The organism is Erwinia aeris (assembly GCF_041224955.1).
GTDB lineage: Bacteria > Pseudomonadota > Gammaproteobacteria > Enterobacterales > Enterobacteriaceae > Erwinia > Erwinia aeris.
This window is the reverse complement of record NZ_JBGFFX010000003.1, coordinates 230,039-341,906: the sequence shown is the minus strand read 5'-3', so window position 1 is coordinate 341,906 and position 111,868 is coordinate 230,039. Positions and strand designations below refer to the sequence as shown.

121 protein-coding genes, 1 other RNA gene and 3 pseudogenes (2 of these 125 cut by a window edge) are annotated in these 111,868 nt (G+C 52.6%); 50 read left to right on the top strand and 75 right to left on the bottom strand.

Annotated elements, in window-relative coordinates; all coding sequences use genetic code 11:
* The 6 genes in view from brxC to brxL are tightly spaced (at most 48 nt apart) and all read left to right on the top strand, a layout consistent with a single transcriptional unit that may run on beyond the window.
* On the top strand, positions 1-512 hold the final stretch of the coding sequence (gene brxC, locus AB6T85_RS07840) for a BREX system P-loop protein BrxC (protein WP_129328058.1). 3,103 nt of this gene lie to the left of the window's left edge; only the last 512 of its 3,615 coding nucleotides appear in the window; the start codon falls outside the window, past its left edge; its stop codon occupies positions 510-512.
* A 48-nt stretch (positions 513-560) separates the two neighbouring features.
* A complete protein-coding gene (gene pglX / locus AB6T85_RS07835; RefSeq protein WP_129328057.1) occupies positions 561-4,238 on the top strand; it encodes a BREX-1 system adenine-specific DNA-methyltransferase PglX in 3,678 nt (1,225 codons plus the stop codon).
* Positions 4,238-5,281 (top strand): AAA family ATPase, encoded by a 1,044-nt coding sequence (locus tag AB6T85_RS07830; protein ID WP_129328056.1) that lies wholly within the window; start codon positions 4,238-4,240, stop codon positions 5,279-5,281. Before pglX ends, AB6T85_RS07830 begins: the two co-directional genes overlap by 1 nt.
* On the top strand, positions 5,278-6,111 hold the full coding sequence (locus AB6T85_RS07825) for a DUF4435 domain-containing protein (RefSeq protein WP_129328055.1): 834 nt from the start codon (positions 5,278-5,280) through the stop codon (positions 6,109-6,111). The genes AB6T85_RS07830 and AB6T85_RS07825 overlap by 4 nt, the downstream gene beginning before the upstream one ends.
* 2 nt (positions 6,112-6,113) lie before the next feature.
* Positions 6,114-8,711, top strand: coding sequence for a BREX-1 system phosphatase PglZ type A (pglZ, locus tag AB6T85_RS07820; protein WP_369895216.1), 2,598 nt, complete (start codon positions 6,114-6,116; stop codon positions 8,709-8,711).
* A 10-nt stretch (positions 8,712-8,721) separates the two neighbouring features.
* Positions 8,722-10,797: a protease Lon-related BREX system protein BrxL gene (gene brxL / locus AB6T85_RS07815; RefSeq protein WP_129328053.1), complete on the top strand. Its 2,076-nt coding sequence runs from the start codon at positions 8,722-8,724 to the stop codon at positions 10,795-10,797.
* 114 nt (positions 10,798-10,911) lie between these two features.
* Here brxL and AB6T85_RS07810 read toward each other — a convergent pair whose 3' ends face one another.
* The 4 genes from AB6T85_RS07810 to AB6T85_RS07795 form a co-directional block, all read right to left on the bottom strand.
* Positions 10,912-11,538, bottom strand: coding sequence for an inovirus Gp2 family protein (locus AB6T85_RS07810; protein ID WP_129328052.1), 627 nt, complete (start codon positions 11,536-11,538; stop codon positions 10,912-10,914).
* Between the two features lie 136 nt (positions 11,539-11,674).
* A complete protein-coding gene (locus AB6T85_RS07805) occupies positions 11,675-13,084 on the bottom strand; it encodes a YfjI family protein (protein ID WP_019077732.1) in 1,410 nt (469 codons plus the stop codon).
* Between the two features lie 132 nt (positions 13,085-13,216).
* Positions 13,217-13,453, bottom strand: coding sequence for a helix-turn-helix transcriptional regulator (locus AB6T85_RS07800; protein ID WP_006812027.1), 237 nt, complete (start codon positions 13,451-13,453; stop codon positions 13,217-13,219).
* A 191-nt stretch (positions 13,454-13,644) separates the two neighbouring features.
* A complete protein-coding gene (locus AB6T85_RS07795) occupies positions 13,645-14,508 on the bottom strand; it encodes a hypothetical protein (RefSeq protein WP_019077733.1) in 864 nt (287 codons plus the stop codon).
* Between the two features lie 138 nt (positions 14,509-14,646).
* On the opposite strand from AB6T85_RS07795, the gene AB6T85_RS07790 reads away from it, so the two are divergent.
* Positions 14,647-14,805, top strand: coding sequence for a hypothetical protein (locus AB6T85_RS07790; protein ID WP_006812029.1), 159 nt, complete (start codon positions 14,647-14,649; stop codon positions 14,803-14,805).
* Here AB6T85_RS07790 and AB6T85_RS07785 read toward each other — a convergent pair.
* The 16 genes and pseudogenes from AB6T85_RS07785 to AB6T85_RS07710 all read right to left on the bottom strand — a co-directional run bounded on the left by AB6T85_RS07785 (position 14,802) and on the right by AB6T85_RS07710 (position 27,471).
* Positions 14,802-15,414 (bottom strand): annotated as a pseudogene (locus tag AB6T85_RS07785) (Fic/DOC family protein). The gene AB6T85_RS07790 and the pseudogene AB6T85_RS07785 sit on opposite strands and share 4 nt — an antisense overlap.
* A gap of 4 nt (positions 15,415-15,418) precedes the next feature.
* Positions 15,419-16,735 (bottom strand): tyrosine-type recombinase/integrase, encoded by a 1,317-nt coding sequence (locus tag AB6T85_RS07780; RefSeq protein WP_006812031.1) that lies wholly within the window; start codon positions 16,733-16,735, stop codon positions 15,419-15,421.
* 431 nt (positions 16,736-17,166) lie between these two features.
* Positions 17,167-17,385, bottom strand: a complete 219-nt coding sequence (locus tag AB6T85_RS07775) for an ogr/Delta-like zinc finger family protein (RefSeq protein WP_301253080.1) — start codon at positions 17,383-17,385, stop codon at positions 17,167-17,169.
* A 78-nt stretch (positions 17,386-17,463) separates the two neighbouring features.
* Entirely contained in the window at positions 17,464-18,621 is a 1,158-nt protein-coding gene (locus tag AB6T85_RS07770) for a phage late control D family protein (RefSeq protein ID WP_369895213.1), read from the bottom strand.
* Positions 18,618-19,145 carry a phage tail protein gene (locus tag AB6T85_RS07765; RefSeq protein ID WP_369895211.1) on the bottom strand — a complete coding sequence of 176 codons (528 nt, stop codon included), beginning with the start codon at positions 19,143-19,145 and terminating at the stop codon, positions 18,618-18,620. Before AB6T85_RS07765 ends, AB6T85_RS07770 begins: the two co-directional genes overlap by 4 nt.
* Before the next feature lies 1 nt (position 19,146).
* Complete coding sequence (locus AB6T85_RS07760) at positions 19,147-21,606, bottom strand: phage tail tape measure protein (protein ID WP_369895210.1); 2,460 nt, start codon at positions 21,604-21,606, stop codon at positions 19,147-19,149.
* The gene (locus AB6T85_RS07755; RefSeq protein WP_125287881.1) at positions 21,599-21,721 is read right to left on the bottom strand and encodes a GpE family phage tail protein; all 123 of its coding nucleotides are present in this window, start codon (positions 21,719-21,721) and stop codon (positions 21,599-21,601) included. The genes AB6T85_RS07760 and AB6T85_RS07755 overlap by 8 nt, the downstream gene beginning before the upstream one ends.
* Positions 21,722-21,753: 32 nt before the next feature.
* Positions 21,754-22,032, bottom strand: coding sequence for a phage tail assembly protein (locus tag AB6T85_RS07750; protein WP_369895209.1), 279 nt, complete (start codon positions 22,030-22,032; stop codon positions 21,754-21,756).
* A gap of 55 nt (positions 22,033-22,087) precedes the next feature.
* A complete protein-coding gene (locus tag AB6T85_RS07745) occupies positions 22,088-22,597 on the bottom strand; it encodes a phage major tail tube protein (RefSeq protein WP_301253089.1) in 510 nt (169 codons plus the stop codon).
* 12 nt (positions 22,598-22,609) lie between these two features.
* Positions 22,610-23,779 (bottom strand): phage tail sheath protein, encoded by a 1,170-nt coding sequence (locus AB6T85_RS07740; protein ID WP_369895207.1) that lies wholly within the window; start codon positions 23,777-23,779, stop codon positions 22,610-22,612.
* 124 nt (positions 23,780-23,903) lie between these two features.
* A complete protein-coding gene (locus AB6T85_RS07735; protein ID WP_369895205.1) occupies positions 23,904-24,083 on the bottom strand; it encodes a hypothetical protein in 180 nt (59 codons plus the stop codon).
* The gene (locus tag AB6T85_RS07730; RefSeq protein ID WP_369895203.1) at positions 24,070-25,020 is read right to left on the bottom strand and encodes a phage tail protein; all 951 of its coding nucleotides are present in this window, start codon (positions 25,018-25,020) and stop codon (positions 24,070-24,072) included. The genes AB6T85_RS07735 and AB6T85_RS07730 overlap by 14 nt, the downstream gene beginning before the upstream one ends.
* Positions 25,017-25,625 carry a phage tail protein I gene (locus tag AB6T85_RS07725; RefSeq protein WP_369895201.1) on the bottom strand — a complete coding sequence of 203 codons (609 nt, stop codon included), beginning with the start codon at positions 25,623-25,625 and terminating at the stop codon, positions 25,017-25,019. Before AB6T85_RS07725 ends, AB6T85_RS07730 begins: the two co-directional genes overlap by 4 nt.
* Positions 25,618-26,526 carry a baseplate J/gp47 family protein gene (locus tag AB6T85_RS07720; RefSeq protein ID WP_369895200.1) on the bottom strand — a complete coding sequence of 303 codons (909 nt, stop codon included), beginning with the start codon at positions 26,524-26,526 and terminating at the stop codon, positions 25,618-25,620. The genes AB6T85_RS07725 and AB6T85_RS07720 overlap by 8 nt, the downstream gene beginning before the upstream one ends.
* Position 26,527: 1 nt before the next feature.
* Positions 26,528-26,875: a GPW/gp25 family protein gene (locus AB6T85_RS07715; RefSeq protein ID WP_369895198.1), complete on the bottom strand. Its 348-nt coding sequence runs from the start codon at positions 26,873-26,875 to the stop codon at positions 26,528-26,530.
* A complete protein-coding gene (locus AB6T85_RS07710) occupies positions 26,875-27,471 on the bottom strand; it encodes a phage baseplate assembly protein V (protein WP_369895197.1) in 597 nt (198 codons plus the stop codon). The genes AB6T85_RS07715 and AB6T85_RS07710 overlap by 1 nt, the downstream gene beginning before the upstream one ends.
* A gap of 86 nt (positions 27,472-27,557) precedes the next feature.
* Here AB6T85_RS07710 and AB6T85_RS07705 point away from each other — a divergent pair, with 86 nt between their 5' ends.
* On the top strand, positions 27,558-28,763 hold the full coding sequence (locus AB6T85_RS07705) for a hypothetical protein (RefSeq protein WP_369895195.1): 1,206 nt from the start codon (positions 27,558-27,560) through the stop codon (positions 28,761-28,763).
* Here the strand turns inward: AB6T85_RS07705 and AB6T85_RS07700 are convergent.
* The 11 genes and pseudogenes from AB6T85_RS07700 to AB6T85_RS07650 form a co-directional block, all read right to left on the bottom strand.
* Entirely contained in the window at positions 28,754-29,200 is a 447-nt protein-coding gene (locus AB6T85_RS07700; protein ID WP_369895194.1) for a phage virion morphogenesis protein, read from the bottom strand. The genes AB6T85_RS07705 and AB6T85_RS07700 overlap by 10 nt on opposite strands.
* Positions 29,197-29,664, bottom strand: coding sequence for a phage tail protein (locus AB6T85_RS07695; protein WP_369895193.1), 468 nt, complete (start codon positions 29,662-29,664; stop codon positions 29,197-29,199). Before AB6T85_RS07695 ends, AB6T85_RS07700 begins: the two co-directional genes overlap by 4 nt.
* A complete protein-coding gene (gene lysC / locus AB6T85_RS07690; RefSeq protein WP_369895191.1) occupies positions 29,597-29,917 on the bottom strand; it encodes an Rz1-like lysis system protein LysC in 321 nt (106 codons plus the stop codon). The genes AB6T85_RS07695 and lysC overlap by 68 nt, the downstream gene beginning before the upstream one ends.
* Positions 29,838-30,188 (bottom strand): annotated as a pseudogene (locus AB6T85_RS07685) (Rz-like lysis system protein LysB); the annotation flags it as partial. The gene lysC and the pseudogene AB6T85_RS07685, both read right to left, overlap by 80 nt.
* The gene (locus tag AB6T85_RS07680; protein ID WP_369895189.1) at positions 30,185-30,691 is read right to left on the bottom strand and encodes a lysozyme; all 507 of its coding nucleotides are present in this window, start codon (positions 30,689-30,691) and stop codon (positions 30,185-30,187) included. The pseudogene AB6T85_RS07685 and the gene AB6T85_RS07680, both read right to left, overlap by 4 nt.
* Complete coding sequence (locus tag AB6T85_RS07675) at positions 30,678-30,890, bottom strand: HP1 family phage holin (protein ID WP_301730256.1); 213 nt, start codon at positions 30,888-30,890, stop codon at positions 30,678-30,680. Before AB6T85_RS07675 ends, AB6T85_RS07680 begins: the two co-directional genes overlap by 14 nt.
* Before the next feature lie 5 nt (positions 30,891-30,895).
* On the bottom strand, positions 30,896-31,099 hold the full coding sequence (locus AB6T85_RS07670; RefSeq protein WP_253455621.1) for a tail protein X: 204 nt from the start codon (positions 31,097-31,099) through the stop codon (positions 30,896-30,898).
* Positions 31,096-31,560 (bottom strand): head completion/stabilization protein, encoded by a 465-nt coding sequence (locus tag AB6T85_RS07665; RefSeq protein ID WP_369895187.1) that lies wholly within the window; start codon positions 31,558-31,560, stop codon positions 31,096-31,098. Before AB6T85_RS07665 ends, AB6T85_RS07670 begins: the two co-directional genes overlap by 4 nt.
* 89 nt (positions 31,561-31,649) lie before the next feature.
* Entirely contained in the window at positions 31,650-32,318 is a 669-nt protein-coding gene (locus AB6T85_RS07660; RefSeq protein ID WP_369895186.1) for a phage terminase small subunit, read from the bottom strand.
* 3 nt (positions 32,319-32,321) lie between these two features.
* Positions 32,322-33,383, bottom strand: a complete 1,062-nt coding sequence (locus AB6T85_RS07655) for a phage major capsid protein, P2 family (RefSeq protein WP_369895184.1) — start codon at positions 33,381-33,383, stop codon at positions 32,322-32,324.
* Between the two features lie 57 nt (positions 33,384-33,440).
* On the bottom strand, positions 33,441-34,286 hold the full coding sequence (locus tag AB6T85_RS07650) for a GPO family capsid scaffolding protein (RefSeq protein ID WP_369895182.1): 846 nt from the start codon (positions 34,284-34,286) through the stop codon (positions 33,441-33,443).
* A 138-nt stretch (positions 34,287-34,424) separates the two neighbouring features.
* Between AB6T85_RS07650 and AB6T85_RS07645 the strand changes: the two genes are divergently transcribed.
* Together AB6T85_RS07645 and AB6T85_RS07640 are read left to right on the top strand one after the other, a co-directional pair.
* The gene (locus AB6T85_RS07645) at positions 34,425-36,182 is read left to right on the top strand and encodes a terminase ATPase subunit family protein (RefSeq protein WP_369895181.1); all 1,758 of its coding nucleotides are present in this window, start codon (positions 34,425-34,427) and stop codon (positions 36,180-36,182) included.
* Entirely contained in the window at positions 36,182-37,216 is a 1,035-nt protein-coding gene (locus AB6T85_RS07640) for a phage portal protein (RefSeq protein ID WP_369895180.1), read from the top strand. The genes AB6T85_RS07645 and AB6T85_RS07640 overlap by 1 nt, the downstream gene beginning before the upstream one ends.
* A gap of 30 nt (positions 37,217-37,246) precedes the next feature.
* Here AB6T85_RS07640 and AB6T85_RS07635 read toward each other — a convergent pair whose 3' ends face one another.
* Together AB6T85_RS07635 and AB6T85_RS07630 are read right to left on the bottom strand one after the other, a co-directional pair.
* Positions 37,247-37,546, bottom strand: coding sequence for a DUF1493 family protein (locus AB6T85_RS07635; RefSeq protein ID WP_301253117.1), 300 nt, complete (start codon positions 37,544-37,546; stop codon positions 37,247-37,249).
* A complete protein-coding gene (locus AB6T85_RS07630; protein WP_301253118.1) occupies positions 37,540-37,998 on the bottom strand; it encodes an STM2901 family protein in 459 nt (152 codons plus the stop codon). The genes AB6T85_RS07635 and AB6T85_RS07630 overlap by 7 nt, the downstream gene beginning before the upstream one ends.
* 444 nt (positions 37,999-38,442) lie before the next feature.
* On the opposite strand from AB6T85_RS07630, the gene AB6T85_RS07625 reads away from it, so the two are divergent.
* Genes AB6T85_RS07625 through AB6T85_RS07615 form a run of 3 tightly spaced genes read left to right on the top strand, consistent with a single transcriptional unit; the run spans position 38,443 to position 41,329 of the window.
* Entirely contained in the window at positions 38,443-39,501 is a 1,059-nt protein-coding gene (locus AB6T85_RS07625; protein WP_369895178.1) for a PD-(D/E)XK nuclease domain-containing protein, read from the top strand.
* A 2-nt stretch (positions 39,502-39,503) separates the two neighbouring features.
* Positions 39,504-40,643, top strand: coding sequence for a hypothetical protein (locus tag AB6T85_RS07620; protein WP_369895176.1), 1,140 nt, complete (start codon positions 39,504-39,506; stop codon positions 40,641-40,643).
* 14 nt (positions 40,644-40,657) lie between these two features.
* Positions 40,658-41,329 (top strand): hypothetical protein, encoded by a 672-nt coding sequence (locus AB6T85_RS07615; protein ID WP_369895175.1) that lies wholly within the window; start codon positions 40,658-40,660, stop codon positions 41,327-41,329.
* A 61-nt stretch (positions 41,330-41,390) separates the two neighbouring features.
* Here AB6T85_RS07615 and AB6T85_RS07610 read toward each other — a convergent pair whose 3' ends face one another.
* The 10 genes from AB6T85_RS07610 to AB6T85_RS07565 form a co-directional block, all read right to left on the bottom strand.
* Positions 41,391-41,588, bottom strand: coding sequence for a Tum protein (locus AB6T85_RS07610; protein ID WP_369895173.1), 198 nt, complete (start codon positions 41,586-41,588; stop codon positions 41,391-41,393).
* Positions 41,589-41,779: 191 nt separating this feature from the next.
* Positions 41,780-43,948, bottom strand: coding sequence for a replication endonuclease (locus tag AB6T85_RS07605; protein WP_369895172.1), 2,169 nt, complete (start codon positions 43,946-43,948; stop codon positions 41,780-41,782).
* Positions 43,945-44,811, bottom strand: a complete 867-nt coding sequence (locus AB6T85_RS07600; RefSeq protein ID WP_369895171.1) for a DNA adenine methylase — start codon at positions 44,809-44,811, stop codon at positions 43,945-43,947. The genes AB6T85_RS07605 and AB6T85_RS07600 overlap by 4 nt, the downstream gene beginning before the upstream one ends.
* Entirely contained in the window at positions 44,808-45,143 is a 336-nt protein-coding gene (locus tag AB6T85_RS07595) for a hypothetical protein (RefSeq protein ID WP_301253124.1), read from the bottom strand. Before AB6T85_RS07595 ends, AB6T85_RS07600 begins: the two co-directional genes overlap by 4 nt.
* A complete protein-coding gene (locus AB6T85_RS07590; protein ID WP_301253126.1) occupies positions 45,130-45,342 on the bottom strand; it encodes a TraR/DksA family transcriptional regulator in 213 nt (70 codons plus the stop codon). The genes AB6T85_RS07595 and AB6T85_RS07590 overlap by 14 nt, the downstream gene beginning before the upstream one ends.
* Complete coding sequence (locus AB6T85_RS07585) at positions 45,342-45,569, bottom strand: DUF2732 family protein (RefSeq protein ID WP_369895170.1); 228 nt, start codon at positions 45,567-45,569, stop codon at positions 45,342-45,344. Before AB6T85_RS07585 ends, AB6T85_RS07590 begins: the two co-directional genes overlap by 1 nt.
* Positions 45,570-45,637: 68 nt before the next feature.
* Positions 45,638-45,979: a DUF5347 domain-containing protein gene (locus AB6T85_RS07580; RefSeq protein WP_301253129.1), complete on the bottom strand. Its 342-nt coding sequence runs from the start codon at positions 45,977-45,979 to the stop codon at positions 45,638-45,640.
* A complete protein-coding gene (locus AB6T85_RS07575) occupies positions 45,943-46,131 on the bottom strand; it encodes a phage filamentation protein Fil family protein (RefSeq protein WP_301253131.1) in 189 nt (62 codons plus the stop codon). The genes AB6T85_RS07580 and AB6T85_RS07575 overlap by 37 nt, the downstream gene beginning before the upstream one ends.
* Before the next feature lie 9 nt (positions 46,132-46,140).
* Positions 46,141-46,650, bottom strand: a complete 510-nt coding sequence (locus AB6T85_RS07570; RefSeq protein WP_301253132.1) for a phage regulatory CII family protein — start codon at positions 46,648-46,650, stop codon at positions 46,141-46,143.
* Between the two features lie 30 nt (positions 46,651-46,680).
* Complete coding sequence (locus AB6T85_RS07565; RefSeq protein ID WP_301253133.1) at positions 46,681-46,902, bottom strand: regulator; 222 nt, start codon at positions 46,900-46,902, stop codon at positions 46,681-46,683.
* Positions 46,903-47,057: 155 nt separating this feature from the next.
* On the opposite strand from AB6T85_RS07565, the gene AB6T85_RS07560 reads away from it, so the two are divergent.
* The 8 genes from AB6T85_RS07560 (at position 47,058) to AB6T85_RS07525 (ending at position 54,451) form a co-directional block, all read left to right on the top strand.
* Positions 47,058-47,648: a phage repressor protein CI gene (locus AB6T85_RS07560; RefSeq protein WP_301253134.1), complete on the top strand. Its 591-nt coding sequence runs from the start codon at positions 47,058-47,060 to the stop codon at positions 47,646-47,648.
* Position 47,649: 1 nt separating this feature from the next.
* Positions 47,650-48,672 carry a phage integrase gene (locus AB6T85_RS07555; RefSeq protein ID WP_301253135.1) on the top strand — a complete coding sequence of 341 codons (1,023 nt, stop codon included), beginning with the start codon at positions 47,650-47,652 and terminating at the stop codon, positions 48,670-48,672.
* A gap of 1,138 nt (positions 48,673-49,810) precedes the next feature.
* Positions 49,811-50,191, top strand: a complete 381-nt coding sequence (locus tag AB6T85_RS07550; RefSeq protein WP_253455684.1) for a hypothetical protein — start codon at positions 49,811-49,813, stop codon at positions 50,189-50,191.
* A gap of 19 nt (positions 50,192-50,210) precedes the next feature.
* Positions 50,211-50,429, top strand: coding sequence for a hypothetical protein (locus AB6T85_RS07545; RefSeq protein WP_301252963.1), 219 nt, complete (start codon positions 50,211-50,213; stop codon positions 50,427-50,429).
* A gap of 664 nt (positions 50,430-51,093) precedes the next feature.
* A complete protein-coding gene (locus AB6T85_RS07540; protein WP_301252962.1) occupies positions 51,094-52,008 on the top strand; it encodes a TauD/TfdA family dioxygenase in 915 nt (304 codons plus the stop codon).
* 11 nt (positions 52,009-52,019) lie between these two features.
* Complete coding sequence (locus AB6T85_RS07535; protein ID WP_253455693.1) at positions 52,020-52,832, top strand: sulfite exporter TauE/SafE family protein; 813 nt, start codon at positions 52,020-52,022, stop codon at positions 52,830-52,832.
* Positions 52,832-53,410, top strand: a complete 579-nt coding sequence (locus tag AB6T85_RS07530) for a GNAT family N-acetyltransferase (protein ID WP_253455696.1) — start codon at positions 52,832-52,834, stop codon at positions 53,408-53,410. Before AB6T85_RS07535 ends, AB6T85_RS07530 begins: the two co-directional genes overlap by 1 nt.
* Before the next feature lie 153 nt (positions 53,411-53,563).
* The gene (locus AB6T85_RS07525) at positions 53,564-54,451 is read left to right on the top strand and encodes a LysR family transcriptional regulator (RefSeq protein WP_253455699.1); all 888 of its coding nucleotides are present in this window, start codon (positions 53,564-53,566) and stop codon (positions 54,449-54,451) included.
* Between the two features lie 119 nt (positions 54,452-54,570).
* Here AB6T85_RS07525 and AB6T85_RS07520 read toward each other — a convergent pair whose 3' ends face one another.
* Genes AB6T85_RS07520 through AB6T85_RS07500 form a run of 5 tightly spaced genes read right to left on the bottom strand, consistent with a single transcriptional unit; the run spans position 54,571 to position 58,553 of the window.
* Entirely contained in the window at positions 54,571-55,896 is a 1,326-nt protein-coding gene (locus AB6T85_RS07520) for an acyltransferase family protein (protein ID WP_369895169.1), read from the bottom strand.
* Positions 55,897-55,941: 45 nt separating this feature from the next.
* Positions 55,942-56,781, bottom strand: coding sequence for an MBL fold metallo-hydrolase (locus AB6T85_RS07515; RefSeq protein WP_253455704.1), 840 nt, complete (start codon positions 56,779-56,781; stop codon positions 55,942-55,944).
* 10 nt (positions 56,782-56,791) lie between these two features.
* Entirely contained in the window at positions 56,792-57,118 is a 327-nt protein-coding gene (locus AB6T85_RS07510; protein WP_301252961.1) for a hypothetical protein, read from the bottom strand.
* 26 nt (positions 57,119-57,144) lie between these two features.
* Positions 57,145-57,747, bottom strand: a complete 603-nt coding sequence (locus AB6T85_RS07505) for a peptidylprolyl isomerase (protein ID WP_369895167.1) — start codon at positions 57,745-57,747, stop codon at positions 57,145-57,147.
* A 23-nt stretch (positions 57,748-57,770) separates the two neighbouring features.
* Positions 57,771-58,553 carry an alpha/beta fold hydrolase gene (locus AB6T85_RS07500; RefSeq protein ID WP_253455713.1) on the bottom strand — a complete coding sequence of 261 codons (783 nt, stop codon included), beginning with the start codon at positions 58,551-58,553 and terminating at the stop codon, positions 57,771-57,773.
* 545 nt (positions 58,554-59,098) lie between these two features.
* Between AB6T85_RS07500 and AB6T85_RS07495 the strand changes: the two genes are divergently transcribed.
* The 7 genes and pseudogenes from AB6T85_RS07495 (at position 59,099) to AB6T85_RS07465 (ending at position 67,705) form a co-directional block, all read left to right on the top strand.
* Entirely contained in the window at positions 59,099-60,526 is a 1,428-nt protein-coding gene (locus AB6T85_RS07495; protein ID WP_253455715.1) for a bifunctional 2-methylcitrate dehydratase/aconitate hydratase, read from the top strand.
* A 44-nt stretch (positions 60,527-60,570) separates the two neighbouring features.
* Positions 60,571-61,713 carry a hypothetical protein gene (locus AB6T85_RS07490; RefSeq protein WP_253455718.1) on the top strand — a complete coding sequence of 381 codons (1,143 nt, stop codon included), beginning with the start codon at positions 60,571-60,573 and terminating at the stop codon, positions 61,711-61,713.
* Positions 61,710-62,690: an aminoglycoside phosphotransferase family protein gene (locus AB6T85_RS07485; protein WP_253455721.1), complete on the top strand. Its 981-nt coding sequence runs from the start codon at positions 61,710-61,712 to the stop codon at positions 62,688-62,690. The genes AB6T85_RS07490 and AB6T85_RS07485 overlap by 4 nt, the downstream gene beginning before the upstream one ends.
* Before the next feature lie 27 nt (positions 62,691-62,717).
* A complete protein-coding gene (locus AB6T85_RS07480; RefSeq protein ID WP_253455724.1) occupies positions 62,718-64,100 on the top strand; it encodes a DHA2 family efflux MFS transporter permease subunit in 1,383 nt (460 codons plus the stop codon).
* 154 nt (positions 64,101-64,254) lie between these two features.
* Complete coding sequence (locus tag AB6T85_RS07475) at positions 64,255-64,620, top strand: hypothetical protein (RefSeq protein WP_253455727.1); 366 nt, start codon at positions 64,255-64,257, stop codon at positions 64,618-64,620.
* Between the two features lie 49 nt (positions 64,621-64,669).
* A pseudogene (locus tag AB6T85_RS07470) lies at positions 64,670-65,881 on the top strand (FAD-dependent oxidoreductase).
* A 618-nt stretch (positions 65,882-66,499) separates the two neighbouring features.
* Entirely contained in the window at positions 66,500-67,705 is a 1,206-nt protein-coding gene (locus AB6T85_RS07465) for an FAD-dependent oxidoreductase (RefSeq protein WP_301252957.1), read from the top strand.
* Positions 67,706-67,731: 26 nt separating this feature from the next.
* Here AB6T85_RS07465 and AB6T85_RS07460 read toward each other — a convergent pair whose 3' ends face one another.
* Entirely contained in the window at positions 67,732-68,841 is a 1,110-nt protein-coding gene (locus AB6T85_RS07460; RefSeq protein ID WP_253455732.1) for an AI-2E family transporter, read from the bottom strand.
* A 639-nt stretch (positions 68,842-69,480) separates the two neighbouring features.
* Positions 69,481-69,636 (bottom strand): Hok/Gef family protein, encoded by a 156-nt coding sequence (locus AB6T85_RS07455; protein ID WP_253455735.1) that lies wholly within the window; start codon positions 69,634-69,636, stop codon positions 69,481-69,483.
* A 385-nt stretch (positions 69,637-70,021) separates the two neighbouring features.
* Here AB6T85_RS07455 and AB6T85_RS07450 point away from each other — a divergent pair, with 385 nt between their 5' ends.
* Positions 70,022-72,025, top strand: a complete 2,004-nt coding sequence (locus AB6T85_RS07450; RefSeq protein ID WP_369895166.1) for an oxidoreductase — start codon at positions 70,022-70,024, stop codon at positions 72,023-72,025.
* 117 nt (positions 72,026-72,142) lie between these two features.
* Entirely contained in the window at positions 72,143-72,856 is a 714-nt protein-coding gene (locus tag AB6T85_RS07445) for a purine nucleoside phosphorylase YfiH/LACC1 family protein (RefSeq protein ID WP_369895164.1), read from the top strand.
* Here the strand turns inward: AB6T85_RS07445 and rlmG are convergent.
* A complete protein-coding gene (gene rlmG / locus AB6T85_RS07440; RefSeq protein WP_369895163.1) occupies positions 72,853-73,980 on the bottom strand; it encodes a 23S rRNA (guanine(1835)-N(2))-methyltransferase RlmG in 1,128 nt (375 codons plus the stop codon). The genes AB6T85_RS07445 and rlmG overlap by 4 nt on opposite strands.
* A 195-nt stretch (positions 73,981-74,175) precedes the next feature.
* Complete coding sequence (locus AB6T85_RS07435; RefSeq protein ID WP_253455743.1) at positions 74,176-74,691, bottom strand: thioredoxin family protein; 516 nt, start codon at positions 74,689-74,691, stop codon at positions 74,176-74,178.
* A 146-nt stretch (positions 74,692-74,837) separates the two neighbouring features.
* Here AB6T85_RS07435 and AB6T85_RS07430 point away from each other — a divergent pair, with 146 nt between their 5' ends.
* Complete coding sequence (locus AB6T85_RS07430; RefSeq protein WP_253455745.1) at positions 74,838-75,338, top strand: M48 metallopeptidase family protein; 501 nt, start codon at positions 74,838-74,840, stop codon at positions 75,336-75,338.
* Between the two features lie 45 nt (positions 75,339-75,383).
* Here the strand turns inward: AB6T85_RS07430 and AB6T85_RS07425 are convergent, their stop codons facing one another.
* Positions 75,384-77,075, bottom strand: a complete 1,692-nt coding sequence (locus AB6T85_RS07425) for a chloride channel protein (protein WP_369895161.1) — start codon at positions 77,073-77,075, stop codon at positions 75,384-75,386.
* Between the two features lie 166 nt (positions 77,076-77,241).
* On the opposite strand from AB6T85_RS07425, the gene AB6T85_RS07420 reads away from it, so the two are divergent.
* From AB6T85_RS07420 to sstT, 3 genes are all read left to right on the top strand, one after another.
* Entirely contained in the window at positions 77,242-78,231 is a 990-nt protein-coding gene (locus AB6T85_RS07420; RefSeq protein WP_301252945.1) for a Gfo/Idh/MocA family protein, read from the top strand.
* 244 nt (positions 78,232-78,475) lie between these two features.
* The gene (locus AB6T85_RS07415) at positions 78,476-79,444 is read left to right on the top strand and encodes a TerC family protein (protein ID WP_253455751.1); all 969 of its coding nucleotides are present in this window, start codon (positions 78,476-78,478) and stop codon (positions 79,442-79,444) included.
* A gap of 177 nt (positions 79,445-79,621) precedes the next feature.
* Positions 79,622-80,860: a serine/threonine transporter SstT gene (gene sstT, locus AB6T85_RS07410; RefSeq protein ID WP_253455753.1), complete on the top strand. Its 1,239-nt coding sequence runs from the start codon at positions 79,622-79,624 to the stop codon at positions 80,858-80,860.
* A 99-nt stretch (positions 80,861-80,959) separates the two neighbouring features.
* On the opposite strand, the gene AB6T85_RS07405 is transcribed toward sstT, so the two are convergent.
* The gene (locus AB6T85_RS07405) at positions 80,960-82,450 is read right to left on the bottom strand and encodes a UxaA family hydrolase (RefSeq protein WP_369895160.1); all 1,491 of its coding nucleotides are present in this window, start codon (positions 82,448-82,450) and stop codon (positions 80,960-80,962) included.
* Between the two features lie 179 nt (positions 82,451-82,629).
* Positions 82,630-84,039, bottom strand: coding sequence for a glucuronate isomerase (uxaC, locus tag AB6T85_RS07400; protein ID WP_369895159.1), 1,410 nt, complete (start codon positions 84,037-84,039; stop codon positions 82,630-82,632).
* Between the two features lie 351 nt (positions 84,040-84,390).
* Here uxaC and AB6T85_RS07395 point away from each other — a divergent pair, with 351 nt between their 5' ends.
* The 9 genes from AB6T85_RS07395 to AB6T85_RS07355 all read left to right on the top strand — a co-directional run bounded on the left by AB6T85_RS07395 (position 84,391) and on the right by AB6T85_RS07355 (position 90,051).
* Positions 84,391-85,692, top strand: coding sequence for an MFS transporter (locus tag AB6T85_RS07395; RefSeq protein WP_253455761.1), 1,302 nt, complete (start codon positions 84,391-84,393; stop codon positions 85,690-85,692).
* A 67-nt stretch (positions 85,693-85,759) separates the two neighbouring features.
* Entirely contained in the window at positions 85,760-86,536 is a 777-nt protein-coding gene (exuR, locus tag AB6T85_RS07390; RefSeq protein ID WP_301252938.1) for a transcriptional regulator ExuR, read from the top strand.
* Positions 86,537-86,840: 304 nt separating this feature from the next.
* Positions 86,841-87,515, top strand: coding sequence for a DedA family protein (locus tag AB6T85_RS07385; RefSeq protein WP_253455768.1), 675 nt, complete (start codon positions 86,841-86,843; stop codon positions 87,513-87,515).
* Positions 87,512-87,886, top strand: coding sequence for an EnvZ/OmpR regulon moderator MzrA (mzrA, locus tag AB6T85_RS07380; protein WP_253455772.1), 375 nt, complete (start codon positions 87,512-87,514; stop codon positions 87,884-87,886). The genes AB6T85_RS07385 and mzrA overlap by 4 nt, the downstream gene beginning before the upstream one ends.
* A gap of 165 nt (positions 87,887-88,051) precedes the next feature.
* Positions 88,052-88,426, top strand: coding sequence for a DUF1090 domain-containing protein (locus AB6T85_RS07375; RefSeq protein WP_148101255.1), 375 nt, complete (start codon positions 88,052-88,054; stop codon positions 88,424-88,426).
* Between the two features lie 41 nt (positions 88,427-88,467).
* A complete protein-coding gene (locus AB6T85_RS07370; protein ID WP_125290365.1) occupies positions 88,468-88,773 on the top strand; it encodes an ElaB/YgaM/YqjD family protein in 306 nt (101 codons plus the stop codon).
* Between the two features lie 2 nt (positions 88,774-88,775).
* Positions 88,776-89,168, top strand: a complete 393-nt coding sequence (locus AB6T85_RS07365) for a phage holin family protein (RefSeq protein WP_125290364.1) — start codon at positions 88,776-88,778, stop codon at positions 89,166-89,168.
* Positions 89,168-89,449 carry a YqjK-like family protein gene (locus AB6T85_RS07360; RefSeq protein WP_253455775.1) on the top strand — a complete coding sequence of 94 codons (282 nt, stop codon included), beginning with the start codon at positions 89,168-89,170 and terminating at the stop codon, positions 89,447-89,449. Before AB6T85_RS07365 ends, AB6T85_RS07360 begins: the two co-directional genes overlap by 1 nt.
* Positions 89,450-89,658: 209 nt before the next feature.
* Positions 89,659-90,051, top strand: a complete 393-nt coding sequence (locus tag AB6T85_RS07355; protein WP_125290362.1) for a DoxX family protein — start codon at positions 89,659-89,661, stop codon at positions 90,049-90,051.
* A gap of 160 nt (positions 90,052-90,211) precedes the next feature.
* On the opposite strand, the gene AB6T85_RS07350 is transcribed toward AB6T85_RS07355, so the two are convergent.
* On the bottom strand, positions 90,212-90,499 hold the full coding sequence (locus tag AB6T85_RS07350) for a hypothetical protein (RefSeq protein WP_301252936.1): 288 nt from the start codon (positions 90,497-90,499) through the stop codon (positions 90,212-90,214).
* A 327-nt stretch (positions 90,500-90,826) separates the two neighbouring features.
* Here AB6T85_RS07350 and AB6T85_RS07345 point away from each other — a divergent pair, with 327 nt between their 5' ends.
* Positions 90,827-91,813, top strand: a complete 987-nt coding sequence (locus AB6T85_RS07345) for a glutathione S-transferase family protein (protein ID WP_253455782.1) — start codon at positions 90,827-90,829, stop codon at positions 91,811-91,813.
* A 6-nt stretch (positions 91,814-91,819) separates the two neighbouring features.
* Here AB6T85_RS07345 and AB6T85_RS07340 read toward each other — a convergent pair whose 3' ends face one another.
* The gene (locus AB6T85_RS07340; protein WP_125290359.1) at positions 91,820-92,734 is read right to left on the bottom strand and encodes a LysR family transcriptional regulator; all 915 of its coding nucleotides are present in this window, start codon (positions 92,732-92,734) and stop codon (positions 91,820-91,822) included.
* A 128-nt stretch (positions 92,735-92,862) separates the two neighbouring features.
* Here AB6T85_RS07340 and AB6T85_RS07335 point away from each other — a divergent pair, with 128 nt between their 5' ends.
* The gene (locus AB6T85_RS07335) at positions 92,863-93,567 is read left to right on the top strand and encodes a pirin family protein (protein WP_369895155.1); all 705 of its coding nucleotides are present in this window, start codon (positions 92,863-92,865) and stop codon (positions 93,565-93,567) included.
* A 47-nt stretch (positions 93,568-93,614) separates the two neighbouring features.
* Here the strand turns inward: AB6T85_RS07335 and AB6T85_RS07330 are convergent, their stop codons facing one another.
* Positions 93,615-93,842, bottom strand: coding sequence for a hypothetical protein (locus AB6T85_RS07330; RefSeq protein WP_369895154.1), 228 nt, complete (start codon positions 93,840-93,842; stop codon positions 93,615-93,617).
* Positions 93,843-93,990: 148 nt separating this feature from the next.
* On the opposite strand from AB6T85_RS07330, the gene AB6T85_RS07325 reads away from it, so the two are divergent.
* Positions 93,991-94,347: a hypothetical protein gene (locus tag AB6T85_RS07325; protein WP_253455787.1), complete on the top strand. Its 357-nt coding sequence runs from the start codon at positions 93,991-93,993 to the stop codon at positions 94,345-94,347.
* 83 nt (positions 94,348-94,430) lie between these two features.
* On the opposite strand, the gene rnpB is transcribed toward AB6T85_RS07325, so the two are convergent.
* Both rnpB and rsmI read right to left on the bottom strand, forming a co-directional pair.
* Positions 94,431-94,808: RNase P RNA component class A (rnpB, locus tag AB6T85_RS07320), an RNA gene on the bottom strand.
* A gap of 32 nt (positions 94,809-94,840) precedes the next feature.
* Entirely contained in the window at positions 94,841-95,698 is an 858-nt protein-coding gene (gene rsmI, locus AB6T85_RS07315) for a 16S rRNA (cytidine(1402)-2'-O)-methyltransferase (protein WP_253455789.1), read from the bottom strand.
* 62 nt (positions 95,699-95,760) lie between these two features.
* Here rsmI and AB6T85_RS07310 point away from each other — a divergent pair, with 62 nt between their 5' ends.
* Genes AB6T85_RS07310 through dolP form a run of 4 tightly spaced genes read left to right on the top strand, consistent with a single transcriptional unit; the run spans position 95,761 to position 99,355 of the window.
* Positions 95,761-97,803, top strand: coding sequence for a penicillin-binding protein activator (locus tag AB6T85_RS07310; RefSeq protein ID WP_369895153.1), 2,043 nt, complete (start codon positions 95,761-95,763; stop codon positions 97,801-97,803).
* Positions 97,761-98,153, top strand: a complete 393-nt coding sequence (locus tag AB6T85_RS07305; protein WP_253455794.1) for a YraN family protein — start codon at positions 97,761-97,763, stop codon at positions 98,151-98,153. The genes AB6T85_RS07310 and AB6T85_RS07305 overlap by 43 nt, the downstream gene beginning before the upstream one ends.
* Positions 98,154-98,182: 29 nt before the next feature.
* On the top strand, positions 98,183-98,773 hold the full coding sequence (gene diaA / locus AB6T85_RS07300; RefSeq protein WP_125290352.1) for a DnaA initiator-associating protein DiaA: 591 nt from the start codon (positions 98,183-98,185) through the stop codon (positions 98,771-98,773).
* Positions 98,774-98,782: 9 nt separating this feature from the next.
* Positions 98,783-99,355: a division/outer membrane stress-associated lipid-binding lipoprotein gene (gene dolP, locus AB6T85_RS07295; protein ID WP_301730289.1), complete on the top strand. Its 573-nt coding sequence runs from the start codon at positions 98,783-98,785 to the stop codon at positions 99,353-99,355.
* Positions 99,356-99,401: 46 nt separating this feature from the next.
* On the opposite strand, the gene AB6T85_RS07290 is transcribed toward dolP, so the two are convergent.
* The 15 genes from AB6T85_RS07290 to pmbA form a co-directional block, all read right to left on the bottom strand.
* On the bottom strand, positions 99,402-100,079 hold the full coding sequence (locus AB6T85_RS07290) for a PP2C family serine/threonine-protein phosphatase (protein WP_369895151.1): 678 nt from the start codon (positions 100,077-100,079) through the stop codon (positions 99,402-99,404).
* Positions 100,072-100,776, bottom strand: a complete 705-nt coding sequence (locus AB6T85_RS07285) for a hypothetical protein (protein WP_369895149.1) — start codon at positions 100,774-100,776, stop codon at positions 100,072-100,074. The genes AB6T85_RS07290 and AB6T85_RS07285 overlap by 8 nt, the downstream gene beginning before the upstream one ends.
* Positions 100,763-101,479, bottom strand: a complete 717-nt coding sequence (locus tag AB6T85_RS07280; RefSeq protein WP_369895148.1) for a hypothetical protein — start codon at positions 101,477-101,479, stop codon at positions 100,763-100,765. Before AB6T85_RS07280 ends, AB6T85_RS07285 begins: the two co-directional genes overlap by 14 nt.
* A gap of 17 nt (positions 101,480-101,496) precedes the next feature.
* On the bottom strand, positions 101,497-103,407 hold the full coding sequence (locus AB6T85_RS07275; protein WP_253455800.1) for a BglG family transcription antiterminator: 1,911 nt from the start codon (positions 103,405-103,407) through the stop codon (positions 101,497-101,499).
* A gap of 72 nt (positions 103,408-103,479) precedes the next feature.
* Positions 103,480-104,220, bottom strand: a complete 741-nt coding sequence (gene dagF, locus AB6T85_RS07270; protein WP_369895146.1) for a 2-dehydro-3-deoxy-phosphogluconate aldolase — start codon at positions 104,218-104,220, stop codon at positions 103,480-103,482.
* Complete coding sequence (locus AB6T85_RS07265) at positions 104,217-105,338, bottom strand: DgaE family pyridoxal phosphate-dependent ammonia lyase (protein ID WP_369895145.1); 1,122 nt, start codon at positions 105,336-105,338, stop codon at positions 104,217-104,219. The genes dagF and AB6T85_RS07265 overlap by 4 nt, the downstream gene beginning before the upstream one ends.
* Positions 105,322-106,455, bottom strand: a complete 1,134-nt coding sequence (locus tag AB6T85_RS07260) for an amidohydrolase/deacetylase family metallohydrolase (RefSeq protein ID WP_369895143.1) — start codon at positions 106,453-106,455, stop codon at positions 105,322-105,324. The genes AB6T85_RS07265 and AB6T85_RS07260 overlap by 17 nt, the downstream gene beginning before the upstream one ends.
* 58 nt (positions 106,456-106,513) lie before the next feature.
* Positions 106,514-107,155 (bottom strand): DUF4310 family protein, encoded by a 642-nt coding sequence (locus tag AB6T85_RS07255; protein WP_125290346.1) that lies wholly within the window; start codon positions 107,153-107,155, stop codon positions 106,514-106,516.
* 10 nt (positions 107,156-107,165) lie between these two features.
* Positions 107,166-107,942 carry a DUF4311 domain-containing protein gene (locus tag AB6T85_RS07250; protein WP_253455811.1) on the bottom strand — a complete coding sequence of 259 codons (777 nt, stop codon included), beginning with the start codon at positions 107,940-107,942 and terminating at the stop codon, positions 107,166-107,168.
* A gap of 51 nt (positions 107,943-107,993) precedes the next feature.
* Entirely contained in the window at positions 107,994-108,290 is a 297-nt protein-coding gene (locus AB6T85_RS07245) for a DUF4312 family protein (RefSeq protein ID WP_301252918.1), read from the bottom strand.
* 3 nt (positions 108,291-108,293) lie between these two features.
* Positions 108,294-108,656 (bottom strand): SFCGS family glycine-rich protein, encoded by a 363-nt coding sequence (locus AB6T85_RS07240; RefSeq protein WP_125290343.1) that lies wholly within the window; start codon positions 108,654-108,656, stop codon positions 108,294-108,296.
* 24 nt (positions 108,657-108,680) lie between these two features.
* Positions 108,681-109,022 (bottom strand): glycine dehydrogenase, encoded by a 342-nt coding sequence (locus tag AB6T85_RS07235; protein WP_369895140.1) that lies wholly within the window; start codon positions 109,020-109,022, stop codon positions 108,681-108,683.
* Positions 109,023-109,431: 409 nt separating this feature from the next.
* Positions 109,432-109,863, bottom strand: a complete 432-nt coding sequence (locus AB6T85_RS07230) for a hypothetical protein (RefSeq protein WP_301730295.1) — start codon at positions 109,861-109,863, stop codon at positions 109,432-109,434.
* Positions 109,860-110,228, bottom strand: a complete 369-nt coding sequence (locus AB6T85_RS07225; RefSeq protein WP_125290340.1) for a tlde1 domain-containing protein — start codon at positions 110,226-110,228, stop codon at positions 109,860-109,862. Before AB6T85_RS07225 ends, AB6T85_RS07230 begins: the two co-directional genes overlap by 4 nt.
* Before the next feature lie 573 nt (positions 110,229-110,801).
* Positions 110,802-111,868, bottom strand: the 3' portion of a protein-coding gene (pmbA, locus tag AB6T85_RS07220; protein WP_301252913.1) for a metalloprotease PmbA. Its footprint extends 274 nt past the window's final position; only the last 1,067 of its 1,341 coding nucleotides appear in the window; its start codon lies beyond the right edge, outside the window — the gene reads right to left on this strand; the stop codon is at positions 110,802-110,804.

Here is a 111,868-nt window from a genome sequence, read left to right as displayed (position 1 = left end):
TGATTGAAACCGTTGAAACCATCAACCAACGTCTGGTGGAAGAATACCGAAGCCATGCGCTGCTACAGATCGATAATCATATCAATGAGCTGAAGCAAAGCATGCTGGAGATGCACGTCCCTGCTGACTTGCAGCACTCGCTTTTACACCCGATGCAGCAATCGCGTAAGAAAGTGGAGCAGAACGGTCTGATCCCACAGATTATGGAAGAGCAGGCTGAGGTTCGGGCGTTACAATTTAAAGCGAACGAACGACTGAACGGCTGGGTTGAAGAACAGCGTAAGAAAGTGCCTGAACCAAAACCCGCCCCTCAGCCAGGGATTATCGACCCAATAGTTAAGCCTGAACCCAAGCTGAAAAAAACCATCTACGTGAACACACGTAAAACGATGGAACGAGCTGCTGGCGTGACAACGCTGGATAACGCCGAACAGGTCGATAAAGCGCTGGAACAATTACGCAAAACACTGATGGATGCCATTAACGCAGGCGAACGCGTACAACTTCAGTAATTCCCCCATTTTCAGGGCAGACGCTGTCTGCCCTATTCAGGACTTCACATGAATACGTCAAACATCAAAAAATACGCCCCAGTGGCACGTAAGCAGTTCCGCGATGCGGTCATACAAAAATTGACCACACTGGGTATCAGTGCGGATAAAAAAGGCAATCTACTGATTGCTGAAGCCACTGATCTAGGCGAAAACGTACGTTATGGACAATTTTCTCTTGCTAAGTCTCTAGTCACGCGTCGTGAACGCCTGGTTAAACGAGCAGAAAAACAGGGTTACGAGGTGCTGGTAGAGCACATCGCTTACACCTGGTTTAACCGCTTCTGCGCCATCCGTTATATGGAGCTGCACGGTTATCTGGATCACGGCTTCCGTATACTGTCTCATACAAATCCGACACTGGAAGGCGGTTTTGAGGTTCTGGATCATGTGCCGGAAGTGGCTGATGCTCTGGGGCTGGACAAATCGCGCCTGGTGGAAATGAAGCTGGCAGGCGATCGTGACGAAGAACTGTATCGTGAACTGCTGCTGGCACAATGCCATGCACTACATGGCGCGATGCCTTTCCTGTTTGAAGCCGTCAATGATGATATCGAACTGGTACTGCCGGACAACTTGACCCGTACCGACTCCATTCTGCGTGGGCTGATAGACACCATTCCTGAAGAAGACTGGGAACAGGTCGAAGTGATCGGCTGGCTGTATCAGTTCTACATCTCCGAGAAAAAAGACGATGTGATCGGTAAAGTGGTGAAGAGCGAAGATATTCCTGCTGCTACCCAGCTGTTTACTCCGAACTGGATTGTGCAGTACCTGGTGCAGAACTCGGTGGGTCGCCAGTGGCTGCAAACCTACCCGGACTCCAGCCTGAAAGGCAAAATGCCGTACTACATTGAGCCCGCAGAACAGACGCCAGAAGTTCAGGCACAGCTTGCAGCAATCACCCCATCAAGCATTGAACCAGAAAGCATCAAGGTGCTGGACCCAGCCTGCGGCTCCGGGCATATCCTGACCGAAGCCTATAACGTACTGAAAGCAATTTACGAAGAGCGTGGCTACCGCACCCGTGATATTCCGCAGCTGATTCTGGAAAACAATATCTTCGGGCTGGATATCGACGACCGCGCCGCACAGCTTTCTGGTTTTGCGATGCTGATGCTGGCGCGTCAGGATGACCGACGCATTTTGGGCCGTGGTGTGCGTTTGAATATTGTTTCTCTGCAGGAAAGTAAGCTGGATATCGCTGAACTTTGGAGCAAGCTGAATTACCACCAGCAGGTACAGCGCGGCAGCATGGGAGATATGTTTGCAGAAGGGGCGGCACTGACCAATACCGACAGCGCGGAATATAAGCTGCTGATGCGAACGCTGGCATTGTTTACCAGCGCAAAAACGTTGGGATCGCTGATTCAGGTTTCACATGAAGATGAAGCGGCGCTGAAAGCGTTCCTAGATGGGTTGTATCGTCTGGCTGTTGAAGGGGATATTCAGCAGAAAGAAGCTGCGGCGGAGCTGATCCCGTATATCCAGCAGGCGTGGATTCTGGCGCAGCGTTATGATGCGGTGGTGGCAAACCCGCCGTATATGGGTAAGCGGGGAATGAATAAAGTAATAAAAGAATATGCGAGATCACATTATCATCTTTCTAAAGCAGATCTATTTTCATTATTTATGGAGCAATCTAGCGCTCTTTGCAAGGAAAATAAATTCTATGCCCACATAAACATGCAGTCATGGATGTTTTTAAGCTCTTTTGAAGATACCAGGAAATATGTTATTGACGAGCAAGCAATAGTTTGTCTATCGCATTTAGGTAGCGGTGTATTTGATGAGATTTCAGGGGAAGTTGTCCAAGCTTGCATGTTCTCTATTTTAAATCATAAGGAACCTATGTATCGGGGGGTTTATCAAAACCTTAGAAATAATAATGGAGGCAGTGTTAATGATATTAAAAAAGCAACATATTACACTCCCAAACAAAATAACTTTAGATCTATAGCAGGAATGCCAATAGCTTTTTGGGCAGGGGACGATATATTTAGCCTTTTCAAGGAAAATCCTAGCATCGGCGATGTCGGTGTTGCCAGACAAGGGCTATCCACAAGCGATAATGATCGTTTTTTACGCTATTGGTGGGAAGTCTGTTTCAAGAAAATAGGTTATTCATTTGGCGATATCGAAAAAGCAAAAAATTCAGGGTTAAAATGGTTCCCATACAATAAAGGTGGCGGATTTAAAAAGTGGTATGGTAATCATCATTATATAATTAACTGGGAAAACAATGGAAAAGAGCTAAGAGAGTGGGCGGATTATTTAAATACTATTGGGACCTCTATGGGAAGATTAGTAAGTCAAGGTTATTACTTTAAGGAAAGTCTGACTTGGTCAAAGATAGCTAGTGAAAATACCTCTTTTAGATTTCAGCCCCAAGGTGCAATATTTGATGCTCAAGGCATGTCTTTATTCATTGATAATGAAAAAGATAAATTATCAACATTATCTATTTTAAACTCTAATGTATTTAAACATCTGATGGGAATAATTTCACCAACACTCTCTAATGAAAGTGGCCAGATATCAAAAATCCCATATCTCAAACCATGCATTGATACCTCTATCCTAGTTGAGGATCTTATTAAACTTACAAAAGAGGATTATGACTCAATTGAAATATCGAAGGACTTCGTTTTTTATAATTCATCCTTCGACTCATTTTTAATATCAGAACATGTAAAAAGAATAATTGAAAAATCATTTGAAATTGTTAATGAAGCAAAGGAAAAAGAAGAGAGAATCAATGTCATTCTAAATGATACTTACAAAACAACTGGTATTATTAATAGTGATGTATCATTAGAAAATATAACCCTTGAATGCAATCCTTTATATTCTGACGTTACAATTGATAATCAAGGAAAAAATGTAATTGAATATAGATTTATTTCAAAATACATTTCTAGATATATTAGCGGAATCATCGGTTGCATGATGGGCCGCTACTCCCTTGATCGTGAAGGCCTGGTCTACGCCCACGAAGGCAACAAAGGTTTTGCAGAATTAGTTGCTGAAGGTGCCTACAAAACCTTCCCTGCCGACGAAGACGGTATACTGCCATTGATGGATTCCGACTGGTTCGACGACGATGTCACCGCCCGTGTAAAAGAGTTCGTCCGCACCGTCTGGGGTGAAGAGCATCTGCAGGAAAACCTCGACTTCATAGCCGAAAGCCTCTGTTTGTATGCAATCAAACCGAAAAAAGGCGAGTCTTCTCTGGACACCATTCGCCGCTATCTTTCCACTCAGTTCTGGAAAGATCACATGAAAATGTACAAGAAGCGCCCTATTTACTGGCTGTTCAGCTCCGGTAAAGAAAAAGCGTTTGAGTGCCTGGTCTATCTGCACCGCTATAATGACGCCACCCTGTCGCGTATGCGTACCGAGTATGTGGTCCCACTGCTGGCACGCTACCAGGGCAATATCGATCTGGTTAGCGATCAGCTCAAAAGTGCCGAATCGGGCGCAGCGACCACACGCCTGAAAAAAGAGATCGATGGATTGAGCAAAAAATTCAACGAGTTGCGTAACTTCGATGACCGCTTGCGCCACTATGCTGATAGACGTATCACTATTGATCTGGATGACGGCGTTAAGGTTAACTACGGCAAATTTGGCGATCTGCTGGCAGATGTGAAGGCTATTACCGGCAGCGCACCTGAGGATATTTGATGAAAATAGCGGCGATTTATACACAGGCCGTTGGTCCTTTGGCCGACGGTGAGATTAGTTTCCAGAGTGACTGGTCGGGAGAGATTGAATCGAGCGTACTACTCACCGGTCCGAACGGTTGTGGTAAATCGACGCTTCTTCGTTCCATCGCGATGCTTTGGGGAGCACTGGGATTCTGGCTTGAGCAATCCAAACCTCTACCAACATCTCACGAGTCTCGGAAATGGTTAGAACGATGGAAAGGTGTCGCTGTTGTTATAGATGACCTCAATCCACTAACACAGTCTCAGGTAGGCCTTTTTTGGGGTTCGGAGGAATGGTCGGAGTATTTAATTGCGACCTACAAAGATGTCGAATGGGTTGGTGAAAGTCGTGCAGGCCGCAAATTCACTTTACGTTTTTTTGAAGAGTCTTGGTTCCAACAATGGAGTCAGGATTACCAAAAAATGGTGATCACCACGGAGCAAGTATCATCCCCTAATGTTATTTATCTGGACGCTGAAGCGCGCAGATGGCTCATACCTAAAAAGAACATTTCCTCACTTGCGCAAGATGATCTTAGTCAGCGCTGGCTGGCAACCTATACCCCAACTTCGGACTGGAAAGGGCAACTCGAAGCATCGCTGTTCAATATGAAAGCCACCCTACCCGATTTGTACCCTGAAATGATGAAAAACCTGAATCAGTTCTTCACGGGAAAAGTGATTGAAGAGGACATTCATCCTGGGCAGCGCCAACAGGTCAGGCTGGATAACGGTGAAACTCATACGCTGGATGAACTGAGTTCTGGTGAGCATCAGGTTTTGATCATGCTCTTTATGGTTCAACGCTGGCTTCAACCTGGTGGTGTTGTATTAATCGACGAGCCGGACCTGCACCTTCACCCTTCTCTGGTTTCGCCGCTGCTTGCGACACTGGAAAACATTATCGAGAAAAAGCACGGCCAGCTCATTTTGACTTCTCATGCTACCGATGTTTGGCAACGCTACGAAAGTTTAGGACTCCGTTATCCTCTTTCGGTTGAAAAAGGTGATGAGCAATGAAGGAGTTTGAGTGGCATATCAAGACCATACTTGAGACAAAAATCACCGAAGGTAAAAGAGCGTTAGTCGTTGAGGGAAAAATGGACGAACTCGTTTTTACTCAGCTCCTAAAAAAAGTTGATCCCCAATGGGAAACAAGATGGGTTCTTGCAGAAGTTGGCGGTAAACGAAATGTTATTGAAATTTTGTCAAAGCAGCCCACATGGCTGGGCATTGTTGATCGTGATGAGTGGGATAATGCCCAACTGAATCATCGGCAACAACAGCTGCCTAACCTGTTAGTTTTACCCAGATTCTGTATCGAAAACTATCTTGTTGTCCCAAGTGAGCTTTTACCTGGACTGCCACCCAAGCAAAGAGCCAAACTCCCCGGTGAGAGCGCAGCGGCGATAGAGGCTATTACGTCATCGATTATCGCAAATCTTGAAAGTTGGATTCAGTTTGGTACCGCATGGGCCATTATCAACCCGCTTTGGGATGAACTGCGATCGCTCGGATTTAACCGAGACCTTCTTGATCCTCAACAGGTGATTACAGAGCCCGGGTTTTTGGCGCATTGCGAGCGTTGGCATGCACATCTGGATCCTGCAGTACTGTTACAAAGATACCAGAGCAAACTGGCCGAAATCCGCGATTTGCCAGTTGATGAACAGTTACGCACAATTGTTCACGGCAAAAAATTTTATAAAGCCGTTGTGACCCCTGCATTCATGCAGTTACTTGCAATTACGAAAGCGACTTCAGTTGATGTATGGTTCAGGGAAATGCCTGTTCCGAGAGATTTGGACTTTATCTGGCTAGAAATGAATTTAACCCCAGAAGATAATTAATTATGCAATTTAAAGAACTGGAATCAGGGCTTCGTCAGAAATTTACCGACAATCGCATCGTCTTCTGGCACGACCCGGAACAACGCTTCATCGATTCACTCAATGAGCTGGATCTCGACGACGTCTCGCTGCTGGATATGCGCGGCGTTTCTGTGATCGCCACAAAAAAAAGAATCGAAATCGACGAGCCAACAGAGAAATTTTTACTATATTTTACCAGTGAAGTCCCCGCCCGCGAGCAGGACTGGCTGCTAGACATCCGCCTTTATAGTACCGAATTCCACGCTGACTATGCCTCTATTACACTGAATTCATTAGGCATCCCACAGCTAGGGTTGCGTGAACATGTTCAGCTGCGCAAAGCCTTCTTTACTGTCAAACGTACCCAGTTACTTAAAGGCTGGGTCACTGAACGTGAGACAGAAAAATCCCTCGATAAAAAGATGCTGGCAGTGGTTGCCGGAGCCAGCACCTTTGAAACCAAAGAGATCCTGTTTGCTCTGATCCAGCAATTCGTTGCCGCAAGTCATCAGGATGATAGTGCTCTGGAAAATACTTTTGCCGTGCTGAAAAAGCTGGGGCTGGATAAGGTCCTCTGGGAAGTCCTTAGTCTAGAACTGGGATACCAGGCAGAAGCTCCAACGCTTGAAAACCTGCTGCTGAAACTGTTCTGTACCGATCTTTGGGCACAAGGTGATGACGCTCATCGTGAGTGGTTGAGTAAAAATGTGCTGACTACTGCCGCAGGTCGTGCGTCTGCCCTGGCCTTTATGGGGGCGTGGCGGAACGATCGTCGTTATAAAGCGGAATACGATTATTGTGCAGCCGATCTTCAGCAGATACTACAGCCGAAAGAGCATTACAACTACAGCTCTCCGTATGCGCTGGCAAAATGTGACACTTTCGAAGCTATCGAGCAATTGATTATCCGTGGCCTGGTGACTCAACTACAGGAAGAAAGCACGACCCTGGACAGGGACGCGTTTAAAGCACTGGTGTCAGAGCGTAGTGCGAAATACTGGAGCCAGACCCAGCCAGTGTATCTATCCATCTGGAATGCTATCCGCCAAGCTGAGCGTTTGCTGAATTTGCGTAACCGTTATACCGACGGGTTTAATTTCCCTGATACTGGCGCGTTCTGGAAGGCCTACTGCGACGAAATTTATCGCTTCGATCAGACCTATCGTTTGTTCAATGAATATGCCGCACCGGTGCATAGCAAAGGGGCGATGATCTTGCATGAACTGGATAAATTCATTGAAGAGTTGTACAGCAATTGGTATCTAGCCGAGCTGAGTCGTGGCTGGAACAAACTACTGGAAGCGGAAAACCGTATGCAGGGCTGGCAGTTTAGCGGCATACCCCTGCAGCATAATTTTTATAAAGATAATGTTAAACGTCAGTTCGACACCTCTCAGGTGAAACGCGTATTTGTCGTGATCTCGGATGCACTGCGCTACGAAGTGGCGGAAGAGCTGGGCAGACATATCAATCATGATAAGCATTTCAGTGCAGAGCTACGCTCCCAGACCGGAGTATTGCCGAGCTACACGCAGCTAGGTATGGCGGCATTGTTGCCTCATGAGTCGTTGAGTTATCTGCCTGACAATTCCGGCGTAGTATATGCCGATGGGATGTCTACCTTCGGTTTTGAAAAACGCGCCGCTATCCTGGCAAAGGTAAATGGTGTTGCGCTTAAAGCGAAGGACTTGCAGAACGCCAACAACCAGGAAGTGAACGATCAAATCCGCAACGCCTCTGTGGTATATATCTGGCACGACACTATTGATGCCATTGGTGATAAGGCTGCAACAGAAGATAAAACGTTTGAGGCCTGCCGAAGTGCCATCACTGAGCTAAAAGATCTGGTCTCACGTTTACGTAACCGATTTAATGCCAGCCGAATTTTTGTCACTGCCGATCATGGGTTCCTGTTCCAACAACAGGCGCTGGTGGAGCAAGATAAAACGAAGTTGGAGAGTAAAGCCTCAAATGCGATTGAAGCGAATAAGCGATTCATTATTGGGCATCAGCTGCCTGAAAGTGAGTTTTGCTGGCACGGCAAACTTGCAGATACCGCAGGCGCAAGCGATGAGAGTGAATTCCTTTTACCCAAAGGGGTACAGCGTTTCCACTTTGTAGGTGGTGCGCGTTTCGTTCATGGCGGTGCCATGTTGCAGGAAGTGTGTGTTCCCGTCTTGAAGATTCGCACGCTAGAGAAAAAAGCAGCCGAGAAACAACCACAGCGCCAACCAGTGTCAGTTGTTGCACGGGACCACGTAATAAAACTGGTTAATAGCATTGATAAAATCGGTTTTATCCAGACGACGGCGGTGGACGAGCTCAATGAACCGCGCACGCTGAATATCTTTATCGTTGATGAAAATAATCAGGTTGTCTCCGGAACGGAAACGGTTTGCTTCGATAGCGACAATGACGATATGGGTAAACGCACCCGCGATGTGACTATGAAACTCATGGGCACTGCATTCAATCGTAAAAACAAATATGTTCTGATCCTAGAGAATGCGGACAGCGCAACCGAGTATGGTCGCTACCCGATTACGATCGACCTGGCATTCCAGGATGACTTCTTTTAAGTGAGGCGTTATGCAACAGCAGGATAACTCGGCTAATAACATGGAAATGGCCTCTGCATTGGCTCAGGACTTGGATTCATTATTGAATCAGCACTTTCGTGGTCGCGTGGTGCGTAAAGACCTGACTAAACAACTTAAAGAAGGGGCGAATGTTCCGGTCTATGTGCTGGAGTATTTGCTCGGGATGTATTGTGCGTCGGATGATGCTGAAGTAATTGAGCAGGGCTTACAGTCCGTTAAACGCATTCTCTCTGATAACTACGTTCGTCCCGATGAAGCGGAAAAAATAAAATCTCTGATCCGTGAACGTGGTTCGTACAAAATCATCGACAAAGTCACCGTAAAGCTAAATCAAAAGAAAGACGTTTACGAGGCTCAGCTATCTAACTTGGGCATTAAGGATGCCCTGGTACCATCGCAGATGGTTAAAGATAACGAGAAGCTACTAATGGGTGGTATCTGGTGCATGATCACCGTGAACTATTTCTACGAGGAAGGACAAAAAACATCTCCGTTCTCACTAATGACGCTAAAACCTATTCAGATGCCGAGCATGGATATGGAAGAAGTCTTTGAGGCGCGCAAACAATTTGATCGGGACCAGTGGATTGACGTGCTGCTGCGCTCTGTAGGGATGGAGCCTGCTAATATTGAGTCGCGCACTAAATGGCATCTGATTGCACGCATGATCCCGTTTGTGGAGAACAACTATAACGTCTGCGAACTCGGACCGCGTGGAACCGGTAAAAGCCACGTCTATAAGGAGTGCTCACCGAATTCATTACTGGTTTCTGGTGGGCAAACCACCGTGGCTAACCTGTTTTACAATATGGCCAGCCGTCAGATTGGTTTGGTCGGCATGTGGGACGTGGTGGCATTCGATGAAGTGGCAGGGATCACCTTCAAAGACAAAGACGGCGTGCAAATTATGAAGGATTACATGGCGTCCGGCTCGTTCTCTCGCGGACGTGACTCCATCGAAGGAAAAGCCTCTATGGTGTTTGTCGGCAATATCAATCAGAGCGTCGATACGCTTGTGAAAACTAGCCATTTGCTCGCGCCGTTCCCGGATGTAATGATCGATACTGCATTTTTTGATCGCTTCCACGCCTATATTCCTGGCTGGGAAATTCCCAAAATGCGCCCGGAATTTTTCACCAACCGCTATGGTTTGATCACTGACTATCTTGCCGAATACATGCGAGAAATGCGCAAACGTAGCTTCTCAGACGCGATTGATAAATTCTTCAAGCTGGGTAACAACCTCAATCAGCGTGATGTAATTGCTGTACGCCGCACTGTATCTGGCCTGTTAAAACTAATGCATCCGGATGGGGCCTACGATAAAGAAGATGTACGCGTATGCCTGACGTATGCGATGGAAGTACGACGCCGGGTGAAAGAACAGCTCAAAAAACTTGGCGGCCTCGAGTTCTTTGATGTGAGTTTCAGCTACATCGATAACGACAGTCTGGAAGAATTTTTCGTCAGTGTGCCAGAACAAGGCGGGAGCGAACTGATTCCTGCGGGGATGCAAAAACCTGGTGTAGTACATTTGGTTACTCAGGCAGACTCAGGGATGACTGGCCTATACCGGTTTGAAACCCAAATGATGGCGGGAAATGGTAAACATGCCGTTTCAGGCTTGGGATCGAATACTGCAGCGAAAGAAGCTGTTCGAGTTGGTTTCGACTATTTCAAAGGCAACTTGAGCCGTATCAGTGCAGCAGCAAAATTCTCTGAACATGAATATCATCTGCATGTGGTAGAACTTCACAACACCGGGCCAAGTACAACCACCAGCCTTGCATCGTTGATTGCCTTTTGCTCTATGCTGCTGGCTAAGCCCGTACAGGAACAAATGGTCGTCCTGGGTAGCATGACACTGGGAGGCGTGATTAAACCAGTGCAGGATCTGGCAGCATGTCTACAGGTAGCATTCGATAGTGGAGCTAAGCGCGTACTGCTGCCGATGGCATCAGCTATGGATATCCCAACAGTACCGACGGAATTATTTACCAAGTTTCAGGTAAGCTTTTATGCAGACCCGGTGGACGCTGTTTATAAAGCTTTAGGCGTCAACTAAGATGGTTATGCAATAGCCAGTAATGCTTGCAACATATCCGTCATAGAATTGAGACATCGTACAATAGCCATAGCCTTTCCATCCATAACAAAGGCTATGGCTGTAAAAAATAAATCAACCTCGACTACAACCGAAATTACGGTCTCCATCGCCGAAGATTTTTGTTCGCACCTTAGTCATATAATCTACCCTATTCATCAAGTCGTTATAAGTTTGCTCAAAGTTGATTCGTTTACGATTGAGGAGATATTTTCCATTTAATGGGTAATTAACTAACTTCCCAGAGTCATCTATTGGGATACCAAGCGCACTATACCAGGCTGTTGTTATCATTGTGCGTAAAGTGTTACGACTCAAATCGTAATCCCCCAAATGATAATAAGCATCCTGATTGAAACATAGTATCAAATGGTAATGTCGCTTCCCATTTGTGGTATATTCCCTGACCCATGCGTAACGTAAGGTGGAGTATCGATTATCCGGCCAGTCTTTCCTTTTTGTTTTAAAGTGCTTATGGTGCTCAAGCTTTGCTTTTAATGCACTGGTAAAACGAGATATTGCACCAGAGTCTATTCTGGGTTGAAAGAACGGATTATCCAGATTTTCCGTATCTATTGGGTCATGTAAATCAACACGTATAATCATTGTATTAGGATGCTCTTTCAGTGCTTCATCAATGACCTGTTTAATCCTATTCTTATACAGGGTTACATGTGAACCAAACTCACTGTCGTATGTCATATATATCCTACCAAGTAATATTGAGGTATTGATTGGACTACAAATATATTACCTATCAAGATAACAAACCCTTACTGGTAATAGGCTCAGTTTGTATTTTTACTCTTGAATTAAATATCTGTTCAACCGTAGAATGTCAGAATATTGAGCCTGCTATGGCTATAAATACTGTCTTACCTTTCTTTTCTGTGAGTATTCTATTTTGAGAATATAGCGTATTAAGCACCTCATTTGCTTTGCTACGATTCCTGAATTTATTAGGGCCGTATTGGAGCACTGTATTTTTAGTAATCCAAGATGCCTTGAGTCGAATACAATAATTATTTATCCACCAATAAAGTTCATCCGCCTCCGAGATTGCCAGCGTGAATTCCTGGGGTTTAGAAAACAAGCGTACGTACTCGCCAACATACCAGGTACTTATCTCTACTGCGGCCTCAACTGTTAAAAGTGAGATATCACCCTCATCACCATTAAAATGGTGCAATAGTGCGGCTATTCTTGCCATATTTTCTGCCATTTTTGATGCGTAATCTTTAAAGTTTGACAGTCTTCCAAGAATCCCCATTTCATACTCGACATTATTAGAAAATGCGATCCAGCGTTTTTCTGCTTCTACAGTGAATCGGAGGCAAAGACGATCATTTTCATTATTTCTAGCAATACTTTCGTTAACGATCTTCATAAGTCTTTGATGAAATATTGGTAGATATTCGGTTGAAACAACCGGGCTAGTAATTTGTCTATTGCCTTGTGTTGAACCAGGCTGGCAGATTAGGCATCGTGCGAAGAAACCTATTCCCTTTGCCATATCACCTTTCCGTTTAATATAACCCTTAAAAATATTAGGCTGGACCATCAGTGACAGTGTCATTCTGGCATCTCTGATTAATTTTTCAGGCTCACTTTTCCTTTCTACAGGAAACATTGCACCATCCCACATCTTATTGATGAAAGGCAGTTCGTTCAGCGTGTAACCATTAAAAATAGTGCCAGCCTCATCAGACATAATGCCTACAGATCGCCAGTAGCCACAGAGGTAATCTTTAATGGCCGCGGGTGTGGCATCGTTAAATATCTGCTTGAATCTCACCGGTGATTTAGGATGCGATGCCAGCAGCACTTTAAGTTTTTCATTTGTTGCCAAATGATCTTTGTTACGTCTAATTTCTGACTTGAGTTTTGACATCAGAGATTTTTTTTCAATATTAAAAATCGCTTCATCATTTCGCCAGACGGTAAGATCATGGGTGTACTTTTCAAATAAATTTTCCTCCAGTTGATATAATGGCTCCATCAGCAATTTATCAACCGTACTTTTCCGTTCACCGGATTCTGCCAGTGTCAGTAAGAAAAGTGATACTGGGCCTCGCAGATTGTTCAGCCGGCAAACATCAATCCGGTTTTGACAGGCAAGAGAAATAACTCCCAGAGCAGAAGCTGCGATCAAAGCTTGCGGGGCTTGCGTATGCTGTTCCACTTCATAAATGGCATTTCTGATAATCTGAGGAAATGCATCTACAGGGAAAGGACTACCGTTAAACATATAACACCTCTAATACAATTCACGTTAAAAAGTTCCGCGCAAGTTGCTATTCCGCTATTAATTGCAGAAATAGCAGGATGAACACGGATACTCAGAAAAAAAACAAAAATAAATGCACAAAATCTCTGGATGCTAACGTTCGTTAATCCAGCAAAGTAGATCGCTTAACAGCCAGCCACAGGACTTCAACCCAATAGACTTACGCAACGGAAACTGACCGACTTGCTCCAGTTTCCAGGCCGTTGAACGAGATACCGATGTGATGTACTGACGCTCCTTTTCACGTACTAGGCGGTCATGGGGTTCGCCATAGTTACGCAGGACCTGTAAACGTTCTTGTGGTGTTGGATAGTTGAATGTTGTTTTCATGTTGCCTCCTTCGTTTCAGTGAAAGCAGCATGTCTCAGTTTACGAGGATGTGAAAGGAACAGACACCTTATTAAGGCCTTAATAAGGTATCGAGGACAACAGGAAAAGAACACTCTCATCCTTTTAACACAGCATGTAGGATGATGAGTTCGGACAAAGTGGACTGAGCTATATCAATTCAATACATTAAGTTACTTTGGAATGTTTTTTAACCAACGGCGAATAGTCTCAGGTTTGAATTCATATTCTCCACCATATTTATTTTTATTCAGACTGGTTAAAACACCTGCCATTGTTGTGAAGTTAACACTACCATCATTTTCCAAACAATACTCATTTAGCAAAATATATAAAGCCAAATGCTCTACCTTAGAATAACGATTTTCACTTTCTTTCTTTTCAATTTTCGATGAACCAGTCAATGCAAACTCTAAATTTTCAATGTCATCAACATTCATACATAGCTCACGTTTATTAACTTCAATTGCTTCTTTAAATATCAAAAAGTCCCCTTCATCATGTCCTATGACTTTCAATAAAGCTGAAACATCGTCATCCGACAACAAAGGATTTGAATTAGATATTTTATAATCACCCTTTATGAACCGTGTAGTTGGTCCAGGCTTAATCCGCCAATATCCATATGCGTAACCATCGTAATAAAACTGATCATCGCCGATGGGAATATAGAAAATACCCGCCCCTTTTTTCATTCGAAACTGTCTTATCTTAGTTAGAGGGGATTTATCTTTTTGATATAAATCAACTTCGTTAATAATTTCAACCTTGCGGTCTTCAATAAAATATTTATGCTGTTCGATATTATCTAGTGAACTATTAGGCGAGCCAATCTCGGTGGGAATATCGTTTAACACCTCCTTTAAGTGAGACTCATCGTCTTTACGAATAGAACATGATAATTGACACGGATTTCCTTCAAGATGTATATAGAGAGGGATGTTATTATCACACCAAAGCTCTATTATATTTTCTAACTTAATACTATATTTTATACAGATAGTTTCAACAGTAAGAAATTGAGATTTGTTTTCCATTATATTTTTCCTCCTCAGAATAAAATTCTCACCGATTTTACGCTTTTGATTGTGCTTTAAAATACTAACCAATGAGATCTATTGTCCAATTCATCCAGTACAACTATAATCCAATTGAATACATCAAGGAACCGCTCCATGCGCAAACAATCAATATCACCGCAAGTTACAAAAGCCCAGATTTACCGTTCCGTTGCCAGCTCAACAGCTATCGAAACGGGCGTTTCTGTACAAAAGATTGAGCAGCAACTAAAAAAAAATCAGGCACAGGCGAAAGCCGTTGGCCTCGCCCGCTAGTCTGGCAAGATATCGCTTACCAGCTGCATCATAGGGTTATAGTTCCCTGAGCCCCCGCCTGTATTGCCTTGAAGTAAAATGCCTTGTGCTCATCACACAGGCTGTAATCCAGTAAGCCCTTCCCTGCCAGAACCGACAGCACATCGCAAAGTAGCCGCGACAGACGCCCGTTACCTTCTCTGAATGGATGGATCAAAATAAACTCAACGTGGCATTCAGCCAGATAACTAACCAGCTCCGGGCGAGCCAGGGATTTCAGTTCACCAGTTCGGGAGAGAAACTACCTCTCGAAACCATCAAGAAGCAGAGGAATCCTGTCGGCAGCGGCAAACTGGAAGCCGTCTTTTGTCAGGTTGGCATTACGCAACCTCCCCGCCAGTCGTACACATTCCCCAGCCATTGACGATGCCATCTACTGATATGCTCAAAAACCAGCGCCTCAGGCGGCTGGCTCTCAATAAATAGCTGCTCATACAGCATCAGCAGCAAGCCAGACTCCAGCGTATCCATTTCCTGTTCATCAATGATTCCCAGCTTATTAGCCAGCACTAAATCTCCAGAGTCCGGCTGATACCGCTCTTCTGCTGAATTAAGCTCATATTTTGCCAAGCTCTTACCTCCGTCCAAACAAGTTCACAACGTTGTTTTCCTGTTGTCGCTGATAGTTGTTAACCCGGTCTTCCCAGATCTCAAGCGCCCTACGCTTTTCAGGCAAGTAATCATAACGATCATAGTGTTTCGAGCTGACGTCATTTAAAGCGTGATTCTGGATACGGTCGCGGATCTCTTTGCTGATCCCCGCCTCCCCCATCAGCGTTTTGCAGGTGCGACGTAAATCTCGTGCCGTGAAAACTTTAAACTCAGGATTAAAGGCCCGGAAGTACATGATGGAACGCGCCAAGCTATCAGTGCGTACCGGTCGCTCTCCATTGGTCGAGAGTGGGAAGATATAGGGGCTCCCACTTTCCTTAGCCAGTTCTTTCACCGAGGCTAATTCCTGTAGCGCAGAATCAGTCAGCGGGATCAGGTGTTCGCGCTTGTTTTTCGATACATCAGCTATGACCAGTAGCGTCTTTTGCTGCCAGTCAATCGCGCTCCATTGGCTGGCTATCATTTCAAACGGACGCTGCCCACCAGCATAAACACAGAAGCGAATCAGATGCTGCATCAGCGGCCCAACGTTGGTGGCCTCGGCGAACTGTTCCATGACAACACGCAACTCTTCCAGCGTTAGCCATGTATCACCCACTTTTTCCGCCGAAGACTGTTTCGGTATGGCCGAGACCGGGTTAACTTCAAGACCAAACGTGATACCCACGCTGGTATTCATCGGATCGTTATCAGCTTTCAGGCCGTAGTTAAATGCCGCCATCAGATACGAGCGAATCCGATTAGCATGCACCACCGCATCACGCTGGATAATGCCTGAGAGGATGGTTTTAATCTGGAGAGGTGTTACATCTTTCGCTTTGGTTTCTCGAGGGATAACCGTGTAGCACTCTTTTTCAAGACGCTTCAGAACATCAGCCCAGGTCCGCTTATTGTCGAGCTTCATCTTGTTAACGTAACCATGCACCAGTTCTTCAAACGATCCTTGAGAACGATGGATCTGCATGATGTGCTGTTCGGCCAGGCGCTGTTGCTCAAGCTCTTGCTGGGGCTCTTTTCCTTCAACAAGCCAGGCACCATACTTTTTCGCCAGCTCATTGGCCGTCACCAGTTTCATCTCAGGCCAGATGCCCAACTGGATGAACTTCTCTTTCTTCCCTTTCTCAACGTAGTAACGGAAATAAAAAACTTTGCTGCCTGAAGGCTGAACCTTAACGCCAAGCCTGCCAGTACCACGTTGAGCGCTGTTGCTCCACACGTAGTACGCCGTGCTTTTTGTCTTCAATCCACGTATAGCAGTCTCGGTAAGATTAGCGGCCATGAGTTTACCTTTCTAAGGATAAGCGTTACCTGACCCGATGCCCATTTCGGGTCAGGTAACGGGTCAGGTAAGGATAGTACAATGGGGAAATGAGAGAACCAATCAGAAACAAAAATAACTTCATAACTGATTGATTATAGACAATTAAAAATACAAATAGAGACAATGACGAACAATTAAAAACATGCCAATTTTATGACTCATAATCGCTTGGTCGCTGGTTCAAGTCCAGCAGGGGCCACCAGATTTAGTGATGAAAATCATGCAGTTAAGCCACTTCGCAAAAAGTGGCTTTTTTGTTCTTATGGGGCGATGTCCCTTTTTCGTCCCCTCGCCTTTTCTTTTTGGCTCTTGTCCCTCCCTTTTTTTAACTACCTAAGAAACTGAATTACTTTTCTTCAGATGAAAAAAACCCGCTTTCGCGGGTCGTATCAGTGAAGCAACGAAGGTTGCTGCTCGTTGTGAGTAAAAATTGGCACTCTACTAACTTGCCCAGGAGAAACGATCATTCCCGCTATGCTTTCGTGCGTTTTGAAAGTGCAGCTGCAATTGATGTTCTGGCACTGGTGGTAGCGCTCTTTTGTTTCTTTGGAAATGTAGCGGCTGCTTTTGGCATGGGCAGCTGTCTGGCAAAGCGGGCAATGCATCATTTATCGGCTCTCCTTATCGGGACAACCTTTATTAGACTAAATCAACTTAAAATACAATTTATTTCGCAATAATCTAATTTACTCTTCGCTTTCTGCTTCATATTCCACTTGCGATAGCAGCACCTCAAACTCAAGCGCCGTCGTGTAGCCGCTGCCGCTCAGGCTGTGCGTCACCTTGCTGATTAGCCACGGCTGCGCGTCAATCACCGCTTTAAACCCGCTTACCCTTACCGGCGTTTCCGGGAAGAGATCCGCCCGACCCATTGCCAGCGTCAGCGAAAACTCGGCGACGCCGCGCTGCAGCTTGTCCCACTTCGCCTTTGCGGCCCGCATGGCGGCGGCTTTGGTGGCGTAAACCGTGGTCAGCGTAAACACGTTATCTTCCGTGCCGGCCAGATAGTCGCCCTCCTTTGCCTCCGGGGTTTTGGTGGCGGTGGCCTTTTTCTTTCTGGCCGCCGGATGCTCCAGCGCGCGCATGTGCTTTTCCTTCGGCTTGCGCTTCACCCTGACCTTCTTCGGCTTCGGGTCTTTGGTGTGCAGCCAGCTGGCCGACACGCCGGTATACGCGCCCCGGTCGGCAATGCTGAAGCTGTGCCGGTCGCCGTCCTGTCGCGTAATGTTCAGCTGCGGGATCGGTTTGCCGCTGGCCGTCACGCCGCTGCCCGGACGCAGGAACAGCAGCTTTCCTGCTTTCACGGCGGTCACCGCGCCGTACAGCGTGGCAAGCCGCGTCAGGAACGCCGCGTCGGTTTCCTGCGTCTGGTCGATATGGCTCACTGCCTGCGTGGCGAAACCTGCGGCCAGCACGGGGCTTAGCTTGTTGCGCTCCGCTACCTGCTTCACGACCTCGCCCAGGGTGGTATCGTGATACGACACTTCACGCCGGGAATTCAGCGAGCCGCGAAAATCCGCGCTCCTTGCCCGAATGGTCATGGTATCCGGCGCGCCGTAGTGTTCCACTTCATCCACCGTAAACTCGCCCTTGCCGATCAGCGCCTGGCCTTTCCAGCCGAGAAACAGCTTAATCACCGCGCCGCGCACCGGCATCGCCAGCAGCCCGTCGGCGTCGTCCAGCTCAAGATCGAGCTGGTCAGCCTCAAAGCCCCGGTTATCCGTCAGCGTCAGCGAGATAAGCCGGTCGCGGATATTGGCCGTGACGTCCTTAGAGTTGACCGACAGCATAAAGTCCGGGGCCATCTGCGCGCCCGCCTGTATTGCCATGCTGCTGATACTCATGACAGCAGCCCGCCCACGGTTGCGCTCACGCTGGCGGCGGCGGTTTTCGCCTGGCTGATTACCGACGTGACCTGGCCCGGCAGGCTGCCCGCGCCGCTTATCAGCCCGTCGGCCTGCTTCTGCAGGTCGCCAAACATCGACGTTAACGACTCGTCAACGCACTTCAGGCTCAGCGTAAAGGTGATTTTCAGCGCGCTGCCGTTGCTTAAAAACTCGCTGTGCGAGGCGGAAAAGTTCTCCATGACGTACATCCCGTAAATAGTGCCGTTGCCGCCAATCAGCGGCCACGCCCGGCCCTCGTCGGCCAGCAGCTTAAAGCTCAGCAGCGACACGGCGCCGCCGGTCACCTCCGGGCGCAGCTCGCCGGTCAGGGTGATTTTTTCATCGCCCACGCCGAGGAACTGCGCCGACGCCCGCTGCCCGACGCGGCTGTTTGTGGGCCAGCGGTAGTCGATATTCTGCTGCATGTCCGAATAGGGCAGCGTCTGGCGCATAAACGGCAGCAGCCCGTAAATCATCATCATGTTATTCCCATCCCATTTTGCTGCGCTGCTGCGCCTGGCGGTTGCGGTCGTTGCGCGCCTGCTGCTGCGCAATCAGCGCCAGCGCGTCGTCTTTGGTCATACCCGGATGCATGTGGATATCGTACTGGTAGTTGTTCTGGCTCTGGTCGCTGTAGCCGCCCGCCGCCGGAGACGTTACCGGCTTATAGGCCGGGCCGGTATCGGCCAGGCTCCACGGCAGGCCGTTCGGCGCGACCGGGTCGTGTTTATCCTTCGGATTGTTCGGATCGCCTCCCGGCACCTTGTCCTTCAGGTCGTCGGACTTGCTGTCGATAAGGTGCAGCTTTTCCAGCATCCAGCTGATGCCGCTTGTAAGCTGGTCAAGCGCCTTGCCGGGTATCTTCAGCCCCTCGGCCAGCGCGTTACCGAACTTCTTGCCCATATCGCCCGCGCTTTTCAGCTCCGCCTGCGTGGACTTCACCGGCTCCAGCAGCTTTTTAAACCAGTTCCATGCGGCCTTAATTTTTTCCGTTACCCAGTCAAAGACGGGCTTCAGCGGGCCGAAAGCCTCGCTAATCGGGCCTATCGCGGCCTTAAAGCCCTCGGCCACGCCGCCCATAAATGCCTTAATCGGCTGCCAGTACTTACGGATCAGCAGCGCCCCGGCGACCACGGCGGCCACCACGGCCACAACCGGCCATGAAATAAGGCCCATTTCCGTCACAATGGCCTCGCCCGCCCTGGTAAAGGCGGTGCGCAGCAGGCCCGCGCCGCCGATAAGCGCATTAACGCCGGTAATCACCGGCCAGGCGACAAGGCCAATTGCACCAATCGCGCCCACTAAAACCAGCCCCGCCGTGGCGGCCAGGGCCATCCCCTTTGCCAGCATTGGGTTTTTCTGGATCCAGCCGTCCACGTTCAGCAAAAACTTTGTGGTCTGCTTTGTCAGCGAGCGCAGGGTCTTATCAAGGCCGTCAAACAGGTCGGTGCCGATAGCCTCTTTCGCCGACTGCAGTTCTTTAAGATCGCCGCCGAGGTTGTCCTGCTGCACGTTGACCAGCTTCGCCGTGCTGCCGTCCGATCCCTGAAAGGTTTTCGTCAGTTTGTCCAGCTCACCGCTGGCGGCGGATTTCATCAGCGTGACGGCTGCCGACGCGGCCTCCTCGCCGAAGATGGTCTTCAGGTATTCCGCCTGCTGGGTATCGCCGAGCCTGTTTTTATCAAAGGACTTTTGCATCTCCTTCAGGATGGTGAAAAACGGCCGCAGGTTGCCCTTGCCGTCGGCGGTCTTTACGCCCAGCTCTTTTATTGCCTTGAACGCCTCGCCGGTCGGCCCCTGCACGCGCAGCAGCATGGCACGAATGCCCGTACCGGCCATGCTGCCGGTAGTACCGTTATTTGCCAGCGCGCCAATCATGGCCGCCGTCTGCTCGGCGCTGACCTTCGCATTTTTCGCCACCGACGCGACGTAGGGCATGGCGTCGCTCAGGTCGTCGAATTTGGTCGCGGTTTTGTTGAGCGTCGCGGATATCACGTCGCCCAGGTGCGCGACCTCGCTGTTAGCCAGCCCGAACGCGTTTTTCGTGCTCATTAAAAGCTCGGCGCTTTCTTCCATCGTGCGGTTGTTCGCCAGCGACATATTCAGCGTAACCGGCGTGGCCGCCTTAATGTCGTCAACGTTCGCGCCCGATTTGGCGATAACGATTTGCGCCTGCGCGGCGTCGTTGGCCGAAGCCGCCGTGTTGTCGCCGATGCTGCGCGCCTGGGTGCGCAGTGACTGAAAGTCGGCGGAGTTTTTATCAAGGCCGAGCGTCGCCTGCAGCGTGGAGTTTGCCAGCGCGAAGTCGTAGCCGGGACGCAGGACGGAAGAGGCCGCGACCGCGCCGACCGTGGCGGCGCCGACACCGGCCGCGCCGACGTTGCGCATTTTCGCCGAAAGTTCCTGGCCTTTGCGGTAGCGCTCGCCGGTCTGGTTCAGCCGCTCCTGCTGCTGACTCAGGCGCTGCAGCTCCATTTTCTGACGGCTCAGGCTGACGGTCGCCTGGGCGGCGGCGGTTTTCAGCCGCTGCTGCTCGCTGCCGAGGCTTTTGGTGGAGATCCCGGCGGCGTTCAGCGCCTCGCGCTGCTGCTGCACCGACAGGCGCAGGCCGTTGCTTTTGGTCTGCAGCGCGCTGGCCGCCTGCCGGGCTTTTTCCAGCGCGCGGGCCTGCGCCGTGGTGGGCTTTTCGGTATTTTTAAAGGCCACGGCCAGCGCGGCCGCTTCCGCCTTCGCGTCCTTCAGGCTCTGCTGCGTGACGGCCAGCTGTGCGCTTGATTTGCGAAAGCCGTCAATCTTCGCCGCCTGCGCGTCCAGTTCCTTCAGGCTGCTTTGCGCGTCGCGGATGCCGCCCGCCAGCGCCTTGGTCTGGTTCTGAATGGCCTTAAAGGGCCGCGTCGCCTGATCCACCGCCTTCAGCAGCACCTGCAACTTGAGGTTATTCATCGGTTTTTACTCCGCTGCGAATGATGGCCTTGTGCCGCCAGTCGATAAGCTCGGCCAGCGGCATGGCGTACATTTCAGACGGCGGCCAGTGAAACACCGTCGCAATGTCCGCCATCAGGTCGTTAACGGTCAGCGCTCTGGGCCAGCTTACGCGTCCGACTTCGGCGACAAAAAACCGATCACCTTACCGGCCAGCGCAATCAGGTCGGCCGGGTCGAGGTTCAGGCATTCCGCTTTTGTTAAGTTGGGCAGGGTGATGCGCGGCAGCACGGTAATCAGCGCGTCCACGTCCGAGCCTGCAAGGTCTGCAAGGCGGGTGCCGCGCAGCGCGCCGGAGTTGGGCTTAATCACCTCAACGGTACTGATTGCCTGCTCGCCGCGCATCACCGGGGTTTCCAGGGTAACGGTGTTTTCTTTAGTTTCCATGATTGCTCTCTCTGCAAAAGGGGGTTAAGGCCAGCGCCGGGCGCTGGCTCAGGGGTTAAACGAGGCCGATATTCTTGCGGCGCTGCTCCAGGCGATCGGTGCCACTGACCTTCTCCACCATGTTGATGGTGTCGATTTCGATCAGCTCCTTGCCGTTAAAGGTCATTTTGTAATAGGTGCATTTGGTGGTGATTTTGGTTTCCGTGTCCTCGCCCTGTTTGGCCTCGCCAAAATCAAACGCCTGGTGCTTGCCGCGCACCTCAATCTCTACCGGGATTTCCTCGCCGGTGTCGTCGCGCTGGTACGAGCCGGTAAAGCGCAGCGGTACGGACGTCGCGCCCCACTGCGTCAGCACCAGCTCGTCAATACCGCCGATGCTCCATTCCATATCCAGCGCATCGTCGTCCAGACCCATATCGATATGCGCCGCGCCGCTCATGCCGCCGCCCCGGAACGGGTCAAGCTTGCGGCTCAGCTTCGGCAGCGTGACGCTGGTGACGACGCCCTGATAGCTGTTGGCGTCGTTAAAGAGGTTCATCCCCTTGAGTTTTCGTGGCAGTGCCATTTATCCGGCTCCTCAGCTGTTTACGGATGCGGCGAAGTTCGCCAGATATTTGTCGGTGATGCGCTGGCGCAGGGTTAAATCTTCCAGCGGCGGCACCGGCGTGTAGTCGTAGTCAATCGACAGCCTGCCCGCCTTCAGGGTGGCGGTGTCGTTGGCCGCTTCGTCATACCAGGCGGATGCACCCAGCAGATAACCGGCGCTGACCAGCTCGCGGAACTTGGCGTTGATGCCCGCGATAATCTCGCGCACCAGTACCGGCGTCAGCGGCTTGTCAACGGCCCACATGTGGGCTTCGGCCATCGTGTCGGCCAGCACCTGCGCGGTGCGGGTGTAGTTCTCAAAGGCAAACAGCGGATCGTCGCTACAGGTGCGGTTTCCCCAGAAGCGAAAGCCGTCCTTGCGGATAAGCGTGGTCACGCAGGCCTCATTCAGCAGATCGGCGTCGGTACCGGTCTGCTGCAGGTCCCAGAAGACGCCCGCAGAAATCCCGGTGACGCCGTTCACGCCGACGTTAGAAAGCGTCTTGTGCCAGCCGGTGTCGTTGTCGATTCTGGCGCGCAGGCCCAGCGCCCGCGCCGTGGCGTACGCGGTTTCAGATGCGTTGGCCGTGGTGTTCCAGGCAATGAAATCCGGCCAGATAACCATGATTTCGCGCTGGCTGAAGTTTTCGCGGTACTTCCTCGCGTCAGAGACGGTTTTGCAGTTCCACGCCGAGACGTAGCAGAATGCGCGCAGCTGCTGCGCGATGCTGGCAAGCGCGGTCGCCACCTCCGGCGAGTCGAGGCCCGGCACGCCGAGAATGCGCGGCTTGACGTCAAGCTGGGTCTGCGCGCTTAACAGCGCCTTCATGCCGGTGTACTGGCCGTTTTCGTCGGTGGTGCCGATGATATTGGAAATGGTTTCCGCTTCGGTTGCGCCTTCGGCCACGCGCACCACGACCGTGATCGGTTTGGACTGGTCGGCAATCGCCTGAAGGGACGCGGCCAGCGTGCCTTTTTTACCGGCCTTAGCGATACCGGTCTGCACGTTGGTTAACAGTACCGGCGTGTTCAGCGGAAACGCGGTGGCGTCGGCGTCGTCGGCGGTACAGACCAGCCCGACGATGGCGGTGGAGACGGTGGAAATGGTGCGCGTGCCGTCGTTGATTTCGACGACGCGGACACCGTGATGATAATCAGACATCTGATGCACTCCGTGTAATGGGTGTGCTCAGATTGTCAGGTCAGGCGGGGCGATGCATGCGGTTGCGGTTTGCTGATGGCTGGCCGGACACGTTAAACAGCACCGGCCAGATACGGGCGAATTATCAGGCGTCTTTGCGGTCTTCCAGCACAGGCTCCCCCTTCCCGTTAACGGTAAGGTTTTTATCCTCCGGCACGCGATTATCGGTAAAAAACCAGTTATCGTCAGCCAGTTCGACAGCGCCTTTCACATCGTGCAGGCCAGGGATCACTTCAGTCATGGTTACGGGATTAAACAGGCGCACAATATACTCTCCACGAAAATGAGGAACCGGAAGCCGAGCCGTTATACATCTGGCAGCGAGCTTTAAACCCGGTTTTGGTTACAGTCTGGTCAATGACCATTGAGGAATGCACAACATTGCTTGCGCCCGGATCGCTCGCCAGCCGCTCGGCAATGCTGATATAAAGCGACCCGGCGGGCAGTGCAATCGGATAGGTCACGGTCGCCAGACCGTCAACCATTGAGGAAGGCGAATAGCCGTAAACCTCTACCGCACCATCTGACCAGACTACCCACACGCCGTTAGCGTTTTTTCCGCGACTGACGACAAACTTTGCATCGCCCAGGCCAAGATTTTTAAGGAGCTGTGTAACCAGCCCGGCGTCCTTAATTTCCGCCAGCGCGTTGGCCGTTTGCAGATACTGCTTATGGGGATTGGCAGCGGCAACGTGCGCGGCCAGCGCCTTGTCGGCGTAAGCCTTCACCTCAATCACCGAATTATCCACGTACTGCCGCGTTGCCAGCACTACCGACGGATCAATCTTCAGCGTAACGGCGGTCATGCTGTTAACGATTAAAATCATGCGCACGGTCTGCGTACGCCCGCTGCCTTCGGCCAGTTGCGGCTTGTAGGTTTCCGCGCAGTTAGCCACGGCTATCATCACGCCGTCGGCGTCAAACAATCCGATTTCGCGTATCCAGAAACCGCCCTCGCTTTCGGGGATAATCTGCTCGGCGATGATCTGGCTGCTGTTGGCCGCGTCAACCGTCAGCGCGTTCAGCGAGGCCCGGCGCTTTTCACCGATAAGCTTTGTCTGCGCTGCGTCGGGCGTGGGCAGCGTGCCGCCACCGTCGCCCACGGCCATGTCGGTAATCTGGATTTTCGTTCCCAGCGCGGCGGCATTGGCAAGCTTTGCCGCGCCCTGGCTGGTCAGCAGGGCAAAATATTTCGTAGTCATGCGCTCACTTCCGTCAGGTCAATAAGATGCACCGCCGCGCCGGAATAACCCGGCCCGCCGACGCTGATAAGTTCAGGTGTCCAGGGGTAAACCGTCAGTTCGTCACCGCTGTAGCAGGCGGCGGCAACCGGCAGGGCGCCGTTGGCGTCGAGGTTAACCGACAGCCCGACAAGGTGGCGGCTGCACGGCTTCGCGTCGGCAATCAGGCGCTCCAGCTCGTTATACATTTCCTCGGTAATGCCGGTATCCAGCACGCCCACGTCCAGCCGGAAGGTGCCCGGCTCGCCGCCGGTTTTCCACCACTCAACGATGCGGATCAGATAGCCAAGCGGCTCCACCACGCGCCGGATCGAGCCGAGCGTGCCCTTGTGCCTGTGCACGTACTGCGAGGCTTTAACGACAGCGCGCTTGGTGGACTCGCTCCAGCCCACGTCCCAGCGGTCAACCGACCACGCCCAGGCGAGATACGGCAGCAGCTCCGCCGGGCAGGTGTTCGGGTTCCACAACCGACGCAGCGGTGCCGGAATGCTTTCAATCGTGGCGCAGGCTTCGGCGGCGGCCACCTCCAGCGCCGACGAGCCGGACGGCAGCAGGCGATCACTCATCCGAACCCCCGACCGTAATCGACCAGCCGGTGCAGTACGCGGCCTGCGTTTTGTCCAGCACCACGTCGGCGGCGGGCTGTGCAAGCTCCACGCGCTGCACGCCTTCAACGTGAAGCGCGGCGTACAGGGCAGATTTGCGGATATCCCTGCCGAGGCGCGCCTGCGCGCTGACAAAGGCGGCAAGCTTTGCCCCGGCAGCGGCGCGTATGGGTTCGGCTTCCGGCCCCGGATAGAGGTACAAAACGGCCTCCACGGCGTAATCCACGATTGCCGCTGACTGCACCGTGACCCGGTCGGCCACCGGGCGCACGTCCTCATCGTTTAACGCTTTATCCACCACGGCCAGCAGGTCGTCGGCCGCCTCGCCGTTGCCCTCGCGTGACAGCACGGTGACGGTGACGCAGGCGGGCGACGGGCTGATGGCGGACGCATCCGCCACGCGGCCGTCGGCGCTTTTCGCGTGGTACTCATAGGCACCGGACGGCCCGGCCACGCTCAGACCCTCAAAGGCGGCGGCGATGCGCACGCGGTAATCGTCGTCGCTTTCCATCACGGCGGCGGTCGGCGGGGTTGTGGTGTCGTCGGCGGCCGTCAGCGTCAGGCGGGCGACGCCGTTGTTTGCGCCGAGCTGGTCTAAATCATCCGCCAGGGCATACGCCACCATCACGGCCTTTGCCGCCTCGTTGACGCGCTGGCGCAGAATAACCTCGCGGTACGCGTTTTCCTGCAGCAGCTTGACCACCGGCTCTGACTCCAGCGACAGGGTGCGCGCGATAGCGTCCTGCTGATCCGCCGGGTACAGCGATACCAGCGTGGCCTTTCGCTCGTTGAGTAACGTTTCATAGTCCAGCGCTTCCACCACGTCGGGCGCGGGTAGCTGGCTCAGGTCGATAGTTGCCATATCAGCTCACGGGAACGGTTAGGGAAAAATCCTGCGCGGTGTCGGTGCGGCTGCCGGTGATTTCGACCACCATGCCGCCGTCTAACGCGGATTCGTAAGAGATGCCGGTCAGCTTTACGCGCGGCTCCCACTGCAAAATCGCCATGTAGCAGGCCGACATAATCTGCAGGCGCAGCGCCTCGTTTTGCGGCTGGTCAATCAGCGCGGATAAAAGCGAGCCATAGCTGCGGCGCATCACGCGGGAACCGACCGGCGTTAACAGAATGTCGCGCACCGACTGGCGAATATGATCGAGGCCGGTCAGCGCCCCGCCGGTGTCGCGGCTCATGCCGGAATATTTCACGGCCATTACTGCGGCCCTCCCGACGTGTCGCCGCCGGACTTCACGCCGCCGTGTTTGTGGGAATCGACCACTACGCCGTTAGAGCTGAAGCTGCCGCCGCTGTGCGTAACGTCGCCTTTCATCGTGCCGCCGCCGGTCACTTCCAGCGTGGCGGTTTTCAGCAGGGCTGAGCATTCCACCTCCGGCGAATCCAGCATGATTTTGACGGCGGCCTGAATGGTCGCGGTCTGGATGCCGGTTGCCTTCAGCGCGCCGTTTGCCGGTTCGTACTCAATCACCGCGCCGTCGGGAAACGACCAGTGCAGCGCGTCAGCCGAGGCCGACGGGGCGGAATGCTCGTCAGAGAACACGCCCGGCAGCACAAAGCCGGTATCCAGCTCGCCGCCCAGGCACAGGACAAGCACCTGCTCGCCGACCGACGGCGCATTCCATGAACGGGTACGACCGGCCCGGCCGGTCAGCCAGTGCAGCCAGCTGGTTGTGTTGTTGCCGGTATTCACGCGGCACAGCCCGTCGTCAAGATTGACGGCGGACACGGTGCCGATGCGGATCAGGTTGCGCAGCAGGCGCATGATTTCGGGGATTTGTTCATATTTTTTCATAGCGATAAGATTGCTGCTTATCTGATATGCTTACAATTTACATTTGTTCGTTCATAACTCAGCAAAACATGTCTTTGGGAATGCATATGCGTAAAGAAGGTTGGTTTTTCCTGGTTGTTATTTTTATCAGCTTAGTTATTCCGGTAGTCGTTATTTTTACTTATCGCTCATTTGTGACAGGGCTTCCTTTTGGATTAAATTTTAGTGGCATATCTCATAAATCTGAGGACTGGTCTGCTTTCGGTTCTTTAATATCGGGGTTGTTTACTTTGGCAGGAGCAATTGCGACACTAGCTACATTGCTTTTTGCATATTGGCAAAATAACAAACTTTCTAAGGAGGCAGAAAAGCGTACAGAAATGGACAAAGAAACTGCCAAAAAAAATGAAAGTTTTATGGATTTTCAAAAAAAAATAATGCAGTTCGAAAAATATAAAATGCATAAGGAGGCTTTCAATGATGAGTTAACCATCCTTGAGCGAGATCTAATTAATAATGAAACATTCGAATCAAGGAGTATACTTTATAAAAGAATCTTCCCCAACAATTCTTTCAGCCATTGCGAAACTTATATTGATATGAATTTAGTTTGCAATGAGTACGGGCTGGCGAAGGTTTATGAAACAATGAAAGGTTTTGAAGGGCGGCTCAAAGATGGGTGGTATTACAAAAATAATGCAGACTTTGTAAAAGATGTTAACAGTATAAAAAAGCTGCTCATGATAAGTGCAGTAGGCAGTGGCAAGTATGGTGAGATCACCTCAATTGATAACAAGCTGATACTTAATATATATAGTCTAAAAGAAGAAGTATCGGCGCTTTGTCAGGCAGCGAATCAAATATTCTTATTTTGTGAAAATGACATGCTACCCGACTTTTCCGAACATATCGATCTAGCAGGTTTATTTTGTGGCCTGCACAGACATTCGATTTATTTTTTAATTAATCAATTTGAAAGTCCTCTATTCCCCTATCGCTTTAAACACCATGAACTTATTCATAGGGCTGTAGAACTTTATCATTATTTACAGGGCGAGAAAGATATTGATGTAAGAGGGGCTTTAAGTGAAGCTTATGCATTTATGAATGAATATTTCTCTTCTGAAAAAGTAAGATTGTTGATGGAGCCATCTTCTTATTGGGGTTTCGCAAAGGGTATTTCAGATGCAATATACAAAGCTCGGGAGAGTGCGGCTAAAGCCCCCGACATGTATGAAGTAGCAGGTAAGATGAGTACTTATTTATATAAAGTGGATGAAGAGCGTCCGTGGTTAAAGCAAAATTATCGATAAAAATAGCTTATAATTTCTTCTTTAATAATCGCTTCATCATTTTTACTGATCCCTAATAACAGCCTGGCCTCATACTGCACCTCTTTCCCCCCACGGGCTGGCCGGTCACGTAGCCCGTAATGATGCACGCGGGCCATGCGCTGCACGTTTCCGGCAAACTCCACCACGGCGTCGTCGGCGGTGCCTTTTGCCTTCATGTATTTGGCCGTGCGCAGCTTTACGAACATCTCACGCTTTATGCGGCCTTTCTTTTTGCGTGCCGGTGCCTTGCGTGGTTTGAACGCCGTGCCGTCCGGTGCCTGCTGGCGCTTGATATTCTGCTGCTGCCCGGCGCGTAGGCGCTTTGCGATGGTGCGTGCCATTTCCTTACGTGCCGCCGGTGACAGGTTGCCGATAAGCGCGTTTAGCCTGGCGTCGAACGCCTCCAGCCCGTTCATAACTGCAGCCCGCTGACCAGTTCACCGCCCGCATAAAGCTGCGCTGGTCGCTGCACGTTATCCGGCAATGGACTCTCGCCCGCGTGCGTGACGTGCAGCACGTCGCCTTCCTGCTTCACAATCACGCGCTCCGTCAGCTGCAGGTCAATGCTGATATCGCACAGCGTATCGCTCAACACGTCCACCTTAAAGGTGAAGCCGGTGCGGCGCTTCTCTTCGGTCGCCATAATGTCCGGCTGATTTTCACGCAGCCAGGCAAGCAGCGGCACCATAATCAGATCGATATCGTCGCCGTAATCGGTGATCACCAGATTAAGCTGATACTGGTACTCAAACGACAGCGAGCTGGCGAGCGTCGAGGCGATGCGCCCGCCGTCGATAAACATGTTCAGCCCGTCAGGGTTTCTTTGCAGCAGCGGCACGCTGTCGGTCAGCGCCCGGCGTAGCTGTTTCGGTTTCTCCATCGTGTTGCTCCTGGCATTCTTTGATGATTTCCACCTGCAGCCCGCACGACGCAAGCGCAGCCTCTAACTGGCGGTTATCCGCCGCTAAATCGCCCTGGGTCTGCAGGCTGTTGCCCGGCAGCGGGCAGCTTGTCACGCGCGGACAGCCAGTCCAGATAATCTCGGGCGTTGTTGAATGCGGGCCGCGACTGCAGCCGGATAACGTCAGCAGGCAGAGCAGCAGCAGACCAGCTGCGTAAAGTCGGGTTGGCATCGGTTTCCCTCTGTATGGTCAGTTCACGGTTAAGGGCGGCGGCACCGGCGCGGCCCTGCAGCAGGCGCAGCGCGGCCTCGCGTTTCTGGCCCGCTTTTGCCTCGTCGTTCAGGCGGGTAATCGCCTTATCGCGGCTTTCAATTCCGGCGGACAGCGTGCCGATAATGCGCTGCGCGTCGGTAAGGTGGCCGTTTGCCGCATTCAGCCGCCAGCCGGTCAGGCCCAGCGCCACGAGCGCCACGGCCAGCAGCGCCGCTAACAAACGGATCATGCCGCCCCCTTTAAACACCAGGCCTTTTCCCGCTGGCGGCGGTTTTCCAGCCCGGCATTTCTGACGCCGTTCACGTATACCCAGCGGTCGAGCTGGCCGCACGCCTGCCGCCACTGCTGGCGCTTCAGATAACCGGCCAGCGTAGACCCACAGGCCGCGCCGGTGCCGACGTTAAACGAGAAGCTCACCAGTGCGTCATACACCGGCTGCGGCATATCAACCGGCACGCAGACGGCAAGCTGGCGCTCCACGCGCATCACGTCGTACACCAGATTAACGGCGGCCTGCCGCTCGCTGACGTGACTTTGCGGCGTCACGCCTGCGGTGTGGCCGATCCCGTTTGTCCAGACCCCGGCGCTGCATTGATAGGGCGAGGTGCGGCAGCCTTCGGCGTCGGCGATCAGCGCCAGCCCGCCGTCGGATATCTTCAGCGTTTTAAACTGCGGCAGCAGCGTTGCAATTGCCAGCACCGCCAGCACGGCGCAGTGTTTAGCGGCCTTCATGGTTTACCCCCTGCCGCTGCAGCTCATAGGTTTTGCGGCGGTAGTGCCAGTTGATAAAAAACGTCGCCACGTTAATCACCAGCGTCACCACGGCGACGCCGGAACCGACCATAAAGGCGATATCCTGCGGCGTGTGACGGCCGAACCACATCAGCACCAGGCCGATCAGGTAGTTCACCAGCGAATTGATTTTCTCCATCTTTCTCAGTCCCACAGGTTGACGGTTTCATCCGCTGACGATTCCGGCAGGTCGGGCAGCGTGACCTCGCAGCCGTGCATTAATACTGGCCCGCTCTCGGCAAGCCCCGGATTGGCGGCATAGACCAGCTCCACGGCCTGCGCCGTGCGCCCGTAGTACCGCCAGCAAATCTGGTCTACGGTGTCGCCCTGCTGCGCGTAAATAATCACAGCAGGCTCACGATGCAGCCGGAACGCCCGGCGATGCGGCTGATACTGAAACGCGCGTCGCGCCAGTACTCGTCCGCGCTCGCCTCCACCTCGGCACCTTTTTTGCCGCTGGCGTCGTAGCCGCGATAGCGCTCAACGATGGCGGCACCGGTCAGGGCGCTGACGGCGGCAAAATAATGCGTGGCCTTTTCGCTTTCGCCGTCGAAGGTTTCCGCCGGAACGTCGGCAAGCCGGTTAAAGCCCGCCGCCATCTGTTCGGCCCGCCAGTCGTACAGCTCGGCGTTCACTTCTGAAATCGCCGTTTTTACCGCAAGGCGCAGGCGCTGCGCGGTCACGGTGCCCTCATAGCGCAGCGTGCTGCGCAGCTGCTGCAGGTTCACGTCAGGCCAGAAAAAGGTGTTCTTTACCGACGGCTCGGCATCGTCTGCCGGTCGCGGGGCGGGTATCACAATCGTGTTCATAGTCGGCCTTAAAATAGGTGGGCGGTGGAGAGCCGCGCAGGCATTAAAAATGCGTTGCAGCTCTGCCGCCCGGCGCGGGGCGCGTTCGGTCAGCGGCGGGCAAGGGCCTGCTTTTTCAGGTCAGTCGCCAGCCGCTCAATGTCTTTTTTGACGCCGCAGCCGTCGTGCAGCTGTAGCGCCCTGGTAAGGTGTTCCATCGCATCCAAAGCCCTGCCCGCATCGCGCAGCACGTACCCGGTGATTTTGTGCAGCTTGGCGCGCACCTGGTCGGGCATGTCTGCGGATTTCGTCAGCTCAAGCGTTGCCAGCAGCGGGCCGATATCGACAGCCTGCTGCAGCGTCCGGGCGCGGGTCGCCGCGTCGGCCACCTCTTCGGCCAGCAGGTAGGCGGTGGCGTCGCGCTTAAAGCCGGGCGGCGGCACCAGACCGTACTGAAGCGCGTAGCGCGCAATCTCCAGCGCGCCCGGCACGTCGCCCGCGTCCAGCCGCCAGATCATGACGGTCATCAGTACGGCGTCCTGCGCGCCTTTGCCTTTCGCCAGCACGCCCGCCACCCAGGGCAGATACTCAGGCAACATCTGCCGCTTGAGTTCGGCCTTGCGCTCCTGCGAGCGCACTTTCTTCAGGCGGCGCTTGTCGTCGTTGAGCTTCAACAGCATCAGCTCGTAGCCGTTGGCGTGGCGCAGCGGGTTGCTGGCCTGCCGTGAGGCCGCTTCCGCCTGCTGGCGCATAAGGTGACGTCGGGCAGGGCTTAACATGCGTTATGCCTCCGGCGTGGCCGCTACTGCAGGCGCGTCGGACAGGGTGATTTTTTCAATCAGGCAGCCCGCCGCGTAATCCTCCACCACGTAGTCCTCGTTGATGGACTCGTAGTTTTCGATGCGGTCGCGCTTCGCCACCTCGTCGATCATGCGGCGGTGCGTGCCTTCCTGAAAATAAATCGACAGGTTGTCCAGGCGGGTAATCAGCATTGCGTCCGCCGGGAAGTACGGCACGCGCACGGCGGGCAGGTTGCCGATACGCTTCTGGCTGACAATCAGGTCGCCCGCCAGCGCCTCGGTGTTGGCCTGCACCTGGTTAACCAGCGGGAAATACTTGTCGGCCAGCAGCTGACGACCGCAGATAACGACCAGCTCCGGGTCTTCCTGATACCACGGCTCGATCAGCGTGTTGGTCGCGTCCATTACCACGGCGTCAAGGTTGGCGTAGGTGCGGCCTTTACCGATCAGCACGCCGTCGGTCACGGTGCCGTCTTCCGCCGTGGTTTTGTTCATCACGCGCTCCGGCGCGTCGTTGCGGTACTTCTGCAGCCAGCCAACCGCCACGTCCTGCAGCATCGGATTTTTGGCGCGGTTGGAGGTTTTGGCGCGCGACACGCCGTTAAAGCCGATCATGATGCGGTCGAGCGACTGGCGCTTGATAATGGCGTCACGCAGGCGGGCCTGAAAATCTTCATAGCGCGCCCACAGGTCAAGCGTGTTGTAGCGGATATGAAAGTCGTAGTTAACCTGCACGCACTCGTAGCCGGTGCTGTCCAGCGCGGAGAAGTCGGCGGTTTCACGTTCGTCGCCGCCCGCCGTGTCGGTGGTGCTGGCAATCGAGCCGGACACGCCGATCCCGATTTTCTCGCCCTTCATTTCGGACACCGGCACGATGTTGATGCGCGTTAAGAAGTCCGACGACTCCTGCACGCGGTTCATCAGCGTTTGCGTCACCGCTGGCTCAACGGTGAATTTCTTGTTCATGTCGCCGGTTTCGACGTTGTTCAGCTCCGCCAGGCGGGACATAAAGGCGTTAAATTTAAAGCGGGTGTTCTGGCGCATTTGCGCTCCTGTATTCAGTTAAATGTTTTAATCAGCGGCCAATCTGCACGCCGGGAATCAGCAGTCGGTCTGCACGCTGGCGGTGCTGTCGCCGCCGGTCGAAGCCGGGCGACGGGAAAAGCCGCCGTCTGTTTTCGCAAGCTGTGCCTGCAGCGCGGTAAACGCGGTGCGGTCTTCCCCGGCCTGCAGCTCCAGCGCGTCGAGCCGTTCGGTTAAGGCCGTTTCCAGCGCCGACAGGTTTTGCGCCTGCGCCTCGCCGTTCTGCTGCACCTGCTCGGCCACGGCGGTCACGGCCGCGCTGACGTCCGCAAACTGCAGATCGGCGCCTTTTTTCTTCGCGGAGAACATCGCGGTAACGCGGGCCAGCAGCGACGGCACCGGATCGGCCTCTTCGGTAAACTCGATCAGCGTTTCTTCAGCGGCGGTAAACAGGTTGTCCTTGTGCTGCTTGCGGGACGCCAGCGGATTGGCTGACGCCGTGGCGCTGAAACTCAGGATTTCGGTGCCGAGGCTCGCCGGGTCGTCGGTGATGGCCAGGCCAATCAGGTACGCCTCGCCGGTGTCGGCAAACTTCGGATTGACCTCAATCGAGGTATAGATTTTCTGGCGGGCTTTGGTCAGCTCAACCAGCTCCGGCGTCGGATCAATCCAGCCATACAGCGCCAGTTTTCCCTTAAGCGGGCCTTCGGTGATTTCCTCTGCCTCCACGGCGGTAACATCACCGAAGCGGCGGAAAGTGCTGTCGGCGGCATAGCCTTTGATGTGCTCCATGTTGACGCGGGCGCCATACATCGCCGGGTTATAGTTCGCCGCCATCTGTGAAATCCAGTCGCGGGAAATTTCGCGGCCGTCGGTGGTTGCGCCTTCCACTGCGATACGAAAACGCTTTGCTTTAGTTGCCATTACAGGCTCCGGTTGTTGGTTCAGGTCGGGGCCAGTTTCACCGCCGCGGGCCATCCGCTCAACGAAAGCCAGCCCGCTCAGCGACCAGCAAACAGGCACAGCGGGCGCGCCTTTTTGCGCCCCGGTAGCCTTGTCGTTATGAAAATACAAACCACCATTAGCGATCCGCGCCGTCAGGCTGCGCTGCTTTACTGGCAGGGATATTCCGTGCGCCAGATTGCGGAGACGCTCGGCCAGAAAACACCGACCGTGCAGAGCTGGAAGCTGCGCGACGCATGGGAAGATATCGCGCCCATCAGTCGCGTCGAGGCCAGCATGGAGGCGCGGTTAATTCAGCTCATCATGAAAGAGGTAAAGGGCAACGGGGACTACAAGGAGATAGACGCGCTGGGCCGCCAGATAGAACGCCTGGCCCGCGTCGAGCGCTACCGCAGTTCGGGTAACGAGGCGGATTTAAACCCGAACGTGCGCAACCGCAACAGGGGCGAGCGCCAGCCGGTGATTAAAAACGTCTTCAGCGACGAGCAGACCAGCAAGCTGACCGGTCTGTTTATGGATAACTGCTTTGAATACCAGCTCAACTGGCATAAAGCAGGACTGGATCACCGCATCCGCAATATCCTGAAATCCCGCCAGATTGGCGCGACGTTCTACTTTGCCCGCGAGGCGCTGATTGATGCGCTGACCACCGGGCGCAACCAGATATTTTTATCCGCCAGCAAGGCGCAGGCGCACGTTTTTAAAAACTACATTATCGACTTTGCCCGGCAGGTTGACGTTGACCTGAAGGGCGATCCGATTGTGCTGCCGAATGGTGCGCGCCTGATTTTCCTGGGCACCAACGTACGCACCGCGCAGAGCTACACCGGCAACCTCTATCTGGATGAATATTTCTGGATCCCGAAATTCCAGGAGCTGCGCAAGGTCGCCAGCGGCATGTCGCTGCACAAGAAATGGCGCACTACCTACTTTTCCACGCCGTCGAGCCTGTCGCACAGCGCGTACCCGTTCTGGTCAGGTGAATTATTCAATAAGGGGCGGCGGAGCAAGGACGACCGCATTGAGCTGGATTTGTCGCACTCGCATCTGGCGAAAGGCGCGCTGTGCGGCGACGGTCAGTGGCGGCAGATTGTCACAGTTGAGGACGCGCTGACCGGCGGCTGTAACCTGTTTGACCTGGACCAGCTTTCACTTGAATACAGCCCGTCGGAATATCAAAACCTCTTAATGTGTGAGTTTGTCGACGACGAGGCCAGCGTGTTCCCGTTCGCCGAGCTGCAGACCTGCATGATCGACAGTCTGGAAGAATGGACGGACTTTAACCCCTACGCGCTGCGCCCGTTTGACTATCGCCCGGTATGGATTGGCTACGACCCGTCGCACACCGGCGACAGCGCGGGCTGTGCCGTGATTGCGCCGCCGCTGGTTGCGGGCGGTAAGTTCCGCGTGCTGGAGCATCATCAGTGGCGCGGCATGGACTTTGCCGCGCAGGCAAAATCCATTGAGGATTTAACGAAAAAATACACCGTGGAGTATATCGGCGTGGACGCTACCGGCATCGGCCAGGGCGTTTTTCAGCTCGTTCGCCAGTTCTACCCGGCGGCCCGCGAGATCCGTTACTCGCCGGAAGTCAAAACCGGGATGGTACTCAAAGCCAAAGACACCATCGGCAGCGGCCGCCTGGAGTACGACGCCGGAAGCACGGATATCACGCAGTCCTTTATGGCGATCCGTAAGACCATGACCGCCAGCGGCAACCGCTCAACCTACGAGGCGAGCCGCAGCGAGGACGCCAGCCACGCCGACGTCGCCTGGGCAATCATGCACGCGCTGCTAAACGAACCGCTTACCGCCGCCAGCGGCGGCGCTAACCCTTCAATTCTGGAATTTTACTGATGAAAAAACGCAGCCGTAAGGCATTCAAGGCAGCCCCAGCGACTCCGGCCGCGCCCCAGCAGGTCGAGGCTTTCACCTTCGGCGAGCCGACGCCGGTGATGGATAAGCGGGACATTCTGGATTACGCAGAGTGCATCGGAAACGGACGCTGGTACGAGCCGCCGGTCAGCTTTCACGGGCTGGCAAAAAGCCTGCGCTCGGCGGTGCATCACAGCTCGCCCATCTACGTTAAACGCAATATTCTGGCCTCCACCTTTATCCCGCATCCCATGTTGAGCCAGCAGGAGTTCAGCAAGTTTGCGCTGGATTATCTGGTGTTCGGGAATGCGTTTGCCGAGCTGCGTCGCAACGGCCTCGGCAAGCCGTTCAGGCTGGAAACCACCCCGGCAAAATTTACCCGCAAGGGCGTGAAGAACGGGGAATACTGGTTTGTGAACGACTGGAAGGAGCCGCACCAGTTTGCAGCCGGCAGCGTGTTCCACCTGATTGAGCCGGACATTAACCAGGAGCTTTACGGCCTGCCGGAATACCTCAGCGCGCTAAACTCCGCCTGGCTGAACGAGGCGGCCACGCTGTTTCGCCGCAAGTATTACCAGAACGGGGCGCACGCCGGTTACATCCTGTATATGACCGACGCGGCGCAGAGTTCCAGCGACGTTGACCGCATGCGGCAGGCGATGCGCGACACGAAAGGGCTGGGCAACTTCCGTAACCTGTTTATGTACGCGCCGAACGGCAAGCCGGACGGGATTAAAATTCTACCGCTCAGCGAGGTGGCGACGAAAGACGATTTCTTTAACATCAAGAAGGCCAGCCGCGACGACCTGTTAAGCGCGCACCGCGTGCCGCCTCAGATGATGGGGATTATCCCGGACAACTCCGGCGGGTTCGGTGATGCAGTGAAGGCGTCACAGGTATTTGTCAGGAATGAGTTAACACCGCTGCAGGAGAGGATGAAGGAAATAAACGACTGGATGGGAGAAGAGGTGATTGCATTCCGGCCCTATTCACTGGAAGCGGCCGCAGCAAACTGAAGATATAGCGCCTGCCTTTGCAGGCGTTAATTATTTACCCAGCCAGCGACCGGCCCGTGCAGACTCAACCAACAGACGAATAGTCAGCGGATCATGGGGCGCTGTAAAATCTTCCGGGAAATATTCGGCAAATGTGATAGTGCCAGGGTCAATGCCAAACTTGTCAGCATAGCGTTCCAGCAACTCATACGCGTCGATAGGATCCATGCGAAAGTCGTTGTTCAGATCGGTGTCCAGCTCAAGCTTATAACGCCTGAACGTGAACAGACTTCTGCCGTTATAATCTTCAACCAGTGCAAATACGGCCTTTTCTGTATCCTCGCTTACCATATTCTGTCGTCCTTATTGGCAATACGGTTGTATTTTACCGTGGCTTTCCAGCCTATCTCCGCCACATCAGCGGCCATAATTACCCAGCCTAAAACCGGGATTGTGCGACCGACAAACGTCCCCAGCTTGTGAGTCATTAACATTTTAATTTGAAGCGGCTTTTTAGGATTTTGTATCCACGTAGGCAATCTGAACGGAAGACGGTAATCGCGTAACAGCTTGCGGGAATAAACCGAAGCATAAGAGGTGCCTTTCCACGCCCCGTTTAGCTTGCCGGATACGTCAATCGTATTTTGTCCCGAATAGATCGCTGCCAGCGCGAGGATATCTTTTGCACCGCTGAAGTGCTCGGCAGTCACATCAATCATTATCCAGAAATAAAGCTCTCCGGCAGACAAGTTGGTAAGCCCGCCGTAAAAGTAAGTCCCGTTTAGCTGCTCAGTTGTATCCATATCATTCCCTTACATGGGTAACCGTATTGGTTAAAACTGTACCACATCGATTCCGGCCAATGCCAGACGCCTCAGACGCATTTTGCGTGGCCCTCGTGCTTAAATCACCTCTCTGTCACCCCAAACCATTGCGCACGCCTCCGGGGCGCTGACGCAGCCTGCGGCACACATGTTTACCCCCTCTGCGCGCAATGCTATCCCCGCCACGCCTGCCCGCTTTATAGGCCGGTTTTAATGCAGTTGCATTTCATCACAGCGTCTCAAGCTGTCTGCATTGAGATGGCTGATCGTTGTCAGAAAAAATCATGCATTTTCATGCAAGATAATGCAAAGAAATTAAGAATATGATACTGATCGATTTGTCGTGTCTTTCTCGTAGCGTACAGCTGCGTCTGGCAGTAGGCTGACATTTAGAGACTTATCCAAAAATATAGGTGACTATCTATGTCCGGTGAAACACAAAATATTTCCACAATGGCAGAAAAAGTTTCTTTTGATTTATTTAAATGGTTCAAATGGGACCTCGTTGGTACAACTAATGAGAACTTCCCATGCATGAAAAAAGAGCAGCACAAGACTAAGGCAGGTACTCATCCAACAGATGTCGTTTTTTCCTACAAAGATCCTTATCTGAATAGAACTGTTTTTTTAAACACTGATTTAAAGAGCTATGTTAAAGGTTCAATAACTTCAACTTCAATGCGAAAGGCTTTAGTGTCGTTAGCCAATTCAATAGACTGTGCAGAAGGTAGTAAAGAATGGAAAGAACGGTACTCTTATAAAAGTGGATCCTCTGAGGTCAGAGGTATGTTATTTGTTTATAATCACGATGGCGATTTTGACCAATCATTTTATGATGTATTTTATCAGTCCCATGTTTCAGAAACAGATAAAATGCAGCGCGGTATAAACCTTGACAACATACCTTTAAAGCAGGGTCAAAAAATACATATCATTGAACCGAGAACGATAAATTATCTTCAATCCATAATCTCTGATTTATCTCATCTAAGTCACAAAAGAGAATTTCCACTCGGTAGAAATTATCAGTTTTTTTATCCGGATTTATCTTTACATAAAGTCAGCGGTTCGCCTGAGGATCACCCAGCAACCGTCGAGTTACTGACCGGCCCATTCCTTATTATTAAACACAATGATGTCAGGCATTGTAATGAAGATACGGAAAAATGGGAAAAAACCTTTGATCATGGATATGTAATTTACTACAACGGCGAAGGAAAAAATGAATTAGAGTTCATTTATATTCTAGATACATTATCAAAATACCAACTTCTTGATGGCAATGAGAAAATAAGAATTAGGATTGTCCACCCAAACATCTATAAAGATGTGCGTAGTATTTTCATGCAAGCTAAAGAAACTTATTCAAAAGAGTGGGGTTTTGACGAGCACAAACAAAAAATAATAAACACCATTGAATTTCATCAAGTAGAATTTACAAAACCTCGATTTAGTTCGATTGAAATTGGTTGGGAGCGATAACAATGAAAATTGGTTTGTATAGTGTAAATGACAAGGCTATGTTTGATGCTCTAAATCAAACTAAGGTTACTCATGAAGATTTGAAAAGCCTATTCTTCAAAAGAGGCACTATTATATCCAAAGAAACTAAGCGTAAAGCTTTAGCATTAGATTTTTCGAAAAATTATCATGGATATTATGATTTCGAATATCTTTCTGAAATTCTTGGTTCAGTCGGAAGAAGAGAGAAATTATCGATCAACATTGTCAACACGCCAATAAAAAAAGATGAAATGGAAGCAAATCTAAAATCCATTTGCGAAGATTTGCAAAAGGGAGGTGATGTAACAAATATAATCTTCACCGAAAAAGGATTTGATGTATCGGTAAAATATGTAAAACTAGACTATACAATGAGCGAGTTCCGCCAGTCATCATCTCGTGAAGCCAAAATCCAAATCGAAATAAATGATGCTGGAGAATACATCACTCGCTTTCCGCAGAATTCTAAGGCCAGAGACTTTAATGACCGCCTCATTGAAAAAATTAACGAAGATAATCAAGAAGTTCAAGCTAGCTTAGAAGAGATATCGCTTGAAACTGTTAAAGATCACAATGAGAGAAGTAACTTCTTTAAGCAATTGATTATCAGCATGCCTAACTATAAATGCATAGATGTTTCCGATGTTTATGTTACCCACCCTATTTTAGAGGCAAAAAAACACCCTAAAAAAGACAATGAGCCTGATGGTGATGGTGATGGTGATGGTGATGGTGATGGTGATGACACAGTCATTGACACTGGTTATCATATTTCCAAGGCCTCACTTAAAGGTCGTGGCGTATTAGAATCTCGAGAATTAAAAGAATTATTAAGTAAGGGTTTTTACATTACTAAGATTGTTTGGATTTCTGTATTAGAACAATTTAAAGATTCTGATAAATATGAATTCGAAGCACAATTTATGGATCCGGAAAATTGCAAACTATTCTCCTATTTAGTTCGCGGACTTTATAAATACAAAAAAATAAATGACTACACTTACCGCCAAAATGTAGATAAAGAAAAAGAGGTTGTGCTATTATTATCCATAGAAAATACAGCTCGAGAGATATCTGGAAAAATAGTTTCCTCCCATATAGTTGAGGTTATCACTGAATAATAAAAGGAGTTGCTATGAAAACAAAATGGTTTAATGCCAACTTCCCAGCAGGCCTAGATGGGTTATATAACTCTATCATTGATACTCCTTTTGACAGTGATAAAGGGTGGGGTTTTAGTATTAACACATATGAAGAAAATTTTTTATCATCAAATTATATTGAAAGAATTGAAGTGCATGAAGTTATTACGGATCCTTATGGTAATGAAACTGAATTTGAACACTTCAAATATGTCCAGTTTAAATTTTGGTTTTGCAAGGCCAATAACAATAACTTTATTCTTATTATTGAATCTCCACCAAGAAGCATGAAAAGCTTTATATCAAATATTATTAAGGCAACCAAATCTGATTTTAGTATTTCCGTAATCACTATAAAAATAGATGATTTTATTAAATTACTTACACCTCAATTTGAAAAAGTGCAGGTGCATAAAGCCAAACTAAAAGATTTAACTTTTAATAAACATACTTCTGGCATTTTAGAACTTGAATCTTCAAGCGATGCTCTTGATGAAATAAAGAATATATTTAAGAATGCAAAATTCACCATTGATAAAGTAAAAATCAATGTTAAAAATAATACTGGCTATGAATTTTTGGAGGTAAATAGCAATGGCTCTATCGATTTTCCAGAAGAAATATTTGAAGAGATTTTCTTTACTGTAGCTAAATTTTCCTGTTAACTTTTTTAGTAAGCACTTTGAGAAAAATTCAGAGTGCTTATAATAGAAGGCTAAAAAAGCATCATTTCTTATTAATAGAACTATCAGCTGAAAAAACGACAGTGAAATTATTATTTCCTATCAATTTTCCTTTTGCGATTTCAGCAATCAACCCTAAAGCAATTTCGCGATCTTTATCATGACATTCACCTTCTGCTGTTAACCGAGCAATCATTTCTACTCGCTCAAGCACAACCTGTTCGTTTAACACTCTATCCACTTACCCCCCCACAATATATACTGTATAAATACACAGTACCACGTAATGACAGAGAGAGGAAAGTAAAAATATCACTCACCCGCTCATGTATGTGCATGAAATGCACGCCTTTTAGGCCTCTACTAGCACCGTATCTCCTGACATCTTGATAATAAAATTAAGTACTTTATTGGCATTAGCACGGTATTTTCTTAAGCTTCAAGTGTGGCTCCTATTAGAAATATCTCACCCCTGGCGGTCCCTCCGCACCATGTTCCATTAATACAACTTTTACCACCAGCAATCAGATGTATTGCTTCACCACGGCTTATACTGATGCCAGTTACCATACGTATTTCGTCGACAGCTTTCTGGATGGCAACTTGCTGCTCACTCGTTCCATGCAAAAATAACCCTCTCCTGGGCGGCTTTGGCTTACTTAGTCTTTTTGTTAGCTCGCGTCTTTCATGCCGACTTAGTGGTTTTAATAAATCAAGCTCTGGGGGATCAGTTACTCTTCCCGTACAGTTATTGACAGAACTCCGAGAGGACGCGGACGCGTCCTTAAAATCAACGGCCAGGTCAACGGCGCGCTTTGGCACAATCTTCCACTGTGCGAGGCGGGTTAAGATCGGGGTGTCTTCACCAACTGACGTGGCGTAAACGCCCTTAATGCGCACGGTTTCCTCGCCGTACTCGTTGGAGTCTTCGCTTGCCTGATACCAGGTGCGCACGGCCAGCTCGTCACGCTTCACGAACGGGCCGCCCTGGGCGTTGACATATTCCGCCCAGTCGCCCGCGTCTGCAGCATCGTGCGCGGCGGCAAACTCAATGCTTAAGCCCTGCGCCGTTTCGCTGTCAGCCATACGGCGCAGCTCACGATAAACCGTTACCGGCGCACCGCCGACAAACTGGAACTGACGGATGTGCCAGCGCGCTGCCCAGGCAGACACGGCGGGCGCGGTTTCCTTCAGCTCTTTGCCGCTTTCGTCGTCCAGCTCGCCCTCGAGCGCGTAGCCGTCGATGTTTTTGGAGATGTACTTAGCCACGTAGCCGGTCGCGCTGCCTTTCTCCGGATCGATAGCCTCAGCATGAAAGCGGGCCTTTCTGGCTTTGTCCGTGGCCAGTTCGTAGCTGTCCTGCTGATACGCGTAATCGCGGATCACCTGCCGGACGCGCTGCATGTCTTCCGGGCGCATGAACATCAGCATATGCCAGTGTGGCGTACCGTCGTGATGCGGCTCGGCTACGCGAATGCCGAAAATGCGGATCTCTTCCCGGTGCAGTTTGGCGCGGACTTTCTGCCAGACGTTGCAGAGATAGCGCTGCGTTTCCGCCGGGCTGGCACCGCTCCATTTGCGGTTGCGATAGCCGGTCTTGATTGTGGCGTGATAGCGGGCGGGTGCGGTCAGCGTATAGAAATCGCCGACAAAGCCCATATTGTTGCAGATATTTTCAAAGCCACGGATGCGGGTCATCAGCTCGCAGCGACGAATCGCCGGGTTCGCCACGCTGCCATCGTATTTTTCAATCAGGCTGATGCGGTTGCCTTCCTCGTCTTCCAGCTCCATGCCCTTGAGGAATTCACGCGTGCGACGCTTTTGCTCGCGCCACTCGTTTACAGTCATGGTGCTGGCGTAAGGGGTATGTTTTTTACTGACGTTTGCGAGCGCTATTTGCAGGTGCTCGCGCCATGAGGCAGCCACGCGACGCAGGCGTCCTTTCCACCATTTTTCGGTCTGCATACGCATGATCGCAGGCGTCACGTCTTCCGGGCAGAAAATACGCGAGGTAACTTTCTCCCACAGTGGCGGGATCTGCTTCAGTTCGCGGGTGATGGCCGCAGCCGTCATGTAAACCCGGTGCGTGTATTTATAGTCTGATTCATTCTCAGACTGGCCGTGCGCCTGCACCATTTCCGCCAGGATAAAGCTGGCGATATCCCCGGCCAGTAAATCCACGTCGGCACGGGCCAGATCCGGAAGGCGGTTAAAGCGGTTCATCAGCTCCCACAGCGTACCCGCCGCACCGGCGGCCCCGGTTTTATCAGAGGCGTTACCGGTAAGCAGCGTAAAGGTGCCGGCGCTCATTTCGCCGAGGCGATACTGCGAGCTGACGCTTTCAACGCGTGGCAATGTGCGCTCGACGAACGTTTTCGTTAAGTACGCATTGGCACGCGCTGTGCCGTGAGTTTTTTCCAGCTCACCGGTGCGGCGCTTTACGTCAAGCTGAACGAGCGTCGGCTGCTTCTCCAGTAAATTCTGTGCATGCGACAAAGCCGCAATCATTCGACTGCGGCTGTGCTCCTCTTCATAGGTTAGGTATGGGCTGGCGATAGCCTCCCGTGGTGCATTCCACGGGTAAGCGTATTCCTGAATCATTGGGCCACCGGGATTATCGCGGAATAATCATCGCTTGCGCCCATATCCACACCAATGAAAACAGGGCTTGCCTTCGGGCAACGAACAGCAACGATTTCTGTCGCGCACTTACTCTTACCAGCAGCGACCCCAACAGAGCGGGCTACGTTAATTCTGGTAATGTCGAATGCGCGGAAAATGCTGCGCGTGAAAAGCGTGTCGCTGTTGGATACTGCAACAGGATTTTGCTCAGAAATACCCAGCAGAATACAGGCCAGTGAGTGCTGGTCGTCTTCGCTAAACCCGCCGGTATGATAATCGGTAAACGCCCCGTGATACGGCGGATCGCAATACACCACATCACCGGTTTTTACCATGCCCAGGGTTTCACGAAAATCAGCGCAGATGAATTCGGCTCGCTGCGCCCTCTCGGCAAACGCTTCAATTTCAGCCATTGGGAAATATGGCTTTTTGTAATTACCGTATGGAATGTTGAATTCTCCCTTACGGTTATAACGACATAGCCCACGGTATCCATTACGGTTTAAATAAAGGAAATAAGTGGCGCGCTGTAGCAATGTTAGTGACGGGCAGGAGTTAAATTCCTCACGGATACGGTAATAATCTTCCGCTTTCTCATTATCAATAAATAATTTCATTGCAGTAACGATGAACGGATTAGTAATTTCCTTTATCTGGCGATACATATTAATTAGATCAGGATTTACGTCCACCACCAGATAAGCCGGGAAATCCGTATTCATCATTACCGCGCAAGATCCAGCGAACGGCTCAACCAGGCGATCACCTTGCGGCAGATGCAAGGAAAGAGCAGGCATAACGCCTGCTTTGCTACCGGCCCATTTTAAAATAGTCTTGTTCACTCTTCCCCCTGACGCATACGCTTTTCATATTCAGCCTTTTTTTGCTCACGCAGTGGAGAAAGAACTGAATAAATCTCCTGACAGGCAATTAACAGGCGGCTATAAATGTCCGACATTTGGCCTAACTCGCTTACTTCATTGCGATGGGCAGCAATGCCTATGCAATCACTTATAAGATCGCGAGCTAATAGCGCCTCGGATTTGTAAACGGCCATTACTTCGGACACACGCACACGCTTTCCCTCAACCGTGCGCCATACCATCCGACCTAAAACATAATCTCCGGTTTTTGCGATACCGATATCGTGAGTTCCATTATTAATTGAAAGCATTGGCGCGCTCCTCCAGTTCCTGACAGCTCACGCAGCGGGTAACACCCTGAACGGCACGGCGGCGTGCTTCAGGGATGGGCGCGTCGCAATCTTCGCAAAAAGAGGCGCTGACCGTCACCGGGCGATAAATTACCTGGGCGATATTGCGCGCCAGCATTTCGTCGGTGCGCTGCTGCACCAGATCCATTGAATCGGCCATCAGTGCAGCTCCTGCGATTCATTGGTGTAACGTTCAGCCTCGCGGCGGATAAGCTCGGCGGCTTCGGTGCCATTTAGCTCCTGCTCACGGATATGCGCGGCCAGCTCAGCCAGGCGATCGGAAACGGCCAGCGCACGGTCTTTGCGTTCTTCGGTGCGGGCCTTATTCAGCAACGCGGCCAGCGCCTCTGTTTCGCTGTCAAAATTGCGGGTTTCGATATTTCTCATTTCTCTTTTTCCTGAGTGCGGGACAAGGGATGCCCGACGGGTTGACGTCATTTATTTAAAAAGGTTGATTAGTTGGGCAGAGTCATTCTCTTGGGAAATAAGCTCACTACTGCACGAAAATGGTTCATCGCACGAATAAGCGCGCTTTTTTCATCAGTGGTCAGCTCACTGAAATCAAGCTCATGCCGCTCAGTCCGAATATTTGCCAGATAGAAAATAGCGCCTAATGCCCGCTTGTTTTCCTGATAGTTCCGGTCAGTGGTATCACGCATTTCTTCAAAAAAGCGGCTGATATCCTTTCCGCAATCGTTGCCCCAAAATTTTGAGCGCAGTTCGGCAACGTGATTCAGTCCGGCCACTCTTGCGCCCGCTTTTATTTCAGCAAGTGCTGCTTCAGCTTTAATAGCCATAATTTACCTCTTTTACTGTTTTTTTTATTACTGGAAAAATCTTGCTGTTTTAATGCCGGATTCCAGCGCTTGCCGTCCTTGTTCATAATCCAGCCATGACCGTATGCAGGTAACGGACTTTGACGCTTCAGTAGCGCAGCCATTGAGATCATTATTTTTCCTTAACTCAGACCGATGGAAGCGCTAAGGCCGCTAATCGCATCCACGGTGTTAGCCAGGGCTGGATTAGAATGCACGCGGGCATGAACGCTTAAGCCGATCAACGAAAGACAGCGGATGCCCGCATTGATGTTTTCGATAAATGCACTCTTACAGGAAGGCGTCATTTTCTGCCCCGAAACGGCAGCAGCTGCCACTTTTCCCAGCTCCGACGTCGCCTGCAAAACGTAATGAGTTACACGCTCAGCTTTCGCTTCATTGACCGGCACGGCAGGCATACATTTCATTTGCGACAGCAGACCGTCGATTAGCGTTGCGTCTTCAGTCAGATCGGTAATCGCGGCAATCTCCATCGCCGTTAACTGGTGAACCTGATCCGGGTTCAGTTTGTTGCGCAAAGTCTGATGATTCATCCCTAAACGGTCGGCCAGTTCGCGGATGTTATGGCGAACAGCGAACGCCCGGCAGGCATTATCAAAGTGCGGTTGTTTGGAAACCTGATAATCAAACATGATTAGTTAATCCCTAACTCGTAAGATTGTTTACGCCTGAAGCGAAATTCGGCATTCGCTTAAGGCTTCAACGGTTAGGGCTGCCATGTTTACTTCGACGCGAGCGCGGGGCTTATCGCCTTTACCACGGATTGGCAGACGACCATCACGGATCATATCGCGGGCGGTGCCTTCTGCGATGCCGGTCAATAAGCAGTACTCTTCTAAAGGCATATAGGGGATCGGGATCGTGATTGTAATATTAGGACGCATGCATCAAACTCCTTATTTCGCGTGAGTGCATCAACACTCAACAACATTCAACAACATTCAATAATATTCAACTTTTTGCAAACTATGGAGAGACTTTAATTCGCATTTAGCAAAACATCAATGAAATTTTGCAAAAAGCGAATTTAGGCTAAATTATGAGCAAATTCCCCTTTGATAAAATTGACCACAGCAGTGTCGTTTTAGACCGAGTCACTGAGGCATACGGCTTCTCTCAGAAAATGCAGCTTGCGGATCACTTAGATATGGCGGCGAGCAGCCTTTCCGCCCGCTTTAAAAGGGGTATTTTTCCTGCCGATATCGTGGTCAGATGCGTTGCAGAAACTGGGGCCTCACTGGAATGGTTATCTACTGGTTCAGGAAAAAAATTTGATGGCGACGAGCCGGACACTTTGAAGTTTTCGCGCCAAAAACTTGTTGATGGCCAACTGTACGATTCAGGTTATGTTACGTTTGATAAAACCCTATTCCGAGAGGGTATCCCCTCCCCAGCCTTACCCATGCTTTTACAAACGGACAAAGCCCAATATGTCGTTGATTGCAAAACAAGCGAAGTTTACGACGGAGAATGGCTAATCAATGTCGAAGGCAAAATCAGCATAAGAAGGTTGATTCGTATTCCAGTAAAAAAAGTAAGAGTAAGCGGTGTCGCCGGAGGGCTTTCTTTCGATTGCGCTCTGGACGAGATCGAAATTATTGGCCGCATAGTGCTAACGATTATTGATTGATATGTCTATTAGAAAACAAAGCGACGGCAAATGGCTTCTTGATTTTTACCCAGAAGGGAAGCCAAAAGGTAAACCGAGCAAGCGTATTCGCAGAACTTTTTCAACAAAAGGTGAAGCTCTAGCCTACCAGAACCACGTTATGGAAAATCTCCACATCAAACCGTGGCTAGATGGCAAAGAAGATCGCCGCAAACTTAAAGATTTAGTTAACCAGTGGTTTGACGAGCACGGCATAACGCTTGATGACGGAGAACGGCGTAAAGGGGCCATGGAGTTTGCTTGCGCCAGTATGGGTGAACCTTTAGCGCATGAGTTCACTGCTACGCTTTTCTCTATTTATCGCAAAAAGCGCCTGTCTGGCGAGTTGTCTCGCACCAGCAGAGTAGAAAAGGTTTCTCCCCGTACCGTCAACCTTGAACTAGCTTATTTTCGAGCAGTTTTCAATGAGCTGAAGCGATTAGGCCACTGGAAAAGCGACAACCCTTTAGAGCAGATGCGGCCTTTTAAATCTGAAGAAAGCGAGCTAATTTATCTTGAAGCTGATGCGATAAAAAGGCTTCTTGCTGAATGCTTGAATAGTCGAAACCCCAGCGTTTGGCATGTGGCAAGAATTTGCCTTGCTACTGGGGCGCGCTGGAATGAAGCCGAGAGCTTAACTAAACAACAGGTTTCAAATAATCGAATTTCATTTTTCAAAACGAAGGGCAATCGTAACCGCACTGTGCCTATTAGCCAGGCGTTATATGACTCACTGCCGATCCCCAAAAAAAATTCACCTTTGTTTGCTCCCTGCTATTCAGCTTTCCGAAAGGCAGTACAACGCGCTGAATTATCACTGCCTGACGGGCAACTTTCGCACGTTTTACGCCACACTTTCGCTAGTCATTTCATGATGAATGGCGGCAACATTTTAGTGTTGCAGCGCATTCTTGGACATACAGATATCAAGATGACAATGCGCTATTCACACTTTGCTCCCGATCATCTTGAAGAGGCTACGAGGATGAACCCCCTGGAAAATTAAGCCCCCTTTTTGTCCCCTCAAGACTCATAAGCTCAACAACATTCAACAACATTCAACACTTAACCTGTTGATAATGCTTGTAAGTCTTTGTTATATATAGGGGGTACACGGTTCTCATAATCGCTTGGTCGCTGGTTCAAGTCCAGCAGGGGCCACCAGATTTAATGATGAAAATCATGCAGTTAAGCCACCCTTTATGGGTGGCTTTTTTGTTTGTGTTTTTTGAGTGGCGATGAAATGGCGATGTATTTTTCATTCCTCTGAAATTAGCGACAAAAAATCCCGCTTTCACGAGCCCTTCATCAGAGCAATCATGCTTTGTCTGTCATTGTACTAAAAAATCGACACCTTTCCGTCTGGCCGGGCAAACGCTCTCCCCGTCACGCCTGTCCGTTTTGTAAATCAATTTTTCATACAGCCATATCGAGCCATTAAAACGGTGCTAATACAGGTCGGCAATATCAAAAATGAGAGGAAGTAATGCATGTATAATAATGCACTCAATGCATGCATAACTTTGATGAAGGTGATTATCGGTAATGCATGCTTCACTTGCTCTCAGGGCGTGACCATGATCGATAGATTTTGCTCACAGCGGAGACAGTGAGAAAAGCCAAGACGACGGAAAAAAGGCCCAGGAAAATTATTAGCGAGAGTAAGGGGTTCATCGCTCCCCCTAAGCTCGTAAAATCACTCATCCTCGCGAGCTGCTCAGGCGTTAATACACGAAGAATGACCTCCGGTATAATTAAAAATAAAATAATAACAGTCGAGACATAAATCAGCAATTTTTTTGTTTTTCCCATCTTCTTTCTTGCTCTTGTTGGTGAATATGATCAAAAATTGGGCGAATAACACAACAAGGATCTAAGGTAGATCACAAACCTATTTGCAATTGAAGATGCAGGCCAATAAGAAATTAGCTATTGCATTAACAAACTCTCTAAATGACCTCAATGATGATTATATGTCTACTATCGAAAAGATAAAGCTGGGTGAGCTGCGTATTATTAATTATGGATCTTGCCTTGTTCCAAATTAATATTATCGTAGTTCATGCCGCGATACATTCAGAGAAGATAAACGGTTAGTCTTTTCTTTAAGTGAGATATATAGAAGAAACAATATAGCTCTGGATATGGTTGAAATTTACTTCCGCAAAACATTAGCAAGACCTGGAGATGAAAAAAGCTATAAACTTGCATCTCATATCCAAAATTTGTTAGGTAAAGCAGCAGAGCATGCATCAACCAAAGCCAGCAAATTGGTTCTGTCCTTCACAATTGCTAACCTGGTACTTAATAGTGCCGAATTCAAAGAAAATCATATAAGAATTGTTAATTCTTTTTCAACGTGGTTTGTGAATGCCGCGACACTTTATGCAAAAGCGCAAGTAGCTGCATCAGCCGCAAACAGGCTAAAGTTCCAGAACCCTTCATATTATCAAGCGCTATGTAAAGAAAACATTGAAATGCTTTATTTTCTTATTGAATCCCAAACATCTGAAATAATCTATTAGGTAAACTCTGAAGATAACAATGAAGAAAAAATTGCAGATGCGCTGTATGAGATTTTACGCAAATGAAGCGCGCATTATTATGGCTACTTCAGTAATTTTTTATTTGGTACCTGCCGCAATCATTGTGGCAGGCGTGTATGTTTTTATACGTTTCATCCCTGGCTATGCCGCACCTCTTATTTTATTATGGGTAATTATCGTTTCTTTGGTATATGTCAGGTATAATAAATGGTATTAATAATACCCAGCCCCCTAAAAGTTAGCTTGTAAGGGCAGTTATTAAAATTATTATAAGATGCTGTATTATGCGCTCATAGAAAATATCATCATGTTTAATAAGGCGTATAACACCATTCCTGAAAAGTAGATCCTCAGCCTTTTGATGCTGGCAAACATCGTTATATTCATCGGTGAAACAAGATGTGTAATACAGCAGACGGGTAGCTCCTTTTTTCAACTCTCAGCTTGATTAGCAACCGGCTGCCCGACCGCAGAAACAGCCTAGTAAAGCTGAGCACTGCCACCATGAAAACGCCGCCCCGGAAAGATGAATAATTTTGTTGTGGGGAACAGCCCTGTAAAAAACTCACACCCCGAAAGACTCCACTAATCGCTGGCCCTACTCCACCATTACAAGCATCTCAAATACGGGTTTCCCCGCTGCTAAAGCGCCTCAGAAACCTTCACATAACGTCGGAACAAAAATTTGTTAGCGCACCTTCTGCAAGAACTTTCGACTGTAAAGAAACGTAGTTAAATGTAAATAAACCAATTTTTAGATAAACGTTATTTATGCATTTGCCGCACGTTAATCATATGTTAAATATATATCCACCTTCAAATCAGCATTTTATCTTAGTTGAATCAGAGCTATTTCTATTGAAAGGTTGGCAGTTCAAATAATGAAGAATGGACTAATTTTAACAAAAGCGGGCAGGATACGTGATGCACTGCCGATGAGTACCGTGGAATTTACCACCGGGTTAAAAAGAGAGTGTTTTGTATTATGGTCTTTGCCGCAATTCAGGGCAGACGAGCTTACCAAAACGCCTCTTTTTCCATCAGATGCAGATCTTGTTGAAAGTAAAAATTCAGATTTACACGGGGCTTTATTATCGGCGCATTTCGAGGCTGGCCTGTGGCCCGTAGTCTATCAGGGTGAGAATAACGGCCATTTAATCCGCCACGTCTGTCCGATGATGAAAGCAGAAGATAAAATCAGTTCTCAGGGAGGAAAGTATGATTTTTATCCGCACGTCGATAATCCCGATCTGCCGATTACCGGAGAAACGCCGTTTTCAACCTTAGGTAATTGTCCCGATACGCTGACGCTTCTTTGTTTACGAAAAGAAGATAATGTCAGGACCAGTTTACTGAAGCTGGATTCAGTCATCGCCCTTCTGTCTGAAGAAACAAAATTTATTCTGACGCAGCCGTTTTTTAAAGTCGACAGGCCGGCAAGCTTTGAAGGAAATGCTTCTGTAGAAGGCGTCCCTGTTCTTGTAGCAGAGAGCGGCGTATGGTACTCGCGCTTCGACTGGCACAATACCAGCGGCATGAATCCTGAAGCAGAAAACGCGCTGAAAATTATGCGTGAACTCACTCTGGACCGAAGCCTGTGGTTTGATGCGCCGCTCAATCCCGGCGATGCCATTACTTTTTTAAACCAGAGAACCATGCATACCCGAAATGCATTTCAGCCACGTTTTGACGGCACGGACAGATGGCTGCTGCGGGTCTTTGGTTTACTCAATCGTCCGCTTAACAGTCAGCTGCTTGACGCTGCAAACTGCCTTCATCACTTACGCACTATTTAACGGAAAGAAGTATGCCTGAATTATTTAATTCCTCATTTTTTATTGAGGGAAGCCTCATTGCCCACTATTTTTTTATTGGCTTAATTCTGCTGGTCGCAGCCTCTTTTGTCGCTGGTTATATTGATGCCATTGCCGGTGGAGCGGGTCTGATTCTTATTCCTGCCTTTATTTTAACCGGGCTTCCTCCGCAGCTCGCGCTCGGTCAGGAAAAATTAGTCAGTACCATAGGCACCATTGCAGCAATAAAAAACTTTATTAAAAACAAGTCAGTAATATGGAGTGTCGTACCAGCCGGTCTGATATCTGCGCTCGTTGGCGCCTATGTCGGTGCCCGGGTAATACTTTTATTACCTGCTGAGGCGCTATCTCTGGTTATCGTTGCGTTGCTGCCTGTCGGCTTACTGGCCGCCACCATCAAAGGCAGGGTAAAAACCACGGCGCAATCTGCAGGTAATGCCTCGTTTCTGGCCGTGTTCCTGGTTTGCTTTACCGTGGGTTTTTATGATGGTTTCTTCGGGCCGGGCACGGGGAGCCTGTTTATTATTGCGTTGACGGTAATTAATAAGTTTGGGCTTTTACAGGCCTCTGCTACCAGTAAAATATTCAATTTCTCTTCAAATATCGGCGCGTTTGTGGCTTTCGCCATTGCCGGAAAAATGGCTTATCTTATCGGCATTCCAATGATCGTTGCCAGTCTGCTGGGCAATCATATTGGCAGCCTGCACGCGATACGCACTAACGGTGAAATAATAAGAAAAGTTCTTTTTGTTTCCGTTGGCGTGATGATGATTACTTTACTGGTTAAATATTTTACGGGTTTTTAATGATGAAAAATTGTGCTGAAAATATCACTTACCGTTTGGCAACCCACGATGATATCGCCGGAGTTAAACAGCTGCTGGAGCGGCATCACGTTAAGAATCTGAATAGCGACCAGCGTGAGAACGGCTTTGTTACTACCGATATGACCGAGCAGCAGCTACAGGATTTAAGCGATAGAGAGAACGGCGTGACCATTGCTTACGATGAAAAAGAGAAAAAAGTCGTTGGCCTGTTATTAGGGGCATCATGGTTTTTTTTAAAACCCTGGCCGATGTTCGATTATATGGCGAGCATTCTTAAAGATTATTCGTTCAATGGCGAGGCGCTTTCCGCCGATACTTCCTATCAGTACGGGCCTGTTTGTATTGATGTTGCCTACAGAAGCCAGGGAATTGGCGAGAAATTGCTGGCCCATCAGCGTAAGGTTTTTGCCTCTCGTTATAAGCACACCGTGACTTTTGTTAATGTGCTTAATCCTCGCTCTTACGCTTTCCACCACAGGAATAATTTCGAAGACTTAGGCTTCTTCGAATTCAACAGCAATAAATATTATATGCTGGCCATTAACACCGCAGAGTAAAAAGCTTTTCAACCCGGCCCTGGCGACGTCAGGGCTTTAGTCTGAAAGTGAATTGTCCGTACGGCCACAGAAGCAAAAGAAAGTGACAAATTTATTAATAAACCTTATAAATTGTTTTGTGCCGATGGTTTGGTTTTTAGCATGGGGTATTAAATGAAGTTAAATGAACTTCTTGCGTTCGTAACGGTTGTGGAGACAGGAAATATTACTCAGGCCGCCGAGCGTCTGAATCGCGTGCAGTCGAGCATTTCACACCGAATCAGAAGCCTTGAAGATAATCTGGATGTCACCCTGCTCGACCGGAAAAGCGATGGCTGTTCGCTGACGGCGCAAGGCCAGATACTCTACGACTATGCAGTTAAAATACTGAACCTCGCGGATGACTGTAAAAGCAACATCTTCCACTCCAGAAGCAGCCAGGTGAACATGCGTATTGGCATAATCGAATGCCTGCCCGCGTGGGTGATCAGTTCAATGATCGACTCAGGTTACGATCTGGGCTGGAACATCGATGTGTCGATTGGCAATACTATCAGCCTGCTCAACGCTTTCGATCAGAATGAATATGATGCAGTAATCATTGGTGCCGGTTTCTCTAATGCGCAGCATACGCGGTCGACTTTGCTATCCAGCGAGCTGGTCATCATTACAGAAAAGGATTTTCCGACCATCACGGATATCTCCACGCTGGATGACGAAGTTTTTATGCTTAGCAGCAAAAAGTGTGCAACCTCGACCCGCAACTATACCACTTTGTTCAAAGAAGGCCGTATCACCCCAAGACGAATTGTCGAGTGCGGCTCTTATCCCGTGCTGTTTTCAAGCGTTGCTGCGGGTAAAGGCGTCTCTCTGGTATTGCGCTGTTCAATCAGCAGCGAGGTACAGAACAAAATTAAAATCCATGAGCTCTCCGGCCAGTTTAACGACTTCAGAATCGAGCTCGTTTACCGTGCCGATTGCGCTAACCTGGACAGCACGAAATTCAGAAGCGTGATGACATCCGTTTTTCAGGATCCCCGTCTGCACAATCCCGGTCATTAAGACCTGGCCTTTCCGCCAAAGCGCATACGGACTTCCTGCTGAGCCAGCAGGAAGTCCGTAATCTGCTACATGCTCTCAACCTGAATAACCGAGCTGTTTGTTGATCCCGTTGCCTTAAGTTATGAAGGCTTACGCACAATGACCAGCGCCTTGGTTCGGCACTTTTCCAGAATCAATTTCATCACTGGCACTTCAAAATACTTGTACATAAATGACGCCAGCGAAACGGAGAGCACCAGCGCAACGGCGATCAGCGCGATACCTTCCGGCAGGCTGAATTTTCTTCCCGCCGTAAGGTTTAAAAAATAGAACAGTACTAAAAAGTGAACCATATAGAACGCATAGGATATTTCTCCCAGCCATACCGAGGTCTGATTATTCAGCACGGTCTTTCTGGTTTTCAAATCATCGCCAGCCATAGAGATAATCAACAGGCAAACAGGAATGATGAATACCACGCTCATGCTGAACTGGTAGGGAATATACATTGAGCCGACGTAAGTCGCCGCCAGAATGGCAAGCGAGGCCGTTTTACTCAGCACCAGTGCCCGACCGTTAATCAACAACCTGGCGGCAAACATACCGGCGAGAAACTCAAATATACGCGCCGGGGGAAAAATATATGACACCCAAAAATGCTGCTGCGAAATCGGAAATGCGCCCATCATGTGGTTCGGCTCAACCCAGAGATAAATGCCGGTCTGCACCAGCAGGGAGGCAGCAGTAACGGCGATTAATCCGGGCAGGTCAAATTTTGCCGGTATCGCTTTCATGACCCTGAAGAGGAAAGGAAAGGAGAGGTAAAACATCGCTTCGATGCACAGTGACCAGCTGGGGCGGTTGCCCACAAAGAAATAATGTACATCATCAAACCAGGTATTCAGCAGCAGCAGGTTCACGGACCACAGCTTATATTGATAAAGGCTGGTCGCGCCAATAATAAACGCCATCACCCAGGTGAGGCAGTGGGTAGGATAGATCTTGGCAAAACGACGCAGATAGAAATCGCCAGGCGTATCGTTATTTTTCGCTGACCATACCATGATAAAGCCGCTGAGTATGAAGAAGTAGGAAACGCCGAGCCAGCCCGCTTTCCCTACCATCACCGTAAAGATGTGCTGGATGTTGGCATCAGCAAACGGCGCCAGATCGCTTGGCAACGATGAATGAAATAAAAAAACTAAAAAGGCGGCCCAGAATCTGCTCCCTGTTAATGAGGGAAGTTTAGGCAGCCTGGGAAGTTCTCCTGGGCCCAGCGATTGACCGTCATTAAAATGATTCACCTCGCCGCAAGCGGCATTAACACCTGTTTCTCTATTAAGCGCAGAATTCATTATATTCCCTATAAGGATAGTATTGAGATACCAAAATATATTCTGAAAGATAGCGATATGCAGAAAAAAGCAGCGATGACAAAGCAGCCTGAATAAATACTGCCTTGCCATTCGATAAAACAATTATTTTCAGAGCATGAAGCTCATTACGTTTTTTTATTTTTTAATATTGACGACTCCGTATCCTGAATTGCCCTTTTCAATATGGCCAAAGCCGTATTCTCCGAAATGCATGCCGCCAATAAGAACGCGATCGGAGCTGACCATATCGAGCACGCGAGAACGAGTTTCTGCCGCCATCTGAGCGTCGTAATCAAAGGCGATCGTCACTTCCGGTTTCTGCAATTGAATGTGCGGAAAATGTACAATATCGCCCCAAATCAGCAGGCTCTCCTGACTGCCTTCAATTCTGTAGCCCGTATGGCCCGGCGTGTGGCCTTTCAGCGGCATGGCAAAAATACCGGGCAGTACCTCACCTTTATCGAACGGGCGAAAATTCTGCTGATACTTTTCAAATATGCTGCGCGCCAGCAGGAAATTCCCCTTAACCCGATCGGCGACCGCCGCAAAATTTTTGTCATCCTCCAGATAGCGATATTCCTCATTATTGATCACCAGTTCGGCATTGCTGAAGACCGCTTCACCTTCCGCATTGAGCAGGCCACCGATATGATCGGGATGCGCATGTGTCAGCAGCACCGCGTCGATATTTCCCGGCTCCAGCCCCATTTTTGCCAGGTTAGCCACCAGCCCGCCTCCCCAGCCCTTAATGCCGCCGGCTCCGCTATCGATAAGAATATTTTTGCCCTGGCGGCGCACCAGGAAAGTATTGATATGCACATCGTTAAGCCCGTTTACCCGTGCGCCATTCTGAATGTTTTCGCACTCTGCTGCGTTGACGTTAGCCAGCATGCCAAAGTCAACCTGCAGATAGCCGTCGCTCACCGCAGTAATCGACATATCACCGAGTTCGAGGGTGGGAAATAGTGTACTCATAGCCTGTTCCTTAGTTTTTTACACAGATGTTATTTACGTCATAAGAGAAACAGCGGATCCTCGCAACGACCCCCATTTTCTCCCTAATTAATTCATCAACCTGATGCAAAAATTCTTCCAGTACCGGCGCGGTACGAAATGTTTCCTGCCTTAGCTTTGCTTCAAAGTATACCGGCGTACCAAAACCTATTTCGGCCGTAAGGTAACTAATATGAATATTGTTTTCTTTTGCCTTTAATACCTTCATAGCAATATGAGTTAACGAGGCTGAAAATTCCGCAAAGGCATCGTGGTTAATGCGATGGGCCGCGGATGTATAAAGGGTAATACTGGGCATTTTACCTCGCTCCTGCGAATGGATATTTACGCTGCTTTCAGTGGGATTAATCTCATGCTTTTTATAACGTCAGGATTGACCACCGTACCGAGTTCAGAACATCCACGGCGAAGCCCATCGATCAGTTCCATTCCGCGCGTCACTTTGCCAAAAGCGGTGTAATTTTGATCCATAAAGCGCGAGCGGGCGGATGTGATAAAAAACTGATGGCTGGCACTGTGCGGATGTCTGGATCGGGCCATGCCGAGAGTGCCGCGTTCAAACGGCAGGCTGTTAAATTCTGCCGCCAGTTTCGGTAGCCTTAAATAATCCAGGCCAGTCTCTTTTACCGGATCTCCCGTTTGTGCCATAAAGCCTTCAATAACTCGCGCGAACGGCATGCCGTCATAGAATCTGGCCTGCACCAGAGTTTTAATGCGATCCACGTGATTAGGAGCCAGCTCGGGAAACAGGCTTATGGTTACCGTTCCACTGTGCAGCTTCATTTCAATGAGATCATGACGGTTATTTGCCCGGTTAATCATGCCGGGCAATATCAGCGCCCCGGCACACAGGCCCAGGCTACCGCCAATGAACTTCCGACGATTCATAGTGTTACTCCAGTTGCGCGGCCGGATCTTGCCGGGCATAGTTTGCTCAGCCCGAACCTGCCTCAGGATGGCTTATCGGCACCAATAAACGAGAGAATTTCATTCGTAAGGGCATCAGGCTGCTCAAAATTGGGCAGGTGTGCCGCCCCAGGTATGGTGTGCAGCTCTGCGTGCCATTTTTCAGCCAGGCGTCGCGCATAATCTGGCGGCGTGAGCAGATCGTCCGCACCTCTCACCACTACCGCCCTGACGCGTGGAAAAGTCATATTGGTCAGATCGGTATCGGCGATGGCATAAGAACAGCCGGCGAAGGCTTCAACCGTGGTGCGGCGCAGCATCTGCTTCATGCCGTCTGCGTAGGGCGAGTCGATAAACTTCGGCGTGACCCATTTACCCAAAATACCCGTTTCAAGATGTTCAACACCGTGGTGAAAAACATCTTCCGCTCTGGCTCGCCAAAGTGAAGGCGGAGCGGCATTGACCAGCGAGGTATCGACAATCACCAGTCCCTGTACACGCTCAGGTATCTTGAATCCGATCCACTGCGCGATGGTTCCACCAATTGACACTCCCGCAACCGAAAACTCAGTGATGTGCAGATGGTCCAGCGCGGCGATGACATCGTCGGCCAAATCGGCCATGGAGAATGGCAGCGCGTCGATTGCGCTTAAACCGTGGCCTCGAATATCCAGCCGCACCACGCGATAGCGTTCGGTTAAACGCGGCATTTGCAAATCCCACAGGTGCAAATCCGTGCCCAGCGAATGAAGAAGTACCAACGTTTTCGCATTTTCTGGCCCCTGCACGTCTACATGCTGAGTTATTTTAAGCGGCCGAATAAACATTCAATACTCCCCATTTTTATTTTTTCTTTCTCTTCGGTTCCATCGCTTGCACTATTTGAATTTGCAATATTTACTTATGGAATCCGTGAATTTTTTTGAGCTGCAGGACTATGCTGCCGCTCTTATTAATAGGGTAATCCGGCCGTTTGCCCTAATGGATAATTTCGATACCGCTATCGAAATTATTGAGTCGCCCCGAAAATTCGCACCGACGCTGATGTTAAACAGCACCAAACGGATAGCTTCTCCTGCCAGGATAATATAAGTAATCAAAAAATATTCAGCCCGATCTCCCGATTTTTTTCGTAATGCTGCCCATCTCATTAGCCATCTTCCATTTTCAGAATATCGCCAGAATATTCATATTTTCGATGAAGATCTCGATTTTATTCGCTGGCGTTTACCTGACGTGAAAAATAACATCTGGCGAACAAGACCCGGCGATAACTCACAGGTTAATGCTTTATTTTAATTCTCTGCATATAGCCGTAGCGGATCGCCGTTGCTGATTTCCTTTAAATCTGTTTTAGCGTATGGGATAAATTATGGCGCAGGCCGAATTTGATAAAATAATGGTTGAACTGGTTGATTATGCCTATGAGCAGTCAACCTTTGATGATGAGACTTTGCGCCTGGCGCGTTTCTGTCTGCTGGATTCCGTCGGCTGCGCGATTGCCGCCTCCAGCGATGACGACTGCTTAAAACTGATGCGCAGCGCACAGTTCAGTAAGAGCAGCGAGGGTGTTCCGGTGATGGGGACCGCCCTGAAGCTGGGACCGATTGAGGCTGCCTTTCAAATCGGGTCGATGATCCGCTGGCTTGAGTATAACGATACCTGGCTGGCGCAGGAGTGGGGACATCCCTCCGATAACCTGGGCGCAATCCTGGCCGCCGCAGCATGGCATAGCCTGACAGACGGTAGCCAGCAGGAACCCGATATGGCAGCCGTATTAAATACGCTGATTCGCGCCTACGAGATCCATGGCGTGCTCTGCCTGTCTAACTGCTTTAACGCGCTGGGCATCGATCATGTTGTGCTGGTCAAGCTGGCCTCGGCGATCGCCTCAGCTCAGCTGCTTGGCCTGTCAAAAGCGCAGGCGCTAAGCGCCCTTTCCAACGCCATTATCGATGGCCATTCTCTCAGAACCTACCGGCATGCGCCCAATGCAGGCACGCGTAAATCCTGGGCGGCGGGTGACGCGACAGCACGCGGGCTTCAGCTGGCGCTGTTCGCTCAGACCGGCGAAATGGGCTATCCCTCCGCGCTTACCGCCAGCCGTTGGGGATTTGATGATGCGGTTTTACGCGGAAAGCCCTTTAATTTGTCACGCGGCCTCTCCGACTTTGTTATCAAAAATATCCTGTTCAAGGTTCCCAATCCTGCGGAATACCATGCGCAGACCGCAGTGGAGGCGGCGATTAACCTGCGCGAGCGGATAGTCGCCGCCGGATTCTCGCCCGAAAGCATTGAATATGTCCGCGTGGAAACGACGCGACCGGCCATGCAGATTATTGATAAGTCAGGGCCGCTTAAAAACGCCGCCGATCGCGATCACTGCCTTCAGTACATGATTGCGGTTGGGCTGCAGACCGGAAATCTCACCGTACAGGATTTTCACGAACCGCTCGCCGCCGATCCGCAGCTGGATGCACTACGCATGAAAATTACCTGCACCGAGCGGCCTGCTTTTACCGAGAGCTACTACGACCCGGAAAAACGCGCCATTCCCAATGCGCTTTACCTGAAGTGTCGCGGCATGACGGAAGAGATCGCTGAAACTATCCACTATCCGCGCGGCCATGTACGTCGTCGTGGAGAGTGTTTCGATGCGCTGCTGGCCAAATTCCATCTGAATCTTTCAGACAGCCCGCTGCGCAACCGTGCGTCGGTTCTGGCCGACACCCTGATTTCTGAATCAAAGCTGGATGCGATGCCCGTTACCGACTTCCTGAAGATGTTCTCATGGCTATAGATCCCATAAAAACAACATCCGTTAATTTATTTCGAGGTGATGAAGTGAAAAAAGCAATACTGGTTGGCTGCGGCGCGGAGATCGGCGCAAACCTGCTGATTCAAAACGATCCGGCAAAAGATGGCTTCGCTATTCAAACCGTGGTGACCAATCCGCCGTCTTTAGATAAGCATTATCCGGACCTGCGCCCGATTGACGGCATCATTGCCCGCCTGGCGATGGCGCAACCCGGCATGCAATCGCGTATTGAGATTATTAGCGACAATACGCTCAACATCGAAGGTCGCGAAGTTCACTTCTTCTTTGGCAATTTAGCCGAAGAGCTTCCGCCGCAAAGCGGCCGCTTCGACATCGGTTTTATCGCCACCAGCAAGCTGGATATGGACAGAAACAGCCCGGTTGCCCGTAATATGCTGGAGCTCGCCGACGTGGTGCTGGGCGTTGCAGAGGCAAACGAGCTGCCGAGCATTTATGGCTGCCTGGAGGATCTGACCAGCGATGAGATCGGCACCATTCAGCGCCGGGTGGTTGATTCCGGGATGTACTGCCTCGGCTCCTGCCAGACGAACGGCATGCATGCCTCGCTACGTGTCGTGACCGAGGCGCTGAAAGCCGTTCATTGCAATGCCTCGCATATTATTTCGGTAGAAACCGATATTGTGCATCCCGATACGCCTAACGGCGTGCTCGGCACGCGATCTTTTGAAGGGCGCATGCAGGACGCACGCGACAATCTGCGTCCCAGCTTCTCGCAAATCGCCATGAGTCAGGAGAAAGTTATGCCCTGGGCGCCGCTGGTGAATACCGTTTCACTACGCGCGCCCGTCCACGCGCCTGGCTATCAGATTAACCGTTTTATCGTCCGGGACAGCGGCGCGTTAAGTCTCGATCTTATCAAGACGGCGATCGAGCGCGTGAGTGAAACGCATCCGCACGTCGTCAGAGCATCCCAGACGCCTTTGGGCAGCCGTGCCTATGCCTGGGAGCGCCGCTGCTCCACCATCCTTTCCGACAAGAATCACCTACTTATCCTGCGTCCGGCCTGGCTGGCAGAGCAGAATTTAAGTGAGATTATCGTTCAGTCATTTGTAAACAATACGGTTGGCTATAGCGCAGTCGTTCGCTCCGTCGCGCGCAGCGTCGCGCTTGGCCTGCCCGTCGCCACTTTCCAGGGGATTGAAAAATGACACGCTCCCACACGGTCGATCTGTTGAGTTCAGGCCTTGTCGTTAAGACGGCCAGCTCCGCCACGTTTAACGGCAAACTAAAAGCTGAAGTCGATCAGATACGCGCGCTGCACGATATTTACCCGGATTTGATGGTTCCGGTATTGCACGACGGGCTGGCCGCCGGACGGCAGTTCTATATTCTGGAAAAGATCGACGCCCTTCCGCTGTCGAAAATCGTGTTTGACGACGGGCGCCCGCTGGCTGAACGCAGAACAATTGTTATCAACGCGCTGGAAAACGTTCAGCGAGCCATCGGCATGGAGCTGGATAATCAGCTGGCGACGTTCGACGATATGCCGGCCAGGCTACGGGAAGAGTGGGAAGGCGCGCGTTTCGCCCATGACCTGTTCGATAAGCCGATTCTGCTTAACGGGGCGAGGTGCAACCGAACCGCCCGCGAGATCGTCGAAAAGTCGCTGGAGCTGGCGCGAACGGAAAAATTCAGATCGGTGGAAAAAGCCCACTTCAATTTTCACTTTGGCAACGTGCTTTACAACGAGGAACAGGCGCAGACCCGCTTTATCGATCCCGATTTTTCAGTGCGGGGACTCGATCCGCTTTTCGGTTTCTCCCGATTTGCCTTTTCTTTTTGGCACGAACTTGCCGCCGAAGTGAAGGATGCGGTGAAAGTGGTGCCGATGGCTGACGCGTTGATGTTCGTGCTGGCGAAGCCCGACTACGGCAACATTCTCGGTGCCATCCCGGAGCTGGGAGGCATTGCCGGGCTGCTGCCGCTGATGGGCGAAAGCATGCGGAATCGGTTCTACGTGCTCACCACCTACTGCTTCCTGAGAAGTATCCGCATCAACGGCAGTAAAACGCTCTGGAAAGCCCCACGCTCCCCTATGGTAGCCAGCCCGGAAGAAGTGCTGATGCTGGGCCTGGTGGCTTACCTCGAAGGGGCGAATGTTGAAACTGAAAGTCTCTGTGCATAATTTTCACCCACTACAGGATGTTAAGGCATGTCGTTGGTAAGCAGCAGTACCCTGGAACAGGGATTTGAGGCCCCGAGACGCTATCTGGCGGCAGCGGCTATTTTAATCGGTGTGATCATGGCGGCGCTCGACAGCTCCATCGTTAATATCTCGCTGCCCTCAATCGCCGCAGCCTTACAGGTGGATTCAGCCTCTGTTATCTGGGTTACCAACGGCTATCAGGTTGCCAGCGCGGCGGCGATGTTGATTTGCGCCTCGCTGGGTTCGAGGATTGGGGAGCGGCGCTTCTACACGGCGGGAATGATTCTGTTTACGCTGGCGTCGCTGGGCTGCAGCCTCTCCCCAACCTTTGGCGTTCTGGTGGCGATGCGGGTGCTCCAGGGAATCAGCTACGCCGTTATGATTAGCGTCGGGCTGGGACTTTATCGGGTTATCTTTCCGCCGCACATGCTGGGCACCATACTGGGGCTGAACGCGCTGGCGTTTGCGGTGGGAACGGCGATTGGCCCTGCGCTGGGCGGGCTGATCATCTCTTATCTCTCGTGGCCCTGGCTGTTCTATATCAATCTTCCGCTGGGGGCGCTTGCCATCGTGTTTTCGTTTGTCTCTCTGGGCGTGGATGCGGAGAAGGAAAAAGGCTTCGACTGGGGAGGCGCGATAACGTCGGCCGCTGCATTAGGCCTGATGGTTGTCGCAGTCGATCAGATCGGCCGCTGGGATAGCCGCACGCTCGTGCTGTGCGGCGTCGCATCGGCAGTGCTGATCGCCATTTTTGTTAACGCGCAGAGGCGTTCAAAACATCCGCTGCTGCCTTTTGATATCTTCCATTCCCGGCAATACACCTTTGCGGTGCTCTCTTCCGTCTCCATGTTTGTGGCGCAGGGGATGGCGCTGGTCGGGCTGCCGTTTGTTCTGCAGCACGCCTTCCACTATTCCGTGCTGGAGGCCGCGTTTATCTTTACGCCATGGCCGATTGCCGTAGCCGTCTGCGCCCCGCTTGCAGGCAGACTTTCTAACCGTTTAAATCCGGCGCAAATTTCTACCGTCGGCGTGGTGATTTTCTGCCTGGGCCTGGGGTCGCTGGCGCTGCTGCCGGAAGCCGCCACGGTCAATGATTTCCTGTGGCGGGTGGCGGTTTGCGGGATCGGCTATGGGCTGTTCCTGCCGCCGAATAACAAAGAGATGTTTTCCAATGTCGCCGCGAACCGTACGGTAACCGCCTCTGGCGTTTTATCAACGGCGAGAACCGCCGGCCAGTCGATCGGCGCGGCGCTGGTGGCGATGGTCATTGCCCTGCTTAACGGATTGAGCGACCCGGCCGGAATGCGGTTCGCCGTCTGGGTATTTGGACTGGCCTGCCTGATATCGGCGCTGTCGGCACTTTCCAGCATGCTGCGCCTGCAGCGATAGCGATTGAGCCACTTCGCAGGAGGTGGCTTTTTTATCTCCTTTTCTTGCTTCAGCGGGAGATTAAAATAGCTTATCGATCCTTCACTTAGAGGGCTTCACATCTCGTAAAAATAAGATTAATCTTAACTGTTCGTTTTTTTTAAGGTTTTTCAGCATGAAAAAATTTCTGGGATTCGCGTTATTTTTTGCCGCCTGCGCGGCTAATGCCGCTTTTGTTCATCCAATGGATTTCGACGGTTCAGAAGCGCAAAAAAAAGGAGTGATTGAATATATTCAGGCCAAAGTTAAGAAGGATTACTGCGAAGGCAGCATCGATATGTGCCAGCCGACCACGCTTCGCATGATGGAAAAGCAGAATCTTAACGCCTTCAAACATCTCACCGCGGCGAAAGATCGAACCATTCTTAACAAGGTCATCAGCGATTACTGCAAGGGCTCAATTGATATGTGCAGTTATGTGACGCTGGATATGATGTATAAGCAGAATCTCAAAGCCAGCAAGGAATCGCTTTCCTGGTAAGCGACAAGATAACTATTATCACGTAATACTTATTTTTGGACGCAATGCCATGACCTCTTCCCGCGCCTCACTCCCCTCATCCTGCTGTATCGCAGGCGCGGGCCCTGCCGGGCTGATGCTCGGTTATCTGCTGGCCCGCAACAGCATTCCCGTCACCGTGCTGGAAAAGCATGCCGATTTTCTGCGCGATTTTCGCGGCGATACTATTCATCCCTCTACGCTGGAAATTATCTGGCGGCTGGGCTTTCTGGAGGAATTTCTGGCGCTGCCGCATCAGAAAGCGGAAAGGCTCTCCGGCGAGATCGACGGTCAGGAAGCCACCATGGCGGATTTCACCCGTCTTCCTACCCAATGCAAATACATCGCCTTTATGCCGCAATGGGATTTCCTGAACTTTATCAACGCGAAGGCCGCAGAACTGCCGGGCTTTACGCTTATTCATAATGCGCAGGTTGATGGGCTGATCGAAGCACAGGGTAAAGTGTGCGGTGTTAAAGCCACCATTGACGGTGAGCAGCAGGAAATTCGTAGCGAGCTGGTGATTGGCTGCGACGGCCGTAACTCGGCAGTGCGTAAACATGCTGACCTGGCCGTACAAAATTTTGGGGCGCCGTGCGATGTGCTGTGGTTGAAAATTGCCAAACTGCCCGACGATCCTGAATAGTCCGTGGGACATCGCGGGCCGAAGAAGCATTTTATTATGATCGATCGCGGCGATTACTGGCAGTGCGGCTACTCCATTCCCAAAGCGAGCCTGGAGGCGCTGCAGCAGGCCGGTTTGCCTTCATTTCTGGAAACGCTGGCGGAGGCATCGCCTTTTACCCTCGCGCGGCTGCGACAGGAAGTAACGGACTGGAATCGGGTAAAGCTGCTGGAGATCCGTATCGATCGCCTGCAGCAGTGAGCAAAGCCGGGACTGCTCTGCATTGGCGATGCGGCCCATGCGATGTCGCCGATTGGCGGCGTTGGCGTCAACCTGGCGATTCAGGATGCCGTTGCCGCTGCCAATCTGCTCTCTGCACCATTAAAGGCCGGTTCGCTTACGCTCAAAGATCTGCAAAAGGTGCAGCGTCGCCGGATTTTCGCCACATGGGCAACGCAGTCGCTGCAAATCATGATAAGCAAGGCAGGGCAGAAACCGCGCCGCAAACCGCCCGGTAACATGGAGAAGTGGCTGCGCAAGCGGAAGTTTTTGCCTTTCCTGTTTGGCCGCCTGATTGGCATCGGCTTTTATCGCGAGCTGCCGAAAGAGCCGCAATAAAAAACGAGATTGTTGACAAAGTCTGGTCAGGTCAGCGGCAAGATCGAGTCTGTGCAGGGAACACGGTCAGATCGGAAAGATGCAAAAAACGTCGTCCCTGACAGCTCGACCCACGCCGTCCATGGCGCGGGACGCTTTCCTCCTCTGCTTGTGTTCCCTGCACCTTGAGTCTATGGGGTGCTGCCAGATTCACCCTGTTCCAGGTTTGTCAGTACGCTAAACGGCCCTTTCGGGCCGTTTAGCGTACTGAGCAAAAAGCGGGCTCAGGCGCCGGAAGGTCGCTGCTGCCGCTATTACGCTACGGCCCTCTTTGCAGCCTTAGAAAGCAGAACAATTAATTGCCATGCTGATCATCCGCTGATGAAACGCTACAAAACTGCTCTTATTTCTAATTAAGTGAAGTAAGGGTTAGCCTGTTAATAATAAAAACACACGCCTTTTCTCATAGCGCTAAAACCTGCCGGACTATGCTAAACCGGTTGCCTGTATCGGCTTGCCGCAGCGCAGCTTTGCCAGCACCAATATGAAACATTAGTGCTGTCCGGCCCGATGTAGTTTGATCTTCTTCCTGACCAATGATAACAATTATCATTTATTGAGTTAGCCGGACGGTCCTGAATGAACACCTCTACCCCTTCTTCCTGCTGCATCGTCGGCGCAGGCCCGGCCGGGCTGATGCTGGGTTATCTGCTGGCGCGCAACGGCATTCCTGTGACGATACTGGAAAAACACGGGGATTTTTTACGGGATTTTCGTGGCGACACTATCCATCCCTCTACGCTGGAAATTATCTGGCGATTGGGTTTTCTGGATGAATTTCTGGCGCTGCCACACCAAAAAGCAGAGAGGCTTTACGGCGAAATCGATGGTCAGCCCGCGACGATGGCGGATTTCACTCGTCTGCCTACCCGCTGTAAATATATCGCTTTTATGCCGCAGTGGGATTTTCTGAACTTCCTGCACGCTAAAGCCTTACAGCTGCCCGGTTTTCAGCTAATCCAGAACGCAAAGGTTGACGCATTAATTGAAGAGCAGGGCCAGATCAAAGGCGTTAAGGCGACAGTGGAAGGCGAAGCGCGCGAATTCCGCAGCAATCTTGTTATTGGCTGCGATGGCCGCCGCTCCGTCATTCGAGAGCTCGCCGGTCTGGAAGTACAGCGTTTCGGCTCGCCACGCGATGTTCTGTGGATGAAAGTCGCTAAACAGGCCGACGATCCTGAATGGTCGCCAGGCCATCGTGGGCCTAAGAACCATTTTATAATGATCGATCGCGGCGACTACTGGCAGTGCGGCTATTCGATTACGCAGGGCAGCTTTACTGCTTTGCAGGAAACCGGACTTTCCGCTTTTCTGCAGCAGGTTGCCAGCGCTTCGCCTTTTTCCCTTGAGCGACTCCAGCTGGAAATTGCCGACTGGGATCGGGTTAAGCTGCTGGAGATCCGCATCGACCGTTTGCAGCAGTGGGCCAAACCTGGCCTGCTGTGTATTGGGGATGCCGCGCACGCCATGTCACCCATCGGCGGCGTGGGGGTCAACCTGGCGATCCAGGATGCCGTAGCGACCGCTAATCTTCTGTCAGGGCCTTTGAGAAAGGGTTCGCTGACGTTGAAAGATCTGGAGAAAGTCCAGCGGCGGCGCGCTTTCGCTACCTGGGCTACGCAGTCGCTGCAAATTATGATTAGCAAAGCGGGGAAAAAGCCTCGACGCAAGCCGCCCGGTCGTATGGAGCTTTGGCTGCGTCGTCGCCCTTTCCTGCCATTTTTATTCGGCAGGCTGATAGGGATGGGATTTTATCGTGAGCTGCCTGAAGAAGCGCAGAAATGAAAGCGGCCCCGCAGGGCCGCATTTAATCAGCTGGCCGGCGGTGTTTTGCCTTCCTCAATAAACTCTGGGTCCAGCTCTTCGCTGTTGCCTTCGTGATCGCGTCCGGAAAGCAGGTTCCAGCAGGCAATAAACATTGCGGCAATCAGCGGGCCAATGACAAAACCGTTGATGCCGTAGATTTCCATTCCGCCTAACGTAGAAATGAGGATCAGATAATCCGGCATCTTAGTGTCTTTGCCTACCAGCAACGGCCGCAGGAAGTTATCCACCAGGCCTACAATCACCACAAAGAAAGCGACCAGGAAAATGCCTTTCCAAATTAATCCGGTAGAGAAAAAGAAGATGGCGGCGGGCACCCAGACAATAGCCGAACCTACGGCCGGCACCAGCGACAGGAAAGCAATCAGCGCGCCCCACAGCAGGCTGGCATCAATGCCGGTCACGTAGAAGGCAAAGCCGCCAAGCGCGCCCTGCACCACCGCTACCACGACCGTGCCTTTTACCGTAGCGCGGGCCACCGCAGCGAACTTCGCCAGCAGATGGTGTTTTGCATAGCGTGAAAGCGGCAGCGATTTCAGAATAATGTTGACCAGCCAGGAGCCGTCTTTCAGCAGGAAGAACAGCAGGTAAAGCATGATACCGAAGCCTAACGCAAAGCTCAGGCTGCTTTTCCCGATCAGGAACACGCTGCCGGCCAGATACTGGCTGCCCCGCAACGCAACCTGAGAAAGCTTCTGCTGAATGCCGCCCACGGTATTCAGCTGATGATCGGCCAGGTAATTTTGCGCCCATTGCGGAAGATGGTGCACCGTATTCGTCATCATTGTCGGTAGCGGCGTGCTGTTAGCCTGAATTTTGCTGTAAACGATGTTGAACTCAACCGCCAGCGACGAGAGGATCAGCGCCAGCGGCGTAATAACGATCAGACAGATAATCGCCACGGTCACCAGGGAGGCGGCGCCGTTTCTTTCTCCCATCCACTGGCGGATTTTGTTTTTCATCGGATGGAAAATGACCGCCAGGATCGCTGCCCACAACACAGCGGAATAATAAGGTTGCAGCACCTCGAAAAAAGCGACGGTCACGATAAGCAGGATTAAGAGAAAAAATCCTTTGGTCAGGCCGGGAAATCTCATTTTATGCTCTCTGAAGCAAGAATTTGCTAACGCAGCATAGAGGGCTGTGCTGGTTTTGCAATACCAGCCCAAAGATGAGGCCGTACGCCCGGCCCTTTTATCCACGCTTTTTTCTGAATATGGCTTTAGTGCCGTAAAAAAACTCTCTTTGCAGCAGCGGCATAACAAGATGCGATGGCAATCAGGCGACCTGACACACATCCCTCTCCCTGACTTCCTTCTCCGTTGCTTTTCAGCGGGTAAAAGGCTACCTTCATGTTGTCTGACATAAGGGTTGGCCTCACTTTGATAATATCGGGTGGGGCCTTTCTCTTTCTGTCCTTTGCTATGCCCGGGACCGAAAGATCCAGAGCATCCGCCGCGCAGTTTACCCCTTTCCCTTTGTTATCCCACCGGCAAAGCGCAGAGTTGCGTGACAGCTCGGCAATTCCTGCAACGGCGTCAACGGATCGCATTCCCGATCGTGGGGTCGATCAAAAAATACCGTACTGACCGTTAAAACAGAGCCGCCACAAATATAATCCGCAAGTCCATTTATCAATATTTATGGCCCTAAAAAAAAGAGTAACGTACAAAAAGAAGGGTGCTCGTGGATCATGCCGCAACAGGCGGCGGGACTACGCCCGCCGCCGGGTCGCCTTACCTTCCGGATTCGTAAGCCAGGCTGGCGACAACCTCCGTTCCTCCCTGTCTGATATGCAGTTCACACAGCGAGCCGCGCGTTATCCATGTAAATATCAGTACCGTTACACAGAAGATGAGCAGGCTCAAAAAGAGTAACTTTGCTGCCTTCATTGGCTTCCTTCTCCGTTGCTTTTCAGCAGGTAAAAGGCTACCTTTATGTTGTATGGCATAAGGGTTGGCCTCACTTTGATTACATCGGGTGGGGCCTTTCTCTTTCTGTCCCTTGCCATGCTCAGGACCGAAAGATCCAGAGCACCCGCCGCGCAGTTTACCCCTTTCCCTTTTTTATCCCACCGGCAAAACGCAGAGTTGCGTAACGGATCGATAATCCCTGCAACAGCATCCGTAGATCCCACACCAGGCTGTCGGGTCGATCAAAAAACCACCCCGGCCGCCGATTAGCCGGGCCTACATCACAATTTTATCTGCACCGCTTTCGGAAACTGGGCGCCGCCGCTACAGTGGAACTCATCCGACCACTTTGACGATCGCAACTATGAGCCGCTCACTTTTTTCGCCTTTGGATTTAGGGTTCACCCAGTTAAAAAACCGTGTGCTGATGGGATCGATGCATACCGGGCTGGAGGAGCATCCCGACGGCCCGCGCCGCCTGGCCGCTTTTTATGCGGAACGCGCGGCCGCAGGCGTGGCGCTGATTGTTACCGGCGGGATTTCTCCCTCGGCGGAAGGCGTGGTCACGGCTGGCGCTTCCGTCCTCAACCATCCTGACCAGCTTGCGCACCACTGCGTAGTCACCGAAGCCGTGCATCAGGCCGGCGGCAAGATTGCGCTGCAGATTTTACATGCTGGTCGTTACAGCTATCAGCCAGGCCTGGTTGCGCCGTCCGCATTACAGGCGCCCATCAATCCCTTTAAGCCAGCCGTGCTGAGTCATGAGAGCATCCTGACGCTTATCGCTGATTTTGCGCGCTGTGCCGCACTGGCGAAACAGGCAGGCTACGACGGCGTGGAAATCATGGGTTCAGAAGGCTACCTGATTAACCAATTTCTGGCTGCCAGAACCAATCAGCGCGACGACGAATGGGGCGGCGACGAGCAGCGGCGCATGCGGTTCGCGCTGGAAATCGTGCGGGCGGTTCGTCAGGCGGTCGGCGAGGCGTTTATCATTATCTATCGCCTGTCGATGCTCGACCTGGTGGAACAGGGCAACACGCTACCGCAGACGGTGCGGCTGGCACAAGCCATAGAAAAAGCGGGCGCGACGCTGATTAATACCGGCATAGGCTGGCACGAGGCGCGCATTCCCACTATTGCCACCTCCGTTCCGCGCGGCGCTTTCGGCTGGGTGACAAAGCAGCTGAAGCAGCACCTGACCGTGCCGCTGATTACCACTAACCGCATCAATCATCCGGACGTGGCGCAGGCTTTGCTGGATGAAGGCTGCGCCGATATGGTGTCGATGGCGCGTCCTTTCCTGGCCGATGCGGCCTTTGTACGTAAGGCGCAGGAAGGCCGCAGCGATGAAATCAATACCTGCATCGGCTGCAATCAGGCGTGCCTGGATCAGATATTCGCAGGCAAGCTGACCTCCTGCCTCGTCAATCCACGCGCCTGCCACGAAACCGAAATGGCGATCGCGCCCACGACAAAGCCGCAAAACCTGGCCGTAGTCGGTGCTGGCCCGGCCGGACTGGCTTTTGCAGTGAACGCTGCCGGACGAGGGCATCGCATCACGCTGTTCGATCGGGCAGCCGTTATCGGCGGTCAGTTTACGCTTGCCAGGCAAATTCCGGGCAAAGAGGAGTTCAGCGAGACGCTGCGTTATTACGCGCGCCAGCTGATGCTGAATAACGTTACGCTGCGGCTTAATCATGCCGTCACGGCGGAAGATCTGGCCGGATATGACCAGGTGGTGCTGGCAACCGGCGTATTGCCGCGCACGCCGGAAATCCCCGGTATCGACCATCCCAGCGTGCTGAGCTATCTGGCGGTGCTGCGCGATAAAAAACCGGTGGGCAAGCGCGTGGCGATTATCGGCGCGGGCGGTATTGGTTTTGATATTGCCGAGTATCTGAGCCAGCACGGTGAGCCGACCAGCCAGAACATCACGGCTTTCTGTCAGGAATGGGGCATTGATCGCACGCTGCAACAGCCTGGCGGCCTGACGACACCGCAGCCGCCGCAGAGCGAGCGCCAAATCTGGCTGCTTCAGCGCAGGCCAGGCAAACCCGGCGCCAGCCTTGGCAAAACCACCGGCTGGATCCATCGCGCCAGCCTACAGATGCGTCAGGTCAAGATGTGGGGCGACGTGCAGTATCTGAAAATTGACGATGACGGCCTGCATATTCTGCATCAGGGCGAGCCGGTTCTGCTGGCGGTGGATAACGTGGTGATCTGCGCGGGCCAGCATTCCGATCGTCGTCTGGCGGAAGCGCTGGGCGACCGTCCGGTGCACATTATCGGCGGCGCGGATCGCGCGTTAGAGCTGGATGCACGGCGCGCTATCGCCCAGGGCACGCGGCTGGCGTTAACGATTTAGCCTGTTTAAAGCCAACGCGACGAAGCTTTTCCTGGCGGCGGCAACAAAAGTTATTCGCCGTTCACATCGCCAGGTTAAGCTGTCAGGACTCAGGACATCCGTTAAAAAGGTCGCCCGATGCCGCACGCTTACCATTCCACCCTGCTCTCTTCTCTTGCCTGGCTCGATCATGCTTTTCAGCCCGCTGGCGAGCCGCCGCCGCCGGAAAGCATCATGAATCGTCAGCGCCATACGGCTAATGTTCTGCTGAGCAGCGAAGCGCTGCCGGTGAAAAGCCACGAGGCCGACGGCCTGATTGCCACAGATTCTCGCCCCGTTGCGGTCTATACCGCCGACTGCCTGCCGGTGCTGATCGCCGACGTGCGGCAGAAGCAGGTCGCCGCCGTTCATGCCGGGCTGAACGGCGCGCTAAAAGGCGTGCTTATTCAGGCTATCCATCGGCTTTGCGAGCGCGGTGCAACGCCGGACAGCCTGTATCTTGCCGTTGGCCCGGCGATTGGGCCGTGCTGTTATGAACTGGGCGAGGATCGCATCGCGGCTATGCGTCAGGAGAACCCGCACGACCTGCGGCCGTTGCTGGCGTACTCCATGCAGCAATATCGCAATCCGCTGGCGATAAGAGCGCAGGCGATCGGCACCACGCAGGGCGTCTGGTTCGATCTGCCGCTGCTGGCGAAACGCATGGCGATGCGCGCAGGCGTGCCGGAAGCGCAAATCGAGCTGAGCGGCATCTGCACCTATTGTATGGCGGAAGAACAGGCGAGCTATCGCCGCAACGGCCATTTTCAGCATGGCTATCAGCAGCGATATGCCTGGATCAGGCAGCGTTAACGCAGTTTTACCGAACGCAGGATCACAAACTTTTGGTTAGAGGCGACGGTGGTGCAGTTGCCGAACAGCTTCTTCATTTTGCGATAGTAGTCGAGATGACGGTTGCCGACGATGCGCAGCTCGCCGCCGTATTGCAGACAGCGGCGCGCGTCGCGGAACATCTGCCAGGCAATATGATCGGTCAGCGTGTTCTGCTGATGGAAAGGCGGATTGCAAAGCACCGCATGCAGGCGATCGGAAGGAAAACCGGCCAGCGAGTTATTGACCGCAAAGTGGCTGCGCGCCAGATCCTGCGGGCGGTTAACCTCCACGTTCATCCGGCTGCTGGCAACCGCCATCCAGGATTCATCGACGAAATGCACTTCCGCCGTGGGGTTCTGCTCCAGCGCTATCAGGCCGATTACGCCGTTGCCGCAGCCCAGATCGACAATTTCACCGTCGATATTATCCGGCAGATGCGCCATAAAGAAACGCGCGCCGACGTCCAGCCCGCTGCGGGCAAAAACGTTGGCGTGGTTATGAATGTGGTAAGGCGTGCCGTCCAGCGGCCAGCTGTAGGTTTCCGCGCCTGCGGCCAGTTCCGGCAGCGCTGGCGTACAGTAGATCAGCCGCGCTTTTTTTACCGCCAGCGACGTGGTGGTTTTCCCCAGCACGCGCTCGAACAGCTGTAGCGTCGAGGTATGAATATCTTTTGCTTTACCCGCCGCGATAACCTGCGTTTCCGGCGTTACCACATGGCGCAGCGCGCGCAGCTGTTGCTCCAGCAGCGCAAGGGATTTAGGGATTTTAATCAGCACGCGGGCCGGGCTGGCGGGCAGCGCGGCCAGGCTGTCCAGGAAATGCACGTCGCCTTCGTCCATGCCGTTTTCCAGCAGGTTCTGCCGCGTCGCCTGCTGGCTGATCCATGAGTCGCTGATGCTAAAAAGTTCTTCGCCTACCAGCGCACAGGCCAGCGCGCCAAAGGTGTCGTTGAAGATCAGCGTCGTGCCGTTGGCAGGCTTGTCCGCAACCTGTTGCAGCAAATATTCATCGGCGGCGTCCCACGCCTGTAACGGGCTTTCTTCACGCATCTGGGGAAAACGGTGCAGCGTCAGCGTGCGGTGGCTCAGTTCGAATTGGCTCATGGGATCTCCGGCTGGATAAAAATTCCCGCGAGTTATCCCCTAAAATGCGCCGACAGTAAATGTTTTTCTTGTTCAGGCGAGAGTTGCGACCGCTGTCACCTTTTCTTCTTTTGTCGCCACCGTGCCGCGCTGACTTTGTTATCGCCTGAAATTGCTGATTTTTTCCTGACGGATCCGCGCTGCCTGCGGCTGCCGTCAGCCGCGGGTTGCCTGATGCTGATGAATAATAGCGAGAATGTCCTCAATGGTTGCGTTTAACAGCCGACCTTCCCGATAGGCCTGTAGCTCGGCTTCACCGCCGTGGATCGCTTTTTCCGGTCTTTCCACAAAAGTGCCGATCGGCTCAAACTTCTCATCCAGCACCACGGTAAAAGGGATCCGCACCTTATCCAGCGCCAGCGCGGGCAGCAGCGTACGTTCCGCCCGGCTTTTGCTGATAATCGCCTGGGAGATGGTCGGCTGTAGCTCGCTGATAAACTGCATCGCGGTCACGTTGCGCTGGCAGTCCGGACACCACAATTCCGCTGCGGTCAGCAGATAATAAGCGCCGCGCACCTGTTTTACCTGCTCCTTCAGCTCGCTGGAAACATACTCTTCCGAGTTCAGCTTCGCGCGCGCCTCTTTGACGGCGGCAATTTCGCCAGCCAGGCCGGTTTTGGCAAAAGCCTCAAAGCCCGCGCCCGCGCTGAACAGCTCTCTGTAATCAATCATGATGACTCCGAATCATTCACTAAACCGACAGTATGCGAAAAGGTCTTAAGGCTTGCAACGTCACGCGCCGTCGACGCAAAGATCCCCCGGCGCGGCGTCCGCATGATAAAATCCGGCTTTCGACCATTATTTATGTGGGAGCGCCTGTGTCTTTACTCTATTTACAAGGTTATCCGGAGTCATTGCTGACTCAGGTGCAGCAGCTAATCGATCAGCAGCGGCTGGGCGAAGTACTGCAAAAACGCTATCCCGACACGCACGCCATCACCAGCGACAAAGCGTTATATGACTACGCGCTGACGCTGAAAAACCAGGCCCTGCGTAACGCACCGCCGCTGAATAAAGTGATTTACGACAGCAAAATCAAGGTAATGAAACACGCGCTGGGGCTGCACACCGCCATTTCCCGCGTGCAGGGCGGCAAGCTGAAGGCGAAGGCGGAAATCCGCGTGGCGACCATTTTTAAACAGGCGCCGGAGGCATTTTTACGCATGATCGTGGTACACGAGCTGGCGCACATTAAAGAGAAAGATCATAACAAGGCGTTTTATCAGCTTTGCTGCCATATGGAGCCACAGTATCACCAGCTGGAATTTGATACGCGCCTGTGGCTGACCGAACAGGCGCTGCGCGGCAGAGAAAGCTAGCGCCGCCGCGACGTGCCTCCGTGCTCGCCGCGACCTGCTGTCGCATTATAAAAAGTCCTTCGCTTTCTGGATCAGGCTGGTTTTGGTAAGCGCGCCCAGAAACTTGCGCTCGACGGGATTATTCAGCACCGGCAGACGCTCCAGCGTCACCCTGGCGAAGGCTTCCCAACCTTCCGTAATGGTTTGATTCTCAAAAATATAAGGGAAATTCTCGTCCGTTACGCAGCTTATCGGCGAGTTCAGCGTAATCTCCTTATCCAGCACCTTGCGCGAAATATCGTGGATCGACACCGCGCCCATAAACTGACCGGTTTCGTTAATCACATAGACGAAACGTTCGCGCTTCAGCGAGCTCACCGCCAGCGCCTTGCCGACGGGATCCTGCGGCTGTAGCGCCGCGCCGGAAACGATAAACTGCGAGATAATGCCGTTGTCAAAATCGAACTTGGCGTCCGAACGGCTGAAATGGCGCTGAATAACCGGATAGGTGCTGCTGGATTGCAGACGGTACACCACCATAAAAGCCAGCACGCAGGCGATCATGGTTGGAAACAGCAGGCTGCTGTTTAGCGTCATTTCCAGCACCATCAGCATCGCCATCAGCGGCGCCTGGCTGACCGAGGCCAGCACCGCGCCCATGCCCACAGCGGCGAAAATTACGGCGTTGTCCACCGGCAGCCCGGCCAGCGCGGCCAGGCTGGCGACCACCACGCCCAACAGCGCGCCGGTCAGCAATGATGGCGTAAACAGCCCGCCGACAGCGTTGGAGCCAACCGAAATAGCCGTGGCAAGCATCTTTAACAGCAGCAGCGCAATCAGCCCTTTTAGCATAAAGCTGCCGGCCATGATCTCCACAATCACCTCATAGCCGTTGCCGAGCACCTTAGTGCTGCCGATAGCCAGCACGCCAACCATCACGCCGCCCAGCCCCAGCCGCAGCGGCAGGCTTTTAACGCGGCTAAAGCGCTTACGGCTCTGCGCGATCAGCCAGATCAGCATCCAGCCAGCCAGGCCCGCCAGCAGGCCAATCAGCACCGTCAGCAGCATGTTTTCCGGCGTCAGCGCAAACTGCGCGTGGGCAAAAGGGTAGATGGCGGAACGATAGCCCAGCGCGGACATGGTCAGCACGGCCACGCCAGCCGAGATAATCAGCGGGATCAGCCGCTGTAAGGCGGAAATGCCGAACGCGATTTCCGCCACAAAGATAGCCGAGGCAAGCGGCGCATGATAAACGGAAGAGAGCCCGGCTGCCGCGGCCATCGCCACGACGTCCGTGTTCTTCAGCGGCAGATTTTTGAAGCAGAAGCGTCCCATCAGGCTGCCCACCAGCGCCGAAAGCTGCACCATCGGCCCCTCCTTACCAATGGACGCGCCGCTGCTGATGCTGGCGATGGAAGAGAGCGCGCGAAACAGCGAGGTTTTGGTCGGCACCGCGTCCAGCCTGGCGTTGATCACTTCCAGATAATCGGTGCGAACCGTCGCTTTCTGTTCAATAGCGGTGGCGTAGCGCAGAAAAAATCCGGCCAGTATCCCGCCGCCGCCGACAATCAGCGGCCACGTATACCAGGGCCAGACGCCGATAGCCTGGGTCACATCCTGACGGCTGCCGAACATCAGCAGATTGATGCCTTCTATCAGCAAGCGGAAGCCCAGCGTCACCAGCGAAGCCGCCAGCCCCACAGGAATAGCGACCAGCAGGCTGGTCCAGTTAAGTGCATGTTTACTGCCTGTGGACATGAATTTTTTGACCTCGCCGCCGTTAACCTGCTCTTATCGTGAGAGAGGCAGCGTTAAAAATCAAATAGTCAGCGCGCCCGCCGCGCTTTTTTGCCTGCTACGCTGGTAGATAAGGTTACGGCGCGCACGGCGCCCGGCTCAATGAATCAACCGTTCGGGAAAAATTATGATCCGCTTCGCTGTTATTGGAACCAACTGGATTACGCGTCAGTTTGTCGACGCCGCGCACGAAACCGGGAAAATGAAGCTCACCGCCATTTATTCACGCACGCTGGAGCAGGCTCAGGCCTTCAGCCGCGACTATCCCGTTGAGCATTTTTTTACCTCTCTCGATCGGCTGGCGCAGTCGGAGGCGGTAGACGCCGTTTATATCGCCAGCCCCAACGCGCTGCACTGTCAGCAGGCGCTGCTGTTTTTACAGCACAAGAAGCACGTGATTTGTGAGAAGCCGCTCGCCTCTAACCTTCGCGAAGCGGAAGCGATGATCGCCTGCGCGCGCGCTAATCAGGTGGTGCTGTTCGAAGCGTTTAAAACGGCCAGCCTGCCGAACTTTCACATTTTGCGCCAGGCGCTGCCGAAGGTCGGCAAGCTGCGCAAGGCGCTGTTTAGCTACTGCCAGTATTCATCACGCTATCAGCGCTATCTGGAGGGAGAGAACCCGAATACGTTTAATCCGGCCTGGTCAAACGGCTCGATAATGGATATCGGCTACTACTGCCTGGCAGCGGCGGTCAGCCTGTGGGGCGAGCCGGCGCGCGTGGTCGCCACGGCTTCGCTGCTGGAGAGCGGCGTCGACGCCCACGGTACGGTGGTTATGAGCTACGACGGTTTCGACGTGACGCTGCTGCACTCCAAAGTCAGCCAGTCCGATCTGCCCGGCGAAATCCAGGGCGAAGCGGGATCGTTGGTTATCGGGCAGCTGGCCGACTGCCAGCAGATCCATTTCATACCGCGCGGCGCGAAGCCGCAGGATCTTAGCCAGCCTCAGCACATCAACACGTTACTGTACGAAGCGGAAACCTTTGTCCGGCTGGTGGAAGAACACGCTGTAGACCATCCGGGCCTGACCGTGACGCGCATCACAGCGGCGCTGCTGACGGAGATCCGTCGCCAGACCGGCGTGGTTTTTCCTGCCGATGCGCTGGCCGTCGTGTAAATATTGCTAAATATTTCTGCGTAAGATTGACCAATGTGCTCGCGGCCACTATCTTCACTGCTGCAAAGGGGAGTAACTTCTTCGTCGGTCAATCGTCATTACGGTGCGTAAGCGCCCGGTTGCCGGGCAGTCAGCAAGCTGACTGTAAGTGAGACCTTGCCGGAAGGCGAGGTTTGCTCACAGCAAAAATAGTGTGGCTGACGTCTTCCGATGTTGGCCATTTTATTTTTGACAGGAAAAAACTATGAATACTGTAGGCACGCCGTTACTTTGGGGCAGCTTTGCTGTCGTGGTGGTGATTATGCTGGCCATCGATCTGCTGATGCAGGGGCGGCGCGGCGCGCAAACCATGTCGATGAAGCAGGCCGCCTTCTGGTCGCTGGTCTGGATTAGCCTCTCGCTGCTGTTCGCCGCCGGGCTGTGGTGGTATCTGAAAGAAACCGTCGGGCCGCAGATCGCCCATACGCAATCCCTCGCCTTTCTGACCGGTTACGTGCTGGAAAAAGCGCTGGCCGTCGATAACGTTTTCGTCTGGCTGATGCTGTTCAGCTACTTCTCCGTTCCTGCTGCGCTTCAGCGCCGCGTGCTGATTTACGGCGTGCTGGGCGCCATCGTGCTGCGTACCATCATGATTTTCGCCGGCAGCTGGCTGGTGTCGGAATTCAGCTGGATCCTCTACCTGTTCGGCGCGTTTCTGCTGTTTACCGGCGTCAAAATGGCGATGGCAGGCGGCGATGAAGGCGCGGTAGGCGATAAGCCGGTAGTGCGCTGGCTGCGTGGCCATCTGCGCATGACCGATAACCTGGAAGGCGAAAAGTTCTTTGTGCGTCGCAACGGCCTGCTCTACGCCACGCCGCTGCTGCTGGTGCTGATTATGGTCGAGCTGAGCGACGTTATTTTCGCCGTGGACAGCATTCCGGCTATTTTTGCCGTTACTACCGATCCCTTTATCGTCCTGACCTCTAACCTGTTCGCTATTCTTGGCCTGCGCGCGATGTACTTCCTGCTGGCTAACGTGGCGGAACGCTTCTCTATGCTGAAATATGGTCTGGCGATCGTGCTGATTTTTATCGGTATCAAGATGCTGATCGTCGATTTCTATCATATTCCGGTGGCGGTTTCGCTGAGCATCGTCGGCGGTATCCTGGCCATTACGCTGCTGATTAACGCTCTGGTTAACCGCCGCAACGATCGTTTAGCGCTGCGGAAATAACTTTTACCCTGACGTAACAGCCAGGCCCGACGGCAGAATATTCCGCCGCCGTCGGGCCACTTTTCGCTTCCCCTGCCAACACATTTCCTTATACTGCCTGCGCAAACACACCGATGCCGTCAGTTCAGCGCACACGACGCTGAGGCGCATTCCATCACTTTTACAGCTGGTTTTTATATGAGTAATGAAAAGAATCGTCCCGGCCTGTTGCAGCGTCTGATGCAGGCAGGCCTGGTTACGCAGATCTTGATCGGTCTGGTCGCTGGCGTGGCGCTGGCGTGGTTTTCCAAAGAGAGCGCGCTTTCCGTCAGCCTGTTCGGCTCGCTGTTTGTCAGCGCGCTGAAAGCCGTAGCGCCGCTGCTGGTCATGGTGCTGGTGATCTCCTCTATCGCCAACCACAAGCAGGGCCAGAAAACCTCTATCCGCCCTATCGTGATACTGTATCTGCTGAGCACGTTTTTTGCCGCCGTGCTGGCTGTGGCGTTCAGCCATTTGCTGCCGCAGACGCTGACGCTGAGCGCCGCCAATAATGAAATCACGCCGCCGTCCGGTATCCTGGCCGTCTTAAACGGCCTGCTGATGAGCATGGTTTCCAACCCGATCGACGCGCTGATGCATGCCAACTATATCGGCATCCTGGTGTGGGCGATTGGCCTGGGCTTCGCTTTCCGCCACAGCAGCGACACCACGCGCGCTTTCCTGAATGATGCCTCCGACGCCGTGACTTACCTGGTGCGTATTGTGATCCGCTTCGCTCCTGTCGGTATTTTCGGCCTTGTGGCGTCGATTCTGGCCTCTACCGGCTTTTCGGCGCTGTGGCAGTACGCGCATCTGCTTGCCCTGCTGCTGGGCTGTATGCTGCTGATGGCGCTGGTTATCAACCCCATTCTGGTCTACTGGAAGATCCGCCGTAATCCTTACCCGCTGGTCTTTACCTGCCTGCGGGAAAGCGGCGTCACCGCCTTCTTTACCCGCAGTTCGGCGGCCAATATCCCGGTAAATATGGCGCTGGCGAAGAAGCTTAATCTGGATGAAGACACCTATTCCGTCTCGATCCCCGTGGGCGCCAATATCAGTATGGCGGGCGCGTCCATCACCATTACCGTACTGACGCTGGCGGCGGTGAATACGCTGGGCATCCATGTAGATATCGGCACCTCGATCCTGCTTAGCCTTGTGGCCTCCATCTGCGCCTGCGGCGCGTCCGGCGTGGCGGGCGGTTCGCTGCTGCTGATCCCCGTCGCCTGCAATATGTTCGGCATCCCTAACGATGTGGCGATGCAGGTGGTAGCCGTAGGCTTTATTATCGGCGTTCTGCAGGACTCCGCCGAAACGGCGCTGAATTCTTCCGCCGATATTCTGTTTACCGCCGCGGCCTGCATGGCCGAAGAGCGTCGGGTGGAACAAAAAGCTTAACCGGCGGCGCCGTCAAAAGATGGCGCCCTGCTCAGCGAGAAATCCTGCCCTGCCGAACGGGTGGGGTTTCTCGCCCTGTCGCGCAGCGTTACGCGCCCGCTATAAAGTCACCCCGCTTTTAAAAATCGCCAGCTCGCGAAAATCATTCAGCTCGTTTCTGGTCTGACGGCCGCAGGCGATTTCCACCAGCAGATCGATAAATTTTTCCAGTAGCGTCGTCATCTCCACACCCTGAAGCAAAGGCCCGGCATCAAAATCGATCCAGTGCGGTTTCTTCGCCGCCAGTTCGCTGTTGGTCGCCAGCTTAACGGTGGGCACAAAGCCGCCGTAGGGCGTGCCCCTGCCGGTACTGAACAGCACCATATGACAGCCCGCCGCCGCCAGCGCGCTGGTCGCCACGGCATCATTGCCCGGCGCGCTGAGTAAATTCAGCCCCGGCTTGCGTACGCGCTCGCCATATTTCAGCACGTCCACCACCTGGCTCCGACCCGCTTTCTGCGTGCAGCCCAGCGACTTTTCCTCCAGGGTAGTGATGCCGCCCGCTTTGTTGCCCGGCGAAGGGTTTTCAAAAACGGGCTGATGGTGCTGCAGGAAATAACGCTTGAAATCGTTAATCATATCGACAGTTTTGCGAAAGGTTGCTTCGTCCCGACAGCGGTTCATCAGGGTCTGTTCGGCGCCAAACATTTCAGGCACTTCCGTCAGCACGGTGGTGCCGCCGTTGGCTATCACCTCGTCTGAGAAACGTCCCAGCAAGGGGTTAGCGGTAATGCCGGAAAGGCCATCCGAGCCGCCGCATTCCAGGCCAAACGTCAGCTCGCTTAGCCGTCCAGCCTCGCGGCGATCGTTACGCATCGCTTTATACAGGCGACGTAGTTGAGCCAGCCCGGCTTCCACTTCATCATCGTGCTGCTGTAGCGTCATAAAGCCGACGCGATCGGCATCCACTTCGCCCAGCGTCTCGCGAAAAGCATCGATCTGATTGTTTTCGCAGCCCAAACCTATCACCAGTACCGCGCCGGCATTTGGATGGCGCACCATATTTTGCAGCAGGGTGCGCGTATTGAGATGGTCTTCTCCCAGCTGCGAGCAGCCATACGGATGGGTGAAGAGGAAAACGCCGTCAATATCTGTCGCGCCCTCGCTTTCTGCCATAAAGCGGGCCACCATTTGCTTTGCTATACCGTTGACGCAGCCAACCGTTGGCAGTAGCCAGAGTTCGTTACGAATGGCGGGCCTGCCGTCACGGCGGCGGTAAATCTGCACTTCGCGATCGCCAGCCGGTTTTGGCAGCGTGACGAAATCCGGCCGATAGCGATAGGCATTCACGTCCCCAAGATTGGTACAGAGGTTATGAGAATGGACCCCTTCCCCTGCGGCGATCGCCTGGGTGGCATGCCCAACAGGCAGGCCATATTTTATAACTGGCTCATCCACAGCCAGCGGTAAAAGGGCGAACTTGTGCCCACGCGCGACAGGCTGTTGCAACACGATTACGTGCCGGTTTGCTTCCAGCGCCTCGCCTTCCGCCAGGTCAGCCAGCGCGACGGCGACGTTATCTTCAGGATCGATCCGGATGTAACGCTGCATGATGTTTTCCTCAGCTAAGCGGGGCTGGCGTATGCCCTTGCTGATAAGTCGTGGCACCAATACCGTTACCCTTGCGGTCAGTCCCGGTACGGCATTGCGCTCCTTCCCCGGTATTGCGTTTCGCCCAGGGCGTTTTCTGTCCGTACTGGTAGCGGAGCCGCAACGGTTCAGGACGGCGGTTACAGCTCAACGGCAAAATAGTCGCGCGCATTGTTAAAACAGATGTTTTCCACCATTTTGCCCAGCAGATTGAGATCGGCCGGTGCTTCACCGTTATCCACCCAGCCACCGATCGTTTCACACAGCAGGCGACGGAAATATTCATGCCGCGTGTAGGAGAGAAAGCTGCGGCTGTCGGTTAACATGCCAACGAAACGGCTGAGCATGCCCATTTGCGCCAGCTGCGTCAGCTGTCGCGTCATGCCGTCTTTCTGATCGTTGAACCACCACGCGGAACCGAACTGCATTTTGCCCGGCGCTCCTTCGCCCTGAAAATTGCCGGCCATCGTGGCGATAACTTCGTTATCCCGTGGGTTCAGGCAGTAGAGAATGGTTTTTGGCAGCGCATCCTTTCGGTGCTGGGCATCCAGCAAACGCGCCAGCGGTACGGCGATCGGAGCGTCGTTAACAGAGTCATAGCCCACGTCCGGCCCCAGCCGCGCAAACTGACGACTGTTGGCGTTACGCAATGCGCCGATATGATACTGCTGAACCCAGCCGCGCTGAGCGTACTGCGCGCCAAGCCATACCAGCACCGCCGTTTTAAATTGCGCAATCTCCAGCTCGTTCGGGCTTTTTCCGGCAAGACGCCGCGCCAGGATGCCGTCCAGCGTGGCTTCGTCCGCATCGGCATACAGCACAACATCCAGCGCATGGTCGGCAATTTTACAGCCGTGAGCGGCAAAATGGTCAAGCCGGCGGCTGAGTGCCTGGCGGAGATCGTCGAAGCGGACAATATCCGTATCGCTAACCGCAGCCAGTTTTTGCAGATAGTCACAGAAGCCGCCAGCCTCCAGATTGAGCGCCTTATCAGGACGCCAGCCTGGCAATATTTTGACAGCAAAACTGGCATCTTCAGCGAGCAGGCGATGGTAGCGCAGGTCGTCGCTTGGATCGTCGGTCGTGCCCGCCATTTTCACATTCATCTGCTGCATGATGCCGCGAGTGCTGAACGCATCCTGTGCCAACAGCGCGTTGCACCGCGACCATATTTCTTCCGCCGTTTCCGACGACAGCAGCGTGTCCGTAATGCCAAAAGGTCGGCGCAGCTCAAGATGCGTCCAGTGGTAAAGAGGATTGCCAATGGTATCGGGCACCGTGCTGGCCCAGGCGGCAAACTTCTCACGATCGCTGCCGTTACCGGTAATCAGCGCTTCCGGTACGCCATTCGCCCGCATCGCTCGCCATTTGTAATGATCGCCTTTTAGCCAGATGTCATACAGATTTTTGAATCGATAATCCTCGGCAATCTGCTGCGGCGGCAGATGGCAGTGGTAGTCAAAAATGGGCTGCCCGGCCGCAAACTCATGGTACAAGCGGCGCGCAAACTCCCCCGACAGCAAAAAATCTTCCTGCATAAAACCCGACATACCCTTCTCCTGTGGTCAACATCCTTTGCTGCAAAGTTATCATACCAATTATTGAGATACGGCGTAATTTTGTGCAACCCCGATCACAAAAATGCCATTTACGCCTGACGGCGTTGCCGGGATAAAAAATAACCTATTGATTAATATGATATTAAAAAAACATTAGCCGCCTGGGCTGCAATTGTGACGTTTCTCTCCTTTAGAATCTGTATGACAAGTTATTGTTGCGGCATTCAGCCTCCTGACAGTACGGCGGTTGGAGAGTTAACGTGCGGGTGCCAACCAGCAAGCCGTCCCGCGTTGAAAAGGAAGCCATAAATCAATAGGGATTAGAAAAAGCGGGAGAATTTTATGCGTAAAATCAAAGGACTGCGTTGGTATATGATAGGTCTGGTCACGCTGGGCACCGTGCTGGGCTACCTGACACGCAATACGATTGCCGTTGCCGCGCCTACGCTGGAATCACAGCTGCATATCACGACCCAGCAGTACTCCTATATCGTCGCCGCCTATTCGGCCTGCTATACCGTGATGCAACCCGTCGCGGGTTATATCCTTGACGTGCTGGGAACGAAAGTGGGTTACGCTCTGTTTGCCATTCTTTGGGCGATTTTTTGCGGAGCCACGGCGCTGGCCAACAGCTGGACGGGGCTGGCGCTGGCTCGTGCCGCCGTAGGCGCGGCAGAGGCAGCGATGATCCCCGCCGGATTAAAAGCCAGCAGCGAATGGTTTCCGGCCAAAGAACGGTCAATCGCGGTAGGCTATTTTAATGTCGGCTCGTCCATTGGCGCCATGCTGGCACCGCCTCTGGTTGTCTGGGCTATCGTGGCGCACAGCTGGCAGATGGCCTTTATTGTTACCGCCATCCTTAGCTTTATCTGGGCGTTATGCTGGCTGATTTTTTATCAGCATCCAAAAGATCATAAAAAACTGCATGAAACCGAGCGTCGGTACATTCTTTCAGGCCAGGAAGCGCACCATCAGGTCAGCAATGCAACCAAAATGAGCGCCTGGCAAATTGTTCGCAGCAGGCAATTCTGGGGGATCGCGCTACCGCGCTTTCTGGCTGAGCCCGCATGGGGAACGTTCAACGCCTGGATCCCCCTGTTTATGTTTCGGGCCTACGGCTTCAATCTGAAAGAAATTGCGCTGTTCGCCTGGATGCCGATGCTGTTCGCCGATCTTGGTTGCATCATCGGTGGCTATCTACCGCCGCTGTTCCAGCGCTGGTTCGGTGTCAATCTTATCGTCTCGCGTAAGCTGGTGGTTACTATGGGCGCGCTCCTGATGATTGCTCCCGGCACCATTGGCTTATTTAGCAGTCCCTACACCGCGATTGCCCTGCTTTGCGTAGGCGGCTTTGCTCATCAGGCGCTGTCGGGCGCGTTAATAACCCTTTCCTCCGATGTGTTTGGCCGCAATGAAGTGGCGACCGCCAATGGCCTGACGGGGATGGCGGCCTGGAGCGCCAGCACGCTGTTTGCGTTGATCGTCGGCGCCCTGGCGGACACGCTGGGATTCAGTCCGCTGTTCGCCGTGCTGGCGCTGATGGATGTGCTTGGCGCAGTAGCTATCTGGACATTATTAAGCAACCAACCCGCAGTCGATCAGAAGCAGCAGAGCGTCAGGTCGGCCGGGGCCGCCGCGCGCTAGTCCGGGTTTCTCCCGCCCGGCGGAAGTGGTATAACAAATTCCATCATTGTGCGGCAGGAGAAAGATTATGGTGTTGGCCGAATCCCGACGTCTTTACCAGCAGCTCGCTGCGGAATTTAAACGTCGTCTGGAGGAAGGGGTTTATGCCGTTGGCGAGAAATTACCGGCTGAACGCTTTATTGCAGAAGAAATGGGCGTCAGCCGCACTGTGGTGCGTGAAGCGATCATCATGCTGGAAGTAGAAGGATACGTTGAGGTACGCAAAGGCTCAGGTATCCATGTGATCTCACAACACCAGAGAAACAGCGTCGTTCCGGACGAACAGTCAGAATTTGCCAGCTTTGGCCCGTTTGAACTGCTACAGGCTCGCCAGCTGATTGAAAGCAATGTGGCAGAGTTTGCCGCCACTCAGGTAACCCGGCAGGATATTCAGCAGTTAATGGAAATCCAGCAGCAGGCCAGAAAAGAAGATCGCTTCCGTGATTCAGAATGGGATTTAAAATTCCATGTGCAGATTGCCCGCGCCACGCAAAACGGCGCGCTGGCCGCTATTGTAGAAAAAATGTGGCTGCACCGTTTGCACAACCCCTACTGGCTGAAACTGCATGAACACATTGACGACAGCGCTATGGAAAGCTGGTGTGACGATCACGATCGCATACTTAACGCCTTGATGCGTAAAGATCCGGCCGGCAGCAAGCTGGCCATGTGGCAGCACCTTGAACATACCCGCCAGATGCTGTTTAAAGCCACTTCAGACGATTTTGAACCCAGCATCGATCGTTACATGTTTACTGAAAATCCCGTTGTCGCCATCAAAGGCATCTCTGTGACCGATAAGTAAGGGTTTTGCCGCCGCCAGGCGGCGAAATTATTGCAGTTAACCCTCTAATTATGTCAGCCTGTGTAAAACTCCTTTGCACCTCCTGATTGCGCCTGTACAACAACGGTAATGCTGGCTTTGCCCAGGCTTATCAGACCGCATTCATAACGATTTGACGGCCCGGCGTATCAAGCCCGACAGGCCGTTTATTTTCACCTTTGTTTCTTTTTTTCGTGTTAAGACCAGGTTCCGCACGCATACTAACTACAACCATTTGTGATGAACTTTGCCGGAACATGGCGAAAATGCTATTCAGGGACACTTTATGGATATTTTAAAAGCGCTGGTCCATGCCCTCTGGCACCAGGATTATGTCATGCTGGCCGATCCCTCCTTGGTCTGGGCAATCTATTTAGTGCTGTTTATGATCTTATTTCTGGAAAATGGCCTGCTTCCTGCCGCTTTCCTGCCGGGCGACAGCCTGCTGATCCTGGTCGGCGTGCTGATTGCCAAAGGCACGATGAATTTTCCGCTTACGCTGCTGGTATTGACTACCGCCGCCAGCCTGGGCTGCTGGGTAGGCTATATTCAGGGGCGCTGGCTGGGCAATACGGCCACGGTGCAGCGCTGGCTCGCCCATCTACCCGCGCAGTACCATCAGCGCGCGCACGCTTTGTTCCATCGCCACGGGCTTTCGGCCCTGTTGATCGGCCGCTTTATCGCTTTTGTCCGCACGCTGCTGCCGACCATTGCCGGGCTGTCGGGCTTAAACAACGCGCGCTTTCAGTTCTTCAACTGGGTGAGCGGGCTGCTTTGGGTACTGATCCTGACGGTGCTGGGCTTTGCGCTGGGCAGAACGCCTCTTTTTCAGCGGTATGAAGATCAGCTGATGGCTTGCCTGATGATGCTGCCGCTGATTTTATTGGTTGTCGGCCTGTTTGGGTCGCTTTATGTTTTATGGAAAAAGAAACGCACTATGAATGAGAAAGGAAACTCATGATGAAAAATTACGCTTCCCGCAAACGAATACTGGGCCTGGTGGCGCTGGCATCGGTTGCGCTGACAATGATTGCGCTTTTGCCTGCCCTGTTTGGCGGTGAAACGGCGCTGCAAATTCGGGCCTCTCGCCAGGGTATTACGGTGCCGGACGGCTTCTATGTCTATCAGCGGCTGAACGCGGAAGGCATCCATATTAAAAGCATCACGCCGGATAAAAACACGCTGGTGATTAAATTTGATTCACAGGAGCAAAGTACCGCCGCCGAGAAAGTACTGCGCCGCCTGCTGCCGGAAGGCTTTGATATCGCTCAGCTCGAACAATCTTCTGAGTGGCTCAGCCGCATCAGCCCGCATAAGCAGAGCATCGGCTAAGAAACGTGCCCGGCAGTGCCACTTCCGGGCCTCTATCCTTAAGAATCTTCTCTCTTTTTGAGCTTTCCGCATTTCCTGACTATGCTTAACTGGCCGGCGTAAGCGGCAAGCATGACAGGATTAACGGGGTTGTATCAGCGAACCCAAACAATGGAAGGTCACTTTATGAAATACCGCACGATCCTTGGCCTCAGCCTTTTATCCCTGACCACTTTCGCTCAGGCGGCAGACTCGCTGTGCCTGCAAAAAGAGCAGGACATTCAGCACGAGATCGATTTAGCCCGTCAGCACGACAACCAGCGCCGCGTTACTGGTCTGGAGCGGGCGTTGACGGAGGCTCGCGCGGGCTGTACGGACGACAAACTGAAGGCGAGTCATCAGGAAAAGATCGATGAGCTGCAGCAGAAAGTGGAAGAGCGGCAAAAAGAGCTGAACCAGGAGAGAGCGGATGGCGATGATAAAGAGAAAATCGCTAAACGTGAACGCAAGCTGGCAGAAGCAAAACGTGAACTGAAGGAAGTCCAGGCCGCCCCTTACTGAGGCAGTCAGGATTCTCATTACTGATTATAAAGGAGTTTGTTATGTCAAAAGATATCACTTCCGATCATCTGCGTGCGGAATTAAAGAATCTGGCGGATACGCTGGAAGAAGTGCTGAGCAATACCACTGACAAATCAAAAAACGAGCTGGACAAGCTGCGTAGCAAAGCACAGAGCGCGCTGAAAGATACCCGCGCACGTTTAGGCGACTCCGGCGATCGCCTCGCCAAAACTTCGCGTGAAGTTGCCGATAATGCGGACGTTTACGTGCGCGAAAATCCATGGACCAGCGTGGGCATCGGCGCCGCTATCGGCGTAGTGCTGGGCGTGCTGCTGACGCGTCGATAACAATGAAAGATTCCCAGCAAAGCCAGGGCCCAGGCAAAGGGGTCATCAACATCGGGCAGCGCCTCGTCACCACTCTGGTCGGGATTGTAGAAACCCGCGTCAGGCTGGCCGTCGTGGAGCTGGAAGAAGAGAAGGCGAACCTGATCCAGCTGTTGATCATGGTCGGGCTGACCATGCTCTTTACCGCTTTTGGCCTGATGAGCCTGATGGTGCTCATTATCTGGGCGGTGGATGCACAGTATCGCCTGATGGCTATCGGCATTACCACGGCGGTGCTTTTTGCATTAGCGCTGTTCTTTGGACTCTGGACGCTGGCCAAATCTCGTCGTTCCACCCTTCTGGGCGCTACCCGTAAAGAACTGAAATCCGATCGTAAGCTACTGGAGAACGATTAATGAGCCGCGAGCGTGACGAGCGTAAGGCCGAACTGCTGCGTCAGATCCAACAGCAGCGGCTCGATCTCAGCATCCAAAAGAAATTCTGGCTGGAAAGTACCGCCCGTTACGATCGCGGCTGGCTAACGCTGCTCAGCCTGAAGCGTTATATTGCGGTCGGCAGCGGCCTGGCGGCTATCTGGTCGGTGCGTAATCCACGCCGTATTACCCGCTGGGCCAAGCGCGGCCTGGGTATCTGGAGTACGGTGCGTATGGTACGCAACTTCCTGCCGGGCCGCTGATGCTTTCTGTTCTTTCTCAGGTTCAGCCTCGCTGAACCTGAATACTCAATTTTTCTGAAGAACTTTGACAGTTTAACTCGCTTACAATCCTCTCTCCTGACGAATATTATCTTCTGCAACGACCGGGAATTAACGCGTATTCAGCGTCACAACCGGGCTTCATGCGGCCAGGAGCTATTCAGGCCAGATAAAATTTATCGGGGATTAACATGAAAAAATTAGAAGATATCGGCTTTCTGGTCGCGCGTATTTTGATGCCTGTCCTGTTTATCGTGGCGGGCTGGGGAAAAATTACCGGTTATGCGGGCACGCAACAGTATATGGAAGCAATGGGCGTACCGGGCTTTTTACTGCCGCTGACCATTTTGCTGGAGTTCGGCGGCGGTCTGGCTATCCTGTTTGGCTTCCTGACGCGCTTTACCGCCATCTCCACCGCCATTTTTACGCTGATTACCGCATTTGTGTTTCACAGTAATTTCAGCGTAGACGGTAACTCTATTAACTTTATGAAAAATATGAGTATCTCTGGTGGTTATCTGCTGCTGTTTATTACCGGCCCTGGTGCATACAGCCTCGACCGCTTAATTAAAAGAAAAAAATAAAGAATGATGAAAGCAGGGCTTTATGCCCTGCTTTCAATAAGCGCCAGCGTATCTGATTAAAAGATTAACCAATTTCTTAACCAGACGACTATAACGTTAATTTTTCTGTACGGTATAAATATAATGCCAGGAGATGTGACTCTCCGAACCAGACCGCCAATTAAGCCGATTTATTTTTGATCTGTGAGATAGCGCTGATGCCAAAATTAACGATACCGACGATGCCGGAACCGATATTCGTAATAGCGCTAATGAAATCCAGTTCCAGAATGCTGCCGATACCGGATCCCAGCGTACCCGCCGCCGAGGTTGCATCCGTTGTCAGGCCGCCAGCTGAGGTGCCCAGATCTACCACGCCTCCAATTGCTGCGCCAATGCTTTTACCTAAATCGGCAAAGAAGCCGGCACCTGAGACGACGTCAACTTCCTGGCTGTTTAATTCACGCATAAAATTCTCCTTTTTTATTAATAACCCCACGCCATAAAGCAGGCGAGAACTATTTTAATGACAGCCAGCAAAAAAAGTCAAATATCTACAGGCCCAAATCAATACAGAATAAAGGCAGCCTTAAAACAGGCATTGTATTAATGGTGAAAACCAGAATGTAATTAGCGCTTTTAATTATAAAGCCGGGGCATTACATCCAGTAAAGTTAAAAAAACCAACCTGATACCCTCTATTTTATCGCATAATTATTTTTAGGAGAAAGTAACGAGCTTTTTTCTGATAACAGGTTATATTCTTTTATTATCATTTAATTATCAGGGAGTTTACATGGGACAGCTTATTGACGGCGTCTGGCACGATAACTGGTACGACACAAAATCCACGGGCGGGCGCTTTAAACGTTCTGATTCTGCCTGGCGCAGTTGGGTAACGCCCGACGGCTCTGCCGGCGCAGACGGCAAAGCCGGTTTTCGTGCCGAGGCGGATCGCTATCACCTCTATGTTTCGCTTGCCTGCCCCTGGGCGCATCGAACGCTGTTGATGCGTCAGCTAAAAGGGCTGGAAAAGCTTATTTCCGTGTCGGTAGTCCATCCGCTGATGCTGGAAAACGGCTGGACGTTTGATGAAGATTTTGCGGGCGCGACGGGCGACAGCCTTTATCAGAACGAATTCCTGTATCAACTTTATTTGCACGCTGATAAGGACTATACCGGCCGGGTCACCGTCCCGGTACTTTGGGACAAGCAGCAGCAGACTATCGTCAGTAATGAATCAGCCGATATTTTGCGAATGTTTAACAGCGCATTCGACGCGGCAGGCGCCCGCGCCGGCGATTACTATCCGGCGGACTTACGCGCCAAAATCGATGAGGTGAACGGCTGGGTTTACGACACCGTTAACAACGGCGTCTATAAAGCGGGGTTCGCTACTTCTCAGGCGGCCTATGACGAGGCGGTCACCGCCCTTTTCCAGTCACTGGACAGGCTTGAACAAATGCTGGGGCAGCATCGCTATCTGACCGGCGACCGGCTGACCGAGGCGGACCTGCGTCTGTGGACGACCTTAGTTCGCTTCGATCCGGTTTATGTGACGCATTTCAAATGCGATCGCTATCGTATTAGCGACTATCTGAACCTGAGCGGCTTTTTACGAGAAATTTATCAGCTGCCGGGCATCGCTGAAACGGTCGATCTGGCGCATATCCGCCATCATTATTACCGTAGCCACAAGACGATCAATCCCTACGGCGTTATCTCGACCGGCCCGGCTTTCGACTGGGACGAGCCACACGGGCGCGATGAACGCTTCCGCTAGCCGGCGTTATCCCCTGAGCGGCGCGTGACGCTTCGCCAGCAGCTTAGGGATCTCCCGCAGGCACCATGATTTGGCTTCGCCCATGCTGTCGCGGCGCCAGGCCATAATGATATCGACCTCTTTGCTGTATTCCGGGCTGACAACACGCAGACGCCCTTCGGCAATATCTTTTTCCACCATCGGGTACGGCATGGACGCCACGCCCAGCCCGGCCAGCAGCGCACGGCGCTTATCTTCGATTGAACTGACGGTCAGCCGCTGCTGCTTATCCAGTAGCTGTACGGTCAGTACCGGGCGCTCGCGCGCCGTATCCGCTACGGCAATACCCCGATATTTCACCCGTGATGGTTCCGATAACGGTTCCGGTTCCTGATGGATAGGATGATCCGGGCTGGCGACGATCACACTCATAATGCTGTACAGCTTGCGGGTGTTGATCTCTGAAGAGGCGCGAAAATGCATATCCGGCGCGATAACGATATCCGCGCGGCCCTGCTCCAGCCTTTCCCAGGCGCCCGCCAGCACTTCCGTCACCAGCGCGATTTGCGTATTGGCTTTTTCGGCAAGTTTATCAATCAAAGGAAAGAGATATTCGCAAGGAACCAGCGCTTCGGTAACGATAGTCAACTGTGTTTCCCAGCCCCGCGCCAGCGCTTCCGCATCGGTGGTCAGCTTATCGGCCGCTTCCAGCAAAATCCGGCCCCGCTCCAGCAGCATGCGTCCTACGTTGGTAAACTTAGTTCGGTGTCCGGAGCGGTCAAACAGCACCACGTCCAGCTCCTCTTCCAGCTTTTGCATGGTGTAGCTGAGCGCTGAAGGGACGCGGCCCAGCTCATCTGCCGCCGCCGCAAAGCTGCCGCGTCGATCGATAGCATCCATTACTCGCAGCGCCTCCAGCGTCAGAGCGCGATCTTTTGCCATAGCGGTTCTCTTTCAGGATTTTTGAATATGGCAAGCAGATTAACTGGCTAACAATCTGGCGTCCAGCGCCTTACTATAGCGGCATAATAAATGACCGACGCGGTTTGCCGGTTAATAAGGAGGAAAATATGATTACCAGTCGCACCGTACAACAGTGTGGTCAAGCCGATTACGGCTGGCTCCAGGCGCGATACACGTTTTCCTTCGGCCACTATTTTGATCCTCAACTGCTGGGCTACGCCTCTTTACGCGTGCTCAATCAGGAAGTGCTGACACCAGGGGCTTCCTTCCAACCCAGAACCTGGCCAAAGGTCGATGTTGTTAATCTGATCCTGCAGGGCGAAGCGGAGTACCGCGACAGCGACGGCAACCATGTCGTGGCGCGCGCGGGCGAAGCTTTGCTGCTGGCTGCCCAACCGGGGATCAGCTACAGCGAGCATAATATCAGTGGCGAGAAGCCATTGACGCGTATGCAGCTTTGGCTGGACGCCTGTCCCGACAGGGAAAACGCGGCGATTCAATGCCTGTCGATCCCGACTAACGCGAGCGCCATACTGCTGGCCTCGCCGGACGGTGCACAACAGAGCCTGCAGCTTCGCCAACAGGCCTGGATTTATCATCTGAGACTGCAACCGGGCGAAGATGTGACGCTGCCGTTACGTGGTTCGCGCGCCTATCTGCAATCAATTCACGGCGGCTTTACCGTGACCGCATCTTCAGCGGATCGGCAGACGCTTGCCTGCGGCGACGGCGCATTTATCGAAAAAGAGCAGAGCGTGACGATAATGGCAACCACGCCAACGCGCGCGCTGGTGATTGATTTAGCCGAGTAGTCGCCGTTGCCTACTCCTGTAAAACTCGCCAGCGATGCATGACGGGTTTAGCTGCCTGATACGTCAAATAAGCTGATGGGCACGGCGACCCTCTCGCCGATTGACCAGCCTTTTTTGCCTAAAATATGCTGAGGCGTGTTTTCCGGCACGGTAAAAAAGAAGGTGTTGCTCTCTTCTTCTACTTTTCCCTCGTCTAAATCTTCAGAGTCCAGATCCATCTCGTCCAGCTCTTCTTCAGACAGCCCTAAATGGGTGGCCAGTATCGATCTTTTCATCGTTTATCTCCTCAGCGTTAACGCTTACGGTTAAAATTTTCAAAGCGCCGTAGTTATTTTATATCCTCAGGTAAATTTCGTTCGTTAATCGCACGTTGATTTTCTCTGGCCTATTGTCAGAGGTGAGCGATAACACGAGGAGCAGGGAATGAAAAAGCTGGCTGTGATGTTTGTGCTTTTACTGGTTGGCTGTGTCGATTTAGGGCGCATTGGGACGCATCCTGACATGAAACAGGTCTACCTGAAGGGATATCCACACAATGTTGCCGACTGTCTTTTTGCTGCGGCGCAGAGTCAGCACCTTCGGCTGGAGCGGGACGGCCGCCTGACTCAAGGTATTGAAAAGTATAATCTGACGGACAGAAATTACGACAACGTGGCCTGGATTGAAATTGCGGCAGCAGGCCGTCAACAATCCAGCGTGACCTTCTATTATGCTAAGGAGCCTGATGTCAGCGCGGCGGTTTCCGCCATGGCGGCGCGCTGCAAAGACTCGCGCTTTTAAGCTTTTGCTTTCACAAAAAGCGTTGTGAACAGGCCGCACCGTAGAAAGCAAAAAACCCGCCGAAGCGGGTTTCTTACTGAAAATGTTGAAGCTGACCGGTAAGCCGGGTTCTGTCGTGGACAGTCATTCATCTAGGCCAGCAATCGCTCACTGGCTCAAGCAGCCTACCCGGGTTCAGTACGGGCCGTACCTTGTGAACCCCTATTTGGCCTTGCTCCGGGTGGAGTTTACCGTGCCACGAACTGTTGCCAGCCGCGCGGTGCGCTCTTACCGCACCCTTTCACCCTTACCTGATCCCACAAGTGGGCCATCGGCGGTTTGCTCTCTGTTGCACTGGTCGTGGGCTTGCGCCCCCCAGGCGTTACCTGGCACCCTGCCCTATGGAGCCCGGACTTTCCTCCCCTTTGTCTGTCTCCCCCGAAGGAGGACGGCAACAAAGCGGCGACTGTCTGGTCAGCTTCGGCGCGGATAATAGGGCATTCCGCGCGGTTTGTCACCCCTCTTGCTGCTCCAGCGCATACTTATAGAGCGCATTCTTTTTTACGCCGTGAATTTCGGCGGTCAGCGCGGCGGCTTTTTTCAGCGGCAGCTCCTGCTGCAACAGCGCCAGCGTGCGCAGCGCTTCCGGCGGCAGCGCGTCTTCCACGGCCTGATAGCCTTCCACAATCAGCACCATTTCGCCTTTGCGGCGATTTTCGTCTTCTTTAACCCAAGCCAGCAGCTCGCCCACCGGCGCGCCGTGAATCGATTCCCAGGTTTTGGTGATTTCCCGCGCCAGGACTACGTAGCGCTCGCTTCCCCATACGCTGACCATATCCTGTAAGCTTTCCAGCAGGCGATGGGTGGATTCATAAAAAATCAGCGTGCGGGATTCCTGCTCCAGCGCGCGCAGCGTGTCGCAACGGCCTTTGCTTTTGGCGGGCAGAAACCCTTCGTAACAGAATCGATCGGACGGCAACCCCGCCGCGCTTAATGCTGTAATCGCCGCGCAGGCGCCAGGCAACGGCACCACGTTTACGCCCGCTTCCCGGCAAAGACGAACCAAATGATAGCCGGGATCGTTAATCAACGGCGTGCCGGCATCGGAAACCAGCGCTATGCTTTGCCCGTCCCGAAGCTTTGCCAACAGCGTTTCCGCCTTCTGCTGCTCGTTGTGATCGTGTAATGCGAACAGGCGCGCATTGATGGCGAAATGTTGTAGCAACAGCCCGGTATGACGTGTATCTTCCGCTGCGATCAGGTCGACGCTGGCAAGCACCGAGAGCGCACGCTGGGTAATATCGCCCAGGTTACCAATCGGTGTGGGAACGATGTAGAGCGTGCTGGCCGAAATCTCTTCGCGTTGTTTCATTGTTTGATCCGAATTGCCGATTTAATATTGAGCATCTTGAAAAAAACATAACTGGATACAGTATGCTTCCTTCGAAAGTCATTCATAACAAAGCAGGACGCTGCGTGCCTCTGCTGCTGGCGGCCCTGATTTTTGCCGGTTGTTCCGGCCAGGGCCCACAGGCGCCGACGGTCAACGTGCAGGGCACCGCGACAGGCACTTCCGACTCTTATTTGCAGCAAATGCAGCAAAGTTCAGATGATAACAAGGTTGACTGGCAATTACTCGCAATCCGGGCGCTGCTGAACGAAGGAAAAATTCCTCAGGCCAGCGACCAGCTGGCCAACCTGCCGCAGCAGCTGAATGATGTCCAGCATCAGGAATCGCTGCTGCTACAGGCGCAGCTCAAGGTGATGCAGAAGGATGCGGCCGGCGCGGCGCAGCTTTTGCAGCAGATTGATGCCGCCTCCCTGTCGAAGGAGCAGCAGGCCCGTTACTACCAGCTGCAAATTGCCGGCAGCCAGGGATTAACGCAGCTGCGCGCTTATATTGCGCAGGAACCGCTGCTGAGCTCGCCAGCCGATAAGCAGAAAAATATTGATGCAACCTGGCTGGCGCTGAGCCAGATGACGCCAGAGCAGGCCAACGGCCTGGTGATCAACGCCGATGAAAACACGCTACAGGGCTGGCTGGATCTGCTCAACGTCTATAAGGCCAACGTCAGCGATCCCACGATGCTGAAAGCGGGCATCAGCGACTGGCAGACGCGCTATCCTAACAACCCGGCGGCGAAAATGCTGCCAACGGCGCTGAGCCAGGTGCAGAACTTCCAGCAGTCGTCGACCGGTAAAATTGCGCTGCTGCTGCCGTTAAGCGGCCAGGCGCAGATCTTCGCCAAAGCGATTCAGAAAGGGTTTGACGACGCACGCAATGGTGCGCTGGCCCAGCCGGCTGCACAGCCGCAGGCCGCCGCCGCCAGCACCGCACCTGTTGACGCCAATACCGCCACGCCTGTCGATGCCAACGCCGTGCCAGCAGCAGCCAGTCCGGCCACCGATAGCGCTGCTGCTCAGCCAGCTGCGCAAAACAGCGATAGCGCCGCTCAGCCTGCCGTGCAGAACGGCAGCGTGGCGCAAACCGCGCCGCCATCCAGTTCGGCGCAGGTTCAGGTCTACGACACCAGCAGCCAGCCGATAGATCAGGTGCTGGCGCAGGCGCAGAAAGACGGCGCCACGCTGGTGGTCGGCCCGCTGCTGAAAAGCAACGTCGAGCGTTTAGCTGCCTTACAAACGCCGTTGAATATCCTGGCGCTTAACGAGCCGGAGACGGTACAGAACCATCCGAATCTTTGTTACTTTGCGCTTTCTCCTGAAGACGAAGCGCGTGACGCCGCGCATCATATGTGGGATCAGGGCAAGCGTTCGCCGCTGCTGCTGGTGCCGCGCAGCTCGTTGGGCGATCGCGTCAGCAAAGCATTTGCTGCAGAATGGCAGCAGCTGGGCGGCGCGACCGTGCTACAACAGCAGTTCGGTTCGCAGGGCGAGCTGAAGCAGGGCATTAATAGCGGTGCGGGCTTGCGTCTGACCGGTACGCCGATCGTTGCTCAGCCGCAGCAGCCGCAGGGCGTAACTATTGCGGGCCTGACCATTCCGGCGCCGCAGGCGGATACACCAGCGGCAGGCGACGGCAGCGTGGATTCGCTGTATGTCGTGGCGACGCAGGACGAGATGGCGCTTATCAAGCCTTCCCTCTCCATGCGCGTCAGCAGCCGCAATATGGCACAGATTTATGCCAGCTCGCGCAGCTATCAGGCGGGCAGCGGCCCGGACTATCGTCTGGAGATGGAAGGCGTGCAGTTCAGCGATATCCCGCTGCTGTCGGGCGCTAATCCCTCGCTGATGCAGCAGGCGGCTAAAAACTTTAACAACGATTACTCTCAGGTTCGTCTCTATGCCATGGGCGTGGACGCATGGACCCTGGCCAATCACTTCAATGAAGTGCGCCAGCTGCCGGGCTTCCGGCTGCAGGGGGAAACCGGCAACCTGAGCGCCACCCAGGACTGCGTCATCAACAGGAAGTTGGTATGGAGCCAGTATCGCCAGGGACAAATCGTTCCGGCATCCTGAGCCGTCAGCAAACGGGGGCGGGCTATGAGCTACAGGCCCGCCGCCTGCTGGAAGGTGCAGGATTAACTTTTATCGCGGCTAACGTCCGCTTTCGCGTCGGAGAGATCGACCTGATTATGCGTGATGGCGAGACGTGGGTTTTCGTAGAGGTGCGCTATCGCCGTAACGATCGGTTCGGCGGTGCCGCCGCCAGCGTAACCCGCAGCAAGCAGCAAAAGCTGCTGAAAGCCGCAGCCTTATGGCTGAACGGTCGCCAGAGCAGCCTTGAGAGCGCCCGCTGCCGCTTTGATGTGGTAGCGATAACCGGCGCACGAACGGACTGGTTGTCCGATGCTTTTACGGCGGAGTAATTTCGCCAACCACTTGCCAGGTGAAAAACGTGCTGGAAAGAATCAAAGTTTGTTTTACCGAAAGTATTCAGACGCAGATAGCCGCAGCGGAAGCGCTGCCGGATGCTATTTCGCGCGCGGCGATGACGATTGTCCAGTCGTTGCTGAACGGCAATAAAGTGCTGAGCTGTGGCAACGGCACCTCCAGCGCCAACGCCCAGCACTTTGCGGCCAGTATGATCAACCGTTACGAAACCGAGCGCCCCAGCCTGCCTGCGGTAGCGCTGAGCGCGGATAACGTGCTGCTGACGGCAATCGGCAACGATCGCCTGCACGACGAAATCTACGCCAAGCAGGTCCGCGCGCTGGGCCATGCTGGCGATATTCTGTTGGCCATTTCAACGCGCGGCAACAGCCGTGATATTGTGAAGGCCGTTGAGGCAGCGGTAACGCGCGATATGACGATTGTCGCGCTGACCGGCTATGACGGCGGCGAACTCGCCGGTTTGCTGGGTCCACAGGACGTGGAAATTCGTATTCCCTCGCACCGGAGCGCGAGGATTCAGGAAATGCATATGTTAACCGTGAATTGCCTGTGCGATTTGATCGATAACACCTTGTTTCCCCACCAGGACGTTTAAGGAGCTATGATGAAGCTGATTTCCGCAACCGCCATCGTGCTGTCCGCGCTGATGCTACAGGGCTGCGTCGCCGCCGTGATCGGCAGCGCGGCGGTCGCCACCAAAACGGCCACCGACCCGCGTACCGTGGGCACCCAGGTTGATGACGGCACGCTGGAGTTACGCGTCAGCAACGCGCTGGCGAAAGACGACCAGATCAAAAAAGAAGCCCACATCGTGGCAACGGCCTATCAGGGCAAAGTGCTGCTGACCGGCCAGGCGCCGAGCGCCGATGTCGCTAACCGCGCCAAACAGATCGCCGTCGGCGTGGATGGCGCAACCGAGGTCTATAACGAAATCCGCACCAGCGAGAAGGCCAGCTTTGGCACGGCCTCTTCCGATACCTGGATCACCACCAAAGTGCGTTCCAACCTGCTTTCCAGCGACCAGGTCAAATCTTCTAACGTGAAGGTCACCACCGAAAACGGCGAGGTGTTCCTGTTAGGGCTGGTCACTACCGCAGAAGCCAAAGCGGCGGCCGATATCGCCAGCCGGGTCAGCGGCGTGAAGCACGTCACCACCGCGTTCACTATTCTGCAATAAGCAGCAAAAGCCCGTGTCATAATGGTACGGGCTAGTTCTGACCTTTTCAAAATTGGCCTGGACGAAGCAGCATAGTTGCATCGTCCGGCCGATTTTGCTTGCTTTTAAAAACCTCACAGAGCGTTGTACCGGTTAGTTTTTCTGAAATTATCAGTGAACAATCACTCCAGAAACCATCCGTTGCCATAATAATGGGCAATGAAAGATCCAAATCAAGTTGAATATAGTCAGGACGTTCAAAGCGCCTTGCTATCAGTTGTCTAAACAGGAGATGTCTTTCTAAAGATGTACGAATTCTTTCCTCATTAGTAATCTGCTGCGCCACTACCATATTATGAGGAAACGTAGCCCATTTAATGCCAGTATTCTGAATAGTTCCTATCCGGCAATCGCCCAGAAAAAAGCAGTGCTGCGTTTTGGTTTCCCGATCCACAATGAAAAGTAAAAAGCTCCCTTTTGCACAGATAAAGTCTTTTCTGATATCGGCATGGACTGTTTCAATAAGATTAAAAACTAACGGAGCGGTAATTTTTTTTGCAACAGAGGAGAGGCTAAGAAGTATTTTTTCACAAAAAGAGGTGACAAAATGCCCGCTATCTTTTGCTTTTGTAGCTCCATCAGCAATGATCCATATCTCGTTTCTTTGACCAATATGCCAGCTCGCGAAATCCTGGTTATCCGCTCGCTCGGCTCCCTGGAACGTCAGGATTAGCCCTTCATTCATTATGCAGCCCAATGATTTTTTTAACCCTATCGAAAAGATAATCTATTCTTTTAACATCACCATTGGTCGTTGCCTGTAACAGATAATCAAAATCCTCTTCTGAAATTAGTTTCTTGAATTCCTTAGCAATCCATGCCAGAAGCTCGGGTTCACTTCCGCTGATATCTTCTATTAACGTTTCGCGCCCGTTAACAAGATTGAAAATATCTTCCAGATCTCTGCTAGCCAAAAGATCCTTTTCACCTCTCCCATTCCATGCTTCCAGCTTGGTCGCAATGAAATAAGCAGGCGTAAGCAGCCTGATCGTCAGGCCGGGTTTGAGTTCATAATCTTGCGCTTCAGCCAGTGCGTTACGATACCAACGGTTAGTGAAGCCCAATGACTCATCTGTTGGCATAAAATCGACTTTCAAATTACCCAGACGTTTTCTACAAATGACTTCACTTTCAGCATCATCACGAAATCCCCTTCTACGTAGCTCTTCCTCAAAATTTGCATGTTGTACATAGCCCAGAGCACTGGTTATCAGATCAACATCATCCGTTGCTCTTACGGTCTGGCGCGTATATTCATCTGTTATCAATAGCCCGGTAGTTACTCCCCCTACAAAAGCAGTAGTCGCTAAAAGATCGGGGCCGAGGGCTTCAGCTACCTGAATTATCATCTCTTTTAAAGGGGCGAAATTAGTCAGAGACATGAAAAAATTTCTCTTCTATTTGCTCGAGTGCCATATTCATTTCTCGTGGATTGCCCAGTCTGACAGCATCAAGTAAGGCGAGATAGCTGTAGAGTTCAGGATCTTGACGTACCGCAAAAGGAACGGATTTATATAAAGGCGTCACTGACTGCCCCATCTCTTTACCAAATGTATCAGGCCAGACCATAATCAAATCGCCTGCACTGAATAGCTTATTTTTTAACACAGGAGCAGCGAAGGTTGTTGGGATACCCCGAATGATTTCGGCGGGTTTTGCAGGAAAGACTAACCTCAGACCATAACGGATAAAGTTGAAAAGAATTTTTTTATTTACCTCTGGCTTTTTACTTATCCTACTGATTTTAATTAAATTTACGTTAAGACATCGTCCAATACTATTGCCGATCTCGCTTTTACTGATACCCAATGTTTCAGCCAGCCCCCTGATGCTAAATGCATGTTCCAGCCGTTCGGCAGCTACATTGATATCATCAATGCGCCGAAGCTGGTATTCGTAAAATGCCGCCTCATTATCCCACCCCACAAGCGTTGGGTCCTGGCTGTCTATAAGTAGATCGGTGGCTTTTAAGCGACTCAGACAAAGCAGTTTGATCAAAACCAATATATCTTGACTTTTCATTTTATCAACAATGCCTATGTCCACAATTTGTAATTTGTGGACAGAGAGTTCCATTGTAGTCATGTAATGTCAACATACTTTTATAGCCGACTCAGACAATCCATCGCTACCGCCTTGAAGCTGACAAAATCCTTGCTGTCGCGCAGCCGCGCCATCGCCCGCTCGCGCAGGAACGTCACGAACAGATCGTAAATCGCCATCGCCTCTTCATAATCGCTTTTGCTGATCGCCAGCAGAAAGATCACCGAGGCCGTTTCGTCTCCCCATGCGATGCCCTGCGGCGCCAGCACGGTATAGACCACGCTTTTCTTCGCCAGCAGGCCCAGCGAGTGCGGTAGCGCAATGCCTTCGCCAAACATCGTGCTGACAATGGCTTCGCGCTCCACGACGGAATCGTGAAACGTCTGGTCGACCGCGCCCTCTTTTTCCAGCCGATCGCAGAGCATACGGAACAGCTCCGCCTGGGTTACGGGCTGGTCGATAACAAGAAAATGGCCGGCGTCAAAGAACTTTTCCAGCATATAAGGCCGGGTGCGATCCACCAGCACCAGTTTGCCAATCTGCTCCAGCTGGTACTCCGTGGGAAAAGGCGACATCACCACCACCGGCTTCTGTTTCTCGACCAGGCGCGTAGTGGAGATAACAAAATCTTCTTCAATACCCGGCTGCTGCTCATACTCGCGCTGCGAAATAATATTGTTGACCACGATCTGCGGATATTTCCGCATCAGCATCGCCTGGATCATGCGCACGGTGGAATTGCCGGTATCGCACACCAGCAGCACCTGCGGATGGCGCCGGTAGCCGACGTCATAGTGCCGCTCCAGGCCGACGCCGATATGCAGCACCAGAAATCCCATCTCGTTTTCACTGATGGTATAAGGGGTGTATTTTCCCCAGCTGGATACGGCGGCCAGCGTCACGTCCCACGCCATCGGATAGTGCTGCTTGATGTTCGCCAGCAGTGGGTTAGGAATAGCGATCTGGTAACGCACACGGGTGATCATGGTTTTAATATGCGTCAGCAAATCCGCCCGCAGCTGCCCGTCGCTTTGCAGATTAAAGTTGTAGTGAGTATTGATGTAGCTAAGGATGTAATTGACCAGCGATTCGCCGTCGTCCGGGCTGATGGCATCCGGCGCAATCGCCTCAACGCGCCGTGCCGCGATATTAACGCGCAGGTAGGCTTCCTCTGCGGCTGAGAACGCTTTGCCGGTGAGCGGCTGTAGTAGCGCAATCAGATGGCGCGCCGCGCCTCGCACGTCGTCATCCACGTCGTCAGCCGTGAAATCGGAAAGCGGATAGCCTTCGCTGATGCGCCTTACGGACACCGCACAGTAGAGGCGCAGATAAAACTCACCCTCATCCGTCATCCTGACGGCAAAACGCCCCAGCGACTGGCTCAGCAGCGGCTGTAGCGTAGCCAGAATGCCGCTGTTCAGCACCTCCAGATGCAGCAGCGGATCGTCGGCATCCTCCTGCGCAATCTGGTAGAGCAGATCGGTCAGGCAGGTGCGCACGGCCATTTCGCTGCCGAACAGCTTCATGCCGTAGCGCGGCCGGGTTTCAATCACCAGCTGATAGCGCGCCAGCCACTCTCTCACTTCAGCCATATCGCTTTGCAGCGTGGCGCGGCTGACAAACCATTCATCGGCCAGATCTTCCAGCTTAAGGGAATAGGCTGAGGTGAGAAATCGGGTTAACAGGTAATGCACTCGCGCCGCCGAGGTGCGGGGAATGCGTAAAGACGAAGGCGACTGGTGCCGCAGCTGGCTGTAGCGCTGCGCATCTTCAATTTTTAACCGATAGCCCTCGCCCCGATTCAGCACAAAGCGGATGCCGTGATCGGCCAGCAGCTCATTCAGCGCGGTAATGTCCGTACGTACGGTGCGGGTAGATACCGCAAAACGGCGCGCCAGCTCGTCCTGAGGCAGCGTTTCGTTTTGCAGCGTATCGAAAAGTCTTGCAAGGCGTTGGTTAGGGAATCTCACCGGGTTTCCTGTGGTTGTCTTGGTTGCTCTCCGTTGACGAAACGGGCCGGGATCGCCCGGCCTTGCTCGCGCTTACCCCACCAATTTTTTTGTCATGGCCAGCAGCGCGCGGACGTCGTCCGGACGAGTATTGCCGGAAGCCTTATCGATAATCGAGCTGTAAATGTGCGGGATGATTTTGCTGACGCCCGCCTCCAGCGCGATTTGCAGAATGGCGGCATAGTTATCCAGGTCGATGCCGCCCGTCGGCTCCAGCCAGAAATCCTGCTCGGCGCAGGCTTTCGCCACCGCGCGAAACTCCTCGACAGCCTTTAGTCCGCCCATCGGGAAATATTTCACCGAGCTGCCGCCCATATCTTTCAGCAGCGCAATCGCGGTCGCTATCGGTACTATCCCCTCTGGCGCCTGCGAGCTGAGCGGCCCGGTGGAAATTTTGACCATGCCTGGCCTGCCCGTCGGCGAAATCAGGCCGTTAACCACCGTCTGGCGCTGGCCCAACAGCGCGCGGCTGGTCGCCACGCCGGTAAACACCTGGTTCACGTGCTGCGGTTGCAGCTGGCCTGCAATAGTGCTGACCATCGCCGACTGGTTCGGATCGCCCGCCCCCAGCCCAACGGAGAGCGCATTGTCGATCAGCGCCGCGTAGTCACGCATATCGGTAACGGCGCTTGCCACGCTGTCGTAGTTTTTCGACAGCACGCCAACCAGCACGTGACCTTCAGCCGCCTGCCAGATCTCGCGGGCGTTCTCTTTGGATCCTGCCAGCACGTTCAGACAAACGCGATCGCGATAGAAATTTGGCATAAGCGTCATGCTTTTTCCCCTCCTGATAATAATGCCCTGACGGAAACGTAAATAGTATGCAGCTGCTCTGGCGAGACGCTGCGCACGTCGACCTCGACAATGCCTTCATTGGCTTTATAGCCGCGAAAATAGATCGCTATCTCGCCTGTTTTTAACCTCTGCACGACGTCGCCCGTGGACAGACCGATCTTAAGCTCGTCGAAATGGATTTCCGCCCTGGCGATATCTCGTCCGGCGGCATCCCAAACCACGCGCGCGCTGATGCCGTCCAGCGCGTTCAGGTTGTCGATAAACGGCGTCATCTTCTCGACCATCTGCGCGCCGGTCATTTTCGGCTGTTGCAGATAGTTTTCGATCGCCTGCGTCAGCCCAAGGATGCCTTCCTTGCCGACCTTCATCGCCCGGCCGATGCCCTGCGACTGGCGCTTCACCCACTCAACGTATTTTTTACGCCCCATCACCAGCCCGCTCGTAGGGCCTTCGATAGCCTTCGCGCCGCTGTAGATCACCAGATCCGCGCCGCCCTGGTAGTAGCGCTGTAAATCTTCTTCCGCCGCCGCATCGACAATCAGCGGCAGATTATGCTGGCGCGCAACGGCGGCCGCCTGTTCGACGCTGAGGTGGCTTTTCTGCACGCAGTGATGCGATTTGATATAAAGAATGGCCGCAGTTTGCGGCGTCACGGCGGCGGAAAGCTGCGCGGCGGAGCATTCGTTGGCGTAACCTGCTTCTACCAGACGCCCGCCGCCCAGCGCGACCATAGTGCCGACGGGCGCGCCGTAATTAACGTTATGGCCTTTCGGCACCACGATATGGTGAGGAACAATCAGCGGCGCGGCGTGTAGGTTTTCCAGCAGCCAGTCGTTATCTTTGACGATGACCGCCGCCACGGATTGCGCGATGCCCGCCGACGCGCAGGAAACCACCACCGCATCCTCACAGCCGAGCAGGCTGGCGATATAAGCGCCGGTTTTATCAACCAGATCGTTCATTTCAAAATAGTGGTTAAGGCCGTACTTTACCGTGGCCACCACGTCGGCGGCAGGGGTAGAAACGCCCAGAATGGTCATGCGGCCCGAGGCGTTAATGACCTGTTTTAAGCCATATTTCTCATAAATCGAAGACATGATGCTTTTTCCCTTCTTCGGTAACAAACCAGCGGCCAGCCACCACGGCGGCCAGCGGCACCAGCTGCTTTTCGCCCGTGGCCGACTGGCCTTCGGAATCGGTAAACACGCAGGACGCATCCTGCACGTCGAAAATAGTCAGATCGGCGTCATAGCCCACCTCCAGCCGTCCCTTCTGCGATAGCCGCAGGCCGTCAGCCGCGTTGGTGGTCACGCAGTCAATAATTTGCGGCAGGGTCATGCCTACGCTGAAGAATTTCGCCATCACGTGCGCCAGCGAATGCACCGGCCCGTTAAGGCGGTTGCGACAGTAAATATCCGAGCTGATGGTTTGCGGCAGAATGCCCTGCGCGATAGCCACGCGCGCCACGTCGAAGCTGAAGCTGGCCGTGCCGTGCCCCACATCCAGCCGCACGCCGCGCTCCAGGGCACGATGAACGGAGGCGCGCAGCTGACCGGCAGGCGTCAGGATGCGGTTGGGCTTGCCGTTATAGCAGTGGGTGATGATGTCGCCGCTGTCCAACAGATCGGCTATTTCATCCAGATCGGGCGGGTTATTGCCAATATGCACCATCAGCGGCAGCCCGCCGTTTTCCTGCTGGATCGCTTTGGCGCGGATCAGCGGCTGCACGCCGTTTTTACCTACCACGCTGCTGCTGATGCGCGCCTTGATGCCAAGAATAAACCCCGGCAAACGCTGCACCGCCTCACGCACGCCGACGCGGTCGATTTGCGTCATATCCGCCAGCTCGTTTTGCGTTACGATGCCGGTGCGCGCGATATTCAGCAAGGCGTAAACCTGCGTGCGGGCGCTGCGGGTTAAACGACAGAACTCGTCAACATCGTCCGCGCCGGTGCTGCCCGCATCCACGACGGTCGTCACGCCGGTAGCAACGCCGATGCAGTCCGCTTCGTCGTGATAAATCGGCGAATTGGGATAGCAGTGCACGTGCGAATCGATCCATCCGGCGCTCAGGTAAAAACGCCCGGCCAAATCGTACTCGCGCGTGGCCTGGCCGCTGACCTCGCCCAGCGCGGCAATTTTTCCGTTGTGTACGGCGATATCGGTCAGCCCGCCGTCCGCCAGGCGCGCCCGGCGCACAATAAAATCAAACATGGCAAACTCCTCCGTCTGCAAAAGCGGTCGCCAGCGCCGCTGAGCCCTGGCGATCGGGCTAGAGTGCCACCGGGAAAAATGCGCCCAGCAGCATCGCGCCCAGAATGGCGCCGCCGGTAATAGGCTTGTTCCAGAGATAAAACAGCAGCGCGCCGATGAGCGAACCCAGGCCGATGGGAATGGAGGCGGCCATAGCCGAGAGAATAATTAGCGGCCCGAGGAAACGCCCGGACGCGTTGCCCGCGCCCATCATGACGTCGGCGCCATAGGTTGAATCGCTGTTATTGATGGTGAACCTGCGCGCCAGAATAATGAGGTAGCCGATCGCCAGGCCCAGGATCAGGCCGGTCAGCAGCGAGGCGGCAAAGTTGGCCACGGGGAAGATAAATCCGGCGCCCAACAGCAGCGCCGGCACGCCAAGGCCGACGCCCGTCTGGATGGCGCCGCCAATATCCAGGATGCCCACCAGCGACCCTTCGATAATACGGGCGAACAGAAAGCTCGCGCCAAAGGCCGCCACCGCGCCATAGACGCCGGTTTCCATACCCGCGCGCAGCATAGAGACAAAGGCGACCTCGTTAAACGCGCCCAGCCCATAGACGTAATACATATGCGTTCCGGCGAACACGCCGGCGGAAAGCAGGCCGACAAAGATCGGGAAAGACCAGTCGGCATACCAGAAACCGCTTTTTGCTTCCATTTTCCTCTCCTTATTTTCCGCTCAGCGCGTTATGGAACATCGACAGCCAGTCCGGCACGCCCAGCCGGAAAGATTCCAGCATTTTCATATCGAAGCCGCGGAAGAAGCCACTCAGGACAAACAGCAGCACGATGGCGAACATCATCACTTTGGTAACGCGATGCCAGCCGCTCTCCTCAACGCCCTTGCCGATCAAAATGCCCAGCACCAGTCCCGGCACCGCATTGCCCATAATCAGCTGCGCCAGGCCGCCGAAGATGGTGGCCCAGAATCCCGATTTTTTACCGGCATCGATTGCCGCCAGCCAGAAGATCACCGGCATCACGGTATTGACCAGCAGGTTAGCCGCAGGCACCAGCACCTTAACGGCGGTGATCTGGAGCGCCGCCGGCACGGCCGAAGCGGTAGAATTCAGAAAGGCGACCACCACCATGCCGATCAGGCCGCAGGCGATGGCCATTTTTTTCGGATCGTGCAGCGTTTCTGCCAGGTTGCGGTTTCGGATCATCAGCGCCGCCGCGCCCCAGTTCGGGATAATGCGGTGGTCGACGTCCTGGGTAAACGAGCCTGCGGCAACGGAAGAAGCCCAGGCGTTAAAGAAGAAACCCAGACCAAACGAGAAGTGAGAGGCGGGATCGCCTTCACAGGAGTTGAGTTCACCCAGCGTGCGAAAGGCGCCCATGCCCTGAGTCGCCGGCGCATGAAACATACGCGCGGCGCCAGCGCCAACGCCTACTCCGACCAGGCCGCCGATAATAAGAGATTTAAAAAGGATAATTAAAAACATCACACTTTCCTTGCAGGCTTGCGCCAACGTTTTTAAGTTATGTTTGCCCGGCTAGCGCGTGAGGAAATCGATTTTGTCGACATCGATAGCGTTCACGCTGACGGTAATTTCCAGTTCGATGCTGTAACTCCGCCGCTCCCTCGCCAGAAAGAAAAACAAAAAGCGTTCTTTCCTGACGCTTTCCCGCGCCAGCACCACCCTGACCTCCTGCGGCTCAATGCGCAGCAGCACCTTACCGGTCGTCTTTAGCAGCGTGCTCTGCACACGGCTCAGCGCATCGGCGAACGCTTTCTCTTTGCTGTCGCCTTTGCCGCTGACCTTTACCGCTGTGGTAAATTGCTCCTTCATCGGTCAGGCACCGTGCTTCTTGTTCCAGGCCTGCACCAGGCGTTCGCCCAGCTCTTCTTTGTCCATAAAGCCAAAGCCGAGCACGTTCGCGCCCTCGTTGATGGCGGTTACGCCCTCTTCTACAGAGCGCATGCCATATTTCGCTTTGTAGCCGTGTTTGGTTTGCGCGGTAATAGCGCCTGCGCCGCCGCTGCCGCAAAAAGAGATGCCGAAAGTGGCATTTTCCGCTTTCATGACGTCGCCCAGCCTCATGTCCGCCGCCACGCCCGGCACCACCACGGCCTTCCCGCCCGCTTTCTCGACGCCTGCCGCGACTTTCTGGCCTTTCCCTAAACGATCGCCAATAACAACAATGACTTGTGACATAAGCATTTTCTCCGGCTGGTAAATTTACGGTTGGTTTTCTTTTGCGACTTCAACGTGAACGGAAAGCAGCCAGGCTTCTTCCTGGGGCAAGTTGCCAAAGAGATCCACCACCTGCTGGGCCAGCAACATGGATCCCGGCGAGATCTCGTCAAACAGTTCAGCCTCGACTTCCGGCAGCGGTTCGCCCGTTAGCGAGCGTGAAGCCATTGCCCGCACGTGCGAAACCAGCATTTTTTGCTGAACGGCATCAGGATAAATATTTTTGGCAGCAAACAGCTCGCTGATTTGCATCATCACTTTGTCGGCAAGCGCCTGAACCGCCTGTTGCTCGTCGGTTTCTTTTACCGCCACTGCTCCGTCTTTCACGCAACGCCCCTTATTTTCCGTTTTGGTTCGGCTGTAAACCGAATTTATTCGCGAGAGAAATAAAGTAGCGCCGGAGGTAGCGATTTTGTAGACCGCATTTTTCCGTTTCAAAGTGGAAATAAGCGCGAAGCCAGGGAAATCCTTCACAAAATGGTTATTTCACTTAACAGAAGAGCAAAAGTGGAAGGTAAATCACAGTACGACAGAAAAAATGCCTGCCTGATCGGCCGATAACGGCGATCGCAGCGGCTATCCTGATGGAAACTATAGGAATTGCTTATGGTAGTGGAGAACGAAATCATTATTTAAATAAAACAAAGAAAGATTAGCTTTATTTAAGAAATAAAACAGACAGAAAGTAAATTTCCAGATAGTGAGAAGCCCCTGCGCGCTGACACAGGGGCAAAAATCAGAATTCACGTTTGACAATCAAATAACCGTTAAATTCTATATTACACTCATAATCATTCGCAATGGTAGAGACAAGGAAAATATCCTCTTTTCCCTCCTTATCTTTAACAGTAAATTTAATTATGAGGTTAACCGGATTATCCTGTGAATATATTTCTTTGTTATCGCTTATCGATAAAAGGGTATCGGTTTTATAGGTTTTTTCGGCATAGTATTGTGATAACAAATCAGAGACAGGTTCGTTGAATAGCAATTCCGTGGTTACCCCATCGGGCGGTATGCTCTTAATGTCAATATGCATTTCCTCATGCATTTTATCCATCATTCTTATGGCAGTACCTGATATGGGCGACTTACAATTATTATCAAGCACCGGCGCGGCAAGCGTACAGGTGCTGCAAATAATTAAGGGGAGAAGAAAATATCTCATTCAACAATAATCTCCTTATCCTTTGAATCCCAAATTGCTTTACGGAACCTTGGATCCAGTATGATGCAGCCATTTGAGGCTTCGCCTGGATGCGTTTGACTTTCTCCATGAATTAGAAAACCACTCCGATTACACATATTGTTGCCTTTATCTGGCTCAAGGCGAAGCGTGAATCGACCCGCTTTTTTATGTGTGAATGGAACGCCTGTGATCCGGTATTTACCTCTGGGCAACGGGCCTCTATCGCGCAGACATTCATACTCAGGATTATCTTTATAGCCCGGAGCACCAGCATAAAGCGCGCTGAACTTGTATTCCCCGTTACGCTTAAAGGTCTTCATCATTACATTATACGTCCATGCCATTGTTACTCTCCTTGTTTACCTCACATGTTATAAAGCCTCTTAGCAAGATTACTTAACAGATATCGCTTAAGCGTTTCTATAGCGGCAGCAAAAAATTTAGGCCTCTTATAACCTCAATCAAAAAAGAATTGATTTTGCATAAACCTGGCGTATTATCGATTCAAGGTGGGATTTCTACGCATGCCACTTACGCATCATGAACCCTGGCAACCGACGGGGTTGTGAAGGCTATATGAGGAAGGTTATCTAATTTTTTCTATTTTACCGGCGATTTCATCGCCTCTATATTTATATAGCGGCGCTAGTGTAGGTTTTTATGGTTGGTATTCTTTGCCTGGCGGGATTTCTAAATTGATAGTTACGATAGCTATCACTTTTTGTGCATTTATTTACGGTTTCAGCATCAAAATTCATTAAAGCCCTCCAAAGCAAATATTAATCCATGCAGAAATCTCACTGTGGCGGAGATCTTTTCATTTTAAGGTTTTACAGGGCAGAACTCATCACCATCAGTAGCAGGCTGGGAAGTAAAGGGAGGCGCAGTCTGCGCCACCCTTACATTAGCCACCAGAATTATTGTCCGGCGATTTTCATTTCCGGGATCAGCACGGAGCCGCACTGAATATTGCTGCGAGTTTCGATATCGCTGCCCACCGTGACCATATTGCGCCACATGTCCTTCAGGTTGCCTGCGATAGTGATTTCGCTTACCGGATACTGAATTTCGCCGTTTTCGACCCAGAAACCGGCCGCGCCGCGCGAGTAGTCGCCGGTGATGCCGCTAACGCCCTGGCCCATCAGTTCCGTCACTACAAGGCCGGTGCCCATTTTTTTCAGCAGCTGGTCGAAGCTGTCGCCCTGACCGTTGATGCGCCAGTTATGGATGCCGCCCGCATGGCCGGTGCTTTTCAGGCCCAGCTTGCGCGCCGAGTAGCTGGTCAGCAGCCAGGTTTGCAGCACGCCGTCTTTGATGATGTCGCGCTGTTCGGTACGCACGCCTTCGCTGTCGAACGGCGTAGAGGCCAGGCCCTTACGCAGGTGTGGCTGCTCCTGGATGGTCAGCCATTCCGGCAGGATCTGTTTGCCCATCGCATCCAGCAGGAAAGTGGATTTGCGGTAGACGCTGCCGCCGCTGATCGCGCCGACCAGATGGCCAAACAGGCCTGTCGCCACTTCCGCCGCAAAAATAACCGGCGCTTTCATGGTGGCGAGCTTGTGCGGCGAGAGGCGTGACAGCGTGCGGCGGGCGCACTCTTCACCGACCCACTCCGGCGACTTCAGGTCTTCGATAGCGCGGCCGATGGTGTAGGCGTAATCGCGCTCCATATCGCCGTTAGCTTCGGCAATAACACTGGCTGAAATCGAATGGCGGCTGGATGAGTAGCCCTGGATCATGCCGTGGCTGTTGCCGAAGACCTTCATGCCGATATGGCTGTTGAAGCTGCCGCCTTCGGTATTGGTAATACGCTTGTCGGCTTTGAGCGCAGCCTGCTCGGCCCGCGCCGCCATCTCGATCGCTCTGTCAGGATCCAGATCGGTGGGATGGAAAAGATCCAGATCCGGCGCATCAAAAGCCAGCAGATCGCGATCCGCCACGCCCGCATAAGGATCGGCGGAGGTATAGCGGGCGATATCGACAG

Coding starts and splice junctions, on each gene's coding strand:
- pglX (WP_129328057.1), top strand. CDS start 561: ATGAATACGTCAAACATCAAAAAATACGCCCCAGTGGCACGTAAGCAG.
- AB6T85_RS07830 (WP_129328056.1), top strand. CDS start 4,238: ATGAAAATAGCGGCGATTTATACACAGGCCGTTGGTCCTTTGGCCGAC.
- AB6T85_RS07825 (WP_129328055.1), top strand. CDS start 5,278: ATGAAGGAGTTTGAGTGGCATATCAAGACCATACTTGAGACAAAAATC.
- pglZ (WP_369895216.1), top strand. CDS start 6,114: ATGCAATTTAAAGAACTGGAATCAGGGCTTCGTCAGAAATTTACCGAC.
- brxL (WP_129328053.1), top strand. CDS start 8,722: ATGCAACAGCAGGATAACTCGGCTAATAACATGGAAATGGCCTCTGCA.
- AB6T85_RS07810 (WP_129328052.1), bottom strand. CDS start 11,538: ATGACATACGACAGTGAGTTTGGTTCACATGTAACCCTGTATAAGAAT.
- AB6T85_RS07805 (WP_019077732.1), bottom strand. CDS start 13,084: ATGTTTAACGGTAGTCCTTTCCCTGTAGATGCATTTCCTCAGATTATC.
- AB6T85_RS07800 (WP_006812027.1), bottom strand. CDS start 13,453: ATGAAAACAACATTCAACTATCCAACACCACAAGAACGTTTACAGGTC.
- AB6T85_RS07795 (WP_019077733.1), bottom strand. CDS start 14,508: ATGGAAAACAAATCTCAATTTCTTACTGTTGAAACTATCTGTATAAAA.
- AB6T85_RS07790 (WP_006812029.1), top strand. CDS start 14,647: ATGCGCAAACAATCAATATCACCGCAAGTTACAAAAGCCCAGATTTAC.
- AB6T85_RS07780 (WP_006812031.1), bottom strand. CDS start 16,735: ATGGCCGCTAATCTTACCGAGACTGCTATACGTGGATTGAAGACAAAA.
- AB6T85_RS07775 (WP_301253080.1), bottom strand. CDS start 17,385: ATGATGCATTGCCCGCTTTGCCAGACAGCTGCCCATGCCAAAAGCAGC.
- AB6T85_RS07770 (WP_369895213.1), bottom strand. CDS start 18,621: ATGAGTATCAGCAGCATGGCAATACAGGCGGGCGCGCAGATGGCCCCG.
- AB6T85_RS07765 (WP_369895211.1), bottom strand. CDS start 19,145: ATGATGATGATTTACGGGCTGCTGCCGTTTATGCGCCAGACGCTGCCC.
- AB6T85_RS07760 (WP_369895210.1), bottom strand. CDS start 21,606: ATGAATAACCTCAAGTTGCAGGTGCTGCTGAAGGCGGTGGATCAGGCG.
- AB6T85_RS07755 (WP_125287881.1), bottom strand. CDS start 21,721: ATGGCGGACATTGCGACGGTGTTTCACTGGCCGCCGTCTGAAATGTAC.
- AB6T85_RS07750 (WP_369895209.1), bottom strand. CDS start 22,032: ATGGAAACTAAAGAAAACACCGTTACCCTGGAAACCCCGGTGATGCGC.
- AB6T85_RS07745 (WP_301253089.1), bottom strand. CDS start 22,597: ATGGCACTGCCACGAAAACTCAAGGGGATGAACCTCTTTAACGACGCC.
- AB6T85_RS07740 (WP_369895207.1), bottom strand. CDS start 23,779: ATGTCTGATTATCATCACGGTGTCCGCGTCGTCGAAATCAACGACGGC.
- AB6T85_RS07730 (WP_369895203.1), bottom strand. CDS start 25,020: ATGACTACGAAATATTTTGCCCTGCTGACCAGCCAGGGCGCGGCAAAG.
- AB6T85_RS07725 (WP_369895201.1), bottom strand. CDS start 25,625: ATGAGTGATCGCCTGCTGCCGTCCGGCTCGTCGGCGCTGGAGGTGGCC.
- AB6T85_RS07720 (WP_369895200.1), bottom strand. CDS start 26,526: ATGGCAACTATCGACCTGAGCCAGCTACCCGCGCCCGACGTGGTGGAA.
- AB6T85_RS07715 (WP_369895198.1), bottom strand. CDS start 26,875: ATGGCCGTGAAATATTCCGGCATGAGCCGCGACACCGGCGGGGCGCTG.
- AB6T85_RS07710 (WP_369895197.1), bottom strand. CDS start 27,471: ATGAAAAAATATGAACAAATCCCCGAAATCATGCGCCTGCTGCGCAAC.
- AB6T85_RS07705 (WP_369895195.1), top strand. CDS start 27,558: ATGCGTAAAGAAGGTTGGTTTTTCCTGGTTGTTATTTTTATCAGCTTA.
- AB6T85_RS07700 (WP_369895194.1), bottom strand. CDS start 29,200: ATGAACGGGCTGGAGGCGTTCGACGCCAGGCTAAACGCGCTTATCGGC.
- AB6T85_RS07695 (WP_369895193.1), bottom strand. CDS start 29,664: ATGGAGAAACCGAAACAGCTACGCCGGGCGCTGACCGACAGCGTGCCG.
- lysC (WP_369895191.1), bottom strand. CDS start 29,917: ATGCCAACCCGACTTTACGCAGCTGGTCTGCTGCTGCTCTGCCTGCTG.
- AB6T85_RS07680 (WP_369895189.1), bottom strand. CDS start 30,691: ATGAAGGCCGCTAAACACTGCGCCGTGCTGGCGGTGCTGGCAATTGCA.
- AB6T85_RS07675 (WP_301730256.1), bottom strand. CDS start 30,890: ATGGAGAAAATCAATTCGCTGGTGAACTACCTGATCGGCCTGGTGCTG.
- AB6T85_RS07665 (WP_369895187.1), bottom strand. CDS start 31,560: ATGAACACGATTGTGATACCCGCCCCGCGACCGGCAGACGATGCCGAG.
- AB6T85_RS07660 (WP_369895186.1), bottom strand. CDS start 32,318: ATGTTAAGCCCTGCCCGACGTCACCTTATGCGCCAGCAGGCGGAAGCG.
- AB6T85_RS07655 (WP_369895184.1), bottom strand. CDS start 33,383: ATGCGCCAGAACACCCGCTTTAAATTTAACGCCTTTATGTCCCGCCTG.
- AB6T85_RS07650 (WP_369895182.1), bottom strand. CDS start 34,286: ATGGCAACTAAAGCAAAGCGTTTTCGTATCGCAGTGGAAGGCGCAACC.
- AB6T85_RS07645 (WP_369895181.1), top strand. CDS start 34,425: ATGAAAATACAAACCACCATTAGCGATCCGCGCCGTCAGGCTGCGCTG.
- AB6T85_RS07640 (WP_369895180.1), top strand. CDS start 36,182: ATGAAAAAACGCAGCCGTAAGGCATTCAAGGCAGCCCCAGCGACTCCG.
- AB6T85_RS07635 (WP_301253117.1), bottom strand. CDS start 37,546: ATGGTAAGCGAGGATACAGAAAAGGCCGTATTTGCACTGGTTGAAGAT.
- AB6T85_RS07630 (WP_301253118.1), bottom strand. CDS start 37,998: ATGGATACAACTGAGCAGCTAAACGGGACTTACTTTTACGGCGGGCTT.
- AB6T85_RS07625 (WP_369895178.1), top strand. CDS start 38,443: ATGTCCGGTGAAACACAAAATATTTCCACAATGGCAGAAAAAGTTTCT.
- AB6T85_RS07620 (WP_369895176.1), top strand. CDS start 39,504: ATGAAAATTGGTTTGTATAGTGTAAATGACAAGGCTATGTTTGATGCT.
- AB6T85_RS07615 (WP_369895175.1), top strand. CDS start 40,658: ATGAAAACAAAATGGTTTAATGCCAACTTCCCAGCAGGCCTAGATGGG.
- AB6T85_RS07605 (WP_369895172.1), bottom strand. CDS start 43,948: ATGATTCAGGAATACGCTTACCCGTGGAATGCACCACGGGAGGCTATC.
- AB6T85_RS07595 (WP_301253124.1), bottom strand. CDS start 45,143: ATGCTTTCAATTAATAATGGAACTCACGATATCGGTATCGCAAAAACC.
- AB6T85_RS07590 (WP_301253126.1), bottom strand. CDS start 45,342: ATGGCCGATTCAATGGATCTGGTGCAGCAGCGCACCGACGAAATGCTG.
- AB6T85_RS07585 (WP_369895170.1), bottom strand. CDS start 45,569: ATGAGAAATATCGAAACCCGCAATTTTGACAGCGAAACAGAGGCGCTG.
- AB6T85_RS07580 (WP_301253129.1), bottom strand. CDS start 45,979: ATGGCTATTAAAGCTGAAGCAGCACTTGCTGAAATAAAAGCGGGCGCA.
- AB6T85_RS07575 (WP_301253131.1), bottom strand. CDS start 46,131: ATGATCTCAATGGCTGCGCTACTGAAGCGTCAAAGTCCGTTACCTGCA.
- AB6T85_RS07570 (WP_301253132.1), bottom strand. CDS start 46,650: ATGTTTGATTATCAGGTTTCCAAACAACCGCACTTTGATAATGCCTGC.
- AB6T85_RS07565 (WP_301253133.1), bottom strand. CDS start 46,902: ATGCGTCCTAATATTACAATCACGATCCCGATCCCCTATATGCCTTTA.
- AB6T85_RS07560 (WP_301253134.1), top strand. CDS start 47,058: ATGAGCAAATTCCCCTTTGATAAAATTGACCACAGCAGTGTCGTTTTA.
- AB6T85_RS07555 (WP_301253135.1), top strand. CDS start 47,650: ATGTCTATTAGAAAACAAAGCGACGGCAAATGGCTTCTTGATTTTTAC.
- AB6T85_RS07550 (WP_253455684.1), top strand. CDS start 49,811: ATGGTTGAAATTTACTTCCGCAAAACATTAGCAAGACCTGGAGATGAA.
- AB6T85_RS07545 (WP_301252963.1), top strand. CDS start 50,211: ATGAAGAAAAAATTGCAGATGCGCTGTATGAGATTTTACGCAAATGAA.
- AB6T85_RS07540 (WP_301252962.1), top strand. CDS start 51,094: ATGAAGAATGGACTAATTTTAACAAAAGCGGGCAGGATACGTGATGCA.
- AB6T85_RS07535 (WP_253455693.1), top strand. CDS start 52,020: ATGCCTGAATTATTTAATTCCTCATTTTTTATTGAGGGAAGCCTCATT.
- AB6T85_RS07530 (WP_253455696.1), top strand. CDS start 52,832: ATGATGAAAAATTGTGCTGAAAATATCACTTACCGTTTGGCAACCCAC.
- AB6T85_RS07525 (WP_253455699.1), top strand. CDS start 53,564: ATGAAGTTAAATGAACTTCTTGCGTTCGTAACGGTTGTGGAGACAGGA.
- AB6T85_RS07520 (WP_369895169.1), bottom strand. CDS start 55,896: ATGGCAAGGCAGTATTTATTCAGGCTGCTTTGTCATCGCTGCTTTTTT.
- AB6T85_RS07515 (WP_253455704.1), bottom strand. CDS start 56,781: ATGAGTACACTATTTCCCACCCTCGAACTCGGTGATATGTCGATTACT.
- AB6T85_RS07510 (WP_301252961.1), bottom strand. CDS start 57,118: ATGCCCAGTATTACCCTTTATACATCCGCGGCCCATCGCATTAACCAC.
- AB6T85_RS07505 (WP_369895167.1), bottom strand. CDS start 57,747: ATGCCCGGCAAGATCCGGCCGCGCAACTGGAGTAACACTATGAATCGT.
- AB6T85_RS07500 (WP_253455713.1), bottom strand. CDS start 58,553: ATGTTTATTCGGCCGCTTAAAATAACTCAGCATGTAGACGTGCAGGGG.
- AB6T85_RS07495 (WP_253455715.1), top strand. CDS start 59,099: ATGGCGCAGGCCGAATTTGATAAAATAATGGTTGAACTGGTTGATTAT.
- AB6T85_RS07485 (WP_253455721.1), top strand. CDS start 61,710: ATGACACGCTCCCACACGGTCGATCTGTTGAGTTCAGGCCTTGTCGTT.
- AB6T85_RS07480 (WP_253455724.1), top strand. CDS start 62,718: ATGTCGTTGGTAAGCAGCAGTACCCTGGAACAGGGATTTGAGGCCCCG.
- AB6T85_RS07475 (WP_253455727.1), top strand. CDS start 64,255: ATGAAAAAATTTCTGGGATTCGCGTTATTTTTTGCCGCCTGCGCGGCT.
- AB6T85_RS07465 (WP_301252957.1), top strand. CDS start 66,500: ATGAACACCTCTACCCCTTCTTCCTGCTGCATCGTCGGCGCAGGCCCG.
- AB6T85_RS07460 (WP_253455732.1), bottom strand. CDS start 68,841: ATGAGATTTCCCGGCCTGACCAAAGGATTTTTTCTCTTAATCCTGCTT.
- AB6T85_RS07455 (WP_253455735.1), bottom strand. CDS start 69,636: ATGAAGGCAGCAAAGTTACTCTTTTTGAGCCTGCTCATCTTCTGTGTA.
- AB6T85_RS07450 (WP_369895166.1), top strand. CDS start 70,022: ATGAGCCGCTCACTTTTTTCGCCTTTGGATTTAGGGTTCACCCAGTTA.
- AB6T85_RS07445 (WP_369895164.1), top strand. CDS start 72,143: ATGCCGCACGCTTACCATTCCACCCTGCTCTCTTCTCTTGCCTGGCTC.
- rlmG (WP_369895163.1), bottom strand. CDS start 73,980: ATGAGCCAATTCGAACTGAGCCACCGCACGCTGACGCTGCACCGTTTT.
- AB6T85_RS07435 (WP_253455743.1), bottom strand. CDS start 74,691: ATGATTGATTACAGAGAGCTGTTCAGCGCGGGCGCGGGCTTTGAGGCT.
- AB6T85_RS07425 (WP_369895161.1), bottom strand. CDS start 77,075: ATGTCCACAGGCAGTAAACATGCACTTAACTGGACCAGCCTGCTGGTC.
- AB6T85_RS07420 (WP_301252945.1), top strand. CDS start 77,242: ATGATCCGCTTCGCTGTTATTGGAACCAACTGGATTACGCGTCAGTTT.
- AB6T85_RS07415 (WP_253455751.1), top strand. CDS start 78,476: ATGAATACTGTAGGCACGCCGTTACTTTGGGGCAGCTTTGCTGTCGTG.
- sstT (WP_253455753.1), top strand. CDS start 79,622: ATGAGTAATGAAAAGAATCGTCCCGGCCTGTTGCAGCGTCTGATGCAG.
- AB6T85_RS07405 (WP_369895160.1), bottom strand. CDS start 82,450: ATGCAGCGTTACATCCGGATCGATCCTGAAGATAACGTCGCCGTCGCG.
- uxaC (WP_369895159.1), bottom strand. CDS start 84,039: ATGTCGGGTTTTATGCAGGAAGATTTTTTGCTGTCGGGGGAGTTTGCG.
- AB6T85_RS07395 (WP_253455761.1), top strand. CDS start 84,391: ATGCGTAAAATCAAAGGACTGCGTTGGTATATGATAGGTCTGGTCACG.
- exuR (WP_301252938.1), top strand. CDS start 85,760: ATGGTGTTGGCCGAATCCCGACGTCTTTACCAGCAGCTCGCTGCGGAA.
- AB6T85_RS07385 (WP_253455768.1), top strand. CDS start 86,841: ATGGATATTTTAAAAGCGCTGGTCCATGCCCTCTGGCACCAGGATTAT.
- mzrA (WP_253455772.1), top strand. CDS start 87,512: ATGATGAAAAATTACGCTTCCCGCAAACGAATACTGGGCCTGGTGGCG.
- AB6T85_RS07375 (WP_148101255.1), top strand. CDS start 88,052: ATGAAATACCGCACGATCCTTGGCCTCAGCCTTTTATCCCTGACCACT.
- AB6T85_RS07370 (WP_125290365.1), top strand. CDS start 88,468: ATGTCAAAAGATATCACTTCCGATCATCTGCGTGCGGAATTAAAGAAT.
- AB6T85_RS07365 (WP_125290364.1), top strand. CDS start 88,776: ATGAAAGATTCCCAGCAAAGCCAGGGCCCAGGCAAAGGGGTCATCAAC.
- AB6T85_RS07360 (WP_253455775.1), top strand. CDS start 89,168: ATGAGCCGCGAGCGTGACGAGCGTAAGGCCGAACTGCTGCGTCAGATC.
- AB6T85_RS07355 (WP_125290362.1), top strand. CDS start 89,659: ATGAAAAAATTAGAAGATATCGGCTTTCTGGTCGCGCGTATTTTGATG.
- AB6T85_RS07350 (WP_301252936.1), bottom strand. CDS start 90,499: ATGCGTGAATTAAACAGCCAGGAAGTTGACGTCGTCTCAGGTGCCGGC.
- AB6T85_RS07345 (WP_253455782.1), top strand. CDS start 90,827: ATGGGACAGCTTATTGACGGCGTCTGGCACGATAACTGGTACGACACA.
- AB6T85_RS07340 (WP_125290359.1), bottom strand. CDS start 92,734: ATGGCAAAAGATCGCGCTCTGACGCTGGAGGCGCTGCGAGTAATGGAT.
- AB6T85_RS07335 (WP_369895155.1), top strand. CDS start 92,863: ATGATTACCAGTCGCACCGTACAACAGTGTGGTCAAGCCGATTACGGC.
- AB6T85_RS07330 (WP_369895154.1), bottom strand. CDS start 93,842: ATGAAAAGATCGATACTGGCCACCCATTTAGGGCTGTCTGAAGAAGAG.
- AB6T85_RS07325 (WP_253455787.1), top strand. CDS start 93,991: ATGAAAAAGCTGGCTGTGATGTTTGTGCTTTTACTGGTTGGCTGTGTC.
- rsmI (WP_253455789.1), bottom strand. CDS start 95,698: ATGAAACAACGCGAAGAGATTTCGGCCAGCACGCTCTACATCGTTCCC.
- AB6T85_RS07310 (WP_369895153.1), top strand. CDS start 95,761: ATGCTTCCTTCGAAAGTCATTCATAACAAAGCAGGACGCTGCGTGCCT.
- AB6T85_RS07305 (WP_253455794.1), top strand. CDS start 97,761: ATGGAGCCAGTATCGCCAGGGACAAATCGTTCCGGCATCCTGAGCCGT.
- dolP (WP_301730289.1), top strand. CDS start 98,783: ATGAAGCTGATTTCCGCAACCGCCATCGTGCTGTCCGCGCTGATGCTA.
- AB6T85_RS07290 (WP_369895151.1), bottom strand. CDS start 100,079: ATGAATGAAGGGCTAATCCTGACGTTCCAGGGAGCCGAGCGAGCGGAT.
- AB6T85_RS07285 (WP_369895149.1), bottom strand. CDS start 100,776: ATGTCTCTGACTAATTTCGCCCCTTTAAAAGAGATGATAATTCAGGTA.
- AB6T85_RS07280 (WP_369895148.1), bottom strand. CDS start 101,479: ATGACTACAATGGAACTCTCTGTCCACAAATTACAAATTGTGGACATA.
- dagF (WP_369895146.1), bottom strand. CDS start 104,220: ATGACGCTTATGCCAAATTTCTATCGCGATCGCGTTTGTCTGAACGTG.
- AB6T85_RS07265 (WP_369895145.1), bottom strand. CDS start 105,338: ATGTCTTCGATTTATGAGAAATATGGCTTAAAACAGGTCATTAACGCC.
- AB6T85_RS07260 (WP_369895143.1), bottom strand. CDS start 106,455: ATGTTTGATTTTATTGTGCGCCGGGCGCGCCTGGCGGACGGCGGGCTG.
- AB6T85_RS07255 (WP_125290346.1), bottom strand. CDS start 107,155: ATGGAAGCAAAAAGCGGTTTCTGGTATGCCGACTGGTCTTTCCCGATC.
- AB6T85_RS07250 (WP_253455811.1), bottom strand. CDS start 107,942: ATGTTTTTAATTATCCTTTTTAAATCTCTTATTATCGGCGGCCTGGTC.
- AB6T85_RS07245 (WP_301252918.1), bottom strand. CDS start 108,290: ATGAAGGAGCAATTTACCACAGCGGTAAAGGTCAGCGGCAAAGGCGAC.
- AB6T85_RS07240 (WP_125290343.1), bottom strand. CDS start 108,656: ATGTCACAAGTCATTGTTGTTATTGGCGATCGTTTAGGGAAAGGCCAG.
- AB6T85_RS07230 (WP_301730295.1), bottom strand. CDS start 109,863: ATGAGATATTTTCTTCTCCCCTTAATTATTTGCAGCACCTGTACGCTT.
- AB6T85_RS07225 (WP_125290340.1), bottom strand. CDS start 110,228: ATGGCATGGACGTATAATGTAATGATGAAGACCTTTAAGCGTAACGGG.